This window comes from Acinetobacter sp. ABJ_C1_1 (assembly GCF_044684115.1).
In the GTDB taxonomy this organism is placed as follows: domain Bacteria; phylum Pseudomonadota; class Gammaproteobacteria; order Pseudomonadales; family Moraxellaceae; genus Acinetobacter; species Acinetobacter nosocomialis_A.
Genome location: NZ_JBITPU010000011.1, coordinates 1 through 115,343, shown reverse-complemented (window position 1 = coordinate 115,343; position 115,343 = coordinate 1). Strand labels below are relative to the sequence as shown.

The 115,343-nt window shown below is 38.7% G+C and carries 101 protein-coding genes, 1 tRNA gene and 3 pseudogenes (1 of these 105 running past the window's edge); 55 read left to right on the top strand and 50 right to left on the bottom strand.

Features of this window, described 5'->3' with window-relative positions:
• The 9 genes from ACG59Z_RS13310 to ACG59Z_RS13270 form a co-directional block, all read right to left on the bottom strand.
• Positions 1–526: the 5' portion of a DMT family transporter gene (locus ACG59Z_RS13310; RefSeq protein WP_400199784.1), read on the bottom strand. 371 nt of this gene lie to the left of the window's left edge; 526 of the gene's 897 nt are visible here — the first part of the coding sequence; the start codon lies at positions 524–526; its stop codon lies beyond the left edge, outside the window.
• 144 nt (positions 527–670) lie between these two features.
• A complete protein-coding gene (locus ACG59Z_RS13305) occupies positions 671–2,422 on the bottom strand; it encodes a tannase/feruloyl esterase family alpha/beta hydrolase (protein ID WP_400199783.1) in 1,752 nt (583 codons plus the stop codon).
• Between the two features lie 33 nt (positions 2,423–2,455).
• Positions 2,456–2,845 (bottom strand): PaaI family thioesterase, encoded by a 390-nt coding sequence (locus ACG59Z_RS13300; RefSeq protein ID WP_400199782.1) that lies wholly within the window; start codon positions 2,843–2,845, stop codon positions 2,456–2,458.
• Positions 2,846–2,884: 39 nt separating this feature from the next.
• Entirely contained in the window at positions 2,885–3,421 is a 537-nt protein-coding gene (locus tag ACG59Z_RS13295) for a DUF3237 domain-containing protein (RefSeq protein ID WP_400199781.1), read from the bottom strand.
• Between the two features lie 57 nt (positions 3,422–3,478).
• Positions 3,479–4,729 carry an OprD family porin gene (locus tag ACG59Z_RS13290; RefSeq protein WP_400199780.1) on the bottom strand — a complete coding sequence of 417 codons (1,251 nt, stop codon included), beginning with the start codon at positions 4,727–4,729 and terminating at the stop codon, positions 3,479–3,481.
• Between the two features lie 81 nt (positions 4,730–4,810).
• Positions 4,811–5,950 (bottom strand): acyl-CoA dehydrogenase family protein, encoded by a 1,140-nt coding sequence (locus ACG59Z_RS13285; RefSeq protein ID WP_400199779.1) that lies wholly within the window; start codon positions 5,948–5,950, stop codon positions 4,811–4,813.
• A 74-nt stretch (positions 5,951–6,024) separates the two neighbouring features.
• The gene (locus ACG59Z_RS13280) at positions 6,025–7,911 is read right to left on the bottom strand and encodes a feruloyl-CoA synthase (RefSeq protein ID WP_400199778.1); all 1,887 of its coding nucleotides are present in this window, start codon (positions 7,909–7,911) and stop codon (positions 6,025–6,027) included.
• 83 nt (positions 7,912–7,994) lie between these two features.
• Entirely contained in the window at positions 7,995–9,446 is a 1,452-nt protein-coding gene (locus tag ACG59Z_RS13275; RefSeq protein ID WP_400199777.1) for an aldehyde dehydrogenase, read from the bottom strand.
• Positions 9,447–9,483: 37 nt separating this feature from the next.
• Entirely contained in the window at positions 9,484–10,323 is an 840-nt protein-coding gene (locus tag ACG59Z_RS13270) for a p-hydroxycinnamoyl CoA hydratase/lyase (protein ID WP_014206158.1), read from the bottom strand.
• Positions 10,324–10,570: 247 nt separating this feature from the next.
• Here ACG59Z_RS13270 and mhpT point away from each other — a divergent pair, with 247 nt between their 5' ends.
• The 3 genes from mhpT (at position 10,571) to ACG59Z_RS13255 (ending at position 13,147) form a co-directional block, all read left to right on the top strand.
• On the top strand, positions 10,571–11,803 hold the full coding sequence (mhpT, locus tag ACG59Z_RS13265) for a 3-(3-hydroxy-phenyl)propionate transporter MhpT (protein ID WP_031999659.1): 1,233 nt from the start codon (positions 10,571–10,573) through the stop codon (positions 11,801–11,803).
• Positions 11,804–11,873: 70 nt separating this feature from the next.
• On the top strand, positions 11,874–12,329 hold the full coding sequence (locus ACG59Z_RS13260) for a MarR family winged helix-turn-helix transcriptional regulator (RefSeq protein ID WP_000252464.1): 456 nt from the start codon (positions 11,874–11,876) through the stop codon (positions 12,327–12,329).
• 125 nt (positions 12,330–12,454) lie between these two features.
• Positions 12,455–13,147, top strand: coding sequence for a GntR family transcriptional regulator (locus tag ACG59Z_RS13255; RefSeq protein ID WP_005802836.1), 693 nt, complete (start codon positions 12,455–12,457; stop codon positions 13,145–13,147).
• Positions 13,148–13,190: 43 nt separating this feature from the next.
• Here ACG59Z_RS13255 and ACG59Z_RS13250 read toward each other — a convergent pair whose 3' ends face one another.
• Together ACG59Z_RS13250 and ACG59Z_RS13245 are read right to left on the bottom strand one after the other, a co-directional pair.
• Positions 13,191–14,135: a PDR/VanB family oxidoreductase gene (locus tag ACG59Z_RS13250; protein ID WP_400199776.1), complete on the bottom strand. Its 945-nt coding sequence runs from the start codon at positions 14,133–14,135 to the stop codon at positions 13,191–13,193.
• Between the two features lie 12 nt (positions 14,136–14,147).
• On the bottom strand, positions 14,148–15,224 hold the full coding sequence (locus tag ACG59Z_RS13245) for a Rieske 2Fe-2S domain-containing protein (protein ID WP_400199775.1): 1,077 nt from the start codon (positions 15,222–15,224) through the stop codon (positions 14,148–14,150).
• Between the two features lie 517 nt (positions 15,225–15,741).
• On the opposite strand from ACG59Z_RS13245, the gene ACG59Z_RS13240 reads away from it, so the two are divergent.
• The 3 genes from ACG59Z_RS13240 to ACG59Z_RS13230 all read left to right on the top strand — a co-directional run bounded on the left by ACG59Z_RS13240 (position 15,742) and on the right by ACG59Z_RS13230 (position 20,851).
• Positions 15,742–17,088, top strand: coding sequence for an MFS transporter (locus ACG59Z_RS13240; protein ID WP_400199774.1), 1,347 nt, complete (start codon positions 15,742–15,744; stop codon positions 17,086–17,088).
• A 31-nt stretch (positions 17,089–17,119) separates the two neighbouring features.
• Positions 17,120–18,400 (top strand): OprD family outer membrane porin, encoded by a 1,281-nt coding sequence (locus ACG59Z_RS13235; protein ID WP_400199773.1) that lies wholly within the window; start codon positions 17,120–17,122, stop codon positions 18,398–18,400.
• A 252-nt stretch (positions 18,401–18,652) separates the two neighbouring features.
• Complete coding sequence (locus ACG59Z_RS13230; protein ID WP_400199772.1) at positions 18,653–20,851, top strand: OsmC domain/YcaO domain-containing protein; 2,199 nt, start codon at positions 18,653–18,655, stop codon at positions 20,849–20,851.
• A 64-nt stretch (positions 20,852–20,915) separates the two neighbouring features.
• Here ACG59Z_RS13230 and ACG59Z_RS13225 read toward each other — a convergent pair whose 3' ends face one another.
• The 4 genes from ACG59Z_RS13225 to ACG59Z_RS13210 all read right to left on the bottom strand — a co-directional run bounded on the left by ACG59Z_RS13225 (position 20,916) and on the right by ACG59Z_RS13210 (position 25,966).
• Positions 20,916–22,586, bottom strand: a complete 1,671-nt coding sequence (locus ACG59Z_RS13225; protein WP_400199771.1) for a GMC family oxidoreductase — start codon at positions 22,584–22,586, stop codon at positions 20,916–20,918.
• 27 nt (positions 22,587–22,613) lie between these two features.
• Entirely contained in the window at positions 22,614–23,507 is an 894-nt protein-coding gene (locus ACG59Z_RS13220) for an alpha/beta hydrolase (RefSeq protein WP_400199770.1), read from the bottom strand.
• Positions 23,508–23,579: 72 nt separating this feature from the next.
• Positions 23,580–24,434, bottom strand: coding sequence for an SDR family NAD(P)-dependent oxidoreductase (locus ACG59Z_RS13215; RefSeq protein WP_396463099.1), 855 nt, complete (start codon positions 24,432–24,434; stop codon positions 23,580–23,582).
• A 44-nt stretch (positions 24,435–24,478) separates the two neighbouring features.
• On the bottom strand, positions 24,479–25,966 hold the full coding sequence (locus tag ACG59Z_RS13210) for an NAD(P)/FAD-dependent oxidoreductase (protein ID WP_000483429.1): 1,488 nt from the start codon (positions 25,964–25,966) through the stop codon (positions 24,479–24,481).
• A gap of 136 nt (positions 25,967–26,102) precedes the next feature.
• Here ACG59Z_RS13210 and ACG59Z_RS13205 point away from each other — a divergent pair, with 136 nt between their 5' ends.
• Positions 26,103–27,116: an AraC family transcriptional regulator gene (locus ACG59Z_RS13205; RefSeq protein ID WP_400199769.1), complete on the top strand. Its 1,014-nt coding sequence runs from the start codon at positions 26,103–26,105 to the stop codon at positions 27,114–27,116.
• Positions 27,117–27,127: 11 nt separating this feature from the next.
• On the opposite strand, the gene ACG59Z_RS13200 is transcribed toward ACG59Z_RS13205, so the two are convergent.
• From ACG59Z_RS13200 to ACG59Z_RS13185, 4 genes are all read right to left on the bottom strand, one after another.
• Positions 27,128–28,003 (bottom strand): class I SAM-dependent methyltransferase, encoded by an 876-nt coding sequence (locus ACG59Z_RS13200; RefSeq protein ID WP_400199768.1) that lies wholly within the window; start codon positions 28,001–28,003, stop codon positions 27,128–27,130.
• A gap of 113 nt (positions 28,004–28,116) precedes the next feature.
• Entirely contained in the window at positions 28,117–29,640 is a 1,524-nt protein-coding gene (locus tag ACG59Z_RS13195) for a flavin-containing monooxygenase (protein WP_400199767.1), read from the bottom strand.
• Between the two features lie 23 nt (positions 29,641–29,663).
• Positions 29,664–30,497: an SDR family NAD(P)-dependent oxidoreductase gene (locus tag ACG59Z_RS13190; protein ID WP_396480648.1), complete on the bottom strand. Its 834-nt coding sequence runs from the start codon at positions 30,495–30,497 to the stop codon at positions 29,664–29,666.
• Positions 30,498–30,559: 62 nt separating this feature from the next.
• Positions 30,560–31,519, bottom strand: a complete 960-nt coding sequence (locus tag ACG59Z_RS13185) for a metal-dependent hydrolase (protein ID WP_396480650.1) — start codon at positions 31,517–31,519, stop codon at positions 30,560–30,562.
• Between the two features lie 525 nt (positions 31,520–32,044).
• Between ACG59Z_RS13185 and ACG59Z_RS13180 the strand changes: the two genes are divergently transcribed.
• Positions 32,045–32,668, top strand: coding sequence for a TetR/AcrR family transcriptional regulator (locus tag ACG59Z_RS13180; RefSeq protein WP_004702811.1), 624 nt, complete (start codon positions 32,045–32,047; stop codon positions 32,666–32,668).
• A 58-nt stretch (positions 32,669–32,726) separates the two neighbouring features.
• Here the strand turns inward: ACG59Z_RS13180 and ACG59Z_RS13175 are convergent, their stop codons facing one another.
• A complete protein-coding gene (locus ACG59Z_RS13175; RefSeq protein WP_400199766.1) occupies positions 32,727–33,449 on the bottom strand; it encodes a pirin family protein in 723 nt (240 codons plus the stop codon).
• A gap of 516 nt (positions 33,450–33,965) precedes the next feature.
• Between ACG59Z_RS13175 and ACG59Z_RS13170 the strand changes: the two genes are divergently transcribed.
• The 6 genes from ACG59Z_RS13170 (at position 33,966) to ACG59Z_RS13145 (ending at position 40,746) form a co-directional block, all read left to right on the top strand.
• Complete coding sequence (locus tag ACG59Z_RS13170) at positions 33,966–34,928, top strand: metal-dependent hydrolase (protein ID WP_400199765.1); 963 nt, start codon at positions 33,966–33,968, stop codon at positions 34,926–34,928.
• 65 nt (positions 34,929–34,993) lie between these two features.
• Positions 34,994–35,824, top strand: coding sequence for an SDR family NAD(P)-dependent oxidoreductase (locus tag ACG59Z_RS13165; protein ID WP_400199764.1), 831 nt, complete (start codon positions 34,994–34,996; stop codon positions 35,822–35,824).
• A gap of 23 nt (positions 35,825–35,847) precedes the next feature.
• A complete protein-coding gene (locus ACG59Z_RS13160; RefSeq protein WP_400199763.1) occupies positions 35,848–37,398 on the top strand; it encodes a flavin-containing monooxygenase in 1,551 nt (516 codons plus the stop codon).
• A 368-nt stretch (positions 37,399–37,766) separates the two neighbouring features.
• Complete coding sequence (locus ACG59Z_RS13155) at positions 37,767–37,994, top strand: hypothetical protein (RefSeq protein ID WP_000608974.1); 228 nt, start codon at positions 37,767–37,769, stop codon at positions 37,992–37,994.
• A 322-nt stretch (positions 37,995–38,316) separates the two neighbouring features.
• The gene (locus ACG59Z_RS13150) at positions 38,317–39,636 is read left to right on the top strand and encodes an NCS2 family permease (RefSeq protein WP_263613276.1); all 1,320 of its coding nucleotides are present in this window, start codon (positions 38,317–38,319) and stop codon (positions 39,634–39,636) included.
• Between the two features lie 111 nt (positions 39,637–39,747).
• Complete coding sequence (locus ACG59Z_RS13145) at positions 39,748–40,746, top strand: adenosine deaminase (RefSeq protein WP_245149409.1); 999 nt, start codon at positions 39,748–39,750, stop codon at positions 40,744–40,746.
• 42 nt (positions 40,747–40,788) lie between these two features.
• Here the strand turns inward: ACG59Z_RS13145 and ACG59Z_RS13140 are convergent, their stop codons facing one another.
• Positions 40,789–41,346 carry a cytochrome b gene (locus tag ACG59Z_RS13140; protein WP_396464058.1) on the bottom strand — a complete coding sequence of 186 codons (558 nt, stop codon included), beginning with the start codon at positions 41,344–41,346 and terminating at the stop codon, positions 40,789–40,791.
• 241 nt (positions 41,347–41,587) lie between these two features.
• Here ACG59Z_RS13140 and ACG59Z_RS13135 point away from each other — a divergent pair, with 241 nt between their 5' ends.
• Both ACG59Z_RS13135 and rnhB read left to right on the top strand, forming a co-directional pair.
• Positions 41,588–41,965, top strand: coding sequence for a hypothetical protein (locus tag ACG59Z_RS13135; protein WP_263614955.1), 378 nt, complete (start codon positions 41,588–41,590; stop codon positions 41,963–41,965).
• 67 nt (positions 41,966–42,032) lie between these two features.
• Complete coding sequence (rnhB, locus tag ACG59Z_RS13130) at positions 42,033–42,599, top strand: ribonuclease HII (RefSeq protein WP_343570142.1); 567 nt, start codon at positions 42,033–42,035, stop codon at positions 42,597–42,599.
• 69 nt (positions 42,600–42,668) lie between these two features.
• Here rnhB and csrA read toward each other — a convergent pair whose 3' ends face one another.
• From csrA to alaS, 3 genes are all read right to left on the bottom strand, one after another.
• Positions 42,669–42,923, bottom strand: coding sequence for a carbon storage regulator CsrA (gene csrA, locus ACG59Z_RS13125; protein ID WP_000906487.1), 255 nt, complete (start codon positions 42,921–42,923; stop codon positions 42,669–42,671).
• Between the two features lie 246 nt (positions 42,924–43,169).
• The gene (locus ACG59Z_RS13120; protein ID WP_263613279.1) at positions 43,170–44,450 is read right to left on the bottom strand and encodes an aspartate kinase; all 1,281 of its coding nucleotides are present in this window, start codon (positions 44,448–44,450) and stop codon (positions 43,170–43,172) included.
• Between the two features lie 65 nt (positions 44,451–44,515).
• Positions 44,516–47,152: an alanine--tRNA ligase gene (gene alaS, locus ACG59Z_RS13115; RefSeq protein ID WP_400199795.1), complete on the bottom strand. Its 2,637-nt coding sequence runs from the start codon at positions 47,150–47,152 to the stop codon at positions 44,516–44,518.
• A 269-nt stretch (positions 47,153–47,421) separates the two neighbouring features.
• Between alaS and gap the strand changes: the two genes are divergently transcribed.
• The 5 genes from gap to ACG59Z_RS13090 all read left to right on the top strand — a co-directional run bounded on the left by gap (position 47,422) and on the right by ACG59Z_RS13090 (position 52,647).
• Positions 47,422–48,441: a type I glyceraldehyde-3-phosphate dehydrogenase gene (gap, locus tag ACG59Z_RS13110; protein WP_400199762.1), complete on the top strand. Its 1,020-nt coding sequence runs from the start codon at positions 47,422–47,424 to the stop codon at positions 48,439–48,441.
• Between the two features lie 311 nt (positions 48,442–48,752).
• The gene (locus ACG59Z_RS13105; protein WP_400199761.1) at positions 48,753–49,919 is read left to right on the top strand and encodes an ATP phosphoribosyltransferase regulatory subunit; all 1,167 of its coding nucleotides are present in this window, start codon (positions 48,753–48,755) and stop codon (positions 49,917–49,919) included.
• A gap of 64 nt (positions 49,920–49,983) precedes the next feature.
• Positions 49,984–51,303 (top strand): adenylosuccinate synthase, encoded by a 1,320-nt coding sequence (locus ACG59Z_RS13100; RefSeq protein ID WP_400199760.1) that lies wholly within the window; start codon positions 49,984–49,986, stop codon positions 51,301–51,303.
• A gap of 126 nt (positions 51,304–51,429) precedes the next feature.
• Positions 51,430–51,747, top strand: coding sequence for a hypothetical protein (locus tag ACG59Z_RS13095; RefSeq protein WP_263613281.1), 318 nt, complete (start codon positions 51,430–51,432; stop codon positions 51,745–51,747).
• A gap of 117 nt (positions 51,748–51,864) precedes the next feature.
• Positions 51,865–52,647, top strand: coding sequence for a M48 family metallopeptidase (locus ACG59Z_RS13090; protein ID WP_263613282.1), 783 nt, complete (start codon positions 51,865–51,867; stop codon positions 52,645–52,647).
• A gap of 57 nt (positions 52,648–52,704) precedes the next feature.
• Here the strand turns inward: ACG59Z_RS13090 and ACG59Z_RS13085 are convergent, their stop codons facing one another.
• Together ACG59Z_RS13085 and crp are read right to left on the bottom strand one after the other, a co-directional pair.
• Positions 52,705–53,754, bottom strand: a complete 1,050-nt coding sequence (locus ACG59Z_RS13085; RefSeq protein ID WP_400199759.1) for an NADP(H)-dependent aldo-keto reductase — start codon at positions 53,752–53,754, stop codon at positions 52,705–52,707.
• 160 nt (positions 53,755–53,914) lie between these two features.
• Positions 53,915–54,622 (bottom strand): cAMP-activated global transcriptional regulator CRP, encoded by a 708-nt coding sequence (gene crp / locus ACG59Z_RS13080; RefSeq protein ID WP_000203217.1) that lies wholly within the window; start codon positions 54,620–54,622, stop codon positions 53,915–53,917.
• 264 nt (positions 54,623–54,886) lie between these two features.
• On the opposite strand from crp, the pseudogene ACG59Z_RS13075 reads away from it, so the two are divergent.
• From ACG59Z_RS13075 to ACG59Z_RS13065, 3 genes and pseudogenes are all read left to right on the top strand, one after another.
• Positions 54,887–54,967: pseudogene (locus ACG59Z_RS13075) on the top strand (hypothetical protein); the annotation flags it as partial.
• A gap of 94 nt (positions 54,968–55,061) precedes the next feature.
• Positions 55,062–55,484, top strand: a complete 423-nt coding sequence (locus ACG59Z_RS13070; protein WP_001195082.1) for an OsmC family protein — start codon at positions 55,062–55,064, stop codon at positions 55,482–55,484.
• Between the two features lie 90 nt (positions 55,485–55,574).
• Positions 55,575–56,003, top strand: a complete 429-nt coding sequence (locus ACG59Z_RS13065; RefSeq protein ID WP_400199758.1) for a GNAT family N-acetyltransferase — start codon at positions 55,575–55,577, stop codon at positions 56,001–56,003.
• On the opposite strand, the gene ACG59Z_RS13060 is transcribed toward ACG59Z_RS13065, so the two are convergent.
• Positions 55,997–56,806 (bottom strand): peptidoglycan DD-metalloendopeptidase family protein, encoded by an 810-nt coding sequence (locus ACG59Z_RS13060; RefSeq protein ID WP_396464054.1) that lies wholly within the window; start codon positions 56,804–56,806, stop codon positions 55,997–55,999. The two genes, ACG59Z_RS13065 and ACG59Z_RS13060, sit on opposite strands and share 7 nt — an antisense overlap.
• A 345-nt stretch (positions 56,807–57,151) precedes the next feature.
• Between ACG59Z_RS13060 and ACG59Z_RS13055 the strand changes: the two genes are divergently transcribed.
• Complete coding sequence (locus ACG59Z_RS13055) at positions 57,152–61,060, top strand: Dyp-type peroxidase (RefSeq protein WP_400199757.1); 3,909 nt, start codon at positions 57,152–57,154, stop codon at positions 61,058–61,060.
• 322 nt (positions 61,061–61,382) lie between these two features.
• The gene (clpB, locus tag ACG59Z_RS13050; protein ID WP_400199756.1) at positions 61,383–63,962 is read left to right on the top strand and encodes an ATP-dependent chaperone ClpB; all 2,580 of its coding nucleotides are present in this window, start codon (positions 61,383–61,385) and stop codon (positions 63,960–63,962) included.
• A gap of 55 nt (positions 63,963–64,017) precedes the next feature.
• On the opposite strand, the gene ACG59Z_RS13045 is transcribed toward clpB, so the two are convergent.
• Positions 64,018–64,506, bottom strand: coding sequence for a CinA family protein (locus ACG59Z_RS13045; protein ID WP_396522643.1), 489 nt, complete (start codon positions 64,504–64,506; stop codon positions 64,018–64,020).
• Between the two features lie 268 nt (positions 64,507–64,774).
• Between ACG59Z_RS13045 and ACG59Z_RS13040 the strand changes: the two genes are divergently transcribed.
• Positions 64,775–65,191 carry a hypothetical protein gene (locus ACG59Z_RS13040; RefSeq protein ID WP_263613289.1) on the top strand — a complete coding sequence of 139 codons (417 nt, stop codon included), beginning with the start codon at positions 64,775–64,777 and terminating at the stop codon, positions 65,189–65,191.
• Between the two features lie 24 nt (positions 65,192–65,215).
• Here the strand turns inward: ACG59Z_RS13040 and rlmKL are convergent, their stop codons facing one another.
• Positions 65,216–67,420 (bottom strand): bifunctional 23S rRNA (guanine(2069)-N(7))-methyltransferase RlmK/23S rRNA (guanine(2445)-N(2))-methyltransferase RlmL, encoded by a 2,205-nt coding sequence (gene rlmKL / locus ACG59Z_RS13035; protein ID WP_400199755.1) that lies wholly within the window; start codon positions 67,418–67,420, stop codon positions 65,216–65,218.
• Positions 67,421–67,649: 229 nt separating this feature from the next.
• Between rlmKL and ACG59Z_RS13030 the strand changes: the two genes are divergently transcribed.
• The 5 genes from ACG59Z_RS13030 to ACG59Z_RS13010 all read left to right on the top strand — a co-directional run bounded on the left by ACG59Z_RS13030 (position 67,650) and on the right by ACG59Z_RS13010 (position 72,896).
• Positions 67,650–67,994 carry a hypothetical protein gene (locus tag ACG59Z_RS13030; RefSeq protein WP_400199754.1) on the top strand — a complete coding sequence of 115 codons (345 nt, stop codon included), beginning with the start codon at positions 67,650–67,652 and terminating at the stop codon, positions 67,992–67,994.
• A 123-nt stretch (positions 67,995–68,117) separates the two neighbouring features.
• Positions 68,118–69,134, top strand: coding sequence for an aspartate carbamoyltransferase catalytic subunit (locus ACG59Z_RS13025; RefSeq protein WP_263613292.1), 1,017 nt, complete (start codon positions 68,118–68,120; stop codon positions 69,132–69,134).
• An 11-nt stretch (positions 69,135–69,145) separates the two neighbouring features.
• Complete coding sequence (locus ACG59Z_RS13020) at positions 69,146–70,381, top strand: dihydroorotase (RefSeq protein ID WP_400199753.1); 1,236 nt, start codon at positions 69,146–69,148, stop codon at positions 70,379–70,381.
• A gap of 213 nt (positions 70,382–70,594) precedes the next feature.
• Positions 70,595–72,013, top strand: a complete 1,419-nt coding sequence (locus tag ACG59Z_RS13015) for an OmpA family protein (protein WP_400199752.1) — start codon at positions 70,595–70,597, stop codon at positions 72,011–72,013.
• 103 nt (positions 72,014–72,116) lie between these two features.
• A complete protein-coding gene (locus ACG59Z_RS13010; RefSeq protein WP_400199751.1) occupies positions 72,117–72,896 on the top strand; it encodes a Rossmann-like and DUF2520 domain-containing protein in 780 nt (259 codons plus the stop codon).
• 13 nt (positions 72,897–72,909) lie between these two features.
• Here the strand turns inward: ACG59Z_RS13010 and ACG59Z_RS13005 are convergent, their stop codons facing one another.
• Positions 72,910–73,536: a glutathione S-transferase gene (locus tag ACG59Z_RS13005; protein WP_263613296.1), complete on the bottom strand. Its 627-nt coding sequence runs from the start codon at positions 73,534–73,536 to the stop codon at positions 72,910–72,912.
• Positions 73,537–73,906: 370 nt separating this feature from the next.
• On the opposite strand from ACG59Z_RS13005, the gene ACG59Z_RS13000 reads away from it, so the two are divergent.
• The 3 genes from ACG59Z_RS13000 (at position 73,907) to ACG59Z_RS12990 (ending at position 76,670) form a co-directional block, all read left to right on the top strand.
• Positions 73,907–74,824: a hypothetical protein gene (locus ACG59Z_RS13000; protein ID WP_400199750.1), complete on the top strand. Its 918-nt coding sequence runs from the start codon at positions 73,907–73,909 to the stop codon at positions 74,822–74,824.
• A gap of 133 nt (positions 74,825–74,957) precedes the next feature.
• Entirely contained in the window at positions 74,958–75,944 is a 987-nt protein-coding gene (locus ACG59Z_RS12995) for a hypothetical protein (RefSeq protein ID WP_400199749.1), read from the top strand.
• A 156-nt stretch (positions 75,945–76,100) separates the two neighbouring features.
• Entirely contained in the window at positions 76,101–76,670 is a 570-nt protein-coding gene (locus ACG59Z_RS12990; protein ID WP_146134248.1) for a hypothetical protein, read from the top strand.
• A 55-nt stretch (positions 76,671–76,725) separates the two neighbouring features.
• Here the strand turns inward: ACG59Z_RS12990 and trmB are convergent, their stop codons facing one another.
• Positions 76,726–77,442 (bottom strand): tRNA (guanosine(46)-N7)-methyltransferase TrmB, encoded by a 717-nt coding sequence (gene trmB, locus ACG59Z_RS12985; protein WP_400199748.1) that lies wholly within the window; start codon positions 77,440–77,442, stop codon positions 76,726–76,728.
• Between the two features lie 145 nt (positions 77,443–77,587).
• On the opposite strand from trmB, the gene ACG59Z_RS12980 reads away from it, so the two are divergent.
• Both ACG59Z_RS12980 and ACG59Z_RS12975 read left to right on the top strand, forming a co-directional pair.
• Positions 77,588–80,026: an ExeM/NucH family extracellular endonuclease gene (locus ACG59Z_RS12980; RefSeq protein WP_400199747.1), complete on the top strand. Its 2,439-nt coding sequence runs from the start codon at positions 77,588–77,590 to the stop codon at positions 80,024–80,026.
• A 208-nt stretch (positions 80,027–80,234) separates the two neighbouring features.
• Complete coding sequence (locus ACG59Z_RS12975; protein WP_000781338.1) at positions 80,235–80,846, top strand: glutathione binding-like protein; 612 nt, start codon at positions 80,235–80,237, stop codon at positions 80,844–80,846.
• A gap of 62 nt (positions 80,847–80,908) precedes the next feature.
• On the opposite strand, the gene ACG59Z_RS12970 is transcribed toward ACG59Z_RS12975, so the two are convergent.
• Positions 80,909–81,253: a hypothetical protein gene (locus ACG59Z_RS12970; protein WP_191108487.1), complete on the bottom strand. Its 345-nt coding sequence runs from the start codon at positions 81,251–81,253 to the stop codon at positions 80,909–80,911.
• A gap of 173 nt (positions 81,254–81,426) precedes the next feature.
• The gene (gene ahpF, locus ACG59Z_RS12965) at positions 81,427–82,992 is read right to left on the bottom strand and encodes an alkyl hydroperoxide reductase subunit F (RefSeq protein WP_400199746.1); all 1,566 of its coding nucleotides are present in this window, start codon (positions 82,990–82,992) and stop codon (positions 81,427–81,429) included.
• Positions 82,993–83,247: 255 nt separating this feature from the next.
• Here ahpF and ACG59Z_RS12960 point away from each other — a divergent pair, with 255 nt between their 5' ends.
• Positions 83,248–83,466: a DUF1653 domain-containing protein gene (locus ACG59Z_RS12960; protein ID WP_004702746.1), complete on the top strand. Its 219-nt coding sequence runs from the start codon at positions 83,248–83,250 to the stop codon at positions 83,464–83,466.
• A gap of 45 nt (positions 83,467–83,511) precedes the next feature.
• A complete protein-coding gene (locus ACG59Z_RS12955; protein ID WP_263613302.1) occupies positions 83,512–84,099 on the top strand; it encodes an O-methyltransferase in 588 nt (195 codons plus the stop codon).
• Between the two features lie 62 nt (positions 84,100–84,161).
• On the opposite strand, the gene ACG59Z_RS12950 is transcribed toward ACG59Z_RS12955, so the two are convergent.
• Together ACG59Z_RS12950 and ahpC are read right to left on the bottom strand one after the other, a co-directional pair.
• Positions 84,162–84,377 (bottom strand): KTSC domain-containing protein, encoded by a 216-nt coding sequence (locus ACG59Z_RS12950; protein WP_002049514.1) that lies wholly within the window; start codon positions 84,375–84,377, stop codon positions 84,162–84,164.
• A gap of 191 nt (positions 84,378–84,568) precedes the next feature.
• Entirely contained in the window at positions 84,569–85,132 is a 564-nt protein-coding gene (gene ahpC / locus ACG59Z_RS12945; protein ID WP_003652649.1) for an alkyl hydroperoxide reductase subunit C, read from the bottom strand.
• Positions 85,133–85,484: 352 nt separating this feature from the next.
• Between ahpC and hrpA the strand changes: the two genes are divergently transcribed.
• Positions 85,485–89,342 carry an ATP-dependent RNA helicase HrpA gene (gene hrpA / locus ACG59Z_RS12940; protein ID WP_400199745.1) on the top strand — a complete coding sequence of 1,286 codons (3,858 nt, stop codon included), beginning with the start codon at positions 85,485–85,487 and terminating at the stop codon, positions 89,340–89,342.
• A gap of 95 nt (positions 89,343–89,437) precedes the next feature.
• Entirely contained in the window at positions 89,438–90,544 is a 1,107-nt protein-coding gene (locus tag ACG59Z_RS12935) for a beta-ketoacyl-ACP synthase III (protein ID WP_013198471.1), read from the top strand.
• Between the two features lie 104 nt (positions 90,545–90,648).
• Here ACG59Z_RS12935 and ACG59Z_RS12930 read toward each other — a convergent pair whose 3' ends face one another.
• The 7 genes and pseudogenes from ACG59Z_RS12930 to benA form a co-directional block, all read right to left on the bottom strand.
• Positions 90,649–91,905 carry an OprD family outer membrane porin gene (locus ACG59Z_RS12930; RefSeq protein WP_400199744.1) on the bottom strand — a complete coding sequence of 419 codons (1,257 nt, stop codon included), beginning with the start codon at positions 91,903–91,905 and terminating at the stop codon, positions 90,649–90,651.
• A gap of 44 nt (positions 91,906–91,949) precedes the next feature.
• Complete coding sequence (locus tag ACG59Z_RS12925; protein WP_400199743.1) at positions 91,950–93,308, bottom strand: aromatic acid/H+ symport family MFS transporter; 1,359 nt, start codon at positions 93,306–93,308, stop codon at positions 91,950–91,952.
• Between the two features lie 478 nt (positions 93,309–93,786).
• Positions 93,787–94,980 (bottom strand): benzoate/H(+) symporter BenE, encoded by a 1,194-nt coding sequence (gene benE, locus ACG59Z_RS12920; protein WP_238612456.1) that lies wholly within the window; start codon positions 94,978–94,980, stop codon positions 93,787–93,789.
• A 57-nt stretch (positions 94,981–95,037) separates the two neighbouring features.
• Positions 95,038–95,823, bottom strand: a complete 786-nt coding sequence (locus ACG59Z_RS12915; RefSeq protein WP_400199742.1) for a 1,6-dihydroxycyclohexa-2,4-diene-1-carboxylate dehydrogenase — start codon at positions 95,821–95,823, stop codon at positions 95,038–95,040.
• Positions 95,824–95,844: 21 nt separating this feature from the next.
• Positions 95,845–96,861 (bottom strand): benzoate 1,2-dioxygenase electron transfer component BenC, encoded by a 1,017-nt coding sequence (gene benC, locus ACG59Z_RS12910; RefSeq protein WP_400199741.1) that lies wholly within the window; start codon positions 96,859–96,861, stop codon positions 95,845–95,847.
• Positions 96,862–96,913: 52 nt separating this feature from the next.
• A pseudogene (gene benB, locus ACG59Z_RS12905) lies at positions 96,914–97,433 on the bottom strand (benzoate 1,2-dioxygenase small subunit).
• Positions 97,430–98,812 (bottom strand): benzoate 1,2-dioxygenase large subunit, encoded by a 1,383-nt coding sequence (benA, locus tag ACG59Z_RS12900; RefSeq protein ID WP_400199740.1) that lies wholly within the window; start codon positions 98,810–98,812, stop codon positions 97,430–97,432. Before benA ends, benB begins: the two are co-directional and overlap by 4 nt.
• A 106-nt stretch (positions 98,813–98,918) precedes the next feature.
• Here benA and ACG59Z_RS12895 point away from each other — a divergent pair.
• Positions 98,919–99,048, top strand: a pseudogene (locus ACG59Z_RS12895) (hypothetical protein).
• A gap of 44 nt (positions 99,049–99,092) precedes the next feature.
• Positions 99,093–100,052 carry a LysR family transcriptional regulator gene (locus ACG59Z_RS12890; RefSeq protein WP_000423274.1) on the top strand — a complete coding sequence of 320 codons (960 nt, stop codon included), beginning with the start codon at positions 99,093–99,095 and terminating at the stop codon, positions 100,050–100,052.
• Positions 100,053–100,099: 47 nt separating this feature from the next.
• Here ACG59Z_RS12890 and ACG59Z_RS12885 read toward each other — a convergent pair whose 3' ends face one another.
• Complete coding sequence (locus ACG59Z_RS12885; RefSeq protein ID WP_078210158.1) at positions 100,100–100,300, bottom strand: heavy-metal-associated domain-containing protein; 201 nt, start codon at positions 100,298–100,300, stop codon at positions 100,100–100,102.
• 166 nt (positions 100,301–100,466) lie between these two features.
• Here ACG59Z_RS12885 and ACG59Z_RS12880 point away from each other — a divergent pair, with 166 nt between their 5' ends.
• From ACG59Z_RS12880 to ACG59Z_RS12870, 3 genes are all read left to right on the top strand, one after another.
• A complete protein-coding gene (locus ACG59Z_RS12880) occupies positions 100,467–102,938 on the top strand; it encodes a heavy metal translocating P-type ATPase (protein ID WP_400199739.1) in 2,472 nt (823 codons plus the stop codon).
• A gap of 75 nt (positions 102,939–103,013) precedes the next feature.
• Positions 103,014–103,415: a Cu(I)-responsive transcriptional regulator gene (gene cueR, locus ACG59Z_RS12875; RefSeq protein ID WP_001020650.1), complete on the top strand. Its 402-nt coding sequence runs from the start codon at positions 103,014–103,016 to the stop codon at positions 103,413–103,415.
• 28 nt (positions 103,416–103,443) lie between these two features.
• Positions 103,444–103,851 carry a GFA family protein gene (locus ACG59Z_RS12870; RefSeq protein WP_400199738.1) on the top strand — a complete coding sequence of 136 codons (408 nt, stop codon included), beginning with the start codon at positions 103,444–103,446 and terminating at the stop codon, positions 103,849–103,851.
• Positions 103,852–104,453: 602 nt separating this feature from the next.
• Here ACG59Z_RS12870 and ACG59Z_RS12865 read toward each other — a convergent pair.
• Both ACG59Z_RS12865 and ACG59Z_RS12860 read right to left on the bottom strand, forming a co-directional pair.
• On the bottom strand, positions 104,454–104,810 hold the full coding sequence (locus tag ACG59Z_RS12865; RefSeq protein WP_400199737.1) for a four-helix bundle copper-binding protein: 357 nt from the start codon (positions 104,808–104,810) through the stop codon (positions 104,454–104,456).
• A gap of 478 nt (positions 104,811–105,288) precedes the next feature.
• A complete protein-coding gene (locus ACG59Z_RS12860) occupies positions 105,289–105,618 on the bottom strand; it encodes a hypothetical protein (RefSeq protein WP_016805181.1) in 330 nt (109 codons plus the stop codon).
• A gap of 452 nt (positions 105,619–106,070) precedes the next feature.
• Here ACG59Z_RS12860 and ACG59Z_RS12855 point away from each other — a divergent pair, with 452 nt between their 5' ends.
• Positions 106,071–106,664 carry a LysE family translocator gene (locus tag ACG59Z_RS12855; RefSeq protein WP_400199736.1) on the top strand — a complete coding sequence of 198 codons (594 nt, stop codon included), beginning with the start codon at positions 106,071–106,073 and terminating at the stop codon, positions 106,662–106,664.
• A gap of 48 nt (positions 106,665–106,712) precedes the next feature.
• The gene (locus ACG59Z_RS12850) at positions 106,713–106,931 is read left to right on the top strand and encodes a hypothetical protein (RefSeq protein ID WP_311071823.1); all 219 of its coding nucleotides are present in this window, start codon (positions 106,713–106,715) and stop codon (positions 106,929–106,931) included.
• Positions 106,932–107,172: 241 nt separating this feature from the next.
• On the opposite strand, the gene xseB is transcribed toward ACG59Z_RS12850, so the two are convergent.
• Both xseB and xseA read right to left on the bottom strand, forming a co-directional pair.
• Positions 107,173–107,367 (bottom strand): exodeoxyribonuclease VII small subunit, encoded by a 195-nt coding sequence (gene xseB / locus ACG59Z_RS12845; RefSeq protein WP_400199735.1) that lies wholly within the window; start codon positions 107,365–107,367, stop codon positions 107,173–107,175.
• Positions 107,360–108,622: an exodeoxyribonuclease VII large subunit gene (xseA, locus tag ACG59Z_RS12840; protein ID WP_400199734.1), complete on the bottom strand. Its 1,263-nt coding sequence runs from the start codon at positions 108,620–108,622 to the stop codon at positions 107,360–107,362. Before xseA ends, xseB begins: the two co-directional genes overlap by 8 nt.
• Before the next feature lie 256 nt (positions 108,623–108,878).
• Between xseA and ACG59Z_RS12835 the strand changes: the two genes are divergently transcribed.
• Together ACG59Z_RS12835 and ACG59Z_RS12830 are read left to right on the top strand one after the other, a co-directional pair.
• Positions 108,879–108,955: transfer RNA gene (locus tag ACG59Z_RS12835), tRNA-Met, on the top strand.
• Positions 108,956–109,134: 179 nt separating this feature from the next.
• A complete protein-coding gene (locus ACG59Z_RS12830) occupies positions 109,135–109,365 on the top strand; it encodes a hypothetical protein (protein ID WP_025465682.1) in 231 nt (76 codons plus the stop codon).
• Between the two features lie 152 nt (positions 109,366–109,517).
• Here the strand turns inward: ACG59Z_RS12830 and ACG59Z_RS12825 are convergent, their stop codons facing one another.
• Positions 109,518–110,189 carry a LexA family transcriptional regulator gene (locus ACG59Z_RS12825; RefSeq protein ID WP_263613315.1) on the bottom strand — a complete coding sequence of 224 codons (672 nt, stop codon included), beginning with the start codon at positions 110,187–110,189 and terminating at the stop codon, positions 109,518–109,520.
• A 629-nt stretch (positions 110,190–110,818) separates the two neighbouring features.
• On the opposite strand from ACG59Z_RS12825, the gene ACG59Z_RS12820 reads away from it, so the two are divergent.
• Together ACG59Z_RS12820 and ACG59Z_RS12815 are read left to right on the top strand one after the other, a co-directional pair.
• Positions 110,819–111,148, top strand: a complete 330-nt coding sequence (locus ACG59Z_RS12820; RefSeq protein WP_272480772.1) for a hypothetical protein — start codon at positions 110,819–110,821, stop codon at positions 111,146–111,148.
• A gap of 35 nt (positions 111,149–111,183) precedes the next feature.
• Positions 111,184–111,729 carry a glycoside hydrolase family 108 protein gene (locus ACG59Z_RS12815; protein ID WP_400199733.1) on the top strand — a complete coding sequence of 182 codons (546 nt, stop codon included), beginning with the start codon at positions 111,184–111,186 and terminating at the stop codon, positions 111,727–111,729.
• A gap of 93 nt (positions 111,730–111,822) precedes the next feature.
• Here ACG59Z_RS12815 and ACG59Z_RS12810 read toward each other — a convergent pair whose 3' ends face one another.
• A complete protein-coding gene (locus ACG59Z_RS12810; RefSeq protein ID WP_400199732.1) occupies positions 111,823–112,440 on the bottom strand; it encodes a LysE family translocator in 618 nt (205 codons plus the stop codon).
• 520 nt (positions 112,441–112,960) lie between these two features.
• Between ACG59Z_RS12810 and ACG59Z_RS12805 the strand changes: the two genes are divergently transcribed.
• From ACG59Z_RS12805 to ACG59Z_RS12795, 3 genes are all read left to right on the top strand, one after another.
• On the top strand, positions 112,961–113,176 hold the full coding sequence (locus ACG59Z_RS12805; RefSeq protein ID WP_236753953.1) for a cold-shock protein: 216 nt from the start codon (positions 112,961–112,963) through the stop codon (positions 113,174–113,176).
• A 203-nt stretch (positions 113,177–113,379) separates the two neighbouring features.
• Positions 113,380–113,613: a hypothetical protein gene (locus ACG59Z_RS12800; RefSeq protein WP_400199731.1), complete on the top strand. Its 234-nt coding sequence runs from the start codon at positions 113,380–113,382 to the stop codon at positions 113,611–113,613.
• Between the two features lie 271 nt (positions 113,614–113,884).
• A complete protein-coding gene (locus ACG59Z_RS12795) occupies positions 113,885–114,709 on the top strand; it encodes a pyrroline-5-carboxylate reductase family protein (protein WP_400199730.1) in 825 nt (274 codons plus the stop codon).
• 150 nt (positions 114,710–114,859) lie between these two features.
• Here ACG59Z_RS12795 and ACG59Z_RS12790 read toward each other — a convergent pair whose 3' ends face one another.
• Positions 114,860–114,979 (bottom strand): hypothetical protein, encoded by a 120-nt coding sequence (locus ACG59Z_RS12790; RefSeq protein ID WP_263613322.1) that lies wholly within the window; start codon positions 114,977–114,979, stop codon positions 114,860–114,862.
• Positions 114,980–115,343 lie beyond the last annotated feature (364 nt).

The following is a 115,343-nucleotide window of genomic DNA, read 5'->3' as shown; positions in this document are numbered from 1 at the left end:
TTACGGTGACAAAGGCCATTGCTGATAAAAAGCATGCACCCAAGCCAATAAAAGATAGTGCGTTAAATAAACCTTGGTCGGGTTTAGCGACAAATAAAACTCCAATGAGCCCAATAACTGCGGCAAAAATCATCGATTTGGTAATTTTTTCTTTTAAGAAAAGCCATGCAATCAGTGGAATAAAGATAGGAGATGAATAACTAAAAACCATGGCATTTGATAGTTTTAAGTTCGCAATGGCATAGAAAAAACCATACATTGCAGCAAGACCGACTAGACTTCGCCAAGTGTGCATCCAGAGTTTATCGGTTTTAATAAAGTCTAAACCCTGTTTAAACAGCATCGGAATAAAAATAAATAAACCTACTGCATTTCTAAAAAACACGACAGTCGCATTGTCCACCGTTTGTGAAGCAAAACGAATGCACACTCCCATAATGGAAAATAATAATGCTGATGTCATAAGACAAAGCAGTGCTTTTCCAAGTTGGGTTGAGGGGAGATTTGGAGCAGTCTGATTTTGCATATCGAAATGAGTTTTTGGTTTTCGGTGTTATCTTAGCAGTGATGCAGACATTGGATGAAATATCATTTGATAATGATTCAATAGTGATACTTAGTAAAATAAAAAAGAGAGCTTATTTAAGCTCTCTTTTAATTTTATAGGGGGTTATTTACAGCTAAAGTTTTCAGCTTTTTCACTATCGCCTTGACCGTTGTAACGGGCAATGAGTGGGTAAGGACAAAGTGGACGAGTGCGGTCTGGTGCCCAGTTTTGTGGAAGCTCCGTATTTACTTGACCACTTGGGTTACCTACGCCGCGTGCGGTCGCAATGATTTTATCAGGTGCTTGCCCATATTCCACCCAGTTGACTAAAGCAGTCAATGCATCAAATTGGTCGGTCGCAATGCCATCACGGGTATGGTTCATGCCCGGAACTCTAAAGAAACGTGCAAATTCAGGTGCTGTACCTTTTGCATCATTTTTATAGTGTTGTAGCAGTTGATCGTACCAATTCTGAGTGTCATCTACAGAGAAAACGCCGTCTGCTGTGCCTTGTACCACAATCATTTTTCCACCGTGATTACGGAGTTTATCTAGATTAAGTTCATCGGGTGGCATCATGAATGACATGGAACTTTCGGTGTACACACTATTGGTTGCCGAGAGTTTTGGATAGTCAGTATCGAAGTTAAAATTAAAGGCAAATTGTCTAGAGTTTTGAGTCACAGTTGGGTCTGGTGGAACCTGAAAAAGAATGCCGACTGCAACGGGGTCACGTGCTGTTCCCACCGAAGATTCGAATTTCCAGCTTGCCCAATTACTGCCGACTAAACCAGGGTCGAAAGGCTGGGTTGCATAGAGCGCTTGTCCAGCCGAATTTACAGGACCACGGTAAATATTGGCTAATACATCAATTTGTTCGGTACTTAAACAAGTACCATCTCTTGTACTTGAGCAAACGGGTACATCTTTGTGAATATCAAAAGCTGTACGGCAAGCCTCGACATCTTGAACCAAGCCATCTGCAACACCGTCTAGAGCATCGCATCGATCTAAAATCGCTTTTGCTAATACTTTGCGTTCTGAAAGAGTAAGAGCGGTACTTAAATCATTTTCATCTGTTGCGACACGACGGAGCTGCTGAGCTGTGTAGAGTTGAGCTGCGGCTGCACGAGGTAAATGGAAACCCGGGGTGCTTGCCAAAATTCCATCATATTGGTCACCCAAACGAGTTGCAGCAATCATGGCATGACGACCGCCGTTAGATGTACCGCCTGCATAGGAACGATCTGGTAATTTACCATATGCGGCTTTAATTAGATTTTTTGCCATAGGCGTGAGTTTGGTAATTGCACCATAGCCGTAGTTGATTCTGGCTTGAGGGTCTAAACCAAACATTGGATTTTGTGAGGCATTATGTCCAGCATCGGAAGAAATAACCGCAAAACCATCATGTAGGGCATTGGTCAGTGGACCGCCGCTGCCAACCTGACCCGTTGCAGGGACTAAATTACCATCAGTTCCACCATTGCCTTGATAGAGAAAACGACCATTCCAGTCTATTGGTAAGCGCATTTCAAAACCAATTTGATAGGTTTGTCCATCGACTGGGCTTACACGTTGATCCATATAACCTTTGACCAAACAATGTGCGCCAATCGGTTTGTTGGCGACAGTCAATGTGCCTGCTTCTTGAAGGGTAGCTGAGCTAATGACCGTATTGTTGTATTGAAATCCAAGTAAGTTCGCACAGCTTCCTGTCATTTTTACGCCCACAGCAGGAGACAGCTGCGGTGGTTTGGTTGTTGAGGGAGTTGTTGTGTCATCATTATCACTTCCACAGCCTGTCAAAGCACCAAGCATGGCAAGTACTAAAGCGGAGTGGGTCAAAATTCGTTTGTTGTTGGTGTAATTCATTTATTCATATCCTTATTGAATGAATGGTTGTAATTAATCTAAAACCAAAAAATTAGCTGTGCTTCGTGCAATCATTTTGTTGTTTTGCCAAGCTTCACTTTCGAGATTCAGTACAGTTTTGCCTTGTTTAATGAATCGGCATTTTGTAATGACTTCGCCCACAGCACAGGGCCTTAAAAAATCCATCGTTAAGTTGATGGTGGTAGCGGGTTTACGGTCATTGGCGAGATATGCAAAAAGTCCCATCACGTCATCAAGCATGGCGCAGATCATGCCGCCTTCAACTGTGCCGCGTGGATTGGTAAAGCTTTCTAGCGCCGTGTAGTGGATGGTGAGTTCAGTGTTTTTGTCATTCCAATAGATATTGTGTCCACCCAAATGGTGATGGATAGGTGGTAAGTGTTCTAAAATTTTTTGATCCATAATGAAGGGTCCATCCTTTTGTAAGTGTTATAAAAATTATTATTTCAGGGTATAGGCATCATAAATAACCGCTTTGCCCAAACGCATTGCACTACCTACCGCAACGGTCTGGTTAAGCCATGAGTATTTAGGTGAGCTGGTTTCAAACCGCATGGTAATTTTGAAATAGTAATTTTTCGGGTCGACATCTTTGCCTTGAGCAAGCTGTTTTAGTGCTTCTGCCGAGCCATGTCGGTAACCTTTGGTTTGAAGGTAAATAAGCGCACCGTCATCGGTTTCTAACAAGTATCGCGTATCAATAATGGCCAATCCTTTACTGTCGACAATTTGCCAATCTGCACCATTATTTAAAATGCGGCCCTTAAGTGTTTTGCCTTCGAATGTCCCACCTGTAATGGGAATAATTCGGCGTTTACCTGCATCACTGGTGGTGCCTAACTCCCAAACAGGCGCATTCAGATCAACACTAAATTTTGCTAAAGGCTCAAGCTGAATAGGTGGCGGGCTATATTGTGTTTCGGCATGAGTCAGGCTAATGAGACAAATTCCGCAGAGTAGCGTTACAACTTTCTTCATGATGAATTTCCCGAAATAAAAAGAGGTTCTATGTGTGACAGAACCTCTCGTTTTGAATTATTTAAATTTCCATGTGTAGTCGATGTTGATGCGGGTTTCGTTTACAGGTTTGATGTTGGCTGTAGAGAACATGTTGTTGTCATAAATGGCATAACGCGCGCGTAACCCTAGATTTTTCAACCAGCCACTTTGAACTGTGTAGCCTAAATCAAAGTCTGTTTCTCGCTCTTTTAAATTGGTGCCGCCTAAGTTAGGTGCATAAATATTGTGACCTGTGGTGTAACGGGTCATAAAACGTAAACCTGGTACATAATCTTTAAAGTCATATTCATAACGGAAGCTATAGGCTTTTTCTTTTGGGTTTAAAAACTCACCCGGCCATGTATCAATAAGAAGTCCAGTTTCACCGCCAGTCAAATACGGAAACGCGGTATCACCGTGGTGTTGGAAGGTTCCAAAAATAAATTTATGGTTTTGATGTTTAAGTTCGAAATGCGCATGATAAAGGTCATTATCGACTAAGCCTGCTTTTGCTTGTCCATCATCTCGGCTGCGGTAGTAACGTAATTGAGAGCTAAAATTAGTAGTGTCATTAATTTTGTGTTGGTGTAAAGCACCGACCATGGTTTGGTTATAAAGATCGTCAACATCCATATAGAAAGCGGTGAGTTTGAGTGCGGGATTAAACTGATAGTTTCCACCTAAGTAATAAAGCCCATCAGTTTCGGCACTTTTAAAGCGTCCATTTACGCCTGAAATTTTAATTTTTTCATAGTTGGTCGAATCACGATGATTCACTTTATCGAGGTAGGCCGCTTGTAAGTCAAAGTCTTTAATATCTTTACTGGTCAGTGAAATACCTCGATAGGTTTGAGGAAGCAAACGAGCAGGGGAAGCCACTAAAACAGGGTTCATCGGCATTAGCGTACCAATGCGTAGCTCGGTCTGACTCATTTTCGCTTTTGCTGTGACACCAATTTCGCCATAAGAGTCAGCAGGTTCATTGGTACGTGTGTCTCTAGGTAAGTTTCCTGTACCACCATGCTCTGCGTCGGCATCGAGTTTAAAACCCGCCGTTGCAAGCACATCCAGCCCAAAACCAACAGTCCCTTCGGTATAGCCTGAATTGGCTTTAAGAATAAACCCTTGTGTCCAGTCCTTGGCAGCAGGGTAAGCAGATTGCTCTTGGTAGTCGCGGTCAAAATAGAAATTTCGTGTGGTGAGTTCTACTGAACTGTTGTCAATAAAATTGCCAGCCCACACTGAACCAGAGAGCATAAGGGTAGAGTACATCCATAATTTCGACATAGCATTTCTTCCTGAAATAACATTTTTTTGTTTTCAATAAGGCATAGTTGTTGTGTCTGCCTTGTTTGGTTTTAAATCGAATTATTTTCCGAGCAGTTCTCGGGCCACGATTTCTTTCATAATTTCATTGGTTCCCCCATAAATTTTTTGTATCCGCGCATCCACAAAAAAGCGTGAAATCGGGTATTCCTGCATGTAACCGTAGCCACCAAAAAGCTGAAGTAATTGATCAATCACTTCACATTGGACATCGGTGATAAAGCATTTCAATGCAGCCACTTGAGTGACGCTTAACTGGTGTTGTTGATACAGCGCTGCACATTGGTCTACAAAGGCTTGGGCGGCTTTCGCTTTGATTTGCGCGTTTGCGAGTACAAATCGCGTGTTTTGCATTTGGCTTAAAGGTTGCCCGAAAGCTTTACGTTCCAGCACATAGTCTTTGGTCAGTTCGATGGCGCCTAAAATTGCCCCCAAAGCCATCATTGAAATGCTTAAACGTTCGCGAGGTAACTCTTGCATTAAATAGGCAAAGCCTTGTCCTTCTTGACCCAAACGCTGAGTTGCAGGCACACAGACATCATCAAAAAACAGTTCGGCTGTATCTTGGGCATGGAGTCCGATTTTTTGTAATGAACGGCCTTTTTTAACGCCATCTAAAGCAGCATCGACTAGTAAAATCGAAATGCCTTTTGCTTTAGCTTGAGGATCAGTTTTTGCCACCAAAACGATCAGATCGGCATGTAAACCATTTGAAATAAAAGTTTTTGAACCATTCACACGATAGTGGTCATTTTCTAAAATCGCTTGAGTGCGTATGGCTTGTAGGTCTGAACCAGCATTGGCTTCGGTCATAGCGATTGCAGTGACGACTTCACCTGTCACCATTTTCGGTAACCAATAGCTTTTTTGCTCTTCAGTTCCAATATTTTGCAGGTAAGGAGAGACCAACTCATTTTGCCCGCCAATGGCAACCGCCAAAGATGCAAAACCAGCTTGAGCAGTTTCTTGAACCAGCATGAGTGAGTAATGAACAGGAGCACCGTAGCCACCATATTCTTCGGGTACATCGACGCACAAAAAGCCATTTTCCCCAAGACGAAGCCATAGATCACGCGGGATGAGGCCATCGTGTTCCCACTGTTCATAATACGGGGCAACCTGTTCTCTTAAGAACCTGCGATAGCTGTCTCGAAATAGTTCAAATTCTGTATCGTGTGGCATGTTGAACCTTTTTTAGGCAAAAGTGAGGCTAAGGCCCAAACCGAAGTTTGAGCTTCCTTTTTTATTTCAATTGCTTATTGCTTTAAGGTGGGTACCCGAATAATCAGTGGGTTATCAGTCTGCTTTTGATAAAGTTCATCAATTAAAGCAGCACGACGCTTGGTAATATTGCTTTGATTGAGGTTGCCTTTATCGGTCACTTCGCTTGCATCGAGTTGAGGTGGCTCGGTCATTAAATAAAGCATTGAGACTGTATTTGAGCTACCAGTCGCATCTTTATTAAAGGTCGTTAAAAATTGGCGGAACCATTGTTGGACTTTAGAGTGTTGCAGTATCTCTGCTCCAGAATGTTCGCCCAGCTTAAGACCTGCATATTGAGCACATGCTTCTAATTTTGGAAAAATCAGAAAACCAATAGCATTCAGGTTTGAACCAGTAATACAAACATCTTGGATGAGTAAATTACCTTGAATGAGCACTTTGTTGCGTAATGTGCCGACATTCACAAAAGTACCCGTATTGAGTTTAAAGTCTTCGGCAATTCGTCCGTCGTACATTAGGCCTTTAGTCGGATCATTGATATCGACCAAACGAACGGCATCGCCTGTATGGAAAAAGCCTTCATCATCAAATACAGTGCTTTGTTGGTCCGCTTTTAAGCGCCAATAGCCTTTCATGACATGTTTGCCACGAACACAAAACTCAAGTTTGTCACCACATGGAACTAGCTTAATTTCGCATCCCGGAGCAGGGTATCCAATAAAACCAGCCATCACGCGTGGACCAGTTGTAAAAGCACAAGAGGGAGCAGTTTCAGTCATGCCCAATCCGCTCATAATACGAATTTTTTCTCCGCAATGTTGCTGAGCAATTTTATCGAGTCTGTTCCAGCCCGCTTCTGAAAGTGCAGCACCGGCAAAGAATAAAATTTTTACTTTAGCAAAAAAGCGGTCTCTTAATTCTTCATCTTTTTCTAACGCTTCGGTGAGTTCTTCCCAACCTTTTGGCACATTTAAATAAACGGTTGGAGAAATTTCTTTGAGATTACGAATGGTTTCATCAAATTTTCCGGCAACGGGTTTGCCGTCATCAATGTAAATGGTACCGCCGTTATAGAGCGCAATACCGACATTGTGACTGCCGCCAAAGGTGTGGTGCCAAGACAGCCAGTCGAGTAGGACAGGTGGCGTTTCTTCAAACTCAGGGAAAGTCTGCAACAACATTTGCTGATTCACACACAGCATTAAATGCGTGGTCGGTACAGCTTTAGGCAATTTGGTTGAACCTGACGTAAATAAGAATTTGGCAATTTGGTTTTCATCAAGGGTTTGATAAAACTCTTGAACATTTGAAACTGGCGTATCTAATAGCGACTGAAAAGATGTGCAAATCTGATCGCCTACAATTCCTTTATTGGTCACCACTTCAATGTCGGATGTAATGCATGCCTGAATGGCTTTGGCAAAAGCTTGACCATCGCTGGCATAAACTATACCAGGTGTGAGCACTTCAAACACATGTTTGAGTTTGCCGAAGTCTTGAGAAATAAGAGAGTAGGCAGGGGAAATAGCCGAGAAAGGCACACCCGCCAGCATGGCACCCATAGAGAGTGTTAAATGCTCAAGATCATTACCACTTAAAATAACGAGTGGTCGTTCTTGGCTTAAATTACGGTCATGCAAAGCTTGAGCAATGTGCCATGCGCGTTGTAGAACTTCTGCATAACTCAGTTTGACCCATTCGCCTTGAGCATTACGTTTTGCTGCAAAAATATGGTCGGGCTTGGTTTGTGCAAAATGAATTAACCGATCTGTCAGTTTTTGTGGATACGGTTTTAATTGCTCTTTTGGGCTGATATAGAGCGTTTGATCTTTATAGTGATAATGAATATCGTGTTGCCCTAATTTTACGAACCGTTCGCGGTCTTGTGATTGAGTGGCATTCATTTGCATTTCTTTCACTCCATGGAAAGCGCATCACTGCGCTTTATTTTTTTTGCATCATGCAATTTTTATTTAATCTGTTTGTCTTCGTATTAGCCTGACTAAATCGGGTAATGACGTGATTGGGTTTGAATGGTAATCCAGCGTAAATCGGTAAACTCGGCAATAGATGCTTTACTACCAAATCGTCCATATCCACTCGATTTTGTTCCGCCAAATGGCATTTGAGCTTCGTCATGTACGGTTGCGCCGTTAATATGACAAATACCCGAATCAATCTGTTTAGCGACTTCTAATGCTTGTGAAATATTCTGGTTAAACACTGCCGAAGACAGACCAAACTCGCTGTCATTTGCCAGTGCTATGCCTTCTTCAATGCTTGAAAAACGTTGAACTGTGCATACAGGTCCAAATGATTCTTCGCGGTAAAGCAGCATGTCTGGTTTAATATTGAGTACCAGCGTCGGTTGCATAGTGGTATCTTCAATATGGATGCCTAAAGGTAAGTCAGCACCTTTGTTTTGGGCATCTTCTAGCAAATGCTGAATACGGTTTGCAGCGCGGCGACTTTCTAAAACACCCAATACATTGTCTTTTGAGGTTGGATTACCTGCCTGAATAGAACGGGTTTTCTCAATCAACTTTTCAATAAACTGGTCGGCAATTTTATCTTGAACCAAAACACGTTCGGTCGACATACAAATTTGCCCCTGATTAAAGAACGCTCCAAAAGCGACTGCATTTACGGTTTCATTAATATCAGCTTCATTTAAAACCACAACAGGGGCTTTACCACCCAATTCAAGTAAAACTGGTTTTAAATATTTAGCAGCAGTCTCGGCAATAATTTTGCCGACTTTGGTTGAACCGGTAAAATTAATGCGCTTCACAGCTGGATGAGACACTAAGCGCTCTACGATTTGTGGTGCATCTTCGGCGGCATGCGTAATCACATTCACGACACCTTCACCCAGACCTGCTTCATGTAACACTTCACCAATGAGACGATGTGTTGCTGGGCAGGCTTCCGATGCTTTTAATACAATGGTGTTGCCACAAGCCAAAGGCATGGCAAGCGCACGTGTTGCCAAAATGACAGGGGCGTTCCAAGGTGCAATCCCTACAATCACACCACAAGGAACTCGTACACCCATCGCAAGATTGCCCGGCACATCTGACGGAATCAGACTTCCGTCAATTTGTGTGGTCATGGCTGCGGCTTCACGTAACATGTTGGCAGCAAGGTGAACGTTAAACCCATACCATGTCGCAGTTGAACCTGTTTCTTGCATTCCAGTTTGAATGAATTGCTCGGTTTTTTGGTCCATTAAATCGGCTGCTTTTAATAAGCGTAAACGACGCTCGGTAGGCGAGAGTTTCGACCATACTTTAAAAGCTTGCTGCGCTGAATCGATGGCACGATCAACATCTTCCAGTGTTGCAGCAGCAGCTTTAGTTGCTACTGTGCCATCAATTGGACTGATACGTTCAAAAGTTGCCTGATTTGATGCATCAACAGATTGACCGTGAATAAGTAACTGTACATTTTGCATGGGTTGCGTCCTTACATTGCCATTAAAGTATCAAAAGTTAACCAGTACGTTTATAACTCTGTAAACCCGGTTTAATTGATTTTTCATCTAAAAATTGTTTCAGACCTTCTTGGCGGCCATTTTCTGTATCGCGGTGGATACATTGATCAAGCTTGGCATATAAGTAGTCTTCGTTTTGGTCCCAAGTGAGTTCACGACAACGCTTAAATCCATTTTTAGCTGTACGAAGAACTACTGGGTTTTTCTCAAGTAGGCAATTTGCAAGCTCAGTCACTTCTGCTTTTAATTGGGCAAGCGGTACGCTTTTATTCACAAGACCCATGGTTTCAGCTTCTTTACCACCAAAGGTTTTACCCGTCATGATGTAGTACAAAGATGCACGATGACCTACGGTATCTGCCATTGCTTTACTTACAAGGTTGCCCGGTGGGATACCCCAGTTAATTTCAGATAAACCGAAAGTTGCTTCATCTGCTGCAATTGCTAGGTCACAAGCCACTAAAGGTGAGAAACCGCCTCCAAAGCACCAGCCGTTGACCATAGCAATGGTTGGTTTTGAATACATACGAAGAAGTTGCCACTGCCAACGGCATGAGTCACGGCGAATACGTTCTTGGAAAATTTCAGGCTGAGTGTCGACTTCACGGAAATATTCCTTCAAATCCATACCCGCTGTCCAAGAGTCACCAGCACCGGTCAAAACTAAAACACGCGCATCTTGATCAAGCTCAAGCGTTTCGAGCACATCAATCATTTCCCGATTGAGGGTTGGGCTCATGGCATTTTTCTTTTCAGGGCGGTTTAAAGTGACCCATGCAATTCCTTCTTCAACTTTAACATCTACTGTTTCCCAGCGGTTTTCATAACTCATCTTCATACTCCTTGAATGATTTTTTGCTGTTCTGGGATTTAATCTAATATCAGTTAAACTTACATTCAAGTCTTTTTTAGAAAATTTCATAAATATTTTATAATTTATTGTATTTTAAACATTAATTATTTTAAAAATTAATTTTAAATAAAAATATGTTGATTTTTTAATAAGTTTAACTGATATTTTTGGTGTGTTTGAAAATAATACACAAAGGGCTAAATGGAACGACTAGTCAATAAAGGACAACACAATGGAAAAAATATCAGGACAGCCTTCAAGGGCAAAAATCACGTTGCTACTGTGCTTTGCCATAGCGATTTTTGAAGGCTTTGACCTTCAATCAATGGGGGTAGCCGCTCCACGAATGCGGGCTGAGTTTATGTTAGATAATGCCCAGATGGCGTGGGCATTTAGTGCTGCAATTTTGGGAACACTCCCAGGCGCAATATTAGGTGGTCGGTTTGCCGATATTGTCGGACGTAAGAAAATTCTGATTTTTAGTATCTTACTTTTTGGAATTATGTCTTTGCTAACCGCCTATGCCGCCAATTTTAGTCTGTTGCTACTCATTCGTTTTTGTACTGGTTTAGGAATGGGTGGAGCATTACCCATGATGATTACACTTGCCTCTGAAGCTGTACCTGACCAGTACAAAGGTACTGCGGTTAGTGTGATGTATAGTGGCATTCCTTTTGGTGGCTTACTCACTTCCGTCGTTGCTATGTCGTTGGCAGGCGATGCAGAGTGGCGTCATATTTTCTATATCGGGGGGATTGCGCCTATTTTACTAATCCCACTGATTATGCGCTTTTTACCTGAGTCAAATGACTACCTGCAACGCAAAGTTCGAGCACAGCAAACCACGCCATTCTTTGAGGTTTTATTTGCGAAAGAACGCCGTATGTCGACCATTCAGCTTTGGATAAGCTTTTTCTGCACGCTGGTGGTGCTCTACTTCTTGTTGAACTGGTTGCCGTTACTCATGGGTGCGCAAGGCTTATCGAAACTTCAGGCGAACTATGTACAGATGGGCTATAACGTTGGCGGAATTTTAGGTTCGGTTCTGATGGGCGTATTGCTTGATAAATTACGCATGAGCTTTGTGATTAAGCTAATTTATCTCGGCATTTTATTCTCACTATGCTGTTTAGCAATTTCTCCAACCGTTGCTTTACTTGCACTTTCGGCAGTGGGTTGTGGCTTATTCATTGTGGGTGGGCAATCGGCGTTGTATGGTTTGGCTGCCATGTATTATCCAACCGAAATGCGTGGAACCGGAGTTGGCGCTGCGGTTGCAATCGGGCGTATTGGTTCGTTTGCTGGACCTTTAATGGCTGGTTTTTTACTCTCGCTTGGGCAAAGCTCGACCATCGTGATTGGTTCAAGTATTCCAGTGATTTTAATTGCAGCGATCTCTGCATTACTTCTTGTCAAAAAACCTAAACAGCCTGTACATTTAGTACAAAGCTCAGGTGCTCGCTAAGTTTTAACGAAAGTATGGGGTTAGAACCTCATACTTTCACTACAGATTTTATTATGATGATTGAAAGGTTATGGTACGTTCGAATTTAGTTCAAAAAAAAGTAGAAGATGAGCCTAAGTTAAGTTACATGATTGCTCGTGTTGACCGAATTATTAGTAAACATTTAACAGAACATTTAAAAGAGCTTGAAATTACCTTACCGCAATTTACCGCACTTTCTGTTTTAGCTTCAAAAAGTAATTTATCCAATGCCAAGCTTGCTGAGCGTTCTTTCATAAAGCCGCAATCTGCCAACAAAATTTTGCAAGATTTACTGGTCAATGGTTGGATTGAGAAAAAACCGGACCCGACACATGGCCGCCGTATTTTAATTACCCTGACCGAAAGCGGGATTGAAAAGTTAAACAAATGCAATGAAGTGGTTTTAAAAGTCGAAGAAAAAATGCTTGAAGGCATTGATATTAACTTGGCTTATTTAATTCGTAATAATCTCGATATTATGGTCAATAATCTTAAAAATCTTTGATGAAAAGTAGGTTGCAATTTAATTTTTTTTAAAATCTACAGAAATACTTAAGCACTGATTCGCACAGAAAATTTATTTCATTTTGCAAATGAACTTGCTAGCATCAAAGTGACGTTTTTGGTGATGTGTGGCAGCGAATGTCTTCAGGACAACAAGTTTTACTTAAACTAAGAAAAATGATTATTTCAGGGGAACTTGAAGGGGGTGCCAGAATTGCCGAAATCCCGACTGCGGAGTTACTTGGTGTTTCAAGGCAGCCTGTTCGTATTGCCTTTCGGTTGCTCGAGCAAGAAGGCCTTCTCATTAAAAACCCAACTCGTGGTTACACAGTTCGTGAAATTTCAGAACAACTTGTTCATGATGCACTCGAAGTGCGTGGTGTGCTCGAAGGGTTGGCTGCAAAAACTTTGGCAGAACAAGGCTTAAGCGAAGAGCAAAAAAAGACGCTGCAGCATTGTATTCAAGAAACTGAAAAACTATTTAACGAAACAGACGAGTTTGGCGACGCTGAATTAGAACGTTATCACCATTTTAATGTCATTTTTCATGACACCATTATTGAGGGTGCGCAAAACGTCGCACTCATACAAGCCTTAGCAAAAAACAACCAATTGCCGATGGCTTCTGCTCAAGCCATTACCTATGACCAGAACCAAGCTTTGTCAGAATATCGTCGTTTGCACTATGCACATTTACAGCATTGTTCGATTTTTGATGCATTGGTGCATCGTCAGGCAGGGCGTGCTGAAACTTTAATGCGTGAGCACAGTAGTGTAGTGATTTTGGGTGAAACGCTAAGAAATGTTCTCAGCGCTTAAGCTGAAATAAGTTCCTTTATGTCTGAATAAAGGAACTCAAGAATTAAAGCTCAATCACAAGATTTTTAGTTTTTGCACGAGAACAACAAGGCGTAAATTGGTCATTTAGTGCATGTTCCTCATCGGTCATAAATAGATCCCGATGATCAGGCGTGCCTTCTACTACGCGGGTAATACAGGTTCCGCAAATGCCTTGTTCACATGAAACTGGGATATCAAAACCATTTGCAATTAATGCCTCAGTAGCAGTCTGCTCTGGTAATACTTCAATTCGACGGCCCGTACCTTTAACTTCAATAGTAAAAGCTTCATCGTTAGATGTATCTGCTTTTTGCGCGACAAAATGCTCTTGATGTAACTGTTCTTTGTGCCAGCCAGCTTGTTCGGCTGAGCTCATGACAAACTGCATAAATCCTGTCGGACCGCATACATATAAGTGTCTATCTGGTGAAGCTTGGTCCAAAACCTCTGCCATATTACATTCAGTGTCTGGTTGATCTTGAATATGAAAATGGACTCGGTCACCAAAATGCTCGGTTAAGTTGCCATAGAAAGCGATCATTTCATGACTACGAACAAAGTAGTGCAATTCGAAAGGAATATTGGCCGACTTAAGTCGATATGCCATCGACAAAATAGGGGTAATACCAATACCACCCGCAAATAAAACCGCGTGCTTTGTGTGAGGGTGAATTTCAAATAAATTGCGTGGTTCACCAATCTTTAAATGGTCGCCTTCACGATATTCAGTGTGGATGCAACGTGAGCCACCGCGTGAATTGGCATCATGTAAAACACCAATGACATAACGATGCTTTTCACTGCAACAATTTGAAAGTGAATATTGGCGGGTGAGACCGTTTTTAAGATGCACATCAATATGTGCACCTGCTTCAAAAGTCGGTAGCGCTGTGCCATTTGCCGAGACCAACTCAAAAGCACGAATGGTCGGGGTAAGCTGGTGAATTTTCTGAATAATAACGTCCATGTTCATACTCCTTTAAATAATCCGAATGTTTGGAAACTTCTGTGCGGACGTTTCAGGAGGTGTTTTATTTTCTTCGGTAAGCAGTCGCTCAATCACCTTACGAGACTGTACACCGCCTGCGTCGATGTTGAGCATTAGTAACTTGCGCTGTGGATTGTTTAAAATATTTTGTTGTTGTTGCTCCAGCATTTCTAAATCTTCAGTAAAGATTTTGCCTTGGCCTTCACGAATTTGATCGGTGAGTTCAGCATTGTCAGGCTGGAAGTTGCGTGCCATTCCCCAGAAATACCAATGTGATGTTTCAGTTTCTGGCGTAATAAAATCGACCACGATTGAGGAAACTTTTTTGTCTTTTGGTGCGTGATAACCACCATGTCCAGCATGTGCTACACCTACTTCAATGTGGACATTACTTGGAGCAAAGAAGTGACAACGTTGCCAACGGTCAACAGGTACATCATCTGCTAAGTGGTTACCACGAAGCGCCATTTGCCAAAATGGAGGTGCGATCACATTTTCCATATAGCGTTCGGTAATCACATGGTCGCCGTCAACTTTAGTGACTGGTAATGATTCATCAATCTCTTTTTGTCCGATGCTGCTTGAGTGAACATAGGTCTCGTGGGTTAAATCCATCAGGTTATCGACCATCAAACGATAGTCACACTGAATGTGAAATAGGCCTCCACCATAGCTCCATTCAGGGTGATCTGTCCATTCTAAAGTTGGCAGTTTTGCTTCATCTGCTAAAGCTTTCTCGCCTGGCCATATCCAAATAAAACCGAACTTTTCAATAACTGCATATGCTTTGTTGCAAGGAAAACCATTCACACGTTGAGCTGGCATTGAGACGGTCTTTCCGTCACAGCCCATGACTAAACCATGATAACCACATACAAGGTTGCCATCTTCTACATAGCCAAGTGAAAGTGGGGCACCGCGATGGGGACAAAAATCTTCAACGGCTGCAACTTGGTTTTCTTTACCGCGATAAAAAACAATTTTTTCACCACAAATAGTGCGACCTAATGGTTTGTCTTGGATTTCTTCTGGGCGGCAGGCAACATACCAAGCATTTTTAATAAACATTTGTGACGACTCCTTATCACTTATTGGATCCAATTTATAATAAATAAAAATATTGGTCAATTGATAAGCAGTATATTTTTTAAAAATATTGATCTTTAGGTTTGGTTGTTATGTATGTTTTTTAATGTCTCTAAAGGCTTTTTGTGTTTCTTTTAAATTTTATGGTCGAAATTTTTATTAGCTTTTATTTGGATCCATAATTATTCAATCCCATACTGGATTTGGATAGCTCTTGAAATTACAAATTTAAAAATAGATAAATAATTTATGGATCCATATTTTTCATTTATTAAAGTTAAAATAAATTATAAATATATTTTTCAAATATTTAATCCATTGCTAATTAAATTTTAAAAATATTGTTGATTTTTTGGATCCAAATATTCAGTATAGAAAAAGAGCAGGATGCTCAAAAACAAATATTCCTCTAGGTCATTATGGATACGGATGTGCATAACCACCCAATCGCTCATATTAGCAATGTCGTGTGTATGTCTTATCCAAGGGAGATACACAAATGGAAAGAGACGTTCTAAGTGAGATCAATCAAAACAATATGAGCCGCTACCAATGGTTCGTCATTTTAATTTGTATTTGTCTCAATATTATTGATGGCTTTGACGTGATGGTAATGGCATTTACTGCTCCATCCGTGTCAGCAGAATGGTCACTTTCAGGCGCACAAATTGGCTTGTTGTTAAGTGCTGGCCTTTTTGGAATGGCTGCTGGTTCCATTTTTCTCGCGCCTTTAGCCGATAAAATCGGTCGTCGTTTACTCATCTTAGTTTGTCTTGTTATTGCAGGTCTTAGCATGTTGGGCTGTGCTTTTGTACAAAGCCACGGCATGTTAGCAGCACTTCGATTTATTACCGGAATTGGGGTGGGCGGCATTCTTGCGAGTAGTAATGTTTTGGCAAGTGAATATGCCAATGCTCGTTGGCGCAGTCTCGCAGTGAGCTTAATGTCTACAGGTTATGGAATTGGGGCGACACTTGGCGGAGTGCTATCACTGGCATTGATTGAGCATTTAGGTTGGCGCTCAATCTTTTTAGCGGGTGGGGTTACAACCATTGCAATGCTACTGATTAGCGCATGGTTATTACCTGAATCTTTAGATTACTTACTCGCAAAACGACCAAAACAGGCACTGGAACGAATTAATGCAGCTGTAAATCGTATGGGGCTAAACGAATTACCCGTTATGCCGCGTTATGAAAAAATTAGCACGCAAAATGGCAGTGAACTGGGCAAGTTATTTGCAGGGCAATTAGGGTTTCAAACACTTTGTTTATGGTTTGCATTCTTTTTAGTGATGTTTGGCTTTTACTTCGTGATGAGCTGGACACCAAAAATTCTTATTTCAATGGGTATGTCGCCACAGCAAGGTGTAAGTACCGGTATTTTAATTAGTATTGGCGGAATTTTCGGGGCAGCTATTATTGGTTTATTGGCATCACGCATGAAAATCTTCTATGCCTTAAGCCTATTTTTAGGGTTAACCTCGGCATGTGTTTTTCTATTTGTCTCAGTCTCATCTCAAGTCAGCATTGCACTCATGGTGGGGTTATTACTTGGCACACTTATTAATGGCTGTGTAGCAGGTTTATATTCGATTTCTCCAACAATTTATGATGCCGAAATCCGTAGTCGTGGCGTGGGCTATGCAATTGGTTTTGGTCGTATTGGGGCAATTTTATCGCCAACGGTTGCAGGCATTTTTCTGGACAAAGGTATAGCTCCCGCAACACTGTATGCCTATTACGGTGTGGTCTTTATTTTGGCTATTTTCCTGATTTTAAGTTTAGGTAATGCTTTTTACCGCAGTCAAAAAGAGCAAAACTACTCTCTTAAAACAGCACCTTAATCCATTAAAAATTAAATAGTTGAGATAAAAAATGAAAAAGACACCATTATGGGTGGGGGTATGCTTGTGCCCATTATTTAGTCAAGTTGTGCATGCTGAGTTTATTGCAGACAGTAAAGCTGAGCTGACACTACGTAATTTTTACTTTGACCGAGACTATAAAAAAGACCCATATCCCTATACATCAGCCAGAGATTGGGCGCAGGGTTTAATTTTTAAAGGCCAGTCTGGTTATACCGAAGGAACGGTTGGGTTTGGTGTAGATGTATTGGCAATGGCAGGTTTTAACCTAATGGGAAGTCGGGCTGATGACTATGCACGGAGTGGTTTACTTCCAGTTAATCCTGATAACTCACGTGATGATTATTATGGAAAAATCGGCATTACAGGAAAGGCTAAATTTAGAAAAAATGAGCTTTTTGTGGGAGATTTAGTTCCACAATTACCAACCATATTTTCATCGCCAGCGCGTTTGTTCCCACAGACTTACCGTGGTATCCGCGTTGTTTCAAATGAAATTCCAAATCTTCAATTAGAGGGGTTTTATGTCGACGAAGTGCGTCAACGTGACTCAATCCGTTATACCGATGTTGGAACAGACAATATCAACCATCGTTTTGACAAAGCGGCAACTACAGATTCTTTTTATACCTTGGGTGGAAGCTATCAGTTAAAGGATTACCGTTTGCGTGCTTATCATGCCGAACTCAAAGATATTTACCAGCAACAGTTTTTAGGATTTAACGGTAAACAACCTTTAAACGATCAGCTTAATTTTTTAAGTGATGTACGTTTTTTTAATAGTGAAGAAACTGGAAGCAAAAAAATTGGAGAGGTCGATAACCGACATATTAGTGGTTTATTTGGTTTGAACTATCAAAATCATACTGTTTCTTTGGGCTACATGCAGTCGTTTGGCTCGACTGGTCTGCCATTTTTGTCGGGAACTGAAAGTCCAGTCGTGCTTGATTTTATGAGCTCAGACTACTCGAATAAAGATGAAAAAGTCTATTCGATTCGTTATGAATATGACTTTAAAAATGCGCGGGTAGGTGATGTTTCATTAAACGGACTGCGTTTTATGACTCGCTACGCAAAAGGTGAAGACATTGATTTGTTGCAATATGACGATCAGCGTTTTAAAGAAGAGTCGATGGAATTTGATTTAGGCTATAAAATTCCTGAAGGTAAGTTAAAAGGTTTGGGAGTGCGAGCTCGTTTTTCTCACTATCGCAACGATATGCCTACTAATATGACATTTCATTCGGCAAATGAAACACGGTTGAATGTTGATTACACCTTTAAATTTTAACGTTCAATATTTAACTAAATTCAAGACAAGTTAAAACATTGTGAGCAGCAATGTTTTAACTTTAGTTATCAACTGCACAAAATCCCTCTATAATACCGCCAATCTTATTAAAGCCAATTGAGTCTCTCATTAAACACATGGCTTTAATCTCTCATTTTTTTAAGTCAATTTCTTCGCTGTGATTCGGCTTATTTTTCAATATTTAGAATTTTATGTGTCTGTGCTGACACATAAAAATATTTAGGTGCCAGCATGGAAATCAAGGTTAATTATCTCGACAATCTTCGACAGGAAGCTAAGTTCGATGACTTTACGGTAATTGCCGATCAACCAATTCGCTATAAGGGTGACGGTTCGGCACCGGGCCCATTTGACTACTTTTTAGCATCGTCAGCATTGTGTGCAGCGTACTTTGTAAAAGTGTATTGTGCAGCTCGAGATATCCCAACCGATAACATTCGTTTATCGCAAAATAATATTGTTGATCCTGAAAACCGCTATAAGCAAACCTTTAAAATTCAAATTGAATTACCAGCCGATATTTCAGAGAAAGATCGCCAAGGGATTTTACGTTCGATTGACCGTTGTACTGTTAAAAAAGTCATTCAGACTGGTCCCGAATTTATTATTGAAGAAGTGGAAAGCATTGATGCAGATGCACAAGCATTGTTATTGCCAAGCTTAACTTCTGAAAACCATACCTATATTCAAGGTAAAGACCTACCGTTAGAAGAAACGATTGCCAATATGTCTGCCATTTTGGCAAATTTGGGCATGAAGATCGAAATCGCATCTTGGCGTAATATTGTCCCGAATGTATGGTCATTACACATTCGTGATGCACAGTCTCCGATGTGTTTTACCAATGGTAAAGGTGCAACTAAAGAAAGCGCTTTAGCGTCTGCATTAGGCGAGTTTATTGAACGTTTAAACTGTAACTTCTTCTATAACGACCAGTTCTGGGGTGAAGATATTGCCAATGCCGAATTTGTGCATTATCCAGATGAAAAATGGTTTAAACCAGGTCCAAATGGTGAATTACCTAAAGAAATCTTAGATGAATACTGTCTTGAGATTTACAATCCAGATGATGAATTACTTGGCACACATTTATATGATACCAACTCAGGTAACGTAGAGCGCGGCATTTGCTCGTTACCTTTTGTGCGCCAGTCTGACGGTGAAGTTGTCTATTTCCCATCAAATTTAATTGAAAACTTGTATTTAAGTAATGGTATGAGTGCGGGCAACACTTTGGCAGAAGCCCAAGTTCAATGCTTGTCAGAAATTTTTGAACGTGCTGTTAAACGTGAAATTTTAGAAGGTGAAATTGCACTTCCAGATGTTCCTGAAGACGTATTAGCAAAATACCCAAGTATTGTTGCTGGTATTAAAGGCTTAGAAGAGCAAGGTTTCCCTGTATTAGTTAAAGATGCATCATTAGGTGGTCAGTTCCCAGTAATGTGTGTGACTTTAATGAACCCGCGTACGGGTGGGGTGTTTGCATCTTTCGGTGCGCATCCAAGTTTTGAAGTTGCATTAGAACGTAGTCTGACTGAATTACTTCAAGGCCGTAGTTTTGAAGGCTTAAATGATTTGCCTCAACCGACTTTCCAAAGTAATGCGGTCACTGAGCCGAACAACTTTGTTGAGCACTTTATTGACTCAAGCGGTTTGGTATCTTGGCGCTTCTTTAGTTCTAAATCTGACTATGACTTTGTTGAATGGGATTTTTCTGGCGAAGGCGAAGAGTCGAATGCAGAAGAAGCTGCAACATTGTTCGGCATTCTCGAAGAGATGGGCAAAGAAGTATATATGGCAGTCTATGAGCATTTAGGTGCGACCGCTTGCCGTATTTTAGTACCAGATTATTCGGAAATTTATCTCGTTGAAGATTTGATTTGGGACAACACCAATAAGGCACTTTCATTCCGTGAAGACATTCTAAATCTACATCGTTTGGATGATGAACAGCTTGAGGCATTGGTTGAGCGTTTAGAAGAATGCGAGCTAGACGATTACACAGAAATCACTACGCTTATTGGCATCGAGTTTGATGACAATACAGTTTGGGGACAGCTCACAATTTTAGAGTTGAAATTGCTGATTTATGTTGCTTTACAACAGTTTGAAGAAGCAAAAGAGCTTGTCGAAACTTACTTGCAATATAACACCAACACCGTTGAGCGTGGCTTGTTCTATCAGTGCATGAACGTGGTGCTTGAAGTGATGTTAGATGAAGAACTAGAGCTTGAAGACTACCTGACTAATTTCCGCCGTATGTTTGGTGATACACGAATGGATGCGGTATTAGGTTCTGTCAATGGTAGTGTTCGTTTCTATGGCTTAACACCAACAAGTATGAAATTAGAAGGACTTGATCGCCATTTACGTCTGATCGAGAGCTATAAAAAATTGCATGCAGCTCGCGCTAAAGCCGTAGCGATGTAATTTAAAAAGCGAAATAAAAAAGCCTATTTTAAAATAGGCTTTTTTTATAAAACGACTCGCTAGTTTAAGCAGAAGCTTTAGTAATCTCTATGGTTTCTGCATCTGCTCTATAACCTTGTTGCTCATCCAAAGTATGTTTAGCCGGAATATAAGACATTGCGCGTTCTGCAAGAGCTGTAATGGTGAGACTTGGGTTAACGCCCAAATTTGCACCTAACATTGAGCCATCTACAACGTATAAGTTTTTATAGTTAAAGACACGGTTTTGTCCATCTACCACACCGCGCTCTGGGCTTGAAGCAATTGCACAGCCACCCATACAGTGCGCTGTAAAAGGTACATTAAACAAAATTTCGGTAATAGTCGTCATTGGATGACCATTAAACATTTTGGCAACTTTTTCGGTAAATGCATTGGCCTGTGGAATATACACAGGTAGCTTTTTACCTTCGCTCGATAATACTTTGCCAAAAGGCCAGAACCAATTACGTTTCAAGCGCATATTAATGGAGGCATCAGCTGTTTGCATCACCAAGAAGATTAAAGTTTGACGTGCAAAACTGACAGGATTACTCATACGAAGGAAAATAAATGGATGGCAAATAAGTGCCCATAACCAAAAGAAGATACGCGTCCAACCCGGTTTACCTTTAGCCATGTAAGTACACATAAGGCCCATGGCATCTGAACCAGTTTGGTAACGCGTCGCTTCAATGTGAGTGTCATGGTCAATGTAAATACTTGAACCAATGGCAACACCTTTACTCATGTCGACATCTTTACCAAAAAAGCGAACGCCTAAAATCGACTCGGCATTAGTACGAACCCGATTACCCAAATCATCAGAGATATTTGGCAGTGAACCAGACTGTTTTAAACGGAATAACATCTCTTGCGTACCCAAAGAAGATGCAGAGAAAATCACGTTACGAACACGCCATGTACGGCGTTGTTTGTTAAACCATGAGCTCGAACATTCAGTCGTAACTTCATAGCCATCGCTGCCATCGGCTTTACCATTGAGTGGTTTCACATCAACAACTTTGGTTTCTTCGTAAACCTTGGCGCCATTTTTTTCGGCAAAGTACAAATAGTTTTTATCTAAGGTATTTTTTGCGTTGTGTTTACAACCTGTCATACAACCGCCACATGCCGTACAGGTTCCGCGGTCTGGACCTTCGCCTTTAAAATATGGGTCAGGGTAGGTCTTGCCGCCTTGTTCACCTTCGGGTGGAAAGAAAGTGGCAACACGAGTGGGTTTAAATGTATGACCAACACCGACTGCTTCCCCCATTTTTTTGAGCATGTGGTCGGCAGGACCGAAAATTTTATTATCCGTCACCCCAAGCATACGTTCGGCTTCAGCATAGTGCTGCGGCATTTCATTTTTCCAGTCCGCTGCATCTGCCCACGTGCCTTCATCCCAAATATGTTCAGGTGGAACCAGTAGGGTATTGGCATAGGTAATTGAACCGCCACCTACGGCGTTCCCGCAAATAATGGTGACATGGCGAAAAAAACGCATGTTGAAATAACCAAAAAGTTTCATGCCCGGGCGCCAAATCCAACGGCGGGTATTCCAGTTATTTTTAGCAAAATCTTTAGCTTCCCAGCGTCGCCCCATTTCCATTACGGCAACCGAATAGCCTTTTTCGGTTAGACGGCAAGCAGAAACACTACCACCAAAGCCTGAACCAATAATGAGGTAATCATAGTCATAATTGTTTGTTGTCATGCCGAGGACTCCTCTCTGGCGATATTTTTATATTGACTGTGTATGTTTATCAATGAATTGCCCAATGCGCTCAATCGAGTCATTAGATTCATGTAGTATACCCGCGTGGAACTGAAAAACATGCCCGACTCGGTCATAAACCTTCAAGTTCGTCGGAATACCGTATTTTTCAGTTTGTTTAGCAAGGCGTTTTGCATCGTCTAACAAGACTTCTTCTGTACCGACATGAATCAAAATAGACGGTAATCCCGTTAAGTCTGCATAGAGTGGAGAACAGGTTGGATCGGTTGCCAATTTTTGTCCGCAATAGTTTTTTGCACACCAAGCTAACCAGTCTTCTGACAGCATTGCATCTTGAGCATCATGAGTTTTCATCGTGCTTCCAGAGAGGCTTAAGTCAACCCAAGGTGAAAGTAAAACTAATGCTGCTGGTAACGGTAACCCTGCATCTCGTAAAGCAATTGCAGCACTTAAACTCAGTCCGCCGCCCGCAGAATCGCCAGCGATCACGAGTTTGTTCGGGTCTTGTCCTTGAGCAAGTAAAGCTTTATAGATAGCAACGACATCTTCAATAGCAGCAGGGTTTGTGTGCTCTGGGGCTAGGCGATATTCAGGTAACCAAACTTGTGCTTGAGCTGCATGTCCAATTTGAGCAGCAAGCTTAGTGTGACTTTTTGAACTACCCACCACATAGCCACCGCCATGTAAGTACAAAATGCCACGTCCTGATTGAGTCGTTTTGGGCTGAATATGGACTGTCGGTACTTGAGCAATTGTTTGCTTTTTTGTTTTATAACCACGTGGCCCAAGCACAATTGCACTGGCTGCATCGCTACAAAAACGTTGTAGCTTTAGTGGTGTTCTAGGGGATAAAGCTGGACGTAGTGTGGTACGAATAGTCCATGCAAGAAGTTGCTTCATAATAAGGACTCATACTAAGCATTTAATGTCAGTCAGCATCTCTTAAAATGAAGAGTATGCTGACCACTGTTTTTATTTTGCTGATTTGTTGAGTAGGCGAGTTTGCAAGGCAGTCGCAGTTGCAAAAATCTTTTGGTAACCCTGTGGAAGAATACGTTGAATCACATCAACGGCTTTCGCATCGGCTCCAATGAGTAGGCGGCGACGGTCTTTACGAACAGCTTCTAAAATTTGTTGAGCGGCATCGTCAGCAGGGGTGCGAAGTAATTTATCGAAAGCATCCTGACTTTTTAGAGGGTCCATTCCTAAAGACTGGACACTATTATTCATGCGAGCAGCTTTGGCAATATTGGTACGAATACCACCTGGATGCACACAGGTCGCACTCACTCCAGCATTTTGTAAATCGAGTTCTTGGCGCAATGATTCAGTAAAGCCACGAACGGCAAATTTACTGGCGTTATAAGCACTTTGAGTTGGTTGAGCTGTTAAGCCAAACATACTGGAAATATTAATAATATGCCCGTCACCACTTTGTTTTAAGTAAGGTAAAAACTCTTTGGTGCCATAAACCACGCCCCAAAAATTAATACCAATGAGCCATTCAAGATCTTCATAGCTCACACCTTCAGCCGTGCTACCTATTGCGACACCAGCATTATTAAAAATCAGGTTAACTTGGCCATGCTCATCTACCACTGCCTTTGCCCAAGTTGCAACCTCATCACGTTTAGCCACATCAACTTTTTGAGTGGTGACTTTGACAGAATAGGGTGTTAACAGCTCGACTGTTTTGGCTAACCCGGTTTCACTAATATCAGAAAGTGCCAGATGACAGCCTTGTTTGGCGAGGGCGATTGCAATTGCTTGTCCAATACCTGAACCCGCACCTGTCACAGCTGCGACTTTATTTTTAAAAGACTTCATAAAATTCTCCGTTTATTTTTCTCATTTCCTATGGCGAAGCGTATTTAAGAAATAGCCGACACCTGAGTGTAGTTTTCAATGTCAAAGCGACGAGTGCGTTGGCGATATTCAAGGGTAAAACCTGGCCAGTTATTGGTATTTTTGCCATCAGCAGTTTGATACCAACTGGTACAGCCTTGCGCCCACACCGTTTTTTTCATTTTTTCCTGAATATTTTGATTAAACTCGTGTTGAATTTCGGCACGAATATTGGTGAACAGCAGGTTATTTTTCAAAGTAGTGCGCAGTGCATCTAAAATATAATTCACCTGACTTTCAATCATATAGACGATTGAGTTATGCCCGAGGTTGGTATTTGGCCCATACAACATAAAGAAGTTAGGGAATCCGTTTACTGTTAGACCTAAATAAGCCTCAGCACCATCTTTCCATGTGTCTTTTAATGTACGCCCATCAAGTCCAGTAATTTGCATTGGCGCCATAAATTCAGTCGCTGTAAAACCTGTACCGTAAATAATGGCATCAACTTCACGCAGCTTTCCTTCCGTGTCTAAAATGCCATGTTCAGTAATTTCTTGAATGCCGGTATTAATCACATCAACATGAGGTTGGGTCAGCGTTTCATACCAGTGGTTAGAGATTAAAATACGTTTACAACCAATTGGATAGTCCGGCATTAAGCGGTGGCGTAACTTCCCATCTTTAACAACTTTTCGAATGTGGCGCTGGAATATGTATTCCACCAAAGGCATTTCATTAAGTGAAGTTGTAAAAGCAAGTAGGCGAATTTCATGATGACCATATTGCAAGGCACGGTCTAGACTTTGCAAGATCGGCAGTTTACGGAAAGCTTTTTTCTCTAAAGGTTGGTAAACCCGATCCGGTTTTGGAATAACATAAGGCGCTGAGCGTTGATAAACGTCTAGGTGAGCCACTTGTTTTGCAATTTCAGGTACAAACTGAATCGCGCTTGCGCCTGTGCCAATGACTGCAACACGTTTACCAGTTAAGTCATAGTCATGGTCCCAACGTGCTGAGTGAAATGCCTTACCTTTGAAGTTTTCAATGCCTTTAAGTTTTGGATAGGCTGGGCGGTTAAGTTGGCCTACAGCACCCACTAAAAATTCAGCTTCAAACTGTTCGCCAGTTGTACTTTGGATGTGCCATACACCTTGCAGCGCATCAAATTCGGCGCTGGCTATTTCAGTATTAAATTTGATGTGCGGGCGAAGGTCATATTTATCGGCACAGTGACGTAAATATTGATAAATCTCTTGAGATGTCCCGTAGCGATTTTTCCAACCAAGTTCCTGTTCAAAAGAAAAAGAATAAAGATGTGACGGCACATCACATGCAGCGCCCGGGTAAGTGTTGTCACGCCAGACACCACCTACATCGGCAGCTTTTTCAAATAGAGTAAATTGTTCAAAACCTGCTTGTTTGAGACGAATGGCAAGTCCTAGACCACCAAAGCCAGTGCCAATAATGGCGATGCGTACATTTTTATTTGAATTAGACGACGAATTAAACATAGGCTGCTCTAAAATCCTTAAAAACAGTGAGCGAAAAAATCGCAATTTCCTGTATGCAGAATAGACGTTTATTAACTTGATTTAGAGGATGGATGAGGACAAAATATTGTGATTCGAGGACATTCTGAGCGATACAGTGAAGTATGCATGGGCATTTGAACGCAGTGTACATAGTGTTCGGTTAATGGCTGATTTCGCGATGGAATCAGGCATCTCTTATCAGACAATTTTGCAAGGAACTGGGCTTAGCCAACAACAATTACTTGACCCTAATATGGTGGTGACAGGCCATCAGGAATTACAGTTGATTCATAACTTGGTTGAGCAACTAGGAGACAGACCGACATTAGGCTTAGAGGTGGGCACACGCTATCATTTCACCACATTTGGGCCATTAGGCATGGCTCTGATGAGTAGTGCGAGCATTCGTGAAGCACTGGATTTGGCTTTAACCTATTTTACTTTAACCTTTGCTTTTACCCGCTTTGATGTGTCGGATACACCGCAAGGAATCCGTATTGAAATTGATGAGCAAGATATCCCATCTTCAGTGCGTCAATTCATTATTGAACGCGATGCCGCTGCACTCATTACGGTACAGCGAGATTTGGTGCAGGACAATTTTTGCCAATATTTGGCTTTTTCTTTTCAACCTAAAGGTGTTGCCGAGCCTTATCGGACTTTATTTGGGATCATGCCAGAATTTGGCGCAGCTAAAAGTTTTGTAATTCTTGATCCGCAAAAAGTGGATCAAAAATTACTCATGGCGAATGAGTTGGTTCTGCACACTGCAGAAGAACAATGTCGTCAAATATTAGAAAAGCGCCAATCACAAAATAAATTTACAACCTTAGTGCAACAGCAGCTGATGAGTATGCGTGGGGAAATGCCATCTATGGATATAGTGGCTGATCGACTGCATTTAAATATAAGAACCCTGCGCCGTCACTTGGCATTAGAGGGAATGACTTTTATACAAATTCGTGAAGAGGTCAGGCAAGTTCTAGCTGAGCAATATTTGGCATTACCAAAAGTTTCAGTTGAGCAAATTGCCGAGTGGTTAGGTTATGCCGAACCTGCCAGTTTTATTCATGCTTATAAAAGATGGCATGGGAAAACACCTCATGCCATGCGGCTAAGTAACCAATGATCAAAGTATCTTTATTTATTTAAACGCAAATGCAATAATCGTGTTGCTGAGGTGTGGCGAATTTCATCGATTCGTGCATTAAAATATCGTTCAGTAATGGCTTCCCCTGAAAGATCTTCGACCACTTCAAATCCCATCTGCTCCACTGCATGATGTAAATCTATTGGTTTAAATTGACCTAATAAAGGCTCTTTCAGCAAATGGGTAAATTGTGCAACGCCCATACTTCCAAGTCGCTCAATACCGTTTAATTCCTGAAAATCGGTCGAATAGTCGAGTACTACTTCACTACCGTTTGCAGCAAAGTTGGCAATACTTTTTAAAGTTTCCAAGGTCGTTTGCGGGTTTAAATAGTGCGTTGTGCCTAACCATGAAAAAAATGCAGGAGCAGATGAATCATAGACACTTCTGGTCAGGGCTTCCGAAATAGACTCTTTTTCAAAGTTAATCGCGACAAACTCAACGGTAGCAGGAATATTTCCTAACTTTTTTAGCTTAGTCTGTTTAGCAGCTTGAGTATCAGGATGATCGACTTCAAAAATTTTCAAAGTAGGGTAATGGTGTGATTCACGTAGTACAAAAGAGTCTAGGCCAGCACCGACTAACACATATTGTTGAGTATTTTGTTGAACTGCCTGATCAAGTAAATCTTCGGCATAACGGGAGCGCCCGACTACTTGTCCAGTAAGTAAACCTAAAGTGCGGTTTAAAACCGAAGAATTCATGACTTTAACAATCAGTGGGTTAGAGAGCAGTTTTTTCCAGCCTTTACTGGTCAGCTCAAAAGCATAAGGGTCTGAAAATACAGGGTTCTTCGTGTTTTGAAAATGATTGGCCCGTAATGCAGCAGCAGCTTCGGCGGTACGACTTGATTGACCTTCTTTCATCTTTATCCTGTTCTTTTATTTCTTGAAGATATTCAACGAAGAAGGCAGTGTATTTCATGAAAATCAAAAATACACTGCCTCTTTCTTACACTTGATCTGATCGAAATTACAAATTAGTGAGTTTTTGTCGTTTGATACGTTACTTCATAATCTTTCAAATCTACTTTTTTCAAACGTTGTTTAAGTTTTTTCAATGACCAAGGCCATGCAGCAAAGTTACGCCCGTTGGCATCAAGGTAGTAACTCTTACAGCCACCACTATTGAATACAGTTGTTTGTAAGTGCTTTTGCACCAAGTCATTGTGCTTTTTAATCACATCAGCCTTAACATTTAACTTGCTAATTCCTTTGTTTTTAATTTTCAATAAGCCATCTACGATATAGTCGAGCTGTGCCTCTGCTAAACCAATGAAAGAATCATAAACCAGTACGTTAGGTCCTAAAATTAAAAATGCATTTGGTACATTTTCAATGTTGGTTCCTAAGTAAGCCTCTGGTGAACTATCTTTCCATATATCTTGTAAACATTGGCCTTTTTCATTGTGGACACGTTTACCAATGGGTGGGTGAGATACTTCAAAGCCTGTACCCCAAATAATCACATCAACTTCGTGGCGTTCACCATTCGCTGCAACCACCGTATTGCCTTCAACCTTCACTAAACCATGAGGGATTAGGGTCGTGTTTGGTGCTTGTAGTGCAGGGTAGTAGTTGTTAGCGAATAAAATACGTTTACAACCAATGTCAAAGTTTGGCGTTACGTTTTTACGTAGCACAGGGTCATTAATTTGCAATTTAAGTAATTGCTTACCTAATACATTGACTGGTTTGAGCGCAAGTGGGTTACGTAAACCAAAATTAATCGCATTGAGGGTTAGCGCTACACTTTTACGCCAACTCGCCTGAATAGATGGATATTTCGCAATGACGGATTTACTCAACTCGCCCAAGTCGGTATCTGGTTTTGGCAACACCCAAGGAGCTGTACGTTGGAACACAAACAGCTCTTTTGCTTTAGGTTGAATTTGTGGCACAAATTGGATGGCAGATGCACCTGTACCAATTACAGCAATGCGTTTTCCAGTTAAGTCATAATTATGGTTCCATTTCGCTGAATGGAACATTTCACCTGTAAAGGTATCCAAACCTTCAAGACGTGGAATCTGGGCTTCGGTAATTGGGCCTGTTGCAAAAATAACAGTTCGAGATAGATATTGACCAGTAGTTGTATCAAGTACCCACAAATGGCGTGATTCATCCCAAGCAGCATTGAGTAGTTCGTTGTTAAACTCAATTTTAGACGTGATATTAAACTCGTTACTTACATCTTCTAAGTAACTTAAGATTTCCGGCTGACGTGCAAATAAGTGACTCCATTTTGCACTAGGTGCAAACGAATAAGAATACAAAGCTGACGGTACATCGCAGCCACAGCCCGGATAGGTGTTTTCACGCCAAGTGCCACCCACACGACCTGCTTTTTCAATAATTTTATAGTTGGTATAGCCAACTTGGTCGAGACGAATCGCTGCGGCGATACCGGAAATTCCGGCACCGACAATAAAGGTATCGTAAATATGGTGAGGTGAATTGACAGCTTTTTTTGCTGATGCATTTGTTTTCATTTGAGCAGTCATATGGGTACTACCTATAAAATTTCTTATTTAAATAATTTGTAAGAGGTACCAAGGAACTTGGTATACAAACTTGGAGATGCACGTTTCATCAGCCAGAACAACTTCGCATCGATTTGAGGGATGGTATAAAGTTCATCCTGATCAAGACGGTTAAGTGTGAGTTTGGCGACATCATCACTTGTGGTGAGTGCGTAGTTCATGAGCGCATGGTCTGCAAGTTTTGAATAACGACCCGGAATACGACCATTTTTAATGATATTGGTTGGCACCAAAGTCGGGCAGAGCACATTCACTTTAATGTTAAACTTACGCAGTTCAGCCGAAAGTGTTTCAGACAACGCACGAACACCCGCTTTCGTTACGTTATAAGCAGTCATTTCTGGTGCTGCGGTATAAGATGCCGCAGAAGCTACATTAATAATTGCGCCGTAACCTAGTTTTTTGAACTTTGGCACAAATGCATGACAACCATGAATAACACCCCAAAGGTTAATATTCATGACCCAGTTCCAGTCTTCTAGGGTGAGTTCATCGAACTTGCCACCCAAACCCACACCAGCGTTATTAATGATAAGAGTCACAGGATGCCCAAGTAAGATTTCAGCAGTTTCAGCCAGATGATTAACTTGTTCGGCATTACCCACATCACAACGCATAGCAAAAGCTTTTGCACCTTCTTGTTCAAGAAGTTTTACAGTTTCTTCAGCAGCTTCCAAATTAATATCTGCACAGACTACGCTGCCACCACGTTTTGCCAGTTCAATTGCAAAACTTCGACCAATCCCACTGCCTGCACCCGTCACGACGGCATAAGCTTTTTGGCTTGGTTTAACTTTCTTTTTGCCAAATAAAATCATGATTCATCCCGAAATAGATTTAAGGAACACCAGCCATTAAGTAATGACTGGTTGCAAGCCAGTTAAGACAAGCGTACAGGTGGGGTAAATTCCTTCACAAAGTAAGGTGCAATCGCGCCGCCTTCTTTCAGTAATTTGTCTTTGTAGTACTCTAGATATTCGGTCGTATCATGATCATTTGGATGAAAGTCAGGACGTAAGTAATCAAAAATCTGGCCAATGGTGCTACCGAATACACCATCTTTTGGACCAAAAATAAGTCCTACACCACGGCGAGCATCTTTCCAGAATTTTCTAGTCAACATTTCCTGTGGTTTTCTTAAAACAGGAATAAACAAGGTAGTCGCAGGGATTAGACCTAAAATAGTGAACAAAGCTAAGAAGAAACCAGAAGCTCGTAATGGATAGCTACCATTAAGTAGTTGATAAACATCATAGGCAATATCTTTATGCTCAGATTCTTCAAGCATATGCCACATCCATAACGCACGGCTTTTTGCATCATCTGAATAATAGAAATTCTTTTCGTGTTTCATCATGTATTCAGCAAGTACCGCTGTAAAATGCTCAATACCAGCCATCATCGATAATTTAAGCGGTTGTGGGAATTTTAAGAACACATATTTAAAGAAGTTCTCGCCCAAGAAACGGTATAAATCGACAGGATATTCAACATCTTTAAGCGCATCGTTATATTCATTGTGCAGTTTAGAGTGAATTGCTTCTTGTCCAATCAATGAAGTGACGCGTTGCTTTAGCACTGGGTCTTGAATAAATTCACGGTGATGACGAGCAGTTTCAATTACCAAATCTTCCCCATAGGTTAGAAATACTGAAAGCGTAGCAAAAAACATCGTGGCAAATTGATTGTTCATATAGAATTCGACATCAATCTCTTTACCTTCAAATCCGATATTTAAATGGCGGATTGGAATAGACTTTTTGCTGGCAAAATCCGGTAACTCGATTTCACGGTAAAATTTAATTTTGTTTAGGGATTTTTTAACTGTGGTCGAGATCATGGCGACACCTTCAGATCAATCAGTGATAGTGCGATGTTGCCGAAAACCAAAAAGCTTTGACTTTCAACAGGGCACTGTAAATTCCATTTTCAAAAAGCAGTTTTCTCTGCTTACTGAGTACGGTGATGTTGCTCCGTTATTTGTTTGATTATTTGACTGAATAACGGAAAAAGAGGCGAACTTGGTAAAACGAATCAACCTCTTTTTAGATTTTTTCATGTTAATCTGAGTTTATGTTCGGATTCAATTCGGGTAACTTTGCAAGTTATTTAAGCTCAACGCTAATGTACGAATAAAATAAAAAATTAGTTTTATAATTTATTAATGTGTTGATTTTTATTTATATATTTTATTTGGTTTAAAAATAAGTGCCTACTAATAAAAGAACTCATAACTATGTTTAGCCATACCTCTAAAGAAATTGCATCATGAAATTTGACAAGTATTCGGATTTTGTTTTTTTATTAGAGTAGGGCTAAATTACATGCTAACCTGAGCTTATGTTCGGATTATTTATAAGAAAATATGTCTACGCGAAAACCCCGTCAGGCACGAGCCAAAGTCACTGTTGATACTATTATTGAAGCAGGTTTTATTGCCGTAGCATTGCATGGACCAAGTGGTACCACTACACGTCATATTGCAGAAATTGCAGGTGTGAGTGTTGGGTCACTTTATGAGTATTTTAAAAATAAAGAAGAAATCTATGATGCGATGAATCATTACTTTGTGAGTGAAATTCTCGATATGATTAAAGAGTTAACTCCTACAATTCTAGAGTTGGAGTTAGAGCCTGTTATCGAAATGATCTTTTATACATTTAGTGATTTATTAAAGAAGAATAATGACCGTTACTTAACCGTTTTACGTTATGCAGGTGAGTTGCAATACGACAAATATATTCCAAAAATTGAACAGGCTTTAATGGAAGTCATCATGAAATATATGATGCATAATCCTAAATATTTAAAAATTAATAACTTACCTGTCATTACTTACATTTGTATAAATAGCGGTATTTTTAACGTAGCAAGACATCTTATTTTACCTAACCCATTTATTAGTTTTGATGAAATGGTGCAAGGGTTAACCACTATGATCATGAGTTATATCAATACTGAAATGGCACGCTCGGAAGAACATTCATAGTTTTTAATTTCAATATATAAAAAAACACCTGCATATAACTATGCAGGTGTTTTGTTGATTATGGCATGGTTGGAACTTCTTCTGGACGCATATCAAAAATCAGAATTTCAGCATTATCACCATTAGTAAATGATAACTTGCCTCCATCACGAATTCGCGCAGCATCACCCGTGTTAAAGGTTTTACCGTTTACATTAATACGGCCTTTTGCCACATGTAGGTAAACATAACGTCCTTCTGGAATTGCAAACTCTGCTGTTTCTTCGCCGTCAAAAAGACCAGAATAAATATTAATGTCTTGTTTGATCGACAAAGTTTTTTCGCCACCTTTTGGTGAAATCATCAAGTGCAATTTACCGCGTTTGTCTTCCTCAGAAATATGCAATTGTTGATAACCTGGTGTGGTGTTCACTTCATTTGGAACTACCCAAATTTGCAAGAAGTGCACGTTTTCTTGTGCAGAGTGGTTAAATTCACTATGAGCAACACCACGACCTGCGCTCATTAATTGAATATCACCAGGCACAATCACCGAACCAGTACCCATTGAATCTTTATGTTCTAATGCACCTTCAAGCACATAAGAAATGATTTCCATGTTGCGGTGAGGGTGAGTACCAAAGCCTTTCGATGGTGCAACGGTATCGTCATTAATCACAAGCAAATCTGAAAAGCCTACTTGTTTCGGGTCCCAATAATTTGCAAATGAAAACGTGTGTTTTGACTGTAACCAGCCATGATGTGCTGCACCACGCTCATGAGATAAACGCATATCAAACATGATTTATTATCCTCATTCAATTTTTTTCTCTGAATGCAGTTTATCGTTTTCATTTGTGCAATAAAGCTCTGAAAATAGAAAGCTTAGTGTGATTTTTGGAACGCTGAAATATTGAAATAAGATTTCTATCGAAGTAGGCATAATATTTCATTTGTTATCTTTTAAAGCCATATTTTTATCCTTTTAGGACAAATGTCTTTTATTTGAATCATTATGAATAATAGTGGGTTATATAAGTTATTTGAAATTATCAAAAATATTTAGGTTGGCAAAAAGTTTCAATGTGGGTTGGCTTTTTTTGTCCTTGTTCGAGAATTATATCAAGCGCACTATTTAATCTGATTTGGTGAACTTAACAATATTTAAGTTCATAAAACATGGCAAGGCAGATGTATTCGAGCAAATTTTTGTTCTAGAGCAGTTAAAGATTGCAAGAAATAATCTAAAGACAACTTTATCTGTATCTGTTTGATTCGACGCTGCCTTGTATTTAACAAATTTTATAGGGTGTCGAAAATGGTCGCTCAAGCTATCCGAAATGTTATTTCTCCTAAATCAGTTATAGCTCAGTATCAAAAGATAGACTTTTCAAATAAAGGATCTATCCCAATCCGTCATCTAAATATCGGGTTTGATGGCAAAGAAATTGATATCGAGTTTTACGTCAACAATCAGTTTGCAACTTTGTTCTTTGCAACGCTTTCGGTTTTTTTGACCTATGGTGAAGATTTGGTGATTGAAACTGCCCGTCATCACCGCGAATTTATTCAAGATCCAATTTTAAAACAGCGTGTGACTTCCCTCATTGGTCAAGAAGCCATCCATTCAAAATTGCATAATGAATTCAATGATGCAATTAAAGAGCTGGAATATCCGGTCGATTTATATCGCTTCTTAGGTGAAAACTTCTTTAAATATGTGTTTTTAAAATTCCCACAGCCATTAAAGCTTTCACTTATGGCAGGCATTGAGCACTTTACGGGAGTTCTCGCTGAATACATGATGAAGCATGAAAAGAACTTTTATTATACCGACGATGCGAAAAGCCGTGCTTTATGGATGTGGCATATGCTTGAAGAATCTGAGCATAAAGATATTGCCTATGATGTCTATCAGATTTTGAACGGTAACTATCCATTGCGTGCAACCGGCTTTTTAATGGCTTTTATCACCATTTTAGGGCTTATTCCAACCGCAACTTTATTGGTACCCGTACTGCGTAAGCCAAAAGAACTGTTAACCAGAAAATTCTGGAAAGATGCACGTCGTGGCGTCAACTTAATTTTTAGTCCAAAAGATGGCGTATTTGGCAGCACCATTGGCCAGATTTTTGATTACTTACGTCCTGACTTCCATCCAAATGACCACGATACGACTGAATATCTGGAGTACTACAAAAAGAAATTACTTAACGAAGGTGGTGCGATTGCACCTTACTTTGTGAAGGAATTTACTCCACCAGTTCGTGCAGTTTCATAAGACTGTTGGTCACGGCAGTAATACCCAAATTACTGCCGTCTCCTTAAAATTTTTTAGGATTTACTATGATTCTATTTGGTAAGAAAGATCAGCCGAGTCGAAATGCATATGCGGTCGTGACTGGGGCAGGCAGTGGGATTGGACGAAGCTTTGCAGTTGAATTGGCAAAACGTGGTGGCAGCGTAGTCTGCGCAGATATTAATTTAGAAGCTGCTGAAGAAACCGTAAAGATAATTGAACAGCTTGGACAAAAAGCTTTTGCTGTCCAGTGCGATGTTGGGCAAGCAGAACAAGTACAGACTTTGGCTGATCAAGCAGAACAGTTATTAGAGCACCCAGTAACACTCATCATTAATAATGCTGGCGTAGGTTTAGGCGGTAAATTTGATGAAATGAGTTTGGAAGACTGGAAGTGGTGTATGCATGTAAACCTATGGGGAGTTATTCATGGTTGTCATGCATTTGTGCCAAAGCTTAAAAAACTAGGTTACGGCGCAATTATTAATGTCTCTTCTGCTGCGTCTTATACCGCAGCACCTGAAATGAGTGTCTACAACGTAACGAAAGCAGGTGTATTGGCATTATCAGAAACGCTTTCAGCTGAACTGCATAAGTTTAATATTAAAGTGAATGTACTTTGCCCGACTTTGGTGCCTACCAATATCATTAAAAATGGACGTATTCCAGGGCGCTATTCAAAACTTGCAGACCATGCACTCATGAATTATGCCATGACCACCAGTGATGCAGTTGCGACTTTAACATTGAACCGATTAGATCGAGGGCAGCTCTATACCACACCACAGATCGACGCCAAATTATTCTGGCTTATGAAAAGAACGTCTCCAACGCTATATGCAAAGTTCCTTGGGCTTTCGTATCAGTTATTTAAATAAAATTTTGTATAGGCAGAAAAATTATGGTCACTAAACCTAGAACAAATACACGTACACGTAAAGCCCAAGAAGTTGCACATATTTATGACACTTTTATTGTCGGTGCAGGTATTTCTGGCTTAGCTGCTGCAATTAAGCTAAATGAAGCAGGTTTAACCAATTTTAAAATTATTGAAAAAGCGAGCCGCGTTGGTGGTACTTGGCGTGAAAATACCTATCCGGGTTGTGGCTGTGATGTACCTTCAGCTTTGTATTCTTACTCCTTTGCACCAAGTGCGAAATGGAGTCACTTATTTGCACGCCAACCGGAAATTTTAAGTTATTTAGAAGATGTAAGCCGTGAGTTTGATATTGAGTCCTTAATTGAGTTCAATACCGAACTATTAAAAGCAGAATGGGACAACCTAAAAAATATCTGGAAGCTAGAGACGAGCTCTGGTTTGTATATTGCTAAAACAGTTCTATTTGCTACGGGTCCAATTACTGAAGCACAGATACCACGTCTTGAGGGCTTAGATACCTTTACAGGTGAAATGTTCCATTCAGCGAAGTGGAACCATGATTATGACTTAACTGGAAAACGTATTGCCGTAATTGGTACGGGTGCATCTGCCATCCAATTTGTGCCACAAATTCAACCTAAAGCCAAAGAGTTGTTTGTGTTCCAACGTACAGCACCTTGGGTACTGCCAAAACCAGATACCGACTTGGGTGAGTTGAGTAAATCAATCATTGCGAAATATCCAAAAATTCAAGCCACTTGGCGACAAACTGTAGCGGGTACTTTAAATGTCATTAATTTTGGCTTACGCAATCCAAAAGCTTTAAAGCCTGTCAATTTTGCTGCGAAACAACTGTTAAAGTTACAAATTAAAGATCCAGTTTTACGTCAAAACGTAACGCCTAATTTTGATATTGGTTGTAAACGTATTTTATTTGCCAATAATTACTATCCAGCGTTACAGGCACCCAACACTACACTTATTCCACATGGTTTAGTGAAGGTTGAAGGCAATACTGTGGTTGCTGCCAATGGTGAACGCCACGAAGTTGATGTCATTATTTGGGGCACTGGATTTGAAGTATCTCACCCACCAATCGGTAAACGGGTACATAACGAAAAAGGGGAATGCCTAGCTGAGCTTTGGAAAGACTCATCACCAGAAGCCTACTTAGGAACCAACATTGAAAATGTACCAAATGCATTTCTTATGCTAGGGCCAAATGTTTTGGTTTATGACTCATTTATTGGTCTTGCTGAAGCACAACTGCAATATATTGTTGATGGTTTGCTACAAATGAAGGCAAAAGGTATTGCTAAGCTTTCAGTGAAATCAGAAGTAATTAAAAAGCATAATGAGCTTGTACAAAAACATCTGCAAACCACTGTCTTCAATAGTGGGGGATGTAAAAGTTACTACCTTGATGCCAATGGGCGTAACTTTGCTGCATGGCCGTGGTCTTTGAAAAAACTTAGAGAGCGGTTACATCATTTAAAGTTAGAAGAATATGATGTGATCTATGAAGCTGATTTGGTAAAAGCAAAACCAAAAGTGGAAGAAGTTGCAGGTTAATGACTTCGTAAAGGCCCATTTTGATTTATTGAAATGGGCTTTTTATTATCTAACGATTTAACAAATAAATTAATATTCAATAAATAATATAATGAAGTTAAAGTGAAAAATATATTTAAATATACTTCAAAATAAAAGTGGGGAAATAGCCTATATAACTTTCTGTTAAAAAAATATAGTTATTTTTAAAAATGAATTTTTAAGTGAAAAGTATTATTTTTAATCTTTTTTTAAATTGCAAATTGGAAAACATTTTTTATATCAATAGTTTGAGTAATTAATAATTATTGTAAATAAATGTGAAAATATTCACAAACTGGTTGTTTTTTGTTAAGATCATTAACATTAAAAACATAGAGATAATAATAATGATCAATAAAGTATTAATAGTGTTGTGTGTGAGTATCGTGTTTGTATTAGGGTATTGGGCATATTTAGATACCCAAAATAAAAGACATCAGGAACTCATGAGGATTATTCAGGAAGCTGAAAAAAATTTGCAGACGATTGAGCGAAATCCAAATCGTGTGAGTCATAGCAATTTAGCTTCATACAATTTGCAAAAATATATTAGTGATAAAAAAGTTTTTTTCTAAGCAGAATGGTTATTGTAATTTGCTTTAAAAAGTGTGCCATTGGTCATATCTTTTCATAAATTTTGATCATGTTGCTGTTGAATCTGTTAAACTTATTGAACGTATAGTAAAAAAGCTGCATAGGGGTTATGCAGCTTTTTTGTGTTTCAAGAGGGGCTGTGGCTATTTTCTGTGTATGAAAACAGACATCAAATGAGTGGCATATTTGTTGCTTCGTCTATTTAAGATTTTTGTCTAGAGATCTGAACAGAAAAACAAGATTGCTCAGATACCTACATAGAAGTACATATTCCACAGCTCAGATTTTGCATAGAGGCTACTTATGGCGGCGCCCAATTCTTCGGCAGGCTGGTTAGAGCGTTTATTTAAGTTAAGCGACAATAAAACCACGTTTCGAACAGAAGTTCTTGCTGGTGTAACTACATTTTTAACGATGTGTTACATCATCATTGTCAATCCACTCATTTTATCTGAAACCGGCATGGATCATGGCGCCGTATTCGTTGCGACCTGTTTGGCAGCAGCAATCGGTTGTTTAGTGATGGGTATTATTGCCAATTACCCAATCGCCTTGGCACCAGGTATGGGGCTTAATGCTTATTTTACCTATTCGGTATGTATGGGTATGGGAGTGCCATGGCAGACAGCTTTAGCAGCTGTTTTTGTTTCAGGTGTTGTATTTCTTGCTATTAGCTTCTTTAAGGTTCGTGAAGCGATTGTCAATGCTATTCCAATGTCGCTTAAATTTGCGATAGGTGGTGGTATTGGTTTATTCCTTGCACTTATTGCGCTAAAAAATGCTGGAATCATTGTTGCAAACAAAGCGACATTAGTGGGGTTGGGCGATATTAAACAACCTACAGTGCTACTGGCTTTATTTGGCTTTTTACTCATTGTAGTTTTACATCAGCTCAAAGTTCGTGGTGCCATCATTATTAGTATTTTAGTGGTGACAGCAATTGCGACTGCTTTAGGCTTAAATGAATTTAAAGGCGTAGTGGGCCAGATTCCTTCTATTGCCCCGACATTCATGCAAATGGACTTTAAAGGCCTATTTACTGCAAGTATGGTGGGTGTCATCTTCGTATTCTTCATTGTTGACTTGTTTGATAGTACGGGTACTTTAGTTGGCGTTTCACACCGTGCAGGACTTTTACAAGATGGTAAATTACCACGTTTGAAAAAAGCACTATTTGCTGACTCTACTGCGATTGTTGCTGGTGCAGCATTAGGTACTTCATCAACTACACCATATATTGAATCAGCTTCAGGTGTAGCAGCGGGTGGACGTACAGGTTTAACCGCTGTCGTTGTCGCTGTCTTATTTATTTGCTGTTTATTCTTGGCACCTCTTGCTCAATCTGTACCAGGTTTTGCAACAGCACCAGCTTTATTGTTTATTGGTGTGTTAATGATCCAAGGGATCACACACATTGATTGGGATGATATTACAGAAGCTGTTCCAGCCTTTTTAACAATTGTATTTATGCCATTTGCCTACTCAATTGCAGATGGTATTGCAATGGGCTTTATCAGCTATGCATTAGTTAAATTATTCACAGGTAAGGCAAAAACTGTTCCATACATGGTATGGATTATTGCTGCTCTTTGGGTATTTAAATTTATCGCTTTTGGCGGTTAATACGATTTTTTATAATTTCCTTCTAGAACTATTTTAGTGATAGAGATATAAGAAGGAAATTATAGAAGGGTGTGTTTACCACACCCTTTTTTCTTTAGATGTGGAGTTAATATGAATCAAGTCGAGCTGATTCAGGCCTTACCAAAAGCTGAGTTGCATGTACATATTGAAGGGACGTTTGAACCTGAATTAATGTTTGCGATTGCACAGCGTAATCAGATTCAGATTCCTTACAAATCTGTTGAAGAAGTAAAGCAAGCTTATAACTTTCATAATCTTCAATCATTTCTAGATATTTACTATGCTGGTGCAAATGTTCTTGTTCATGAGCAAGATTTTTATGATTTAGCGTGGGCATATTTTGAGAAATGTGCAGAAGATCGTGTCGTTCATACAGAAATGTTCTTTGACCCGCAAACCCATACCGACCGTGGTATTGCTTTTGCAACGGTCATAAATGGGCTTAAACGTGCGTGTGCTGACGCAAAAGCTAAATTTGGTATTAGCTCTCAGCTTATTATGTGTTTCTTGCGTCATTTAAGCGAAGAAGCGGCATTTGAAACGCTTGAGCAAGCTTTACCGTTTAAAGAAGACATCATTGCTGTTGGACTTGATTCAAGTGAAGTAGGACACCCACCAGCTAAGTTTGAACGTGTTTTTGCTAAGGCACGTGAAGAAGGTTTCTTAATCGTGGCTCATGCAGGCGAAGAAGGCCCACCTGAATATGTATGGGAAGCTTTAGACTTGCTCAAAGTAAACCGTATTGACCACGGCGTGCGTTCTGAAGAAGACGAACAATTGATGGCTCGTTTAATTAATGAAAAAATGCCATTAACGGTTTGTCCTTTAAGTAACTTAAAGCTATGTGTCGTTAAGGATATGAAAGATCACAATATCCGCCGTCTTTTACAAAAAGGCGTACACGTGACTGTTAACTCGGACGATCCTTCATATTTCGGTGGATATATGAATGATAACTTCGTTGCTATTCAGCAAGCCTTAGATTTAAGTAATGATGAGTTGAAGCAACTCGCAATTAACTCTTTTGAAGCCTCTTTCATTTCAGATGAAGAGAAACAAAAGTGGATTTCAGAAATCCAAAAAATCTAAATAAAAAACCGCCTGTGATAGGCGGTTTTTTTAACATTGAATTTATTTAGGCTGTTTGGTCATACTGTTTAAAACATTGTCTTTATCCACAAAGTGATGTTTTAAAGCTGCCAGAACATGTCCAACAATAAGCAAACCTGCAAACCACGAAATATAAATATGTAATGGTTTAACGATAGCTAAAAGCTCTGGATTGTCTTGTACTAAACGTGGAATTTCAAATAAATATAAAACAGGGGCAGGATGACCAGCACTCCAGCTAAATAAACAACCCGTAACAGGTAAAGCCACCAAAATCACATAAAGCAATAGATGACCAACATGTGCCAAAGTTTTCATCGTCGGTGACATCGTGTCAGGCAGTTGTGGGGCTGGGTGGGTGTAACGCCAGAATAGGCGAATAACCACTAAAAAGATAATGGTTGTGGCAATGTTTTTATGCAGTGTAATAACATCGCCTTTAAAGCTGCCATCGGCATCGTAACTTAAAAAATTTCCACTATAGAAACCAATCACCCAAGCGGTAATGAAAATGATTGCCATGACCCAATGCAGAATCTGTGCAGTACGGGTGTAGTATTGAGAGGATGAGGCAGGCATAAAAGACCCTATTTTTTTGTCATTTTAGCGCTAGATTTTATGGGAAAGCACTGAATTTGAGAAATGTTGTTCTCGTAACGGAGCGTGCTATAAACAGAACGCTTTAATTGGGAAAAACACGCTCAATTTAAGCGAGAAAATAAGAGAGCTAGTTTGCATAAATGCATCAATTTATTTGTTTCTTCTAAGCACAAGTTTAGGCAAAATACGCGCTGCTTACGTTCGATCAAAGGAAAAAATGATGAAAAAATTGATGCTCGCTGTAGCACCAGTAGTTTTGGCTTTAACAGCATGTGCGACTACACCTGGTGCAGGTTCTGCAGAAACTGCAACTCAACAGTTAGGCATGACTGCATTAAAAGTAGCTGTAAATGCGAAATGTATTACAGAAATTAATAATGTTCCTGCATGGAAAACAGCAACAAAGCTTATGACTGCTGAACAACGTGATAGTATTCAAACTAATGTTTGTGGTTGCGTAAGTGAAAAGGCACCAAACAGTGTGACTGCAGTTGATTTGGCTACTGCTGCACTTGACCCAGCTGCACGTGCAACAGTTGTAAATCAAGTCGTTTCTAATACTGTAAATGCTTGCGTAGCAGAAGCTTTACAAAAGTAATTAATAATTTGAGTTTCAAAGAAGGCTGACTCATATTGATCGGCCTCTTTTTTTTATTGGAGTATACATGTTTGTTGCAGGCGTAGATGAGGCGGGGCGAGGCCCACTAGTGGGTTCAGTTGTTGCTGCAGCTGTTATTTTAGATCCGAACAATCCAATTTTAGGATTAAACGATTCTAAAAAATTAACTGAAAAGAAACGTGAAAAGTTGTTTATTGAAATTCAGGAAAAAGCTTTAGCATGGTCAATAGCGGAAGCGACACATGCGGAAATTGATGAGCTGAATATCTTGCAGGCAACATTTTTAGCAATGAAAAGAGCAGTGGAAGGCCTAAAGACACAACCTCAAAAAGTCATTGTAGATGGCAACCAAATTCCGAAAGGAATCATTATTCCTTGTGAAGCGATTATTGGTGGCGACGCTAGCCATGCCGAGATTAGTGCGGCGAGTATTTTGGCAAAAGTCACACGTGATCGCCAAATGGCAGAATTAGATCAGCAATATCCATTATTTGGTTTTGGAAAACATAAAGGTTATCCAACTAAAGCACATTTTGAAGCGATTGCAGCTCATGGCGTGATCGATCAGCATCGTCGTAGTTATGCCCCAGTAAAACGTGCATTAGGTCTATAAATTTATATACTCCCAAAAAATTTAAAGCGACTATAAAGTCGCTTTAATTAGGGAGAGAATAACTTCATACTAACGATTGAAGTTTTTCTGTGCATAATTATCATCTTCATATGAAACTTGATAATCTTGATCAAGATGTTGAAGGTGTTCATGCATTGCACGTTCATGTTGAATACGTTGATAAATTTCTTCGCGATGAACAGAAACCTCTTTTGGCGCATTCACACCAATTCGAACCTGGTTTCCTTTGACGCCAAGCACAGTAACACTGACTTGATCCCCAATCATTAATGTTTCCCCGACACGGCGGGTCAGAATCAGCATGTTTATCTCCTTGCTAAACGCTTAAAACTGCAATATTGGTACCCAAATAAAAAGCTCAACCTCAGTTTTCAGTCAGATTCTAACAGAAATATGAGAACAAAGTCATATTTTGATAATCTCTGCCAAAAAACTTTCCGTTTAATATAACAGAGCCGCTATAAAAAAAACTATAGCGGCTCTGTGTTTTCTTTGATTATTGTCGGACAAGTAAACAGTTTTGAATGAATTCTTGACCGTTTGGTAAAATTAAGCGCGGGCGCTGCTTTCACCGTGTTCGCGATCTAAACCAAAAGCGGTGTGTAGACAACGAACTGCAAGTTCTAGATATTTCTCATCAATAATGACAGAAACCTTAATTTCAGAAGTTGAAATCATAAGGATGTTGATGCCTTCATCTGCAAGGGCAGTGAACATCTTACTTGCGACACCAGCATGTGAGCGCATACCCACACCAACAATTGAAACTTTTACGATATCGTCACGTGTTGAAACTTCGCGTGCACCAATATTTTTGGCAGTCTCATTTAAGATTTTTTCAGCTTTCGCTAAATCAACACGGTTTACTGTGAAAGTAAAATCTGTTGTGCCATCTTCTTCAACATTTTGAACTATCATGTCCACTTCAATGTTGGCATCACTTACTGGTGATAAAATTTTAGAAGCAATACCTGGTTCATCAGGTACACCTAAAATCGTTAATTTTGCTTCGTCACGGTTAAAAGCAATACCTGCAATGATTGGCTGTTCCATATTGTCTTCTGCCTCAGTAGTAATGAGTGTACCTACATTTTCTTTAAATTCGTCGTCAAATGCGCCGTCTTCATCATTATCAAAGCTTGATAATACACGTAAAGGAACTTGATATTTTCCGGCAAATTCTACTGAGCGAATTTGTAAAACTTTTGAACCTAATGATGCCATTTCTAGCATTTCTTCAAAAGAAATACGATCAATTTTCTTCGCTTTAGGAGCAACACGAGGGTCTGTAGTGTAAACACCATCAACGTCAGTATAGATTTGGCATTCATCTGCTTTCAGCGCAGCTGCAATGGCAACACCAGAAGTATCTGAACCACCACGTCCTAGAGTTGTTGTGTTTCCATTGGCATCAAAGCCTTGGAAGCCTGCAACCACAATAACACGGCCTGCATCTAGGTCATTGGTCATGACATCTGTGTCAATCGACTCAATACGCGCCTTGGTAAATGCACTGTCAGTTTTAATACCGACTTGACGTCCGGTATAGGATTTAGCTTCCACACCAATCGAATTAAGTGCCATAGCTAACATGGAAATCGTCACCTGTTCACCGGTTGAAACCATTTGGTCTAACTCGCGTGGGTCAGGTGTTTCGGTAATGGCTTTAGCGAGGGCAAGTAAGCGGTTTGTTTCACCACTCATTGCAGATACGACCACAACAACCTTGTGACCGTGATCATGCCAACGCTTCACACGACGAGCAACATTTAAAATGCGCTCGGGGGTACCCATAGAAGTACCGCCATATTTTTGAACGATTAATGCCATAGTTGTTCCATATAAGCCATGACCCTGAGAGGCTTTTCAGGGTCAGTTACACAAAAAGTGAAGTCTTATTTTTGTTCAAGCCAAGCAGGCAATGCTGCAATAACTTGTCCAAACTTCTCGTTAAGTGGCGCGCCACCTTGTGCTAAGTCAGGTTTACCACCACCTTTACCACCTAACTCAGTTGCTAGATGTTTGATGATGTCACCTGCTTTTAGATTTGCAGTGTATTGCGACGCGACTGATGCAAGCAGGCTGACTTTGTCACCCTCTACACCTGCTAACACAATCACTGCGTTCTCTAATTTTGATTTCACACTGTCATGTAAGTTGCGAAGCGCTTTGGCATCAACACCTTGAACAGTGGTAATAAGCGTTTGACGACCAGCAATGGTTTGTACTTGGTCAATCAAGTCAGCCGCTTGGAAGTTTGCCAATTTTTGGTTGAGCTGTTCAATCTGCTTTTGTAGTGCAGAAACCAATTCTACATTGGCTTGTACACGCTCAACTGTTTGGTCTTTCTGTGCTTTTAGTAAGCTATTAATGTGCTGAATATCATTATCAGCTTTTTGTACCACTTCTAACGCTTTAGTACCAGTTACTGCTTCAATACGACGTACACCAGCAGCTACGCCACCTTCAGAAGTGATTTTGAATAAACCAATATCACCTGTACGTTTTACGTGAATACCACCACAAAGTTCGATTGAGAAGTTTTTCTCATCAATGACTGAACCCATAGAAAGTACACGTACTTCATCACCATATTTTTCACCGAACAACATCATTGCGCCTTTTGCTTTCGCAGCTTCAATGTCGAGAAGTTCAGTCGTCACTGGAGTATTGGCAATAACTTCAGCATTTACGAGACGTTCAACTTGTTGTAATTGTTCAAATGAAACAGGTTGGTCATTTGCAAAGTCAAAACGTAAAATGTCGCTTGCAACTAAAGAACCTTTTTGTTGTACATGTGAACCTAAGATTTGACGAAGGGCAGCATGTAGCAAGTGAGTTGCTGAGTGGTTGCGCGCAGTAGCTTCACGAATGTCTGCTTTAACAATCGCTTCTACATTTTGATTTGCTTTGAGGTTACCAACGGTCACAATACCTTGATGAACAAAGGCACCGCCAGACTTTTGGGTGTCTTGAACTTCAAAAATACCAGTTTCGTTTTTGAAGATACCTGTATCACCAATCTGACCACCACTTTCAGCATAGAAAGGAGTTTGATTTAGAACGATAAGCGCTTCGTCGCCTTCAGAAACTTCATCAACTTGTACGCCATCTTTATAGATCGCTACAATTTCGCCTTGACCAGTTGTGTTGATATAACCGTCGAACTGAGTTTCACCTTCGACTTTTACAATGTTGTTATAGTCAACTGCAAACTTACCAGCGTCACGCGCACGTTGACGTTGTGCAGCCATTTCAACTTCAAAGCCAGCTTCATCAATAATAAAGCCACGTTCACGTGCAATATCCGCAGTTAAGTCTGTTGGGAAGCCATAAGTGTCGTAAAGTTTAAATACAGTCGCACCAGGAATAGTTTTGTCTTTTAACTGAGCAAGTTCACCTTCAAGTAGTTTTAAACCTTGCTCAAGTGTTTTAGCAAACTGTTCTTCTTCACGAATTAAAGTTGCTTCAATCACGTCTTTACGCGCTGCAAGTTCTGGGTAGGCATCACCCATAACTTCGATTAAAGGTTGCAACATTTTGTAGAAGAACGTACCAGTTGCGCCAAGTTTATTACCATGACGCACAGCACGACGGATAATACGGCGAAGTACATAGCCACGGCCTTCATTGCTTGGGTTTACACCATCAGCAATCAAGAAACAGCAAGAACGTGCATGGTCTGCAACAACACGTAAAGAAGGCTGACCTTCGTCTTCAATACCAATAATGTTTGCAGCAGCTTTTAATAAGTGTTGGAACAGGTCAATGTCATAGTTTGAATTAACATGTTGCAATACAGCAGAAATACGCTCTAAGCCCATACCTGTATCAACAGATGGAGCTGGAAGAGGATGAAGCACGCCATCAGCAGTACGATTGAACTGCATGAAAACGTTGTTCCAGATTTCAATGAAACGGTCGCCATCTTCTTCAGGAGAACCAGGTAAGCCACCCCAAATGTGGTCACCGTGGTCAAAGAAAATTTCAGAACATGGACCACATGGACCTGTATCACCCATTGCCCAGAAGTTATCTGAAGCGTATTTTTCGCCTTTGTTATCACCAATACGGATAATACGTTCTGGTGCTAAACCAATTTCTTTATTCCAGATGTCATACGCTTCGTCATCAGTATGATAAACCGTTACATATAAGCGATCTTTTGGTAAAGCAAGCCATTGTTCGCTGGTTAAAAATTCCCAAGCAAACTTAAGCGCATCACGTTTGAAATAGTCACCAAATGAGAAGTTACCTAACATTTCAAAGAATGTATGGTGACGAGCTGTATAGCCGACGTTATCTAAATCGTTATGTTTACCGCCTGCACGTACACATTTTTGTGATGTTGTGGCACGTACATAGTCACGTTTCTCAAGACCTAAAAAACAGTCTTTAAACTGGTTCATCCCAGCATTTGTAAATAATAAAGTTGGGTCGTTGGCAGGAACAAGAGAACTCGACGCGACACGTGTATGCCCTTGCGTTTCAAAGTAGCGCAAAAATGCTTCACGAATTTCAGCAGATGTCATTAAACGAGTACTCACAACCAAGTCACTCCATATTTTCGAATTTGGCTAAAAGCATCACCACAAGTTTGTTTGTTCACAAATCTTGCATGTGATACGGGGCTTATTTTTAAAAAACGCTAAATTGTAACGGAAAAACCCCACCGAACCAACGATTTTAGAGGGAATATCTTACAAAACTGTGATTTGGCTAAAAATCTATATTCAATTAGCCTTGACGTGTTTTACTATATGCCTTCTTTCGTTTCTGGTTTTGTAGATAAGGATAGGTCATGCAACGTATCGCCATTAATGGGTTTGGCCGGATTGGACGTAATGTTTTACGTGCCTGGTTTGAGAGCCCGAAACAATTTCATTTTGAAATCGTGGCGATTAACGATATAGCAGATGTACAGACACTGGTGCATTTATTTAAATATGATTCAACTCATGGTCGTTTTAATGGCAAAGTTGACATAGCTATTGAAAATGAAAAGATTTATTTAAATATTCAATCTAACCAAAGAAATTTGAAAGTTGAAGTTCTTCAGCAAAAACAACCAGAACTTTTACCGTGGGCAAGCTTGCAAATTGATGTTGTACTCGAATGTACAGGCTTGTTCCGTTCTCATGCTGATGCGACACGTCATTTAGAAGCAGGGGCGAAGCGGGTCATTATTGGGGCTGCACCTTTTGACCATGTCGATGCTGCAATTGTCTATGGTGTTAACCATGCCGATGTAAAAGCGACTGATCAAATCATATCTAGTGTGTCATGTACTACGCAGGCTTTGGTGCCATTGGTAAAAATTATTGATGATGCATTTGGTATTGAAACTGCGCTCATGACCGAAATTCATGCAGTAACGGCAGATCAGTCTGTGCTTGATCATGCGCATCGTGATTTACGTCGTGCTAGAGCTTCTGGACAAAATATTATTCCCACTACATCTAGTGCACTCGGTGCATTAAAGCGTGTAATGCCGAAAATGGAAGACCGTATTGATGGCTACTCAATTCGAGTTCCTACCATTAATGTGGCTGCAATTGATTTAACGTTTATCACACAATCTCCAATTACTGTTCATCATATTAATGAATTGTTAATCAAAGCTTCTCAAACAGATTATGCGGAAATTATGGCAGTGACTGATGAACCACTAGTTTCAAGTGATTTTAATCATTCACCTTATTCACTTATTGTTGATTTAACCCAAACCATGGTTGTTGGACATCAAGCTAAAGTATTTGCTTGGTACGATAATGAATGGGGCTATGCAAATCGATTATTAGATTTGTGTGATTCTTTCTAAATTTAAAATAACTTAAGAAAGCTATTCAACCATTAAGGTTGGTTAGTTGGAAAAAAGACGATAGTTCAGATATTAGCCCTTTCTTTAGTCGAAGAACTTTAGTGTGTAACTAAATTGAATAAGGGTAAGGCATTGAATACTATTGTTTATTCTTATTATCTTCTTTTTGACTTTAGAGTTTATTAAGAAAGATTTATGCAAATTGTCAGGTGCATGGCACAAAGTATCATGCTACACTAAGAGAAATCGGGTGTGTTCCCGATTTTTTTATGTGGGGTCGTTCCACGTTGATCAGATTTTAGGCTTGAAATATGACCATTTCAGAGACATGGTTGCTGCCTGACGGGGTAGCAGATGTATTGCCGGAACAGGCGCAAGTCATTGAAAAACTTCGTCGTGAAGCTATAGATTTCCTCTCAGTAAGAGGTTATCAACTGGTATATACACCATTTATCGAATACATCGAATCGTTGTCTTCATTATCAGAATCAAATCAAGACCTGGATTTAGTAACTTTTAAGGTGATTGACCAGCTTTCAGGCCGTTTACTCGGTATCCGTGCTGATATGACACCTCAAGTTGCACGTATTGATGCACATGTAAGACCTGTTGAAGGGGTTGCACGTTACTGTTATGCAGGGACTGTATTACATACAAAACCACAAAATTTCAATGCGACTCGCGCACCTTTACAATTAGGTGCAGAGCTATATGGCCACGATAGTATTGAAGCTGATGTTGAAATGGTCGATGTAATGCTTGGGCTCATTGAAAATGCTTATACATTGCAAGGCGCACATTTAGACTTAGGACATGTAGGGCTATTTCGCAGCTTAGTCAAATATGCTGGCCTTTCTAAAAATGAAGAGCATGAGTTATCTGATCTTTATCAAAGAAAAGCATTACCTGAGTTGGCTGAATTTACTCAAAATTTAAATATGGGTTCAGACTTCTATGCACTTGGTCGCTATGCAAGTGATTTAGAAGCATTACAAACTCATTTAAGTACAGATATTTTAAAAGATGTTGAATTTGATGCTGCATTAAATGCACTCAAAACTACACTTGAACAAATTAAAAACCGTTGGCTAGCACTTAATGTTGGAATTGACGTTGTCGAACTTCGCAGTTACCACTATCACACTGGTTTGATGTATGCAGTTTATGCACCGAACCGTGCTGCACCTTTAGCGCAAGGTGGCCGTTATGATGGTATTGGTGAACACTTTGGTCGTGCACGTCCTGCTACTGGTTTCAGTTGTGATTTATATGCCTTAGGGGCAAATCAGTTTGCTGAAATTGAAACTGTAGTGGCACCAAAAGGTACTGATGCAGATTTGCTTAAAGCAATTGCAAATGCACGTTCACAAGGCTTACGTGTAGTTCAATTGTTAGGTAATGATAATTTAGGTTCTATTCCTTATGCGACACATCAGCTTGTATCGCAAAACGGTCAATGGAATATTGAAAAGATTTAAACGCCAGCGGTAAGTTTTTTACTGATGGTTTCCAATTTTAACAGCATGATGTAATGAGGCTATTATGGGCAAAAATGTTGTGGTACTTGGTACCCAATGGGGCGACGAAGGTAAAGGTAAAATCGTCGACCTGCTCACAGATCAAGCGGCTGCGGTAGTACGTTATCAAGGCGGACATAACGCAGGTCATACTCTTGTCGTAGGTGGTAAAAAGACTGTATTGCACCTCATTCCATCAGGCATTTTACGTGAAAACGTATTGTGCTTAATTGGCAATGGCGTGGTGCTTTCACCAGCAGCATTAATTGAAGAAATGGGAATTTTGGAAGCTGAAGGTGTTCCAGTTAAAGAACGTCTACGCATTTCTCCAAACTGTCCACTTATTTTGCCTAACCACATTGCTCTTGATCAGGCTCGTGAGAAGAAACGTGGTAACGCTAAAATCGGTACTACAGGTCGTGGTATTGGCCCTGCGTACGAAGACAAAGTAGCTCGCCGTGCAGTGCGTGTTGCTGACCTTGTTCGTGGTGGTACAGCGTTAGAAGAAAAACTCCAAGAAATGCTTGAGTTACATAACTTCCAGTTAACTCAGTTCTACGGTGTAGAAGCAGTTAAATTTGAAGACGTATTGGCTCTTTGCAACGAATGGCGCGAAGTGCTTGCTCCATTAGTGATTGACGTGACTAAAGTGTTACATGACTACCGCAAAGAAGGTAAGCCTGTAATGTTTGAAGGCGCTCAAGGCTCACTTTTAGACATCGACCACGGTACTTATCCGTATGTGACTAGCTCAAATACAACTGCTGGTGGCGTAAGCTCTGGTTCTGGTATGGGTCCTTTACATCTTGATTATGTATTAGGTATTACTAAAGCTTATACAACACGTGTAGGGGCTGGTCCGTTCCCAACTGAATTAGTTTACGATGCAGCAAGTGATTCTGGTGACCCAATTGGTAAACACTTGGGTACTGTAGGTCACGAATTTGGTGCTTCTACTGGTCGTCAACGTCGTTGTGGTTGGTTTGATGCCGAAATCTTACGTCGTTCTGTAGACGTTAACTCACTTTCAGGTATTTGCTTAACTAAACTTGACGTTCTAGACGGTTTAGAAGAAGTAAAAATCTGTGTAGGTTATGAAAATACTGATTCAGGTTGTGTAGGTTCTTCTGATGCGGTTTCTTTTGAATGCTTGAAACCAATTTATGAAACTATGCCAGGTTGGAGCGAGTCAACTGTTGGTTTGACTAGCATTGACCAATTACCTGCAAATGCGTTGGCTTATGTGAAACGTATTGAACAATTAATCGAATGTCCGATTGATATCGTTTCAACTGGTCCAGACCGTGCTGAAACAATTGTTTTACGTCATCCATTCTCTGCTTAATTTGCAAAGATAATAAAAGCCTCCTGAAAAGGGGGCTTTTTTTATATCCGACTAAAGTGCAGTTTCGGTTTTGTCTAATTCAGATTAAAACAGAAATAAAAGTTATGTCATGGATGATGAACTAAAATGAAATTACAACCAACAATTTCAAAAACCATTTTTTATTCTTTTTTATTTGCGATCGGTGGTTCGCCAACGTTGGCTATGTTAGTCATTTATGGTCAAAATTATAATCCTGACTTCTTTATGACAGCATTCATGAGCCTTTCTGTTCTGATAGCTTGTATCTTGATTCCGGTTGTTCTTATACAAAACAGTTATCTATTATGGAAAAGAACAAGCCCCTCTCTTGAAGAGAAAGTTAAGCCTTTAAGCCATGTCTATCTTGTCTTAAATATAATATGTTTACTGTTCTGGATTTATTTGATGACTTTATCTGCTTGATCGTTACATAAATACTATGATCGTGAAGAAATGAGAGATTCAAAGCTTGTGTGCTATTTCTTATAATAAGTGCAAAAGAATAAACAGTTTTTTTAACGATTTAGGTGAACCATGTTAATGAATAAAAAACTTTTTTTAAGCTTATGTGCTGCTGGTGTCGTAACAATTTCAGGTTGCGCAACAATGGCGGACATGGCAGGTGCAGATACAGCAACCTTAAATGCTCAATCTGCACAAGGTTTTACTAAAATGGTGCAGGAAGCACGTGCTAAAGGGACTTTAGATACAAGTTCAAGTACCTATAGCCGTATTAATTCTGTTTTCAACCGTTTAAAACCTTATGCTGACCAAGTAAATCAAACAGGGCAGCCATTTAGCTGGCAGTTAGCTGTACTGAAATCAGATACTGTTAACGCGTACGTTGCACCAGGTGGCAAGGTCGTGTTTTACACAGGTATTGTGAATAAGCTGAATTTAACAGATGCTGAAATTGCAGCTGTTATGGGCCACGAGATGACACATGCCTTGGAAGAGCATGCTAAAAGTAAAATTGGTGCTCAGGCTTTAACTGATTTAGCATTAAATATTGGCTTAAGCTATGCAGGTGGCGGTAACGTTAACCAATTAGGAGCGGCTGCTGCACAATTGGGTTCGCAAGTAGGGGTGGGCTTACCATATTCACGTAGTTTAGAGAGCCGTGCTGACCAAGGTGGCTTAATGCTAATGGCACGTGCGGGTTATAATCCAAATGCTGCTATTACTCTCTGGGAAAAAATGAACAAACTTGAAGGTGCAGGTGGTTCATCTTTCTTGTCTACTCACCCATCTAACGCTCAACGTATTAATGACATGCGTAAAAACTTACCTGCAGCATTAGCTATTTATAATGGCCGTAGATAAGTTTTAAAACTTTAAAGTGAATATAAAAACGGATGCTCAAGCATCCGTTTTTTGTTTTTAAGGGGCAGGATTAGGTTGTTGTATATGAATGGCTTCAATACCTTGTAAAATTTCTGGTGAAAGCTCGATTTCAAAAGCCTGAATATTTTCTTTGAGCTGATCTAAGTTGGTCGCACCAATAATTGTGCTTGTTACAAAGAATTGCTGTTTAATAAAGGCTAGAGCCAATTGAGTCAGACTTAAACCATGTTTTTCAGCGAGCTGTGCATATTGTTCAGTTGCCCATTCACTTTGTGGATTACTGTAGCGGCTAAAGCGTGGAAATAGAGTAACGCGAGCATTCGCAGGTCGTGCTCCATTTCTGAACTTGCCAGTTAAATAACCAAAAGCAAGAGGAGAGTACGCAAGTAAACCTACTCCTTCGTATTTGGCAATCTCAGACATGCCTATTTCATAAGTACGATTAAGCAGGCTATATGGGTTTTGCACACTTACAAACTTACTCACACCTAAGTTTTCAGCGAGTTGTAGAAACTTCATGGTGCCCCAAGGAGTCTCGTTCGATAAACCGATATAACGAATACGACCTCGATTAATCTCTTTTTGTAGAGCAAATAAAGTTTCTTCTAAGGGGGTAGTTTCATAATCATTGTGTGCTTGCTGGTTGCCATAAGCGAGCGTTCCAAAGAAGTTGGTGTGACGTTCTGGCCAGTGCAGTTGATAAAGATCGATATAGTCTGTTTGGAGACGTTTAAGTGAACCATCAATCGCTTGTGAGATATGGTCACTATTGAACTTGGTATGGCCTTCTCGAATATGGGTTCCACCAAAGCCAGGACCTGCAATTTTTGAAGCAAGGAATACTTTGTCGCGCTGACCATGTTGTGCAAACCAATTGCCTAAAATGGTTTCAGTCGCGCCGTATGTTTCTGGTTTAGGAGGTACGGAATACATCTCTGCCGTATCCCAAAAATATAAACCGTGTTCTAAAGCGTAATTGAGTTGTTCGAATGCTTCTTGTTGAGTGTTTTGCTCACCAAATGTCATGGTACCTAAGCAAATTTCTGGAAGGTTAATGCCAGTGTGACCAAGTGGTTTAAATTGCATACTGCGAAATCCTTGAGAAATTTTAAGTTAGCCTAACGGAAAATATGTATTCAACTTAAATCATAAAAACAGAATAGTTTGTAAGCTTTGTGTATTAACTCATTGTTGCATATAAAAAAAGCAAACCGAAGTTTGCTTTTTATTAAATAATTACGTGTAATTATTCTTCGTCATCATAGTCTTCATCAGTGACTGGGGTTTCTTCTAACGAAGTATCAAAAATAAGAATAGCCTTACCATCTGTTTGGATCATACCTTGATCTTCTAAGGTCTTTAATACACGGCCAACCATTTCTCGTGAACACCCGACAATACGTCCGATTTCTTGACGGGTAATACGAATTTGACGACCATTCGGCAAGATCATTGCTTCTGGTTGCGAAGATAAGTCGATTAAGCAACGTGCAATACGACCAGACACATCAATGAATGCAAGGTCAGTCATTTTACGAGTTGTATTTTTTAAACGACGAACAAGTTGCGCGAAAACGGCATAGCTGAGATCTGGATACTGTTTGCTGAGTTCATGGAAGTTGTCATATGAAATTTCTGCAATTTCACAGACATCACGGGTACGAACTTCAGCTGTACGTTGAGGGTTCGGTTCGAAAAGCCCCATTTCCCCAAAGAAGTCACCAGGATTCAAATATGCCACAACAATTTCACGCTCATCATCTTCACGTAAAATAATTGAAACTGAGCCTTTTAAAATTAAGTATAAAGATTTTGACTCTGTTCCGGCATCAACAATTGTGGTTCGTTTTGGATATCTGTTGATGTGAGCACGCTTTAACAATGCTTTAACGGATTCAGGTAGTTGCCCCGGAGATAAAGCATCTGTGCTGAGTTGTGAAAAATTTGAAGTCATGCTTGATATGTTCCGAATAGGGTAAACAATTCACACAAGCTCGAGATGAGCTATTACACAGAAGAGATGAAATTCCTTATCAACTCATTTTATGTTAGTGTACAAAACAAGGGCCTGTTGACATTTCACAGATGGTTGCGACATAAGACGATTTTTCTAGACGTTACGAAGCAAGAACTATGGAATTTAGTCATACTAAATAAATAGAGCTTAACAACGAAACGCACAAAAAATCTGGTCTTGCGCTGCACCTCAGATGCTTAAATCGCACCTCAGATTTTGGCTGAAATTTAACAAACTTTATTACAAAACTGGACAAAGGATTGCCCTTGTCTGTGTTTTGCGTTTTTATTTGGATTAATTTTTAGCTATTACGCAATCCATAGATGAAATGTCAACAGACCCTGCTTAAATTTATAATTTTTTTTGGGTAGTTGCAATGCAAACAAGTGTACATTGGCTAGAGAATGTTGCTTTTGAAGCGAAATCAGAGAGCGGTCATAGTGTAGTGATGGATGGCTCACCTGAGTATGGTGGTGAAAACCGTGGACCACGTCCTATGGAATTGATATTAATGGGACTTGGTGGGTGTGCTTCGTTTGATATTGTGACTATTTTAAAGAAATCTCGTCAAGATGTGACGAATGTCGTATGTCAGCTTAAAGCTGAGCGAGCAGATGCGATTCCAGCCGTTTTCACCAAAATCCATTTGCACTTTGTAGTAACAGGCAAAGCTGTAAAAGAAAAACAGGTTGCAAAAGCAGTAGAGCTATCAGCTGAAAAATATTGTTCTGCAAGTAAAATGCTTTCTGATGGTGGCGTAGAAATTACTCACGATTTTGAGATTATTGAAGCTGCATAATTTCATGTGAATACCTGAAAAAGAAAAGCTAACATTCATGTTGGCTTTTTTTATGATAAGAATAATTCAAAAAATATAAGGAGAATTTGGGTGAATATCCGTTTAGCTCAATGGGAAGATACTGAGACTATATGCCACTTACTGAAACAAATGGGATATTCGCAGCCTTTAAAAGTAGTTCAGGAACAATTTCAAAGATTAAGTAAAGACTCGAATGCAATTACATTGGTAGCAACTGACAATCTAAATGTGTATGGCGTTTTATCGCTTTATTTTATTCCACAAATTGCTTTAAAAGGGGACTTTGCCAAAATCTGTTATCTGTGTGTGGATGAGAATATGCGCAGTAAAGGAGTGGGGCATTTGCTTGTGCAAGAAGCAGAGCGGTTAGCAAGGCAACGTGGTTGTGATCGGATGGAACTGCATTCTGGAATGCAAAGGCCTTTGGCGCATCAGTTTTACCTAAAAGAAGGGTATGTAGAGGCACCAAAGTACTTTCGTAAACCGTTAAATTATTGAGCTCGGTTTAAAAAAAGCTGAGGATCTACCCGAGCATTGTTAAGACTCATACCCCAATGTAAATGAGGGCCCGTTACACGGCCTGTTTTGCCCACTAAACCTAAAGTTTCTCCTTGGCGGATATGTTGTCCCTTTTCTACTTTTATCGCGCTTAAATGGCAAAACATGCTAATTAAGCCTTGGCCATGATCAATTAATACAGTTTGTCCATTAAAGAAATAATTTCCTGTTTGAACAACTACGCCGTCTGCTGGAGCAATTACTTTTTGACCTACAGGCGCTGGGATATCTAGACCTGAGTGAGGCGCACGTTCTTCCCCATTAAAGAAACGTTTTCTTCCAAACGAGTTGGTAAATTTTCCTGAAGTTGGGCGTATAAATTTGGGTAAGCTTTGCCATGAACTTGATGTAAAAGAACTATAAATATCATTTTGTTCTTTCGCTTCTTGAGCATAACGATCTAATTGACTTTGGTTGGGGTTTACGTAGTCTTGATTCGTGACTTTAATTCGTTGCTCAGCATAAGGATAAGACTTAACTTCTATTGGAATAGGAGCTTTATTGGTATTGAGCTGAACACTGCCAAGTGGGGTAGATAACGGAATACCAACTACAGCATAACGTTGATGGCCTTCCTGACTAATTAAAACCGGTTTCTGTTGAAAAGTAACCTGAGTAATATCGGCAGTTAATGGAATGACTGCAATTCCACCGGGTCTTCTTGAGTCTTGAGGAAGCTCGGCAAAACAGTAAAAAGGTATTGATGTAAAAAGCAAAGTAGAAATAAGTTTTTTTATCAACATAGCGACAATAATTTTCTAAAAGAATACTATAAATTATATCAGTAAGCTTTACTTAAAAGTTGTTTTAATTTTTTTTAATGATTTTATTTTAATTTTATTTATTATTTTATATTAATAATTGATGGCTTATTTTATGTGATTATATTTATTTTGTTTGTATTTTTCTTTTTTATATTTTAAATTATCTAAACTTAAATTTATATTAGGGTTTTTATTAATTCTTACTGTTTTTGTTTGATTTTAAATTTCTTGTTATTTTAAATTTTATTATGAATAATGCTTCTGTAATTAAATTTATAATCATAATTTTAATTATTATATAAAAATTTTAAAGGAACTAATATAATGTTAAATATATCTTATGAAGATCGTTTTACTGAAATATGGAAATATATGCAACGTGGGTTGGTTTATCCTTCACCCCATGCCATTTTTAGTACAGTTTGGCTAAATAAAGAAATTACGCGGGAAAGAATACGACAATTAATGATAGCTGTGCGTCAAGAGGTCAATAAGAATCCAGCACTTTCTAGTAAAAATACAACTTTGGCAATTGGTGTTTCTTTTGATAATTGGGATCTAATTTGTGAAAAAGATAAGTTGTCACGACCAAAGGGAATGCAATTACATTATCCTGAAGAAAAAAATCCAAATGTCTCAGAAGTTTTCTCTGATTCTAATGGGAGTTTTAAAAATTCGGATGGCGACATTTGGTTGCATGTAAAAAGCGATGATGCCGATGCGTGTACAGTATTACAGACATATATTGAGCATTTTTTAGCTTCAGATATTAAAGAAATATTTAGTCAAGTTACTGCTTCACAATCTAAAACAGGTCGCAATGGTAAGGTTTTAGGGTGTCGTTTTTCTGAAAATTTAAATAATCCATCTGATCCAATTTCACTTGCAAAACATACTTTAATTGGTGCAGAAGATATTGATCATTTTGGTGGCTCATACGTTCTATCTCAAAGATTTTTAATTAATTGGGATCAAATCAACATGATGTCAGAAGATCAAATTGAAGATTTGATTGGGCGTAAAACTGACGACACAATTATTCCAGACCGTGATAGCCGTTCGCACATTAAAGCTTCTCGTGTACAAAATGAAAATGGAAATACCACGCCTATTCTGCGTCTAGGTTTACCGTTTGGCCGTGCTGAATCAAATTCAAGTTTTAGAGTGCCAAAATCGGTAACTAAAGCCGATGAAGCAGGAATTTATTTTGCTGGATTTGCAAAAACTGCTGCCATTTTAGAAGAAGTTATGGCAAGTCAGATTGGAGCAATAGAAGGCTTTATGAATGACCGTCTATTCAATAGCCTTCATTCAGATTTGGGAGGAATATTTTATATTCCAAGTTTAAAGGATTTAGCATTAGATGATACACCAGAATATTTAAATGATTTTAGTCGACTAGATAAAGATAACTGGAATTTTTTCCCAGGTATGGATTGGAATCGATTTGATCGCCATTATACGAATAGTTCCGATAATGGTTTGATGTACTACAATCATAGTAATTATCTTTTTAATATGGCAACTGGGCTAAATCCCCATAGTGAATTTTTTAAACCACCTTCTAATCGTATTTTAAGTTTACTTGAAAATACATTTTCTTTATGGCAAGACAACTGGTATTTCAACCGGAAACAAGAAGAAATTGAACAAGGGGTAGATTATTATATTGATGAGTTCGATATCAGTGATAAGCCTGAAAATATTATGGGTTTATCTATTATGCTGCGCAAAGGTTGGGCTATCCGATTAAGTTTGCAGTTATTCTCATCAGAAAACTATGGTTTTCGCGGACGGAAAATTTTATTAAAAAATGGTGAAATGATTCCATATTCAACTGGGCGTGAATGTGAAGGTAAAGTCATTTATGGATCGGACACTTATCGCATTATGCCAGATGAAATTATTGTGGGGGCTATGCCAAATCTGACCTTGGGCGAAGGTCGTTATGTCATGAAGTATTTGTCTGAAGAAGAGCGTCTTCAGGGCTTTTTGCGTAACTTGAGTGAAGCATCGGGTGTTGGACATGTTATTCCAAATTATAAAAAGGCACTAGATTTAGGTTTAGCTGGTCTACAACAAGAAATTGCTAAACATGCAAGCAATGCGCAGACTCCAGAGAAAAAAGACTTCTATGAAGCTTCGAGATTAGCACTAACTGGTATTTCTGAATATTTCTTAAATTACTCAAAGCTTGCATTTAAAGTCGCAGATCAGATGCAAAAAGGACAAGAGTTCGAAAGAGATAATTTAATTGCGATTGGTCATCGAATGGAAAAGTTATCGAAAGATAAACCGGACACATTTATTGAAGCAGTTCAATTTATTTTCACATTGCATAGTTGTTTGCATTTAAATGGTGAGCCAACAGCATTTGGACGTATGGATCAGCTGTTGCAACCGTTCCTTGATAAAGATGCGATTCCGCCTGAAGAAGCACAGGAAATTATCGATGCCTTCTATATTAAGTTAGACGAAAAAGTACAACAGAACCGTATGTTTATGGAAGACCATCAACCTTTTGGTAATCTCGCAATGGGTGGTAGTTCGGGACCTTATCCTCAAGGTGCATCTTTGGGCCAATGGATTCAACAGATTACAGTTGGTGGTACAGTCGCTGATGGTGAAGAAGACTTTTCTAAAACCAAACCAGCTTATAATGAGGTCACAAAATTATTCATTCGTGCGTCAGGCCGTTTACCGTTAAATGCACCGTGTTTGTCTTTAAGAACTCGCAAAGATATTCCTGAAGAAATTTTAGAAGTGGCTGCGCATGCAATTTTATCTGGCGGTGCCCATCCAATTTTATTAAATGATGAAAAACTCATTCCTAGTCTTCATCAAAGTGGAGATGGCGTAGGGGGAGATGCGTTCTCTAATTTGCCAAATTGGAATTCTAAAGTCGATATTCGTTCAGCTCAAAATTATGCTTGTGATGGTTGTTATGAACCTCAGTTCCCTGGTGAAAACTGGTTTTCATTAGGTGGTTTCTCGACATTACAGCCTTTGGAATGTGCATTAAATCAGGGTAGAACAATTTCAAGTGCTGGGCAAAGCTATCTGTTTGGGCAAACTGTTTCACTAAATACGAAACCTGCCGATCAGATAGATAGTTTTGAAGAACTATTAGATCTATATAAGCAACATTTTGAATTGCTCAATCGCAAGGCATTTAATGGGCAAATTCTGGGTTATGGTGCCAATACAGATATTTGTCCATCTCCAATTCTAAATGTTTTGATGGATGATTGTTTGGCTAAAGGTCAGGATTTTTATAGTGGTGGGGCTAAATATAATATTTATGGACCGTGTTATATCTCGCTCAGTAATACCATTAATTCACTATATGCGATTAAGGCAATGGTTTTTGATCCATTAACTGCAGTAACTACATTACCTGAACTCTTAGAGTGCTTGTGTTGTGACTGGGGTTATAAAATGACTGAGCCATTTATTAGTAATTTAGCTGGGCATGCTCGTATTGCTGCACAAGCTGATCGCTATAAGCGTTTACGAGAGATTGCTTTGGCACAACCGCGTTATGGACGAGGAAATTCTGAAGTCGATAAATTAGGCGATCAGATTGTTCAAATGATTGCTGAAATTTCAGTCGAAACATTTAGAAAACCATGGCCACAATTTGCGCAAAGTCTTAAAGGCTTAGCTGAACGTTATGGTTCAGAAGAGCATCCTTTTGGTATTCAGATTCAACCCGGTGTGGGAACTTTTGAAAATCACGTGGAGATGGGGGCATGGAATGGGGCGAGCGCTGATGGTCGTCGTTTAGGTACAACAGTAGCATCAGATTTAAGTCCATCACCAAGTCCAGCAGATTTGGTTGTTGATCATCAAGTGGCTGAATTTAGCCGTGCTTTAAAAGGTTTTGACGGTACGGGTACAAATTTAATGGCCGATGGTGCACCTACAGACTTTAATATTCGTGAAGACTTTGGCGTTAAAGATTTAATCAAGATATTGAGACAATTCAGCCAAGGTGGTTCATCTAATATTTTAACGATCACGGTCGCTAACCCAGAAACATTTACTCAAGCGGTAACATCACCTGAGCAATATAATTTATTAAGAGTACGTACCGGTGGTTGGTCAAACTTCTTTACGTCGGTATTCCCTATCATTCAGGAACAGCATCAGCGTCGTCCAATCTCGACGCCAGATATTCCAAAAGAAAAAACAGAGCAAGCTAAGTGTCCGTTCCATCAATGGCATAATTGATTAGCCATTTTATAAGGCAGTCTCTCAAGTGAGGGACTGCCTTCAATATTTTTAAATTTAACTATGCTAACTATTAAATATATTACGGCTTTAAAATTGCCATTTATGATAAAAATTCAGATGAAATATCAGGTTTTTGTTTTCTCTTAAAAATTATACAAAATATACTTGAAATAGATCACTCATAAACCCATATTATAATGGAGTTTTACTTATTGTTATTTTTATAACATTATGAAAAATATATAAAAATTTATTTGAAATCCGAAAAAGTGTTCCCATCTATTAGACAAGTACAAATTTGTTGTGAGGAATAACAAGAATGCGATTTGAAAAATTTACGAACCGCTTGCAGCAAGCCCTCTCAGATGCTCAATCCTTAGCGATGGGTAAAGACCATACAGCTATAGCAGGTATTCATATTTTGAGTACTTTATTGGAAGAGCCGTCCAATATTAGTTTGTTGCAACAAGCAGGTGCACGGTTACCTGAACTTAAACAAAAGCTAGAGCAGGCTTTAAAAGATGCTCCGACTATTGCTAACCCGACGGGCGATGTCAATTTAAACCCAGAAGCAGTTAAAGCACTCAACTTGGCAGATCGATACGCGCAAAAAGCTGGCGATGAGTTTTTGTCAACTGACTGGGTTTTATTAGGCTTGGCAGAAACTGGCGAAACAAAAAATATTTTAAGTGCCGTAGGTGTAACTCCCGACAGCTTACACAAAGTAATTGAACATATTCGAGGTAGTGACAAAGTCATGAGTAATAATCACGAAGACCAACGTGACTCACTTAATAAATATACGATTGATTTAACTGAGCGGGCTTTATCTGGAAAACTTGATCCGGTTATTGGGCGTGATGATGAGATTCGTCGTACCATTCAAGTCTTGTCACGTCGTACAAAAAACAACCCTGTACTCATTGGTGAGCCAGGTGTTGGTAAAACCGCTATTGTTGAAGGTTTAGCACAACGTATTGTGAATGGTGAAGTGCCAGAGGGTTTAAAAAATAAACGTGTTTTATCCCTAGACCTAGGCTCATTACTTGCTGGTGCGAAGTATCGTGGTGAGTTTGAAGAACGCTTAAAAGCAGTTTTAAAAGATTTGGCAAAACACGAAGGCGAAATCATCCTGTTTATTGATGAGCTACATACGCTTGTAGGCGCAGGTAAAGGCGATGGCGCGATGGATGCAGGGAACATGTTGAAACCTGCATTGGCTCGAGGTGAGTTACGCTGTGTGGGTGCGACTACTTTAGACGAATACCGCCAATACATTGAAAAAGATGCAGCTTTAGAGCGTCGTTTCCAAAAAGTATTGGTTGATGAGCCAAGTGTAGAAGATACCATTGCGATTTTACGTGGTCTAAAAGAGAAATATGCGACTCACCATGGTGTGCAAATTTTAGACTCAGCGATTATTGCTGCGGCGAAAATGTCTCATCGCTATATTACAGACCGTCAATTACCAGATAAGGCAATTGATTTGATCGATGAAGCAGCTTCTCGTATCAAAATGGAGATTGACTCTAAACCTGAAGCACTTGATAAGCTTGACCGCCGTTTAATCCAGCTAAAAATGCAATTAGAAGCGGTGAAAAAAGATGAAGATGCAGGCAGTAAAGCCGAAGTTACTCATCTTGAAAAACAGATCGCTGAAGTTCAGAAAGAATATAACGATCTCGAAGAAGTATGGAAATCTGAAAAAACTTTGGTCGAAGGTACCAAACAGGCTCAGGTTGAACTTGATAAAGCGCGTATTGCTTTTGAAAAAGCTCAGCGTGAAGGTGATTTGGCTGAAGCAGCACGTTTGCAATATGGTGTAATTCCAGAGCTTCAAAAACAACTTGAGCAAGACGAAGTTGCTGAAGAAAACGAAGAGCCAAAACTCATTCGTACTAAAGTGACTGAAAACGAAATTGCTGAAGTTGTGAGTGCTGCAACGGGTATTCCAGTCGCTAAAATGATGCAAGGTGAGCGTGAAAAACTCCTTCATATGGAAGAGTTTTTACATGACCGTGTTGTTGGGCAAGATGAAGCTGTTGTTGCGGTATCGAATGCAGTTCGTCGTTCACGTGCAGGTTTATCTGACCCGAATCGTCCTAGTGGATCATTCTTGTTCTTAGGTCCAACAGGTGTAGGTAAAACTGAGTTAACTAAGGCTTTAGCTAACTTCTTGTTTGATAGTGATGATGCCATGATTCGTATCGACATGAGTGAATTCATGGAAAAACACTCTGTTAGCCGTTTAGTTGGTGCGCCTCCAGGGTATGTTGGTTATGAAGAAGGTGGTGTTTTAACCGAAGCTGTTCGCCGTAAACCATATAGTGTGGTGTTGTTTGATGAGGTCGAAAAAGCGCATCCAGATGTATTCAATATCTTGCTACAAGTGTTGGATGACGGACGCTTAACAGACTCACAAGGTCGAGTAGTGGACTTTAAAAACACTGTTATTGTGATGACATCGAACTTGGGTTCACAAGATGTACGTGAGCTTGGCGAAGGTGCAACTGATGATGAAGTGCGTACAGTCGTGATGAATGCGGTAAGTCAGCATTTCCGTCCGGAATTTATTAACCGGATTGATGAGCTTGTGATTTTCCATTCACTCAAAAAAGCACAGATTCGTGGTATTGCAGATATTCAATTAGATCGTTTACGTTCACGTCTTGTTGATCGTGATATGAGCTTAACTGTAGATGACAGCGCATTTGACTTATTGATTGATGCTGGTTTCGATCCTGTATACGGAGCACGTCCATTAAAACGTGCAATTCAACAACAGGTTGAAAACACATTAGCTCAAAAAATCTTGTCAGGTGAGTTCGTTGCAGGCGATACCATTTTAGTTAAAGGTGATCATGGTCACTTGGTCTTTGATAAAATGAAACTCAGCTAAGTTTTTCTGCTAAAACCGAAAAGAGAATATGGAAACATATTCTCTTTTTTTATATTTAAATTTTAGGCTGATTTGAAGATACAAGCGTAATAATTGAGTTGGCTACTTTTTGCGTGAGTGTTTTAAGTTTTTGTTCGGCATGACCTGATAAAAAATAAGGATAATGATAAATACGCCCTTGGTAAGAAATGCAGATAAAAAAGGTACCTACAGGTTTTTCAGTAGTTTCACTACCACCATGTTTGAGTAAACCTGTACAACTTACAATAATATCGGCTTGTTGAAATAGGGTTTGACCCAGCTTACACATTTCTTCTGTAACCTGTGGTGATTCTGCCGTGTACATATCGATTAACTTTGGGTCCACTTTTAAAATACTAATTTTAATGCTGGGGTCATAACTGACCAAACCGCCCAGTAAAATATCAGCACCACTATTTTTATGAATCGAAAACTGGCTGGTTAAGTAGCCCGAGCTAGCACTTTCAATAAATGCGACTTTAAGTTGGAGATCTTCTAGTAATTGGCAGCACTGCTGAAGCATTATTTCACCTCACATGGTGTGTATTTATAAATAAAATCAAATACAAATAAATTATAAAATCACAGTAAGTGATTTAGGAGAATGGTTCAAGTCTGAGATAACAATCTATAAAACAACTTGAATATTCACAAAAAGCCTGTGAAGAGTTTCAGGTTTTAAAATGATCAATGCTAATTATCGGGAAGTTTCTTTATAACATTGCGACAAGGTTAAAAAGTTGCTAGTTTGATTCGATATAACGAACAATAACAATTTTAGGAAGTAGCTAATGAATAATAAACAAGGGTATATGCTGGGAATTTTGAGTGGTGTATTTGTATCGTTATCAAATACATGGGCAGCACAACCAATGACGGAAAGTGCGCTTTCAACCCAAACAGGAGCGGTCACTACATCTTTACCCGTCATTATTGCTAAAGCTCAAGATGATGCCAAGAAACCTGAAACAGAACAGCATCAAGCTCGTAAAGAATTAGGAGATAATTATTTACAAGAAGTTCGCTGGAACTCATTAAGATCGAGTGTGTTATCACCTTATCAAGAACAAAAACAAAATCAGGTGATAGATATTAAAGAAAAGAAAAAATTAGAAATGGTTGCACTACCAGATCGAGCGGACCGTTTTACACGTTATGAGTTTGAACCGAAAAATGTACATGGCGAAGTTATCATTACCGTAAAGTAATGATAACTTCCCGCCAAATTTATATTAATTCAATCCTAAATGCTGAATTTTCCATGCGCGGTGGATTTTTTGATTACGTTTAAAATCAAGTCCGATCGTTTCAGACGTAATTTCTTCAACGTCGTATAGCGCTTCAATCTCTTCATCCATCTCAAAGCCACGGTAGTTATTTGAGAAGTAAAGCGTACCTTCACTTGTTAAACGGTTCATTGCACGTTTAATAAGAGAAACATGGTCGCGTTGTACGTCGAAAGTACCGTAGAACTTTTTAGAGTTAGAGAAAGTAGGTGGGTCAATAAAGATAAGGTCGTATTGTTCGTGACCTTCTTTTAGCCACTCAAAACAGTCACTTGCAAAGAACATGTGTTGTTCATCTGCATGATCTACAGTTAAACCATTTAAAACGAAGTTTTCTTTAGACCAGCTCAAGTACGTGTTCGATAAGTCGACACTTGTAGTACTTGCAGCACCGCCTAAAGCTGCATGTAAGCTAGCTGTAGAGGTATAACTATATAAGTTCAGGAAGTGTTTACCACGAGCTTCTTGAGCAATACGTAAACGCATTTGACGGTGGTCAAGGAATAAACCTGTATCAAGATAGTCAGTTAGGTTTACTAAAATTTTAGCTTTACCTTCTTGAACGATAAAACGTTTTGAAGCCGTACTTTGTTTCGTATATTGATTGGAACCTGTTTGACGAGCACGCGTTTTAATAAAAATAGCGTCGCGGTTTAAACCGGTAACAGCACGAATTACAGCAAGCGCTAAATTAAAACGTTTTTTTGCTTTTTCAGGATCGATAGTTTTTGGTGGCGCATATTCCTGAACATGTAAGCGATCGCCATATAAATCTACAGCGACATTAAAGTCAGGTAAGTCGGCATCATATAAACGTAAGCAATAAATATTTTCTTTAGTAGCCCATTTTTTCAAGGCAGTCATATTTTTTTGCAAACGGTTAGCAAAGTCTTGAGCTTCTTCCATTTCAACAGGTTGAGCTTGCCAAGTTGCTAAGAATGGCTGTGTTACTTTTTCTGGTTTGATTGCACCGAAACGAATGTAAATTGGTAACTTACCATTCATTAAACGTAAAGTTTCAGGCGCTTCAAAAGCTAAAACATCTGCTTGTTCAATTTGAGCTGCAATAATGGCTGCATATTGATTTGGGAAATGTTTTTGTAAAAGTGCAGATAGACCTAAATATAGAGAGCGGTTTGATGCTTTATCACCTAAACGTTCACCATATGGAGGGTTAGTCACAATAAAAGCTGTTTTCTTTTCAGCAGCAAAATCTGGCCAGTCAGCTAAAGTACGTTCTTCAATTTGGATTTGGCCTAGTAATTTTTCAAAGCCCGCCGCAATAATATTTTCGCGTGTTGCTTTTACAGCTTCCCAGTCCGCATCAAACGCATAAAACTTAGGTAGTGGCTGCTCAAGGGCTTTTTCATGACGCTCTGCTGCTTCAGCTTTGAGCGAAAGCCAAAGTTCACGGTCATGACCATGCCAGCCATTAAAGCCAAAACGGCGAACAAGACCAGGTGCGCGATCAGTTAAAATCATTAATGCTTCAATGATAAAAGTACCTGAACCACACATTGGGTCGAAGATAAGCTCTGGATTACGTTCTTTGAGCTTGGCTTTTTGTAAAATTGCTGCAGCAAGGTTTTCTTTAATCGGTGCATCCGTCATATAACGACGGTAGCCGCGTTTATGTAATGAGTCACCAGATAAATCTAGGCAGTAAGTATGTTCAGTCTTACCTGCAAGCACATATAACGTAATTTCTGGCTGTTTAGTATCAATACTTGGACGACGGCCTACAGCTTCCATAAAGGAATCAACCACACCATCTTTTGCTCTAAGCGTTGCAAATTGGGTATTAACTTTAATTTCACGCTCTGCATGTAAGCGAATAGCGAAGGTACTTTGTGGTGCAAAAATAAGTGACCAGTCAAAGCTCATTGCACCTTCGTAAAGCTCTTCTGCTACATCACGTGCATCATGAGTATGTTCAAGTTCATAAGTATGAATTGGAAGTAAAACACGAGAAGCGAGACGTGACCACATGCAAATGCGATAAGCATGCTCAAGCGTTCCTTCAATGATTAAACGTCCAGCTTTACGTTCTGTCACTTTGGTGCCAAGCTGTTCTATTTCTTCTTGTAAGAGGGTTTCTAAACCATCAGCACAAGTAATCCAATAGTGGTTTAAACGTAAAGAGGTATTCATAAACTCGATTGACCAAAACATATAAATATTAACGATGCAAAGTTTAACTTATTTTGATGTGTAAAGGTTTTTAAATTATTGCAACCTATCACTTGGCAACCAATAAACTGATATTTAAAGCTTAAAAAACAAAAACTGGTATGTATTTTGCTAAATCCCTATGAGTAAAACTTATTTAATAAATGGTTTTTAACCAATTTTATGATTTAAAAAGCATAGGGGAATATAAATGAAAGATATGATGGGGAATGGTTTTGTAACCAATGCAGAAGCTTTTTCAGTGTCCACACAAATATATGTACGTATGCGTAGGGTCACGGGGCGGGTCATAGATGCGTTGTATGTGGTCCAAAATAGAGATTATGCAAAGTATGTAATGGCGCTAGCCTTGGAAACAGATGACGATGAATTAAAACGCTATGTTGAGCGATTAAATTCATTGACTGACTCAATACCAGAGCTTCCTAAAAAACAAATCACTGCCAATGTTCAAGTGAGCGAAGAAACAGAAATCACGGCTGAAGACATTTATCGGGCACAAGTTCCACATCATTATATTGGTGCTTTAAGGTAATCTTGGCATGGCCCTAAATTTTCTGGTCAATTTAGGGTCTTATTCTGTAAAGTTCTTCTGCGAAAAAGCTGGAATTCAGCTACACTATGCACGTTTTCGCGATTCGACCCATAGGAATCCATTATGCATATTGCAGCGTTGCATCAACCGAGCCAGGTTCAGCTCAATCAAGACGGAAATTTAAAACATTTTTTAACGATTGAGGGCCTTTCAAAAGAAAACCTCACTAAGATTTTAGATACCGCGCAAAGCTTTTTAGACGATAATAATAATTTAATCAACCGCCCGCTTTTAGAAGGACGGACGGTGATGAATCTCTTCTTTGAAAATTCGACTCGTACCCGTACTACTTTTGAAGCAGCAGCAAAGCGTTTGTCTGCCAATGTATTGAACATTGATATTGCACGTTCAAGCACATCTAAAGGTGAAACTTTACGAGATACGCTTTGGAACCTTGAGGCAATGGCTGCAGATATATTTGTAGTCCGCCATTCATCTTCGGGTGCTGCACATTTCATTGCTAAAGATGTATGTCCAAAAGTCGCAATTATTAATGCCGGAGATGGACGTCATGCTCATCCAACGCAAGCGATGCTTGATATGCTCACGATTCGCCGTGAAACAAAAAAACCATTTGAAGACTTAAGTGTTGCCATTATCGGTGACATTAAACACTCTCGCGTAGCACGTTCAGATGTGGCAGCACTTCAAACTCTTGGATGTAAAGACATTCGTGTGATTGCTCCGAATACATTATTGCCAGTTGGTTTTTCAGAATATGGTGAGCATGTTCGTTTGTTTAATAACATGGACGAAGGCATTACAGGTTGTGATGTGATTATTGCTTTACGTATTCAAAATGAACGTATTGATTCACCAGCGTTATCTTCGCAATCTGAATTTTACAGAATGTATGGCTTAAACAAAGAGCGCCTTAGTTTAGCTAAACCGGACTGTATTGTTATGCATCCCGGTCCAATGAATCGTGGGGTAGAAATTGATTCGAGTATTGCCGATGGTGAACAGTCTGTGATTTTAAAACAAGTCACTAACGGTATTGCAGTTCGTATGGCTGTACTGGCGTTGTCTATGCAAGGGCAACTTCAAGAACAAGGTTTAATTGAAGCGATTGCGTTGTAAGGATGGATCACATGAGTATTGTAAAAATTGAAAATGTACGTGTGTTAGACCCAATCCAAAAAACAGACAGCGTACAAACTGTATATATTCAAGACGGTAAGTTGATTGCTCCAGTTGAACAGGTTGAACAAATCATTGATGGTCAAGGCAAATGGTTAATGCCAACCATGGTTGATTTGTGTGCACGTCTGCGTGAACCAGGTCAGCAACAGCATGGTACGCTTAAATCTGAAGGGAAGGCTGCACGTGCTAATGGTATTTTGCATGTCATTACCCCACCAGACTCAAAGCCAATTGTTCAAGACAATGGCGCCCTCATTCATGGCTTGGTTGAAAAAGCTTGGCTTGATGGTGGTATTCACATGCATATCATTGGTGCTCAGACTCAAGGCTTAAATGGTAAGCAACCAGCAAATATGGCAGGCCTTAAAAAGGGTGGTTGTACTGCTGTATCAAATGCGAATGCTGCTTTTGAAAATGATGATGTTGTTGTACGTACATTAGAGTATGCCGCTGGTCTTGGTTTAACAGTCGTGTTCTATGCTGAAGAACCGCAACTTGCTAAAGATGGCTGCGCTCATGAAGGTTTTATCGCATCGCGTCAAGGTTTGCCGATGATTCCTGCAATTGCTGAAACTGTAGCGATTGCAAAATACCTGCTTATGATTGAAGCAACAGGTGTTAAAGCTCACTTCGGTTTGTTGTCTTGCGGTGCGTCGGTTGAATTAATTCGTGCAGCAAAAGCAAAAGGTTTACCTGTCACTGCCGATGTAGCAATGCATCAGTTGCATTTAACAGAACAATTAACTGATGGCTTCAATTCACTTGCACATGTTCGTCCACCATTACGTTCTGAGCAAGATAAAGAACTTTTACGCCAAGGTTTAAAACAAGGTGTCATTGATGCAATTTGTACACATCATGAACCTTTAAGCAGTTCAGCGAAAATGGCACCATTTGCTGAAACTCAACCGGGTATTAGTGCATTTGATACTTATGTAGCTTTAGGTATTCAGCTTATTAATGAAGGTTTGTTTGAGCCGCTTGAGTGGGTTACTAAAGTAACAAGTGCTCCTGCACAGGTAGCAAACATGACTGCGCGTTGGCAAGCTGAAGCAGGGTGGGTGTTAGTCGATCCTGAATTAAGCTGGACCTTAAGCAAAGACACTATTTTATCTCAAGGGAAAAACACGCCATTACTGGGTCAAAACCTTACTGGTAAAGTGTTACAGACTTTTGCTATGTAGTTTCTAACAGCTAAAAGCTTATTCAAAATATAAACAGGTAGATCATAACGATCTGCCTGTTTTGTAAATACTAGATGGAAAATTGTATATAAATTATTTAAAAGACAACAAAAGATTTCGAGCGCATTAGAATAAAAAACTATCAGCAAATAGAAGTATTTGAATAATCAAAAAATTGCTGGTTACGACGTATAAGATTCGGGAGAATAAACAATGTCGATAAACCCTATAGAACTGCTTAAAGAAAAAGTATCATCAACAATATTGAATAATCAGGATGGATTCCTAGGCGAAAAAACTAACGCGCTCTCTAAGTTTTATCCAATCTTACTTTCACTATTAGCTGCTAAACCTGATCTTATTGGACAATTGAAAAACAGTGTAGCTCCATCATTATCAGATCTTTTTTCTCATAATGACCAAATCAAAAATACTGTACTGACTCATTTAAGTGGTACTGCGCCATCTGCTGAGATTGAAAGTACACTTAATAGTGCAATCAAACCTAGTCTTAATACGATTTCTGAAGTTGCCGGAAGTGATCAACAAAGCATTGTGAACTATTTACGTCAGCATACTGAAACAATCCGTTCATACTTGCCGGGGTGGGCAGTTGGGCTTTTGGCGCCATTAGGTATTGGTGCGGGTTTATCATCAGTAACTTCATCAACAGCACCTCCGCTTGCAGCAGCAACGGAAACGACTGGTAAATCTCGTGGTTTCTTACCTATTATTGCGCTTATTATCCTTGGGTTATTAATTGCGTGGTTATGGCGCTCTTGCCATCATAAAGAGGCGACACCTGTACCTGAAACTGCTCCTGCAAGTGGTGTAGCAGCCGCTGCTGCTGCACCTGCTACCTTAACTTTAAGTACAGACGATAAAGGTGCTGTGAGTCAATGTCAGGCAGGCATTGGTGATCAGGGCTTCTTGGCGACCTTACAGACTCAAGTTAAAAAAGTTCTTTCAGCGACTAAAGACTGTAATGTCGATACTAGCCAAACTTATGCTGCTGCATTTACCGATAAAGATGCATTAGCGGGTGTGCTCGGTGCATTAAAAGGTGTTCCAAATGCGTCTTTAGAATGGGTAGGTGACAAAATCACATTGAAAGCAGGTGATGCAGCAGCTTTAGAAGCTTTAACAGCAAAAGTAAAAGCACTCGTTCCTCATACTGAGGTTGTTTCAGCTGCACCACAAACAGCTGAGCAATCTGTAAGTAATAGCTTAACTGCTTCACAAACTGCTTTAGGCTCAATTGACCCGAACAATGTAGATGTAAATGCTTTAGTTAAAGCGCTTAACTTACAAATTATTAACTTCGCGAGTGGTTCAAGTGAAATTCCTGCAGATAACAAAGCCATTCTTGACCAAGCTGCAACACTGTTAAATAAAGTGACTAGTGTGAAATTAAACGTAGGCGGTCACACTGACTCAACAGGTAATGCTGCTGCCAATAAAGCCCTTTCTCAACGCCGTGCACAAGCTGTTGTAGATTACTTGGTTTCTAAAGGAGTAGATGCATCTAAACTTGTTGCCGAAGGCCATGGTTCAGAAAACCCTGTTGCAGAAAACACAACTGAAGAAGGACGCTTTAAAAACCGTCGTATTGAGTTTTCAGTAGCTCAATAATCAATAGATTCATAAAAAAATCTGATTTTATTGAATTCTGATTTGAAAAAAGCTTCTCATTTTGAGAAGCTTTTTTTATAGAGATCAATATTGTTGGGTTGACATGAAAATCAGTTTGTTAGGAAGTGGCCGTGTTGCTTTTCATTTGGCAAAGGCACTTTTGGCTAAGGGGCATAACATCGTACAAGTCTATGCACGTGATTTTGAGAAAACCCAGAAGTTTGCAGAGCAAATTCAAGCAAAAGCATGTCAGTCTCTTCAAGAGTTTCAACCAAGTGATTTAATTATTTTAGCTGTTTCAGACAGTGCTATTGCTGAACTTGCAACGCAGGTACATGAGTTATTTGCCGAAACGCTTATGGTTCACACTTCAGGTAGTACCAATATTGAAGTTATTAGTAATATTCATAAAAAAGCTGGAGTGTTTTACCCTTTGCAAACTTTCAGTCTTGAAATAGACGTTGATTGGCAAGCCACGCCATTATTTGTAGAGGCGACCAATAACGATGATTTAGTAATACTTTCTGATTTAGCAAATAGCCTAAGTAATCGAGTATATCAATACACTTCAAAACAACGTTTAACTTTACATTTAGCGGCTGTGTTTGCTTGTAATTTTAGTAACTACTGTTTTGATATGGCTAAACAGATTGTGGATGCAGAACAAGTCGACTTTAGCTTGCTTTATCCATTAATTGTGGAAACAGCAAAAAAAGCCTCTGAAAATGATCCGAAACAAATGCAAACTGGACCTGCGGTAAGGGGTGACCAGAATATCTTGGCAATGCATCAGGGGTTATTAGCCCAAGCAGAACGGGATGATTTAAAACAGGTCTATCAACTTTTAAGTGATGGCATCGTGAAGCGCCATCACTCAGTTTAAAGCTTATTTAAAATTAAGGTTCGCCGTTATTTCCCCATTTCAAGAAACCCGCACGTTGATTTAAACGTTCAAAATATTGGTCGACATGTTTAAGTGTTGGATGGTCAAAAGGAGTGGCCTTCCAGCGCTGTACAGATAGACCAATTGGAATATCCGCTAGAGTGAACTCAGTACCTGCAACATAGGCTTGAGTTTTTGCAAGTTGTTGATCGAGAATCTGCATATGACGATTCCAATTATCAATACCTTGTTGTAATAAGTTTGGATCTTGATGATCTGGAGAATGTCTAAGTAGAGACATAATCGTATAGGTCCAGCTGTTATTTAGCTCGATCGCTTGCCAATCAATCCACTGGTCAACAAAGAACCTTTCTTTTGCTTGAGTAGGGTAAAGTTTATGCTCTTTATCGTAAGCATTGGCGAGATAACGGATAATACTGTTGGACTGCCAAAGGACTAAATCGCCATCTAAAACAACAGGAATTTGACCATTTGGGTTTAATTGCAAATATTCTGGTGACTGTGCAGAACGAAAGCCTCGACCCCAGTCTTCTCTTTCATATTCAAGATTTAATTCTTCACATAGCCATAAGACTTTGCGAACGTTAATTGAGTTATCGCGCCCTAAAATTTTTAACATGTTGTTATCTGACTTTTCGTGAGTTTAAGTAAATTGAATGTAATACAGATTCTTTAATTTTTTAAGATTTAAAAATAAAAAGATACCAGAACAAATACTAGCTATAAGAGCATAATTTTTTTGATATTTATTATTCTTTTGTGGTGAAAATATACAGATAGTTTTGTATAGAAAGTGTTAAAATAATGTATTGAAAATGAAAATATAAATTTTGAATGTATCTTAATTTTACAATTGATGATCAAGACAAGATCATAGGGGAAGACGTAATCCAAGCATGCCAATTCGGCGAGTCGTTTTCTCCAACTTAAATTACACTGTTTTGTATGAGAATTTAAAATAGTATTTTAGATAGAGAAAAATATTTTATATGTTTAATTTATTATTAATGGGGCTTTCAATTTTTTTTGGATTTTTTTTAATCTTATGGTTAATTTTTAAATTTCTTCTTCTTGTGGTTAGGAATATCTATACAAAGTATATTTTTCTAGGATTATCCTTAATTTTACTTTTAATGTGGGGTAGCTATTTTATTGTAAAAAATTATGAACAAAGAAAAATAGAGAAAAATTTTTGTTTGCAAGCTAAAAATTTTAATACAAATCAATTGTATGAAAGAGCGATGGCAAGTTATTTTCAGAGTTATAAAGATGATATCATTTTTAAAAAAACGAAAGATAAAGTAGATGATAATGAAAAAAGTGATAATGCTACTTATAATCTATTTGTTTTAAAAGAAAATATTCGTAATCTTGATGACTTGCAAAATGCTTTTAAAAGTCAAATTGAAAATCCATATAATACAATTAATTCTAAAGTTACTGTAGGAAAAAGAGGAAATAAAATACTTGATGAGGATTTGGTATTAGATGGTATTTCTCATGGTAGTGTTGTGGTTTTAATAGGGTTTTCAAAAATACGAGACAATATTGACGTAAATAATAAAAATCTTTATCAGCAACTCAATAATAAAAATAGTTTTTTATTGACACTTTCTTCAGATGGGGATAAGAATAATCAAAAATTTTATCCATATAACTGTTGTAGTATTATGAGTTATGAGAGTGTAATTAAAAATAAGGGGGTTAGTCATCTTTCTAAGCAAAAAATAACTAAATATTATTTAATAGTTTCTTATTATAGATATAAAATTAATACATTTATTAAGGACATGAAATATATACCACCTAAAGAAATTTATATTGAATCTCAGGCACATCCTATTGATGAATGTGGAAGGGTTTATTTTAATGTTTATCTTTCTGTAGAAAGATTGAGTGTTAATTGAAGTTGGATTAGGATAAATAATGATATGTAATATAGTTTATATTAAAAATTATGAATTATTGTCTTTATGTTAGTTTTAATGTTTTGATTAATTGTGAAGCGTGAAGGTTGTTTGGGCTTGAATGGGGATTAAAATGAAGAAATATAAAATATTATTTTTTACTATATTGGTGTTTTTCGTAATATTTGATTTTTTAAATAATAAATATTACGAATATATAATTAATAAAAATGAAGAAAAAGGATTTTGTACAAGTGAGAATAAATATCTTACTGATGAAGAAAAGTTAATAAATTTAAAAGCAGATTTTTTGGCTATAGAAATGGAACATTGGATTAGAGATGGTCGTGAAGGATTTAATGTGAATGATAATGTAATGTATGTTTCTAAATTTAATTTTAATAATAAGGAAGAAATTATTGAAGTGATAAGTACTGCAAAAATAGATAAAACATTTGAAGAGAATATGGATGTTATAGCAGTGGCAACAATGCAGGAATATTATAATAATAAAGATTGTAAGAAAGATAAAAGAAGATGCAAAGATTTAAGAGAAAATAAGAATAATTTAAAAAGTTTATGGACAAAAGATAATCGTGTGGATATTGATTATTTGAAAAGCTTGCTAATGAACTATTCTGTAATAACTTATGGGCGAACAATTTATCCACTTTCAAGTTTGAAAAAAATAAGTAACAGTAATTATAGTATAGATGAATACTCTATTGATAAGCTTTGTTGTGATAATAAAGAAATCCTTAAATCGATTAAAACAATCGATTTAAAAATGATAAGGAATATGAAAAGAATGGAAGAAGGTGAAAAAATTTATAGTACCAAAGAACCTGATTTAAATTTGGATCAAATTGATGGCCAAAATATTGATAATATTTATATTATGAAGTTATATGAAAATTTAGCACTTAATGAGCCAGAACAAGTCCAAAGATATGGATTACGTATGAGTATAGGCTCTTTAAGACGTGATATACATCCAAACGTTAGAAAAATATTAGTCACAGCATGTGGCACTATTTCAGAAGAAGAGCAAATATTTAACTCTAGTGAAACTCAAAGTGGCGAAGATATTTCATTGAGAAAAAGAAATAAATTATATTAATTAAATGTGTTGTCAGTTGATTTTTAAATGAAAAACCTAAACTCTAAGAGCTTGTACTTATTATTTTTAATTTTTTACTCAGTAGGAGTCCTCTATTGGGTAATAAGTAATAAGAGTTTTTATGGAATAAGATTTTTATCTATATGGTCTATTGTGATGATATGGATTGTAAATTTCAATTCAATTTTTTTAAGTTATAAAGTGAATTTTTTTAAAAAAATTAATTCTTCTGTAGAAATAAAAATTAAATTTTTTTTGATGGTCTTTTTTTTAGCTCCTTTGGTTACAGGGCTACCTGAAAAAATATCAATTTTATTTTTTTATAATATTGAGGAAGGTTATAGAGAATCAGAAACTCATAAAGTTGAAGTTGCAGGTTATTTCAAAACGGGAACCTCTAAACAAGGAGGAGACACTTGGGCTTATGCTGAGGATCGAGAGAATAAAAGAATAAATTATGTAATGGTATGCAACTTAATATCTAGGGTTAAGTGTGATTTAGGAGGTTTAAAAGGAGAGAAAGCAATTGTTAAATTAAAACAAGAAAATAGCTATCCGTTAAAAAATATGAGTGTAGTTTATAGATTTGAAAGTAAAAATCTGAATATGGGGGAAAATGAATTAATAGAATTATATAAGGAAAATAAAAAATTTATTTCCTATTTTTTATTCTTTATTTATATTCCATCAATTTGTTTTTCTTTTTTAATCTTAAAGAAACTTTAAAAGGCATTAAATACTAATATTTAATGCCTTCATTTTTGTCTCTAATAGTTAAATTTTACTTAATCTTCTTAAAGATAAAGTCATTAATCTTATGACCTGACTCAATACCACGGCGTTCAAACTTAGTCACTGGGCGCCATTCTGGTCGGGGGTAGCTGTTACCTTTACCTGCTAAGTTTTCAAGGTTTGGACGGTTGTCGAGTACATCAAGCATCCATTCTGCATATGGTTCCCAATCTGTTGCTGCGTGGAAAGTACCACCAAGCTCAAGTTTTTGTTCAACCAGTTGCATACGCTCATGAATAACAAAACGGCGTTTGAAATGACGTTTCTTTTGCCAAGGGTCTGGGAAGTAAAGTTGTACACAGTTAATACTGTTGTCTGGCATTTCACGTAAAACTTGAATCGCGTCTGCATCGAGTACACGTAAGTTTTTAAGTTCCGCCATACCTGCTTCATATAAACATTGAGCAATACCAGGTACGTGTACTTCAATACCTACATAGTTGCGTTCAGGGTTGGCTTTTGCCATAAGCACTAATGAACGACCCATACCAAAACCGATTTCAACAGTTAAAGGACGTTCTGGATGTTCGAAGTGCTGACGTAAGTCACCAACGGGGTATTCCAAAATTAAATCGCGATGTTGTTCTAATGCCGTGCGTTGAGACGTATTAAGTGGTGCTGAACGACGCATAAACGTCACAATTTCACGGTGTTCAGGCAAATTGTCTAAGTCTGCAATTTGCGTTTCTAACTGATCGATCGACATAACCTTGGCAATATTGAAATTCAAATGCGGTATTTTAAGTCTTCAGGTGGTCAAGTCAAATATTTCGGTGTTTTTCTTCATGTAGATGTCATGATCAATATTTAATCTAAGAAGCTGATTAAAACTCACATGAACAATTTTACTCATGAAAACTTTTCAGTTAAGAACACTTTCGGTTTTTTTAAGTGCATTTGGTGCATTTTCATATAGCTCAGTTGCTCAAGCACAGCTTATGTTTAGCCAGTATGTTGATGGCAGCAGTAATAAAAAAGGGTTAGAGATTTATAACCCAGATGGAACTACTGTTAACTTAGCAGACTATGAAATTCAACAGTTTAATAATGGTGGTACTGCAAAAACGGTGACTTTCCGTTTACAGGGTACACTTGCGAGTAAGCAGAAGTTTTTAGTGGGCCGCTCAGAGCTACAAACTGAACTTGGCAATAAAGTAAATCAAGTAGCTGCCTTGTCTTTTAATGGTGATGATGCAGTTGTACTCGTTTATAAAGGCACACCTGTCGATCGTTTTGGACGTATTGGTGAGCGACCTGAGGCAGGTTGGGGAACGGCTGTTTCAAGTTTGGGAAATAGTTTTAAACGTATTGAAACTGAAAATCCAGCTTTAAGTATTGACCCAACCGCAGCATTTGATTTGGACCACTCATGGACAGCATGGGCAAACCGAAATGATTTTTCAAATCTATCGGGTTCTACTACTCAGCCGCCAGTGCAAACGGTGAGTTGTTCGAGCTCAGATACACCCATTGCCGATTTAGCAACGTCAACACAAAACCAGACTTATACAGTGCGTGGTGTGATTACTGCTGACTACCGTTATGCCAATGGTTTCTCAGGCTTTTATATTCAAACACCTGACACCAAAGCACGTGCAAATGTGAGCAATGCCATTTTTGTTTATATTCCAAATAGTAGCACGGTAAAAGGTGGCCAAGTTGGTGATGAGGTTATTTTAAGAGGTCGTTTAACAAGCTATCAAAACCAGCTACAAATTGATCAATTACAGCAAGATATTCAAAGCTGTAATAGCAATATGGCAAATCAGGTTCAGCCAATTAGCTTGGAGTTACCATTTACTAGCTTAGCAGGCGGTTCAACAAATTCTCCGCAGCGTTATCAAGGGATGTTGGTCAAATTACCTCAAGCTTTGACGGTAAGTGAAAACTATAACTATGGCCGTTATGGTGAACTATCGCTGAGCTTAGGCCGCTTATATATTCCAACCAATTTATATCCTGCCTTGTCGCCAGAAGCGAAAGCTTTAGCTCAGAAAAATTTATTATCGAAAATTATTTTTGATGATGGATATAACAACCAAAATCGTACTTCGTGGTTACCAACAAATTTTAGTGCTGCCAATACATTACGTTCAGGTTATCAGCTTAAAAACGTTGAAGGGATTTTAGAGTATCGTTTTAATGGCTGGCGCGTACAGCCAGTGCTTGGGCGTACTCAACCAGAAGTTGTTACCCAAACAAATCCACGTCAGGGTGTCCTTACAAAAAATGCTAATCACATTCGTGTAGCTTCATTTAACGTTTTGAACTATGACAATGGCGCAACAGGTTTTCCAACAGAACGCGGTGCAAACACAAAAACAGAGTTTGATAAACAACACCGTAAAATTGTAAGTGCATTAAAAGCGATTGATGCTGACGTATACGGTTTAATGGAAATTGCCAACAATGGTTATGGTCCAAACAGCGCAATTGCTCATTTAACAAGTGCATTAGGTCCAGACTGGAAATATGTGGTTCCTGAAAACTTGGATCGTTTAGGTGGTGATGTTATTGCTGTTGCGATTATTTATAACAGTAAGCGTGTTAAACCTTTAAACAAACCTGTTGTGCTGGACTTGGGTGATAAAAACCGAACGACCTTAGCACAAACTTTCCAAGCTGTTCGTGGCAATAAGACATTTACTGTTATTCCAAACCATTTAAAGTCAAAAGGTTGTACTGGAGTAGACGCGAACTCTACTGACGCTGATCAAAATGATGGTCAAGGATGTTGGAACCCAACCCGTGTGAAAGCAGTTGATCAAATCGTGCAGTGGCTCGCGAAAAATCCAACTCAAGTTCCTAAGCAAAATGCTTTACTCGTTGGAGACATGAATAGCTATGCAAAAGAAGCACCAATTTTAGCTTTTGAAAAAGCCAACTATAAGGTTTTACTCAATGACGCTAAGATTGGGCAGGGTGCTCAGGCATATAGCTATGTTTTTGGTGTGGCAAGTGATGCAAATGGCAATGGTGGAGCGGGTAACTTAGACCATGCAATTGCCGATGCAGATTTATATTCAAAAGTAGTTCGTACTTTTGCTTGGCATATCAATGCAGATGAGCCAACGGTTCTAGATTACAACGAAGAATATAAAACTGATGAGCAAAAGGCTCTGTTTTATGGTGAAGATGCCTATCGTTCTTCGGACCACGACCCTGTCATTGTCGATCTAGATTTAAATGGTAAAGATTCAAGTCATCCTGATAATGGCAACAAAAATCCTATTTTGGATTTCTTAAACCAATTAGTGGAATGGTTTAGCCAACTTTTTAAACATAATTAACGGTAAAAAATGCGTGATGGGAATGTGTTTTATCATATTTTAAACAATCGTCACGCAAGACAACTTGCAAGGTCCAACTTTTTCAAGAATATTAGATAGTGTAAGTAATTTATAAATTTACGCTTTTTTACAATTAAGGAATTGTACAAACCTTGCAGGTTTTTTAGAAGCAATTTAAAACGTTAATGTAAGATAAGAAGGATCAGATATGAAATTATATTATTCGCCAGGCGCATGTTCTTTAGCTGCACATATTATTTTAAATGAAATTAATGTTGATTTTGATTTAGAACGAGTAAATTTAAAAACACATAAAACAGAAAAAGGTGCAGATTATTACGAAATTAACCCGAAGGGCTATGTACCAGCTTTAGAAATTAACCCAGGTTTGATTTTGACTGAAAACGTGGCGATTTTACCGTTCCTTGCTCAGCATGATCCTAAACAAGATTTGATTCCTCCTTCAGGCTTAGGCCGTGCGAAAGTGTTGGAATGGTTGGGTTATTTGAACTCTGAACTACATGATGCTTATGCGGTATTTTTTGGGGCGCCGTTAACAAATGATGAAAAGACCAAAGCTTATGCTGAAATCGACCGTCTTTTAAAATATATCGATAATTATTTGGCTGAGTCGGATTATGACTATTTAGTAAATGATAATTTTGGTCCAGCTGATGCATATTTATTTGTTTTAACAAATTGGTCAAATTCAATTGAGCATGATTTAACGCCGTATAAACATATTATTGCATTACGTAATAAAGTTGCTGAGCGCCAATCTGTACAAATTGCGATGCGTGATGAAGGTTTAATTTCATAAACGATTTTAAACCTATTAAAAAAGCCCCTAATCAATAGGGGCTTTTTTATGTTGAATATAACTTAGTGTTGAGCTTTTTCTTTTACATCAGCAGCTGCATGTTCAACAGCTTGAGCTGTGTCAGCAGTTGCTTTACGCGCAGTCGCTTCAGTTTGTGCAGCAGCATTTGCAGTTTTATCGGCAGCGTGGTCAGCAGCAGCATCAATTTTAGCTGTAGCATTGTCTGTAGCAGTTGCAATATCGCTCGCAGCTTTGTCACCCGCAGATTTAATATCAGCGGTTGCTTGTTTAGCAGCATTTTCTAAATGTTCACCTGTAGTCGCGCCAGTTTCTGGAGCTTTATCTTTATTACAACCAACAAGGGCAACAGTCGCAGCAAGACCTAAAGCAACAAGTAATTTATTCATTGTGTTTTTCCTTCTAATTCATGGCATCCAAAATTATGGATGTCTAAAATATAAACATAAAGTAACTGATTAATAAAGATCAAAAATTGTTAAAAAGTTGTAACTTCAATATTAAAAAAGCCTAGCATTTTGCAATGCTAGGCTTTCGTTCAAGAAGAAGGAGCTAACCAGTTTTACTGCCCAGAACGAATGATGTAATCAAACGCAGAGAGTGATGCTTTAGCACCTTCACCGGTAGCAATAATGATTTGCTTGTAAGGCACAGTGGTACAGTCACCCGCAGCAAATACACCTTGAACATTGGTTTCGTTGCGGTCATTGACAATGATCTCTCCACGGTTGGTTAACTCAACTTCACTGTCTTTTAAGAAGTCAGTGTTTGGTAGTAAACCAATCTGTACAAAGATCCCTGCAAGCTCTACCACATGCTCTTCATCAGTGGCACGGTCTTTATATTTAAGACCAGTCACTTGTGAGCCATCACCTAACACTTCTGTGCTTAACGCATTCATAATTACAGTGGTGTTTGGCAAGCTATGTAATTTGTTTTGCAAAACTTGGTCAGCACGAAGTTTTATATCGAACTCAACCAAAGTCACATGCTCAACAATCCCTGCAAGGTCAATTGCAGCTTCAACACCTGAGTTACCGCCACCAATCACGGCAACACGTTTGCCTTTGAACAATGGACCATCACAGTGTGGGCAGTACGCGACACCACGGGTACGGTATTCTTGCTCACCCGGTACATTCATTTCTCTCCAACGTGCACCTGTTGAAAGGATCACAGTTTTCGATTCAAGTTTTGCACCGTTTTCAAGTTCAACTTCAACCAAGCCATTTGCTGTTTGGTTTGCACCTGTGATTTTGCTAACACGTTGCAAGTTCATGATATCAACATCATATTCACGAACGTGTGCTTCCATTTCGGCAGCAAACTTAGGACCTTGGGTCTTTTGCACAGATGTGAAGTTTTCAATGTCCATGGTGTCCATCACCTGACCACCGAAGCGTTCAGCTACGATACCTGTGTTAATGCCTTTACGTGCTGCATAGATTGCAGCTGTTGCACCTGCAGGTCCACCACCAATCACCAATACATCAAAAGCATCTTTGGCATTGAGTGCTGCTGCATCTTTTTCAGCTGAGTTGGTATCAAGTTTCGCCACAATCTCTTCAAGGGTCATACGACCTTGACCGATGTGCTGATTGTCCTGAAACACCATTGGCACAGCCATGATTTTGCGTTGCTCCACTTCGTCTTGGAAGAATGAACCATCAATCATGGTTGCTGTGGTGTTCGGGTTATAAATCGCGATCAGGTTAAGCGCCTGTACCACATCCGGACAGTTATGACAGCTTAACGATACAAACACATCAAAGTTTGCTTTGAGGTTTAAACCTTTAATCTGGTTAAGCACTTCATTTGACACTTTAGGTGCATAACCAGACACTTGTAACAGCGCCAAGATCAAAGATGTAAACTCATGGCCCATCGGTAAGCCAGCAAAGAACACACGAGGTTGTTCACCTGCTTTAGCCACACCAAAGCTTGGACGACGTGTATTGTTGCCATCAAAACGGGCCGTTACTTTCTCAGAAAGTTCAGCGATTTCTGTCACTAATTCTTTAATTTGAGCTGCCTTATCTGATTCATCTAAAGCAGCAACTAATTCGATTGGACTTTCTAAACGTTCTAAGTAAGCTTTTAATTGAGTTTTAATGTTTTGATCTAACATCTGTTTTTACTCCAATGCATCCAAATTCTTTCAATAGATGCATAGTACGTGAAAATACAAAATAGGTGAAACAGTATGTTTTTATATATTTGATCGGTTTTTTGAATTATTAAATCTATTCATAAATAAGATCAATAATTTATCTCTAAACGCTCTTTATTACTCTTTTTTATCTTTTAAAGTGAAAGTATTTAAAAATTTATATATGTTATATGGCTGTAAAGATTTTATGTCATAACATTAAAAGGTACTTTCATGTCATTGCAACGCGGCATTTATCAGCATTATAAAGGTAATCTCTATCAAGTTTTTTCTGTGGCAAAACACAGTGAGACTGAAGAAGAGTTAGTCGTTTATCAGTGTCTTTATGGTGACTATTCAACTTGGGTACGTCCGCTAGATATGTTTACTGAAACGGTGCAAATGGCTGACGGAAGTATCGTGCCGCGTTTCAAGTTAATTCAAAGCACTTAACTCAAACGACCTTCATATAAAATAACGATTTAAAAGGGTGAATATATGCCAAATACTTTTTTCTTACAAAGAGTTGCCGATTTATATGACACCTTTAAACAGCATGATTCACAGCAATCTGATCGTTTACAACGATACCGCAACATAGAAGTAGAATCTGCAAAATTAATTTCGCAATTTATTCGCATGCAGCAAGCCAAGGCTCTATTAGAAATTGGTACTTCGACAGGGTATTCAACTTTATGGCTAGCTGAAGCCGCTCAGGCCACTGGTGGACAGGTGACTACAGTTGAAATTGATGCAAAGCGAAGTGCTGAGGCGAAACGCCATGTTGCTGAATTAGAACTCAGTGAAATTGTTCAATTTTGGGTTGGAGATGCAGCCGATTATTTAAAAGAAGCAAATGAAGTTTATGATTTTATTTTGCTAGATGCTGAACGTGACGTATATGAAAGTTATTGGCCAGATTTAAAACGATTAATTAAGCCTAAAGGTGGAGTTTTAGTCGTTGATAATGTGATTTCTCATGCAGCAGAAGTAAATTCTTTTTTATCTTTAATTAAAAAGGATGCAGATTTCATGAGCAGTATTGTGCCTGTGGGCGCAGGTTTATGTTTAGTAGTCACAAAATAATTTTACTGAAATCGTTTTATATTCCAGTTGGGCCTGTTTTGAACAGGCCTTTTTTATATTTGTTATGAGGCAATCACCAAAGAGAGTCGTGTAAAGTGCAAATTAAATTCTAAATATTTATGTACAAAAGCGGCTTTATCCGTTGAACGTAATAAATTGTCATAAACAAATTCCGGAACTGGATGATATAGATCTCCCGAACCATCGCTATAAAATATTTTTAAATGACGCGATGTCGCATTGTATTTCCATGAAGTGACGACCGCTGTATTTACCATAAATGTACCCCTTTATTTCATATCAAACTTACTCAAAAATTAACCAGTTGTTTATTTGACATTACTCAATGTTGAGGTCGCGGGGAAGGGCATAATTGTAAAAGTATCAGTAGAAAATGTGATGTGCTTATTCAAAACAAAAGAACCACCCGATAAAGGGTGGTTCTTTTGTTTTTAAAATCTAAGAGAGATTAGATTTTACCAACTAGGTCGATAGATGGAGCAAGAGTAGCTTCGCCTTCTTTCCATTTAGCTGGGCAAACTTCACCTGGGTGAGCGTGTACGTATTGAGCAGCTTTTACTTTACGAAGAAGTTCAGACGCGTCACGGCCGATACCACCAGCGTTGAGTTCAACGATTTGGATTTTACCTTCTGGATCGATAACGAAAGTACCACGGTCAGCTAAACCTTCAGATTCAATAAGAACATCGAAGTTTTTAGAAAGAGTCCAAGTTGGGTCACCAACTAATGGGTATTGGATTTTTTTGATTTCTTCAGAAGTGTCGTGCCAAGCTTTGTGAGTGAAGTGTGTATCAGTAGATACAGCGTAAATTTCAACACCAAGTTTTTGGAATTCAGCGTAGTTGTCAGCTAAGTCACCAAGTTCAGTTGGACAAACGAAAGTGAAGTCAGCTGGATAGAAGAATACAACAGACCATTTACCTTTAAGGTTAGTTTCGTTAACTTCAACAAATTGGCCGTTGTGGTAAGCAGTTGCTTGGAAAGGTTTAACTTCAGTATTAATCAAGCTCATCATTGTCTCCATGATTGAGGTTTATATTTAAACTTGTTTACGAGATGTAGAATAAATAAAAATTCTTTATTGGGGAAATAGTATTTTTACATGACTAAAATCGGAAAATCGAATAAGTGATAAATTTACGATTTTTAAGTCCCCAAACACTGTATTCGATTTGACTGCAAAAACATGTAAATCAAATGACAGTTATCGTAAAAGAAACTTGCATAACAACATGAAGTCTAGCGAGTCAAAATTCAAGGGTAAAATTTTAAAAAATTAAAAATATATAAAAAACCAACTGTTTTACCTGAAGAGCATTAAAGCGTAAAATAGCGGATTGTTGAATTTTCAGGAAAATTTATCTGTGCTGAATGGTTTAAATATAGATCAATGGGTGATGGCGAGAGATCGTTACCGTTTAAATCGTTTGCGTAAAGATAAAAAAGCCGATACTTCAGAGATTGAAAAATTATTTGAACAGTCTAATGCAAAAGTTAGACAGCGTTTTGAACGTCTCCCTAAAATTAAACTGAATCAGGATTTACCTGTTTCGCAATATGCTGACCGTTTAATTGAAGCGATTCAAAAGCATCAAGTTATTATTGTGGCAGGTGAAACAGGCTCGGGTAAAACTACTCAGCTTCCTCAAATTGCCATGTTAGCGGGTCGTGGCTTAACGGGCATGATTGGTCATACGCAGCCACGTCGTTTAGCTGCACGTAGTGTTTCTCAGCGTATTGCAGAAGAAGTCGGTGAAAAGCTCGGCGAATCGATTGGTTTTAAAATCCGTTTTAATGAACAAGGCTCGCAGGACTCTATTGTACGGTTAATGACGGATGGTATTTTGCTTGCCGAGCTAGGCAATGACCGCTTCTTATCTAAATATGACACGATCATTATTGATGAAGCGCATGAACGCTCACTCAATATCGATTTTATTATGGGTTATTTAAAGCAATTATTGCCAAAACGCCCAGATTTAAAAGTGATTGTGACTTCGGCAACTTTAGACGTAAATCGTTTTAGTAACTACTTTAATAATGCACCAGTTTTTGAAGTAGAAGGTCGTAGCTATCCAGTTGAAGTACGTTATCGTCCAATTTCAGAGATGAATATTGGTGGTAGTGATGACGACGAGTTCGATGATTTTGAAGAAAACCTTCCTCGCGCAGTGGTACAAGCTGTAGAAGAATGCTTTGCTGACGCAGAAGCAAAAGGTCACCCCGAACATGCCGACATTTTAATTTTCTCAAGTACAGAACAAGAAATTCGTGAGTTGCAGGAAACCTTGCAAAAGTACGGGCCGAGACATACCGAAATTTTACCGTTGTATGCGCGCTTAGCTGTTTCTGAACAACAAAAGATTTTTAGTCCAGGTGGTAAAGGCCGTCGTATTATTATTGCGACCAACGTGGCCGAAACTGCACTGACTGTTCCAAACATCCGTTATGTAATCGATAGTGGTTTTGCACGTATATCGCGTTATAACTACCGTTCACGCGTACAACGTTTACCCATTGAAGCTATTTCTCAAGCTGCTGCCAATCAGCGTAAAGGGCGTTGTGGTCGTATTGCTCCGGGTGTGTGTATTCGTTTATACAGCGAAGAAGACTTTTTGAGTCGTCCTGAGTTTACCGAGCCTGAAATTAAACGAACCAACTTAGCATCTGTTATTTTGCAAATGCAGAGTTTAGGGTTAGGTGAGTTAGAAAACTTCGATTTCATTGAGCCACCAGATTTCCGCCTTGTAAATGATGGCCGTAAGTTGCTGATCGAGTTAGGTGCACTTAACGAGAAGAAAAATGAGCTGACTAAAGTTGGTCAAACAATGGCACGTATGCCGATTGACCCACGACTCGCTCGTATGATTGTGGGCGGTGCTCATTTCGGGGTGCTTAAAGAAATTTTGGTTGTGGTGAGTGCTTTAGCTGTTCAGGATCCGCGTGAGCGTCCAGCAGATAAACAAATGCAGGCTGACCAAAAGCATGCTTTGTTTAAAGAAGCAGATTCAGATTTTCTGTTTTATTTGAAACTTTGGGATACTTTAAATCCTAAAGGTGAAGCAGGGATGTCTGAAAATAAACGACGTCAGTTTGCTAAGCAGAATTTTTTAAGTTGGTTACGTTTACGTGAATGGAAACAGACACATCAGCAATTAGTTGAGTTAGCAGAAGGTTTAAAACTCAGCTTTAATGAAAAACCTGCAAATTATGAAAACTTGCACCGTGCATTGCTGACAGGTTTGTTGTCTTTTATTGCCAATAAAACAGATGAACGTAATACCTTTATGGCGGTGCGTCAGCAAAAGGCTAAAGTTTTTCCAGCAAGTACTTTGCACAAAACCAATACCTCATGGGTGATGGCTTTTGAGATGGTTGAAACCTCTCAAGTGTATTTACGTACTTTAGCCAAAATTGACCCTGAATGGATTTTGCTTGCTGCACGTGACTTATTGAAATATCACTATTTTGAGCCGCACTGGTCCAAGAAAGCTGGGATCGTAAATGCGTATGCGCAAATTTCGCTTTTTGGTTTAATTATTGAACCAAAACGCTTAATTAATTTTGAGAAAGTTGACCAGCCTGCTGCTCATGAGATTTTCTTACGCGATGCATTAACCACTGGTAATTTGGGTACGATCCCACCATTTTTAAAACACAACTTACTTAAACTTGAAGAAGTGGAGCGAGTTGAAGATAAATTGCGTCGCCGTGATTTAGTGGTCGATGAAGAAACGATTTATCAGTTTTACGCCTCTAAGATTCCTGAAGAAATCGCAAGTCGTCGTAGTTTTGAAGATTGGCGTGCGACGGTAGAAGCGAATCATCCACGTTATTTATTTATTGAAGATGATTCACTCTGGCTAAATGACAGACCAACAACGCAGCAATTCCCAGATCATCTACACAATGGGCAGCTACGTTTAGCAACGACATATCATTTTGACCCGAGCCATGACGAAGATGGTGCGACTGTTCAAATTCCTGTACAGGCATTGCCTCAAGTTGATGAAAATATTTGGTCATGGGGAATTCCGGGTTGGCGCCAAGATTTAATTGAGGCTTTACTCAAAGCTTTACCTAAAGACAAGCGTCGTAATGTGGTGCCAATTCCCGATACAGCTCGTAAGCTCATGCAAGGTATTGATGCTGTACATTTACGTGAACATATCTTTAGTTATTTAGCTTTTGCCTTACGTGGTGAGCAAATTACTGACAAGGATTTCTCGTTTGAACGCATTGATCCATATTTGGTGCCTTTCATTAAAGTTATTGATGAAAAAGGTAAGTTGATTGCAAAAGGCCGTGATTTACCTGAGTTAAAAGCGCGTTGCCGCGTAGAAACGCATCGTCCAGTGAAACAGCAAAAGGGTGAGTTTAAAAACTTCCCTGAGAATTTTACTTTTGAGGCTTCACATAAAGTTACGGGTGTTGTTGTGAAACAATATCAGGCTTTGGTCCCTACAAAAGCTTTTGCTGAAATTGAAGCTAAAGATGACTCAGGCGTGGTTATACAGACTTTTAATGATCAGGCCGAAGCCATTAAGCAGCATCGTGAAGGGATTATCCGTCTGGTCCATATGCAGCTTGGCGATTTGGTGCGCCAGTTGAAAAAGCAGATTTCAAAACCGCTTGCTTTGGCATATTCACCTTTGGGCGATAAAGCTAAGCTTGAGCAGATGTTAGTCTATGCAACGTTGCAAATGGCAATTACAACTTTGCCAATTAATGCAGATGAATTTAACAAACTGCTCGAGCAGGTCAAAAAGCAATTTTTGACCCATGGTCAGCAAGCACTTGAGCAACTAAGTGATATTTATATTCAATGGCAGCAAATTCGCCGTCAGCTTTTAGTGCTTGATGCAGGGGTATTTGGACGCAGTATTGATGATATTGAAGATCAGTTAGATTTAATGTCACTTGGCAATTTTGTTTACTGCCAACCAGTCGATCTTTGGCAGGAATATCCGCGATATTTAAAAGCACTGCTATTGCGTTTGGATCGATTGCCAAATAATCTACAGCGAGATCATGCCGCTATTGATGATGTCGATCCATGGATGGACAAGGTATTTAAATTCAAAAACGATCCAAAAATCAAAGAATTGTATTTGATGTTGGAAGAATTCCGCATTTCTTTATTTTCTCAGCCGATGAAAACCAAGATGCCTATTTCACCAACTCGACTGCAAAAGTTATGGGATCGTTTGGGAATCAGTTAAGATAGATCGGGGTCTGTTTATGTTGTTGTTTAGCCTACAACGCAATTTATAAATGAAAGATTAACAGACCCTATTCATTTTTTTAGGAGTTTTACATGGGCATTCGTATCACAGGTACTGGGTTATTTCACCCAACAGAAATCATTTCTAATGAAGAACTGGCCGACAGTTTAAATGCTTATGTGGAACAATATAACCAAGAGAATGCAGAGAAAATTGCAGCAGGTGAACTCGAAGAATTACGTGGTTCTAGTGCTGAGTTTATTGAAAAAGCGTCTGGTATTAAGCGCCGTTACGTGATTGAGAAATCAGGTATCCTTGATCCAAATCGTTTGCGTCCTCGTTTGTCTGAACGTTCAAATGATGAACTTTCACTTCAAGCAGAGTGGGGCGTCATTGCTGCGAAACAGGCAATGGAAAATGCAGGCGTAACTGCTGAAGATATCGATGTTGTGATTTTGGCATGTTCAAACATGCAGCGTGCTTATCCAGCAGTTGCAATTGAAATCCAGTCAGCACTTGGCATTCAAGGTTATGCCTACGACATGAACGTTGCATGTTCAGCTGCCACTTTTGGTTTGAAACAAGCGGCTGATGCAATTCGTTCAGGCGCTCGCCGTGTTTTATTGGTAAATGTCGAGATTACTTCTGGTCACCTAGACTACCGTAACCGTGATTGTCACTTCATTTTTGGTGATGTTGCAACGGCTTCTATTATTGAAGAAACGACTACTAAGACTGGTTTTGAAATCTTAGATATTCATTTATTTACGCAATTTTCAAACAATATTCGCAATAACTTCGGTTTCTTAAACCGTAGCGAAGATGCAGTGGTTGACGACAAGTTATTCCGTCAAGATGGCCGCAAAGTATTTAAAGATGTTTGTCCGTTAGTGGCAAAAATCATTAATGCGCAGTTGGAAAAAATGCAGTTAACTGCAAACGATATTAAGCGTTTCTGGTTACACCAAGCCAATGCCAACATGAATGAACTAATCTTGAAATATGTTGCTGGTAAAGAAGCTGATTTAAGCCGTGCACCAATTATTTTAGATGAGTTTGCAAATACCTCTTCAGCTGGTGTGATCATTGCTTTACACCGTACAGGCCATGAAGTAGATAATGGCGAGTATGGCGTGATTTCATCTTTTGGTGCTGGTTATTCTGTAGGTTCGATTGTTGTACAAAAGCATGTTGCTTAAGCTACAAGATTAATTAAAAAAACGCTCGTAAGAGCGTTTTTTTATGAGTGAAATAATATAAAAAGCGGGCCAAAATTAGCCCGCTTAGATTGAATCAAAAGTTATTAAAACTTTTTAGTGTAGTTTACAAACAGGCGATCTTCACCAAAGTCATTGCCATGTTTAACGTTGTAATCAATCCGAATATATTGCAGGGCAACGCCTTTTAAGAATGGCTGCTGAAACGCATAGTTTAAAATCACATTCGACTCAGTTTCATGGTTCTTCTCACCATTGGCTGCTTTAAAGTCATGTCCGTAAACATATTTCACCATCGCATTTAAACCCGGTACATAGTCTTTAAAGTCATAGCCATACATGACGTGGTAAGACTTTTCATCCTCTTTAAAGAAGCCAGTGGCATTCCAGTTAATGAAATACGTCTCTGGTAAGAAGCCATCTGGTAGCGGATAAGCTGACTCACCGATAATTTGCTGGTAGCCCAAGCCAAAGGTGTGATTTTTTACTTTAAGCGTTTCTAGTACTCCAATATTTTGCGCATCAATATCAAAAGTATTGCCGTCATCCTTTGCATTGAAGTATTTAAACTTAGAGGTGAGGGCAAAATTAGGTTGTTTCCAATTATGCTCAAGCCCTACATAGTGCTTGTTGTAGAGGTCTTCTAAATTACCAAAGTAGTATTCGCCCTTGAGTGACGGCGTGAATTGATAGCGCAGATCTAAGTAGTTCAGGCCATCAGATTCTTTGGTAATTCCATTTGCCGTAAAGGAAAACTTTTTAAAATCTTCTTCATTTCGTGGCGACACTTTTTCAACGCGACCAATTTCTGCATAAAGCTGATCTGAAAGTTGTGACTTAAGATTGGTTCCCCAATAAGAGGCAAGCAATTGTCGGCTTGCATCCACAGCTGTTACGGGTAAATCTAGCCAGAGTTCACCGACACTTAAAAGGGTTTTGTCATATCCCAGTTTTAAAGTGGCGCCGTATTTTAAAAAGTCCGATGCTTGTGACTGAGTTTCTTTATTAAAAGGCAAAACTGTGTCCGCAACATGCTTGTCTGAACTTAAGCGCACGGCGTATTGAACAGAAGCATCAGCCCCAATCGTGATTGGTTTGTCTGCAATTTGCAGTGGAGTGTCATGCATTTTCGATTTATAAAATAGCGATGCTGCCTGAGACCAACTGCCAGTATCTTTTAAGGCATCATTATCAAAATTACGGTTGATATAGGCATTCTTTAGAGTGAATTTCCATTCATCTTCGGGCTGCTGATTTGGATTTGCAGCGAATGAATTGCCACACATCAACACTAAGGTCGCAAAAGTTAAAGCACATGGCATAAAGCGGTGTAATAATTCCATAATCCATTTCCAAAAAGATGCGCCAGTCCTCGGCGCATTTATATTTACTGCTGGGTAAGCGTTTTTTGAGGGTTAAAAGTTGATGGCGTTTGTGCGGCAACAGAGGCTTTTAGATTGACCATAAATATTGCAAGCGCAGCAATCACACCCGGAATTGCAATCGCTAAGAAATTCATTTGGTGAGGAAGCTCAAGCGTGAGTAGGGCTCCTGTTAAAACTGGTCCGATAATCGCGCCAATACGGCCAATTCCAGATGCCCAGCCCATGCCAGTTGAACGAAGTGCTGTCGGATAGAACTGTGCAACGAAAGTGTAGAGTAAGATTTGCGAACCAATGGTGGCAGCACCAGCAATTGCAATCAGGCTATATAAAATAAATTGCGGACTATTAATGCCAAGCAAAATTAAAGCTGCTGAACCCACAATAAACATGATCGTAATAACCGGTTTTAGATGGAATCTGTCCGCTAAAGCACCGCCACCAATTGCACCGACCATGCCGCCAATATTGAGTGCAAAGAGGAACAACATGCTCGCACCTAACGAATAGCCCGCTTGCAGCATGAGTTTAGGTAACCAGCTTCCTAAGGCATACACCATGAGTAAGCACATAAAGAAAGCAATCCAGAACATAAATGTGCTAAAAGTACGGCCTTGCTGGAAAAGCGCACGTACAGGTGCATCTGTTGTGGTGCTTTCGTTTAGCACCAGTTGTGTATTGGCGTTTACCTGAGTTTGAGGTGCAATTTTACTAACAATACTTTTTGCCTGATCGCTATGGTTTGATTTCACTAAAAAGGTGAGAGACTCTGGCAAAAATTTCCAGATCAGTGGGAGCAATAATAGGGGAATACCCGCAATTAAAAACATGATTTGCCAGCCCATATCTTTAACCAGCCATGCGCCGAGTAGTGCTGATGTCATGCCACCAATTGCATAGCCACTAAACATGATTGCGACTAAGGTACTGCGGATTTTTTTTGGTGCGTATTCGGTCATAAGCGCAACGACGTTTGGCATAACGCCACCAATCCCAAGACCTGCAATAAAGCGTAAAATAGCAAACTCAGTTGGTCCTTTGGCAAAGGCACCTATAAAGGTAAATCCACTAAATAAGGTGACACAAATCAGGATGGTTTTTTTACGTCCAAGTTTGTCTGAAAGTGTGCCGAAAATCATGGCACCAAACATCATACCGAATAGAGCAGCACTGGCGAGTAAACCAGCTTCTACCGCAGTTAATGACCATTGCTGCATTAATAGAGGAAGAGCAACCCCATAAATAACTAAATCATATCCATCAAAAATAATAATAAGTAAGCACCAGATTAAAACTTTCCAATGAAAAGATGTAAAACTGGCTTTATCAATTAACTCATTAATATTTACCTTGCTCGTATCCATTTTCTTCACCTCCAATTTGTGAAGCATCGCGTTATTTTTTAATAAACTATTTTGTTATTGAGTTGGAGTCAAAAACCTAATTGATATATCTTTATGTCTTTAAGGTATTGTGCTTTTATTTATTTAATTATTTGAAAAATATATATTTATTTTTATTTTTTAGCTAACTTTGTTGTATCTTTAAAATAGGGTTAAATATTGTATTGTGAGAATTTTAAGGATTTTATAGATGTTTTTTTATAGATTTTATTGATAATAATCACTCTTAAAAATATCGTTAAATTTATATTATGAATTGAAATGAAAATATAAAAACAAAATACTAAAGTCTATTATTTAATTGTTTTAGAGATTGATCTTAAAAATGAAATTTAATCTATATTCAATAAAAAATCGCCAAATCAGAATTAGCAAATTATTTGCATTCTGATTTGGCGATTGAGGCTTTATTTTAGTGGCGGGCGCTTAGATAAAAAACTTAATTTGTGGCTGAAGTTGAACGTGGGGTGAGAATGAAATGGGCGATTACACCAATACAAATACCCCAAAAGACTGAGCTTAATCCAAGGAAATGCATGCCTGATGCTGTCGCTAAAAAGGTAATAAGTGCGGCATCACGTTGATTGTCATTTTTCATAGCAACAGAAATATTGGTGGCAATCGCTCCAAGCAAGGCTAAACCTGCCAGTGCTGCAACTAATTCTTTAGGAAGTAAGCTAAATAGCATGACAATACTGCCAGCAAATAAGCCTCCTAAAATATAAAAAATTCCATTGGCAATTCCTGCGATATAGCGTTTTTCTTTCAGTTCATGTGCATCTTTGCCCATACATAAAGCGGCGGTAATTGAGGCAAGCACAATGGTAATACCGCCGACGCAGGCAACAGCTAAAGAGGCAATACTGGTGACAGTAATAATGGGTTTGGCTGGGGTGTCGTAACCGCTGAGTTTCATAATCGCCATGCCCGGTAAAAATTGGCCAGTTAGACTGACTAAAATGAGAGGAACAGCGAGGTTGAGTGTTGAGTTCCATGTCCATTCTGGGCTAATCCACTGTGGAATAGCTAAACTAAAACTCACATCAACCGGATTCATTTTGCCTAAAATGAGACTTAATAAAACTCCGGCTGCTAACACCCAAATCATGGTGTAGCGCGGCATTAAACGTTTGGCAATTAAAAAGACAATAAGCATGCTAAAGACAATAAAAGGCATGCTATCAGACGCGGTAAATAAGCCAATACCGAATTGAAAAAGAATACCCGCCATCATGCCGGCAGCGACGTCTTGCGGAATCCATTTCAGTAACTTGTCGAAGTAACCTGTAACGCCAATTAAAAAAATAACGATGGCAGAAGTAATATAGGCGGCTACTGCCTCATTCAACGAGACATTGGGAAATAGGGTAACTAATAGGGCAGTGCCCGGTGCTGACCATGCGGTTATGACAGGAGTTTTATATTTAATCGAAAGATAAATACCTGAAACGGCGGCACCAATTGAAATTCCCCAAATCCATGACACCATCATGTCGGTAGACACATGAGCACGCTGAGCAGCTTGGAAAAAAATAATCAGTGGGCCTGAGTAAGAAATTAAAACTGCAAGAAAGCCAGCAACTGTTGCTGATATGGACCAGTCATTTTTTAATGTCTTGAACAGGGTTGCCATGTGTGATTGCCTCCATGCAAATCATGTTATTTACCCAATCATGCAAAAAGATCAGGGTTAACCCTGATCTCCACCTCCGACTGAAATAACCGAGCCAGTCATATAAGATGCTTCGTCTGATGCAAGAAATAAAATTGCATTCACTTGTTCTTGAATTGTGCCATAACGGCCCATAAATGTTCGATCTATGGTTTGATCAACCACTTGCTGCATCCAGTCTTTTTCATTTTGACTTAACGGATTGGCATTACGTGGTACTTTCCGAGGTGGTGCTTCGGTTCCACCAGTCGCAACAGCATTGACTCGAATTCCGTCTTTGGCATGTTCAAAAGCAAGCGATGCTGTTAGCGCATTTACCCCACCTTTAGATGCAGAGTAGGGAATACGGTTAATACCACGTGTTGCAATTGAGGATACATTTACAATCACACCCGACTGTTGCTTAATCATGGTGGGTAACACAGCGCGGCAACACCATAACGTTGGAAATAACGAGCGATTCACTTCCTTAATGATCTCTTCTTCGGAAAACTCTTCAAAAGGTTTCATCCAGATCGCGCCACCCACATTATTAATCAGGATATCTACCCGACCATAATGTTCAATGGCTTTTGCAACAACCGCTTGTGCACCTGCATAGGTTTCAAGGTCAGCATTAATCGTGACAGCATCACCACCTGTACTCTGAATTTCTTTGAGAACGTCTTCAACATATTCAGAGCGGTCCGCCATGACGACTTGTCCGCCTTCAGCTGCAACTTGCAGTGCCACACCACGACCAATGCCTTGAGCACTACCAGTAACAATCACGACCTTATCGGTAAATCTTTGACGATTTGACATAGATAACTTCTCCACCTTGAATTAGTTTGCAGAGAATTTTTCAAACAAGAAATTAGCAGGTTTGATATTTTCAGTTTCTAACCAACCACGTACCGCTTCTACCATTGGAACAGGTCCACATAGATAAACATCGACGTCGCCACCGTTTAACCAGTCACTTTCAATATGACCAGTGACATAGCCTTTACGTTCATGATTGCTCTCAGGACTTGCAACTACAGTTCGATATTCAAACCATGGGAATTTCGCTTGCAACTCATTGAGTTTTTCTAGAGCAACCAAATCAAAGTCATTGGTGACGCCAAAGACTAAACGAACAGGTTGGTCAGAACCTTTCTCTTCGAGTACTTGTAGCATTGACATAAATGGAGCAATACCAGTACCGCCTGCGAGCATCAGCACTGGACGCGCTACATTACGTAAATAGAAACTACCGAATGGACCGGTAAATGTCATTTTGTCGCCAGCTTTAGCATTCTTGCTTAAGAATTCACTCATTTTTCCGTTTGGTACGTTACGGACCACAAAGCCCGTTAAGCGATTGCCTGGTTTTGAGCTAAATGAATATGAACGTGTTTCGCCAGTTTCAGGAATAGCAACGTTGACGTATTGACCTGCAAGAAAATGAATATCCGGTTGACCTTCATCAAGTTGAATATCAAATGTGATGGTTGAGTCTGATAAGTTTTCAACGCGGGCTAAGGTACCTTGGAAGCTATGAATTGCAGTTTTGCAAACATCTGACGATGCTTGAATTTGAAATACGGCATCTGAAGTTGGGCGACATTGGCAAGCAAGAATATAGCCTTGCTCAGCTTCTTCTGGGGTTAGTGCATCTTCAATATAGGTTTCTTCTGGCATGTCATAACTGCCGGATTCGCAAAATGCGCGGCAAGTTCCACATGCACCATCACGGCAATCCAAAGGAATATTAATTTTTTGGCGATAGGCTGCGTCAGATAGGGTTTCGCCTTGAGCTACGTTAATGAAACGTGTAACACCATCTTCAAATTGAAGTGCAACATTGTGGTTTGACATGGCATGTATCCTACAAAATATTTGAAACTTTTACCCTCAGCCAACAGTCCGTTTAACTGAGGGGGTATGTCTTAAAGGTGGTAGATATCAATGACTTGATTGATATAGTCATTTTTCAAAACGACATACTTGCTCAAGATTTTTGGTTGATCACCTGAAAAATCGATCACATAACGTGACATACCGAAATAGCTGTAATTTGTCTTGTAACGGAAACTCAAGGTATTCCAGTTAAAGCGGACCGTGACTTTGTCGCCGTCGCGTTCTACGACTTCAACGTTGGCAATATTGTGGCTTGTGCGTGTGTCCGGCATGGTTGCAGATGAGCGCTCAGTTTTGATACGGAACACACGATCTTCTAAACCTTGACGGTCTGGATAATAAATAAGTGAAATTTCAGATTGCGGATCTTCAGTTAATCTATCGTCGTCGTCCCAAGCTGGCATCCAGAAAGACGCTTCTGGTGCATAGCATTCAATCCAATCTTCCCATTGTTCATCATCTAAAAAGCGAGCTTCACGATAGAGAAACTGAACAATATTTTCTAAAGTTGCTTTGTCTTGAGCACTCATGCTGTTTCTCCCTGATCAGCAATTTCTTTCTCTGATGCAATCGCGTGTTTCATGGTCTTTAACCAATATTGATGCTGGGCCAGATACAGGCCTTCATCTTCAGTTTTAATCCCACTTAACATGGGTTTTAAACCGATTTCGTTTGCTGCATCGTCTGGTCCATAAATCCAGTGTTTTGAACCACGGCACATGTCATTCCATTCAAGGGCAATACCTGCGTAGCCTGCCTGACAGGCACGGAATTCTTCTAAATCGTCCGGTGTTGCCATGCCTGAAGCATTAAAGAAATCTTCATATTGACGGATACGACGTGCGCGAGCTTCAGGTGCTTCGCCTTTAGGTGCGATACAGTAAATGGTGACTTCAGTTCTATTAACCGAAAGTGGGCGAAGTACACGAATTTGTGAACCGAACTGATCCATCAAATAAACGTTTGGATAGAGACACAAGTTACGTGAACGCTCAATCATCCATTTCGACATCGCTTCACCGTATTTCTCGGTGTATTCATCTGCTTTCGGGAAGTTTGGACGGTCTTCTGGGTTTGCCCATTGTGTCCAAAGCAACATGTGGCCATTTTCAAAGCCATACGAGCCACCGCCTTGTTTACCCCAAGAACCTGCACTCATCGCACGAATGTTATCGGCAGCTTGTGTTTCTTTACGGTGTTGAGTTGTTGCTGCGTAGTTCCAGTGCACAGCTGAAACGTGGTAACCATCGGCGCCATTTTCAGCGGTGAGTTTCCAGTTGCCTTCATAGGTATAGGTAGATGAACCACGTAAAACTTCTAAACCATGTTCAGACTGGTCAACAATCATGTCGATGATTTTGGTGGTTTCACCCAAGAATTCTTCAAGAGAAGGAACATCAGGATTTAAGCTACCAAATAAGAAACCTTTGTAACTCTCAAAACGAGCCACTTTTTTAAGGTCATGTGAGCCTTCTTGGTTGAAGCAGTCTGAGTAACCAGCTTCGCTTGGATCTTTAACCTTGAGTAATTTACCTGAGTTGTTAAACGTCCAGCCGTGGAAAGGGCAGGTATATGTTGCTTTGTTACCACGCTTGTGACGGCAAAGTTGTGCTCCGCGGTGTGAACACGCATTGATCATGGCATTGAGTTCGCCGTTACGGTTGCGGGCAATAATGACTGGCTGACGACCAATGTGAGTGGTGTAGTAGTCATTATTATTTGGAATTTGGCTTTCGTGCGCTAAGTAAACCCAATTACCTTCGAAGATATATTTCATTTCGAGGTCAAATAGGGCTTCGTCAGTAAACACTGAGCGATGAAGTTTAAATTCACCTGTATCGATATTATCTACAAGTAATTCATCAATACGGTCAAGATGGCTAGTATTGATTACAGGAATACGTGGCATGTCCGTTCTCCGACTTTCCAAAAGTGTGGAAGTCACCAAGGCCTTAGCTACGATTTACAAGGTCTTGATATCCTAATATTGTCAATGAAGCGCATGAGTGCGCTGGGTGTTTAACCGTGAATTGATGAAGATGAATCACTGGAAGATTGGCAAGAGGGCTTTTTCACAAAGCAATTCATCACTTCATCGGTTTGTTGCTTGTATATACCTTAAAAGAATGGTTAAACTGTGTCTAAGACTGAATTTGCATTTTTTTATATCTTAAAGGTATGGAAGCCTGATGGAACTAAGACATTTACGGTATTTTGTGGCTGTTGTTGAAGAGCAGAGCTTTACAAAAGCTGCGGAAAAACTATTTATTGCTCAACCACCTTTGAGTCGACAGATTCAAAATTTGGAAAGTGAGCTTGGAATTCAACTGTTTGAGCGTGGAAGCCGTCCTTTACAGACAACCCCAGCCGGACATTTCTTTTATCAGCACGCCCTTAAACTTTTGTCGAATGCTGAAGAAATAAAAAGTATGACCAAACGTATTGGTCTGATTGAACGCAGTGTGACGATTGGTTTTGTCGGGTCTTTACTCTATGGTTTACTGCCTCGAATCATTTATTTATTTCGGCAACAACAACCTCATTTGAATATTCAATTGATGGAGTTAAGTACGACTGAGCAACTACAGGCATTAAAAGAAGGGCGTATTGATGTTGGATTTGGACGTCTAAGAATTAGTGATCCTGCGGTGAGACGTATTTTGCTACGAAAAGAACGCTTGGTGGTTGCTGCGCATACGAGTCATCCAATTGCACAGCGTACAGAAGGGGTATATTTGGCCGATCTCATTGATGAAAAGATGTTTATGTATCCCACTTCTCCAAAGCCTAATTTTTCGACCCAGCTTTTAAATATTTTTGCCGAGCATAGTTTGGTTCCAAAAAATATGCATGAAATACGGGAAATTCAGCTGGCTTTGGGCTTGGTAGCAGCGGGAGAAGGGATCTGTATTATTCCAGCAAGTGCCGATACCATTCGGTTTCCACACTTAAACTATATTCCGATTTTAGATAACGGCGCAGTCAGTCCGATTTTTATTACTGCTCGTGCAATGGACCGAAGTGAAGATTTACAGTCACTGTTTGATTGTATTTATCAGGTTTATGACTTAGAAGGGATACCTTATCAACGGACGGTTTTTACACTCGATCAAAATCCAATAGATGATTCAAACGGTATCGACTTTTAAATAAGCAGAGCATAGCCTCAAAAGCTGAAGCTATGCAGTTTTATATCTTATTGCACTTTCGCTGGGAAACCATCTTCTTCAAGTGCTTCGGTAATTTTGTCGATGCTTTCACTGCTTTCAACAGTCACGATTTTGGTCGCTAAGTCTACATCTACTTTTGCATTTGGATCGACGTCCTGAATCGTCGCAGTCACTCCACGAGCGCAGCCACCACAAGTCATATTTTCAATAAGTAGTTTCATGTTCATACTCCATCAAGAATGAGATGTTTGTTTGGATAACACTGAGTCTAAACCTTGTCATGATTGTAAGGTCAAGACCAATTTTTTAAAAAAATATGCTTGACCTTCCCATGATGGGAATCTGTATGCTCAATACAGAATATTAAATTTTGCAGATTTGCAGAGGTGTTTGATGGACTCAAAAAACACAAAATTGCCAGCATATAGTGAAACACTTCCAATCGAAGGCATGACTTGTGCCTCCTGTGTAGGTCGTGTCGAAAAAGCACTTAAGAAAGTTGAAAATGTAGAGATTGCCAACGTTAATTTGGCAACAGAAAAAGCCGTCGTTTATTCAAATCAACCGATCCATCGCGAAGCACTGGTTAAAGCAGTTGAACGAGCAGGTTACGATGTCCCAAAAGCTGCGCCAGTGGAGTTGTCTATTGAGGGTATGACTTGTGCATCTTGTGTTGCACGTGTTGAAAAGGCCCTTAAAAAAGTAGAAGGCGTTCAAGAAGCCACAGTCAACTTAGCAACAGAGCAAGCTTGGGTGCAGGCAGATGCATCAGTCAATGTTGAAGACTTAATTCGCGCTGTTAAAAAAGCAGGTTACGACGCAAAAGCATCTGAAAAAAATCAAGATGAGCAACTCGACAAAAAAGCGTCAGAGTTAGATCAGCTTAAAAAAGATTTAATCATTTCGATTGTGTTGGCCTTACCTGTGTTTATTTTGGAAATGGGTTCACATCTCATTCCAGCTTTTCACATGTGGGTCATGGACACGATTGGTCAATACAATAGCTGGCTTTTACAGTTTGCTTTGACCACACTAGTGCTCGTTTTTCCAGGTCGCCGTTTTTACCAAAAAGGGATTCCAGCCCTATGGCGTTTAGCGCCAGACATGAACTCTCTAGTGGCAGTTGGAACCTTGGCTGCCTACAGTTTTTCAGTCGTAGCAACCTTTATGCCGCATGTGTTACCACAAGGCACGGTCAATGTTTACTTTGAAGCGGCTGCCGTTATTGTCAGTTTAATTTTGCTCGGACGATATTTCGAAGCAAAAGCTAAAGGACGTACTTCACAAGCGATTCAACATTTAGTAGGAATGCAGCCAAAAACAGCCCGTATTCAACGTGATGGTCAAGTGGTTGAAGTTGCTGTTGCTGAAGTGGTCAGTGGAACTATCGTAGAAATTCGTCCGGGTGAACGTGTACCTGTCGATGGTGAAGTGGTTGAAGGGCACAGCTACATTGATGAATCTATGATTACGGGTGAGCCTGTTCCTATTGAAAAAATAATAGGGCAACAAGTAGTTGGGGGTACAGTCAATCAAAACGGTACTCTAAACATTCGGGCAACCGCCGTTGGTTCTTCGTCTGTACTTTCACAAATTATTCGCATGGTTGAACAAGCCCAAGGTTCTAAACTTCCGATTCAGGGCTTAGTCGATAAAGTCACCATGTGGTTTGTACCTGTAGTGATGTTAATTGCTGCAATCACTTTCTTGGTTTGGTTTATTTTTGGGCCAGAACCTGCGCTCACTTTTGGATTGGTGAATGCCGTTGCAGTACTGATTATTGCATGTCCTTGTGCGATGGGACTTGCAACACCAACTTCTATTATGGTTGGTACTGGACGTGGTGCCGAGTTAGGTGTCTTGTTCCGTAAAGGTGAAGCTTTGCAACTTTTACAAGAAGCTCAAGTAGTTGCAGTTGATAAAACGGGCACACTCACCGAAGGTAAACCGACACTCACTGACTTTAATGTGCAATCAGGTTTTGAGCGTGAACAAGTGCTGACTTTGGTTGCTTCGGTCGAAGCCAAGTCTGAACATCCCATTGCCCTTGCGATTGTTCAAGCAGCAGAAAGCGAAGGCCTAAACTTATTACCAGTAACAGCATTTAACTCGATTACAGGTTCAGGTATTGAAGCGGAAGTTTCAGGCCAGAAAGTACAAATTGGCGCAGATCGTTATATGCACCAACTTGGTTTAGATACCAGCTCATTCCAAGCGATTGCTGCTCAGTTAGGTGAAGAAGGTAAAACACCGCTTTATGTCGCTATTGATCAGAAACTTGCTGCAATTATTGCCGTGGCAGACCCAATTAAAGAAACAACCTATGCTGCGATTGAGGCCTTGCATCAATTAGGTCTCAAGGTTGCCATGATTACAGGAGATAACCGTCATACAGCGCAAGCGATTGCTAAAAAGCTGAACATTGATGAAGTTGTGGCAGAGGTTTTACCCGAGGGCAAGGTGGACACAGTCCGCCAACTGCAAAAACAGTATGGGCGCTTAGCTTTTGTTGGTGATGGTATTAACGATGCACCAGCCTTGGCGCAAGCAGATGTCGGTTTAGCTATTGGTACAGGAACAGATGTTGCCATTGAAGCAGCTGATGTTGTGCTCATGTCAGGTAGTTTAAAAGGCGTACCGAATGCAATTGCATTAAGTAAAGCCACCATGCGAAACATACGTCAAAACCTGTTCTGGGCATTTGTATATAACGTAGCCCTAATTCCAATTGCAGCAGGGGCATTATATCCAGCATTTGGTGTGTTACTTTCACCGATGTTTGCAGCAGGCGCGATGGCACTTTCTTCGGTCTTTGTTTTAGGCAATGCATTACGCTTAAAACGCTTTCATGCGCCAGTAGAGTAAGCGTGCTGAAAATCAACTTTTGGTTTAAGATCATGACAGAAGGTCTTAAACCAAATTTAATATTTGAGGTGTGAGATGAATATCGGTCAGGCATCCAAACATTCGGGCATTTCGGCGAAAATGATTCGCTACTATGAAGAAATCGGTTTACTTGAAGCAGCTCAACGTTCTGCTTCTGGCTATCGTATTTATTCAGAAACAGACCTTAAAACTTTAAACTTTTTAAAACATGCCAGAGAGTTAGGTTTTTCATCCGAACAGATGAAAGAGCTCATTTCGCTTTGGAAAAATACCGATCGGCATAGTGCAGAGGTGAAAGCTTTAACCGTAAAACACATTGCCGAATTAAAGCAAAAAATTGCTCATTTACAGGAAATGGTTAATATTTTGCAGGCTTCAGCTGATGATTGCTGTGGTGACCAACAGGCTTCGTGTGCGATTTTAGATCATATTGAAAAAGGGGTGGGTGTAAGCTAAATCCCATAAAAATAAAAAAGGTAAAATCATGATTTATACAGCTTCTTGTCTTTGTAATGGTGTTCAACTCAGCATTAATGCTGAATTAAATCCCATTATGGTTTGTCATTGTAAGCAATGCCAAAAAGCACAAGGGGCTGCTTTTGCTGCCATCACTCAAGTACAAAAAAGCCATTTAGAGATTGTACAAGGTGAAAATCTTTTGCAAGCGTATTTTGCTTCTCCAAACAAAAAGAGAATGTTCTGTAAAACTTGCGGTTCACCGATCTGGAGTGAACGTCTAGATAAGCCAGAAGTGGTACGCCTGAGGGTCGGACTTATTAATGAAGAAATATCGACGCCAGTCATCTCTCATGCTTTTGTCAATTCACAAGTGAAGTGGTATCCAATTTGTGATGACGCTCGCCAATATCCAAATGGGGTAGAAAACCCTTGAAATATGAAGGTTTGAAGTATTTTATTCATTTGTAAAAAAACGTGAACAGCACTAGCCATGAATAAATAATGTGCTATAACTGTACCTAAGGTAATCGTAATATCTCCTCGATCCACAGGGAAACTTGGGACAGGGCAAAAGATACGATAGGGCCTTACATATAGCTAGCAAAGAGCATGTAAGAGATGGATAGACACAAATCTTAGATTGCTCACCGTTGCAGAAAAGCCCGTGAAACGGGCTTTTTTAATGCATGTAAAAAGCTATTTCTTATTTGTGAAGATCATAGATTTTTAAACTATTTATGAAAAAGTAATGTAAAAATAACAAAATATTTTAAATATACAGACTATTCTGTATTGCAATTTATTTTTATTAAAGGTACATTGAGTCAACGGTTTAAAGTTCAAGCTTAATAATGAACTCATGGTCGTTGTGGGAGATCTAAGAGCCTGCATTTTCCCCAAGATGCGGGTTTTTTTTATGCCTAAAGAAAAGTATTTATTTATCTCATCTAAAATTTTAATTTTCTAATTTTTAAATTTTTAAATTTTTAAAGCCTACGAGCCGAATAGATCGTAGGTTTTTACGCTAACTAGAAGTTAAGCACGATATGCCTGACAAGCTTGGGCACATGCTAAACATGCTTTTGCACAAATCTGGCAATGCTCATGTTCGTGTTTACTACATTCAGCTGCGCAAAGTTGGCATGCACTGGCACATAATTGCATAGCTTGTTCAGCAAGCTCCGAATGTCTTAACTCTAAAGATGTGCATAGCTGACAGGTTTCTACACACGTTAAACAGTGTTTAATACATTCACTCATCATATGCACATGTTCTTCTTGTAAACATGCTGAGGCACAATGTTTACAAGCAAACATACATTCAATGCATGCTTGAATAGAGGTAGATGCTTGACTAAACAGAGAAGGGGTTGGTTCTTGTGAGCTATTCATTTTAATATTCTCCTTTTGAAAGGCTATTATTAAAAAACCGAATATTTTTATCTTTTTTCATTTTATAAAATCATTTTTCCTATAGGGCACTTTGAAATGAAAGGTCTACAAATGCTCAATAAGTGATTAACCTCGTATAAGAATGTTACATGTACTTTTCTAATTAAAGTTTTGAAAAATGATGAAGCACGAAGAAGATCTTCTTAAAACAAGACATAAAATTTATTTCGATATAATACTTTTGGCTAATTTTTTAATGAATGAAAATTAGGCAAATTATCAGTGTGAACTTTAAGGGCACACGTAATGGAAAACATTGAACAGTACGCTCACGGAGCTGAGCATGAAGTCCACGTACACTGCAAACGATCATTAAGTACATTAATACTGAGCCTGTTTGTGTTAATTGCGACTGGTCGTTAAACGAAAAAGCACCCAAGGGTGCTTTTTCCGTATCTACTGACTTTGCTAGATAATTTTAAGAGCTTGTAAAGCCGCGCCGTTTTTTATAGGCCTTACGATCATAAGAGGGTATATTGGACTTTTGAAGGTCAATAGCTAGTTGTTTCTTACGTTGAAATTGCACTTCATTTAAAAGTGCATCATAGATTTTGGGACGGTCAGTTTTAAACTTTTCTACATCCAATGGAATTTTACTTTCCTCTTTAACAATATACAAAACAGAACCATTGGCATTCGTTTCATATATTGTCCAACCAACCCGTACTGTATAAAGACCGGTTTTCTGATCCTTTCCTAAATAAGATTTAAAACCATCCGGATGTGGGCGAACATAAGCATTCATCATGCATCCTCCATCAACTATTTAATTCGATGAAAGCGGCGATTAATGAATTGATGGGGAACAATACATCTATTCAGTAAAATCACGATTTTCACTTGTATATATATTGATCAATTTAGCAATTTCAAGGCGTATGATATTTCTTTCTGATGGAGGGGAAATAAGATAGGTTGATTAAAAAGCACTCAAAAATAACGACTTAATTTTAAAAGATAAATTATTAAGTAGTTTGAAGTCATTTTTTAAATTAGAGTAATATTTTTAAAAAATGTGTGACGAATTTTGCAAATTTAAAATTGAACAAATTATAATGAACCAAGATTCACTTTTTAATAAGCTACTAATTTTAAAAAATAAAAAGTATTTGTAATATTTCTTGTTACAACGATTTTGTCGACAATATAGGACTGTTTTTGACATATTTCGCCTAGCGTAATCAATCGAGTTTTTAGCCTATGGTGTCATTTTTGTTTATTGGACTTGTGGTCACTATTTTGCTGACTCCAGGACCAACAAATACATTATTAGCCTCGGCTGGCATACAGGCAGGGGTAAAGCATTCACTTAAGTTAATTCCGGCAGAGGTAATAGGTTACCTAATCGCAATTACCTCTTGGGGTGTTTTACTTGAGTCAGTATCTCATTTCATTCCATGGCTTCCAGCCATATTAAAGCTGATCAGTGCGGGTTTCATCCTTTATCTTGCTTTTAAACTCTGGATGACATCGACTGAAGATATTAAATTAGACCGACCACTCATTACGCCAAAAGCTTTATTTCTTGCAACACTTTTAAACCCAAAAGCTTTACTCTTTGCTTCGGCGATTTTTCCACATGCAGCGTGGGAAAATCCGCATTTGTATTTTATTCACATTGTTGTCTTTTTATCTTTAATTACTCCAATTGCTTTTTTATGGATTATGTTTGGAACAGCCCTTATTTCAAATAAAGTAACTTGGTTAAATCAACGCAATTTACAACGTACAGCTGCATTTATTTTAACTTTCTTTGCCATGCCAATCGGCTATTCTGCGATTAGCTCATTTTAAACTTAACCCATTATTTATATTAAAAAATTTATTTTTCAGGAGATTTTTATGAAAAGATTAAAAGTAATTATCAAGGACCAATTTGATAAAGAATTAATTGCTTTGGCAAAAGTTAGACCTATGAATGATCATGTGCTTGAGCTTCATAAAAGTGTAGAACATATTGAAATTGATGATGAAATTATTCTACCCAATATGGATTTACTTTATGAAAATCCAAAAGATGGGAAAATTTATAAATTAGTTGGTCCATTCAGTGAGGAATAACTCTTAAATTAAATTTAACAATAACCATGAGTAGATGTTATGTTTTTAGGGTCTTAGATGGTGAAAATTAAGCCAAACTAACGTATAGACACAATTAAAATATTGAACATCGAAGGTCGTTATGGGACTATGTTTTTGCAAAAATGTGACCTAATCCTCATTTTTGCATTTCAGGACTAAGTGGTGTTCACTAAGCCCATTTCTTCAATGAGAAGTAGAAATGGGCTTTTTTTATGTAAATTTATTCTTTAAAAGTTTCATCTAAAGCTTGCTGGACTGCTTCAATGCGAGATTTGCAAGCTTTATAAGCACCAATGGATTCTTCAACAATCTTCATCAAATTATCAATATCTGGGCTTTCCTGAGATTCAAGTAATTCGGCATTTCGTTTTAAGATGGCATGACCTTCTTTGAAAGACAGTTCTTTTTCATTCATTAGGAATTACCTCGATAATATTGGCCTCAATAGCACCATCTTGCATTTCAATAGTAACGGCCGAGTTTGAGATTTGATGAACAGAACGAATTGCTTTGCCTTCAGATCTTACAATTGCATAGCCTTTGGCTTGAATCTGTCTCGGGTTTTGCAGAAGAATTTCTCGCATAAGCGCTTCGGTTTGCGTTAAAGAAAACTTAACCTGTTGCTGCGAAACAAATTGAATGCGTTCTTTCATTTGTTCGAGGAACTGGTGAGCAGAATTAAGTTGGCCTTGGGCAGAAGATTTAATATGTTGTAAATATTGATCACTCTTACTTTGATAAGTCGTAATTTGATGTTGAGACAAAAGTTTAATTGTTTGTAGGTTGTCTACAGCTTCTTGTACACGTTCAACAATATGGTTGCGAATACCCGCAATCACTTTACTTGGAGTATCAAACGAACGGTGTGCGATCTCATCAAGGATAGTACGGTCTTTTTCATGTCCGATACCAACCCAAATCGGTACGCTACGTTTACAGAGTAGGGCAGCAAGCTCATAATCATTTAAATAAGCTAAGTCATTTACAGCACCACCACCACGAATAATTACAATCAGATCGGGTGCAAAGTTATAACTATTTGCCCATTGCTTTAACCCTGTTGCCAACGACTCCATAAGGCTAACGGCAGCCGTATTTCCCTGAAAAGTCGCACTTTGATAAACAAAATGGCAGACCCCATTTCGCTCAAGAGCATCTGCATCTTTTTTAAAGTCCCCCAATCCTGCAGCATTTTGAGGAGCAATCACTAAAACATTTTGAATATCAAAAGGAGTAGGGAGAAGTTTATTCTTATGAATTAAACCTTCTTGAGTTAAACGCTCCACAATTTGTTGATAACGTTTTGCAATTTCCCCAAGTGTAAAACTTGAGTCAATCTCTTCGATATTGACTGAAAATCCATATTGCGGATCAAAACGCGCTCTAATTTTAATTAAAACATTTAAGTCACTTGCTAACTCAATTCCTGTTTCTCGTTCAAACTTAAGAACAATTTTACTCGCTGAAAATTTCCAAATGGTTGCTTTACAACTGGCGATGACTTTATCCGTATCTGCATCTTTCTCTGCAAGCTCTAAATAGTAATGTCCACCTTTAATATTTAAATTACGAATCTCTGCTCTAACCCATACCGGTTCGTCAAATGTCAGGCGTATCACTTCCTGCACAGTGCCGAGATATTCGCTGAGTGAGAACTGGGGATCAGACATATAAACTATAAATAATTGGATGAAACTAGATAGTATAAAAGCTATCCAAGCAAGGCAATTGCTGTCTATGAATATCGGGTTCTATTTAAAATAAATACAACAATTTAAAGAACTAAAAGTTAGAAATTGATATGCTAATTTAGACTAAATGGTTAAAATGAAAAATTAATAAAAAGATAATTGTTAATAATTACAACCGATTAAAAAATAAAGTTTGCTTTATAAAATATATAGGCGTATAAAGCTTACTTCCAATTGCGGGGTGGAGCAGTCTGGTAACTCGTCGGGCTCATAACCCGAAGGTCGTTGGTTCAAATCCGACTCCCGCATCCAAAAATATTATGCTCTGTGATGTACTACTTTTCGTGATACGAACTCATGAAAAGCAATTAGCTTATAAATAACCCTATATCAAGCTAAATATTAAATTCTAGACGAATTGTCCATACCTTAAATCTAGCGTTCTAATTAAATACCGTCAAATCACATGAGCTCAGTAATGAGTGAATACGATTGTGAATATAGTAAATGAATGGCAAATTGCCACAGCCGTAAATGGCAATGAAATTAATGTGAGGATCATTCCTCACGTGCGTAAGCAAAACTCACTTGATGGCTATCGTTGGGTAGAGGTTGGAAAGAAAATTCAGCTTCAAACTGGTGAAGAAATTGAGTTAAACCAAGATGGTAAAAGCTTCTATGCCGGATTTAATCAACTTTATCGTTTAAATACATATTGTTGATAAAACTATGGTAATAAAGCAAAAAAAACCTATCCTTTTTAAAAGAGATAGGTTTTTTTATATCTAATCGAAAAATAAATAATTAAAGTTATAAACAAGTAAACTACATGAAAACGATGAAATTATTATTTTAACTATATTTAATAACTAAATTAACCGGCCCGCCAGAACTGACGGCCCATCACTTTAAAGTTTTTCCCGTTCTCTTCAGTGACACGACGATCTCTAAATTTTTCATTTAAGCTATGCAAAATTAAAGAGCCATCTGCTTCTTTAAAAATTTGTTTAATCATTCCCTCGCCAGCGAAATAAACTGCATAGATTTCTCCATCAATCACTTCTGTTTGAGAAATATCAATACCGACCAAATCTCCATCTTTGATGTAATCGGTCATGCTATCGCCCTTAGCTTTAATAATGCGCATGCATTCCTGAGGAACACGCTTTTCTTTAAAGAAAGAAGCAGGGAAAGGAATTTTTCCATTAATTGCATCAAAATGGAATTCGATTGATTCGCCTGTACCACAAGAAAAACTTGCTTCAACGACTTCAATCCACACATATTGATCTACTACATCATGACTTACAACAGTAGGACTAAATACATCACTTTCTCTAAAAGAATCTTCTGTGTTACCAGTAGTGAGCCAATAAGCGTCTACACCTAAAAACTGTGCAATGAGTGGAAGAAAAGCAGATTTTAAGTTCTTTCCCGATTCTAAAGCTTGATAAGCAGGCTGAGACATTTTTACTGCTTCAGCAACTTCTGCCTGAGTTTTCTTAGCTTTAATCCTTGAATCTTTTAAACGGTCTTTAAGAGCCATAATGATCGCACCAGCTAACTTATAACAAATATATAACTTAAGTTATATCTAGTAAAACAACTGTAGTTATTGACTAATAATAACTATAGTTATAATATCAGTTATAAGAACTCATTGATAGAACGAATCAAATATTTTACTTAAGTATATTTTTAATTTTTATCAATGGCTTAGTAAGTAGTGATATTTATTCTGCCTCACTGGACGACAGAATATAAAAAATGGCGATAGTGAATCAGTGGTAGAGATCGGCTATCAAAAACAAAAAATGAAATAAAAAAAGCCCGATTCCGTGGATCAGGCTTAATGTTCGTCGATAAAGGGTATCAAGAACATGAAGAATCTAACAAAGAATTTAATGGCTCACAAAAGTTTCCGATATACGGCAGCGTGTTATCTCAACTTTTTGGTCAAAAAAAGATAAGTCATTGATGTATGCCAGTTTTAAGAGAAAAAAGAACGGCTAAGCTAACTGTGGTTGTGTAGCAGATTTTTATAAAAATATGAGAAATAACAATGGAGTAATCAAGATTATTTTTCAAATTTTAAGTATGAGACAGGATTAAATTATGGAAAATTTTTTAACATTAAATGGACTAGCTTCTGCTTTTAAGCTTTATGGTACGGTCATGATGATTGCTTTAGCTGTGAGCTTAGTCGTAGCAGTGGTTCTAATCATGCGTTTCCCTCGTTCACCTCAAGAATGGGTAGTCGGTTTGATTTGCACTATTGTCTCAAGCTTGACTGGTGGCTCATTCATTATCATGAAATGGGACTTGCATGAATGGGTGACAGATATATGGGGCATGATCACTTTAGGTGGATTCTTCTTTATTTGTGGCTTACCTGGCTGGGCAATTGTGAGATGGATATTTAACTTCATTAATAAACAAGAAGGGAAAACCATTGTTGAAGTAATGAAAGACTTAAAAAAAGCAAAAGATGATATTCAAAGTTAATACTAACAGTGAGTTTTATAAATGAGGACAGTCCCATGAATATTGAACAATATTTAGATGCACTTATAAAACGTGAAGGTGGTTATGTAAATGACCTCCTTGACTCTGGCCATGCTACTAAATATGGAATTACACAAGCTGTTGCACGTAGTTATGGATATCAAGGTGAAATGAAGGATTTACCTTTAAAGATAGCAAGAGATATTTATAAGAACCAATATTGGCTTGAGCCGCGATTTGATCAAGTTAATTTGATTAGTCCGATCATTGCTGAAGAGCTACTCGACACAGGAGTAAATTGCGGTATTGGTTTTACAAAACCACTTCTACAGCGTGCTTTGAACTTGTTAAACCGGCAAGGGAAAGAAGGTTGGGCGGATCTTAAATTGGATGGGGAATATGGACCCTCTACATTACAGGCTTTATCAATCTATATAAAGAAGCGCGGTAATGAAGGTGAACGGGTATTAGTACGTCTTCTGAATATTATGCAAGGCCAACGCTATATTGCAATTACCGAGAAAAATCCAAAGTATGAGCAGTTCTTTTATGGATGGCTTGCTAACCGTGTGAACTTATAAAAAGACCAACTTGTTAGAGCTGTTTTTAAGCATATAGGCTACAAAACATCTAACAAGCTGGTCCATTCTACTTTTTATAGGAGTACAAACTTTTTATTGAGTAATAAGTAAAATAGCGAGAAGAAAGAAAATACAACCACTGATTTTATTCAGTTTTGCAAAATTATTTCCGGCAAGCATTTTCTCTTTAAAAATAGAAGAAAAGTTGGCATAAACTAAATGAATTAAAAATCCAATAAGACAAAAGGTTAAAGATAAAACCAGAAACTGATTTAATATTTCTTTTTTAATATCAATAAACTGTGGAAAAAGGGCAATGAAAAAGACAATTGTTTTGGGATTAAGTAGTGAAGCAAACAATCCTTGATAGAAAAGTTTTGATTTCTTTATACCTTTCTCGTCATGTTCAGTTTCGAGTAAATCTTGTGTTGGGGATTTTTTTATGAAATTTTTATAACCTAAATACATAAGGTAAAAGGCCCCAATAAGCTTTAAGACCGTGAAGATCGTAGGATTACTGGTAATGATAAGCCCGACTCCACTTGCAGAAATCACAGCGATAATGAACATACCAATGATTAAACCGCTAATACCGAATAAAGTGGTACGGACACCATAGTTAATTGAATTTGTTACTGTAAATAAAACGCCTGGTCCTGGGCTTGATAATGTAAGAAAAGCAATGGTTATAAAAACTAAGAGACCATTCACGGAGTTACTTCCTGTTTATCATCAACATGTTAAGCTGCACACGTACTTTAAAGTAGAATAGGTAAAGTGTATATAGACAAGTCTGTATATTTTATAAAAAAGTAAAATATTTTAATTATTCCTAAAAGTAAGTGTTTGAGCTTATAGCAAAGCTTAAAAATCTATAGAAGACAAAATTTTAGCGTGTAAAAAAAAATAAGATATATATAATTAATATATTGATGTTAAATCAATAAAAAACTTGTAAATAGTTTTTAAAATCAATGAATAAGATGAGGGTGGGGAGGTTTGAATTAAGTAAAAAATCAATTAATCAAGATAGAGATTGCAATTCGTTAAGAAGCGTGTATAGTCGACTTTAACTACAAAAATATTCATGTAACCCTAAATCTCTCTTTTCGCAGTTTTATTTATAATCCTCCGTATATTATTAGATATTTAAGTAGAGTGTATATTTTTTAGTTTAATTGGTTCACCCAATAACAAATGATAATGTTTTTTAAAAAATTAGGATTAATTTATGTCTAATACTACTGGTACAGTAAAATGGTTTAATGAAACTAAAGGTTTTGGTTTTATTCAATCTGATGAAGGTAAAGATGTTTTTGCACATTTTTCTGAGATTCAAACACAAGGCTTTAAAGTTCTTTTAGAAGGTCAGCGTGTTCAGTTTACTGTGACACAGGGTAAAAAAGGCCCACAAGCTTCGAACATCACAATTGTGACGAATGCTTAAATAACGTAATTTGATGATTTTATTTGGTTTATTTTTTGGCAATTTGCTCAATTAAATAACATGAAATCATCTACGTAGTTAAAAAACCCACTTCTTCCTTTGTGGGTTTTTTATATAAAATATTAAATAAGTTGATTATTTGTTTTATATAATATAAAAATTAAATTTATGTTTTATAAGTTAACATTATAACTGGTATAAAAATGGATATTTGTATTGGCGGTATTTTAAACGGTAAAGTAAGAAAAAATAATGAAAATTGTTTCTGTGTTGGAAACCCTCATTCAGATGATGTCACTGAGTATCACAAGCAATACTTTCATTTAGATGGAAAGCTTTTATCATTTTGGGTATGCAGTGAATTCAATTTTCAAGAAGCATCACGAATAGCCGAGAGTTTCTTAAAAAAAGAGCAAAGATCGTTAAGTGAATGTTAAATAAAAACACTTTAAGCTTGGCAACTATAATGCTTAAATCAGATAAGCTAAAAATAATTTTTAATTACATATTTTTAACAATTTAGATTAATTTGTTATTCATAACGTCATAACTAATAGGGTAATCTTAGCTCAAAATATGATTTTGTTGTAAAATTAAACTTAACATTCATAAAAATTTATTAAATTTTTATTGTATTAACGGTCCATGACTTAAGTCATAAATAATATTTCTTTTTGTAGTATATCTAAAGGAAGGAAATAATTCTAAATGTTGAATATAGTACAACCTAATATTTGCTTTATTGGCAGCAGTAATTTGTCTTTAGCTTTAATTGGAGGTTTGGTTTTAAAAGGATTCCAAAAAGAAAAAATTAATCTTATAGAGGAAGTAAAGTTTGATAATGAAATTATTCTAAAGCAAAAACAGCATGAGGTAAAAAAGGCTGATATCGTTGTTCTATTACTAGACCCAAAAAACCTAAAAGCTATACTGGCGCCATTAAAAAAATGGCTAGCTGATAAAACAATAGTATCGATGATGGCTGGGGTTAATATTAAACAACTAGTAAGTATTACGGGTTCAAAAAAGATTATAAGAGTCATTTCTAACCCACCTGTATTAACTTATACGGGTACCCATGTGCTGATTGGTTCAGAATATCTAGAGCCTTTAGATAAAGAAGTAGTTGAGACAATTTACTCAGCAACAGGGAAGACCTATTGGGCAAACTCAGAATCGGAAAGTGATGCCATTATTGCTTTATCAGGTTCAGGTCCAGCGTACTTCTTTTATATTCTCGACAGTATGGTCAAAACAGGTATTTCTATGGGGCTAGATAAGCAGTTCGCTTTAGATCTCGCACTACAAGCAGCCTCAGGTGCCGTAGACATGGTCCGTAAAAGTAACGTTCAGCCAAGTGAACTATGCGGGAAGGTGACACTGGCTAATGGAATTACCGAATCTGCTTTACGAATGTTTGAACTAGGAAACCTTTCCGACGATATCCGACTGGCTTTGAGAGCAGCTTATCATCGTAGTAAAGAAATAGGTCTCGAGATTAATGCTGAGATTGCTAGGCATAGCTTTAACTGATAACCAAGTACCTTTCAATTTGGAGATAACTTATATTTTGAAAGGTACTTTTTATACTTAATAAGTCATTTAATGCCCTAAGAATGAAGCATATAATTACTTATACTGGTTCATAATCAAAGCTGTTTTTATATGACTATCTAGTTTAAATTATGGAATTTGCAAGAAATATTCCCAAATAATGTAGCCCAAACCAAACCCTAGCATTGAATAGAGTGTGATAATAAATAATACAAAACTAGCTTTATTTTTCTTTCTTAAAAAATTCATGTTAGCTACCTCGTGTCTGGATGTTTACTATCATGAAGAAATACAATGTGTAATCATAGATACAGAATTTTTTCAAAAAAATATAACAGATGAAGAAGTGTTATAAATTACTCTTTAATTAAGTTTTTCTTTAAATTTGTAAATCGAAAGACGTTAGGGACCTTAAGTCTAATTTTCAGTGGAAAAAATATGAAAATGGGTTTCCTATTGATTTATAAAAATATTATATTGAACGAGCTGTTGAAAAACAATCATTTACAATTGAAAGGAAACATTTCTAATTGGTTAGAATTATTAAATAAAATTGCGGATCAGTTAACGAAATTTGAATTTTTTTGTGGTTCATTTTGGTGCCATTTTACAT

Coding starts and splice junctions, on each gene's coding strand:
- csrA (WP_000906487.1), bottom strand. CDS start 42,923: ATGCTGATTCTGACCCGCCGTGTCGGGGAAACATTAATGATTGGGGAT.
- ahpC (WP_003652649.1), bottom strand. CDS start 85,132: ATGAGCTTGATTAATACTGAAGTTAAACCTTTCCAAGCAACTGCTTAC.
- ACG59Z_RS13135 (WP_263614955.1), top strand. CDS start 41,588: ATGAAAAAATTGATGCTCGCTGTAGCACCAGTAGTTTTGGCTTTAACA.
- ACG59Z_RS13190 (WP_396480648.1), bottom strand. CDS start 30,497: ATGATTTTATTTGGCAAAAAGAAAGTTAAACCAAGCCAAAAAGCTTAT.
- ACG59Z_RS12790 (WP_263613322.1), bottom strand. CDS start 114,979: ATGAATTTTTTAAGAAAGAAAAATAAAGCTAGTTTTGTATTATTTATT.
- ACG59Z_RS13235 (WP_400199773.1), top strand. CDS start 17,120: ATGAAAAAGACACCATTATGGGTGGGGGTATGCTTGTGCCCATTATTT.
- ACG59Z_RS13250 (WP_400199776.1), bottom strand. CDS start 14,135: ATGGACGTTATTATTCAGAAAATTCACCAGCTTACCCCGACCATTCGT.
- ACG59Z_RS13015 (WP_400199752.1), top strand. CDS start 70,595: ATGTCGATAAACCCTATAGAACTGCTTAAAGAAAAAGTATCATCAACA.
- clpB (WP_400199756.1), top strand. CDS start 61,383: ATGCGATTTGAAAAATTTACGAACCGCTTGCAGCAAGCCCTCTCAGAT.
- ACG59Z_RS13070 (WP_001195082.1), top strand. CDS start 55,062: ATGCAAACAAGTGTACATTGGCTAGAGAATGTTGCTTTTGAAGCGAAA.
- mhpT (WP_031999659.1), top strand. CDS start 10,571: ATGGAAAAAATATCAGGACAGCCTTCAAGGGCAAAAATCACGTTGCTA.
- ACG59Z_RS13240 (WP_400199774.1), top strand. CDS start 15,742: ATGGAAAGAGACGTTCTAAGTGAGATCAATCAAAACAATATGAGCCGC.
- ACG59Z_RS13215 (WP_396463099.1), bottom strand. CDS start 24,434: ATGAAGTCTTTTAAAAATAAAGTCGCAGCTGTGACAGGTGCGGGTTCA.
- ACG59Z_RS12855 (WP_400199736.1), top strand. CDS start 106,071: ATGGTGTCATTTTTGTTTATTGGACTTGTGGTCACTATTTTGCTGACT.
- ACG59Z_RS13195 (WP_400199767.1), bottom strand. CDS start 29,640: ATGACTGCTCAAATGAAAACAAATGCATCAGCAAAAAAAGCTGTCAAT.
- xseA (WP_400199734.1), bottom strand. CDS start 108,622: ATGTCTGATCCCCAGTTCTCACTCAGCGAATATCTCGGCACTGTGCAG.
- ACG59Z_RS12990 (WP_146134248.1), top strand. CDS start 76,101: ATGATATGGATTGTAAATTTCAATTCAATTTTTTTAAGTTATAAAGTG.
- ACG59Z_RS13210 (WP_000483429.1), bottom strand. CDS start 25,966: ATGTTTAATTCGTCGTCTAATTCAAATAAAAATGTACGCATCGCCATT.
- ACG59Z_RS13010 (WP_400199751.1), top strand. CDS start 72,117: ATGAAAATCAGTTTGTTAGGAAGTGGCCGTGTTGCTTTTCATTTGGCA.
- ACG59Z_RS12850 (WP_311071823.1), top strand. CDS start 106,713: ATGAAAAGATTAAAAGTAATTATCAAGGACCAATTTGATAAAGAATTA.
- rlmKL (WP_400199755.1), bottom strand. CDS start 67,420: ATGAATACCTCTTTACGTTTAAACCACTATTGGATTACTTGTGCTGAT.
- crp (WP_000203217.1), bottom strand. CDS start 54,622: ATGACTTCAAATTTTTCACAACTCAGCACAGATGCTTTATCTCCGGGG.
- ACG59Z_RS13285 (WP_400199779.1), bottom strand. CDS start 5,950: ATGCCACACGATACAGAATTTGAACTATTTCGAGACAGCTATCGCAGG.
- ACG59Z_RS13040 (WP_263613289.1), top strand. CDS start 64,775: ATGAATAATAAACAAGGGTATATGCTGGGAATTTTGAGTGGTGTATTT.
- ACG59Z_RS13180 (WP_004702811.1), top strand. CDS start 32,045: ATGTCTACGCGAAAACCCCGTCAGGCACGAGCCAAAGTCACTGTTGAT.
- ACG59Z_RS13060 (WP_396464054.1), bottom strand. CDS start 56,806: ATGTTGATAAAAAAACTTATTTCTACTTTGCTTTTTACATCAATACCT.
- ACG59Z_RS13085 (WP_400199759.1), bottom strand. CDS start 53,754: ATGCAATTTAAACCACTTGGTCACACTGGCATTAACCTTCCAGAAATT.
- ACG59Z_RS13260 (WP_000252464.1), top strand. CDS start 11,874: ATGGTACGTTCGAATTTAGTTCAAAAAAAAGTAGAAGATGAGCCTAAG.
- ACG59Z_RS12865 (WP_400199737.1), bottom strand. CDS start 104,810: ATGAATAGCTCACAAGAACCAACCCCTTCTCTGTTTAGTCAAGCATCT.
- ACG59Z_RS13200 (WP_400199768.1), bottom strand. CDS start 28,003: ATGAAAGAAGGTCAATCAAGTCGTACCGCCGAAGCTGCTGCTGCATTA.
- ACG59Z_RS12805 (WP_236753953.1), top strand. CDS start 112,961: ATGTCTAATACTACTGGTACAGTAAAATGGTTTAATGAAACTAAAGGT.
- ACG59Z_RS13245 (WP_400199775.1), bottom strand. CDS start 15,224: ATGTTTATTAAAAATGCTTGGTATGTTGCCTGCCGCCCAGAAGAAATC.
- ACG59Z_RS12950 (WP_002049514.1), bottom strand. CDS start 84,377: ATGGTAAATACAGCGGTCGTCACTTCATGGAAATACAATGCGACATCG.
- ACG59Z_RS12815 (WP_400199733.1), top strand. CDS start 111,184: ATGAATATTGAACAATATTTAGATGCACTTATAAAACGTGAAGGTGGT.
- ACG59Z_RS13270 (WP_014206158.1), bottom strand. CDS start 10,323: ATGAAGATGAGTTATGAAAACCGCTGGGAAACAGTAGATGTTAAAGTT.
- ACG59Z_RS13275 (WP_400199777.1), bottom strand. CDS start 9,446: ATGCAAAATGTACAGTTACTTATTCACGGTCAATCTGTTGATGCATCA.
- ACG59Z_RS12870 (WP_400199738.1), top strand. CDS start 103,444: ATGATTTATACAGCTTCTTGTCTTTGTAATGGTGTTCAACTCAGCATT.
- trmB (WP_400199748.1), bottom strand. CDS start 77,442: ATGTCGATCGATCAGTTAGAAACGCAAATTGCAGACTTAGACAATTTG.
- ACG59Z_RS12795 (WP_400199730.1), top strand. CDS start 113,885: ATGTTGAATATAGTACAACCTAATATTTGCTTTATTGGCAGCAGTAAT.
- ACG59Z_RS13220 (WP_400199770.1), bottom strand. CDS start 23,507: ATGAAGCAACTTCTTGCATGGACTATTCGTACCACACTACGTCCAGCT.
- gap (WP_400199762.1), top strand. CDS start 47,422: ATGCAACGTATCGCCATTAATGGGTTTGGCCGGATTGGACGTAATGTT.
- xseB (WP_400199735.1), bottom strand. CDS start 107,367: ATGAATGAAAAAGAACTGTCTTTCAAAGAAGGTCATGCCATCTTAAAA.
- ACG59Z_RS13155 (WP_000608974.1), top strand. CDS start 37,767: ATGATCAATAAAGTATTAATAGTGTTGTGTGTGAGTATCGTGTTTGTA.
- alaS (WP_400199795.1), bottom strand. CDS start 47,152: ATGACATCTGCTGAAATTCGTGAAGCATTTTTGCGCTACTTTGAAACG.
- ACG59Z_RS13300 (WP_400199782.1), bottom strand. CDS start 2,845: ATGGATCAAAAAATTTTAGAACACTTACCACCTATCCATCACCATTTG.
- ACG59Z_RS13055 (WP_400199757.1), top strand. CDS start 57,152: ATGTTAAATATATCTTATGAAGATCGTTTTACTGAAATATGGAAATAT.
- ahpF (WP_400199746.1), bottom strand. CDS start 82,992: ATGTTAGATCAAAACATTAAAACTCAATTAAAAGCTTACTTAGAACGT.
- ACG59Z_RS12975 (WP_000781338.1), top strand. CDS start 80,235: ATGAAATTATATTATTCGCCAGGCGCATGTTCTTTAGCTGCACATATT.
- ACG59Z_RS13295 (WP_400199781.1), bottom strand. CDS start 3,421: ATGAAGAAAGTTGTAACGCTACTCTGCGGAATTTGTCTCATTAGCCTG.
- ACG59Z_RS12820 (WP_272480772.1), top strand. CDS start 110,819: ATGATGATTGCTTTAGCTGTGAGCTTAGTCGTAGCAGTGGTTCTAATC.
- benA (WP_400199740.1), bottom strand. CDS start 98,812: ATGCCACGTATTCCTGTAATCAATACTAGCCATCTTGACCGTATTGAT.
- ACG59Z_RS12955 (WP_263613302.1), top strand. CDS start 83,512: ATGCCAAATACTTTTTTCTTACAAAGAGTTGCCGATTTATATGACACC.
- ACG59Z_RS12860 (WP_016805181.1), bottom strand. CDS start 105,618: ATGATGAATGCTTATGTTCGCCCACATCCGGATGGTTTTAAATCTTAT.
- ACG59Z_RS13105 (WP_400199761.1), top strand. CDS start 48,753: ATGACCATTTCAGAGACATGGTTGCTGCCTGACGGGGTAGCAGATGTA.
- ACG59Z_RS13170 (WP_400199765.1), top strand. CDS start 33,966: ATGGTCGCTCAAGCTATCCGAAATGTTATTTCTCCTAAATCAGTTATA.
- benC (WP_400199741.1), bottom strand. CDS start 96,861: ATGTCAAACCACAATGTTGCACTTCAATTTGAAGATGGTGTTACACGT.
- ACG59Z_RS13150 (WP_263613276.1), top strand. CDS start 38,317: ATGGCGGCGCCCAATTCTTCGGCAGGCTGGTTAGAGCGTTTATTTAAG.
- ACG59Z_RS12890 (WP_000423274.1), top strand. CDS start 99,093: ATGGAACTAAGACATTTACGGTATTTTGTGGCTGTTGTTGAAGAGCAG.
- rnhB (WP_343570142.1), top strand. CDS start 42,033: ATGTTTGTTGCAGGCGTAGATGAGGCGGGGCGAGGCCCACTAGTGGGT.
- ACG59Z_RS13140 (WP_396464058.1), bottom strand. CDS start 41,346: ATGCCTGCCTCATCCTCTCAATACTACACCCGTACTGCACAGATTCTG.
- ACG59Z_RS13175 (WP_400199766.1), bottom strand. CDS start 33,449: ATGTTTGATATGCGTTTATCTCATGAGCGTGGTGCAGCACATCATGGC.
- ACG59Z_RS12825 (WP_263613315.1), bottom strand. CDS start 110,189: ATGGCTCTTAAAGACCGTTTAAAAGATTCAAGGATTAAAGCTAAGAAA.
- ACG59Z_RS13090 (WP_263613282.1), top strand. CDS start 51,865: ATGAATAAAAAACTTTTTTTAAGCTTATGTGCTGCTGGTGTCGTAACA.
- ACG59Z_RS12915 (WP_400199742.1), bottom strand. CDS start 95,823: ATGTCAAATCGTCAAAGATTTACCGATAAGGTCGTGATTGTTACTGGT.
- ACG59Z_RS13305 (WP_400199783.1), bottom strand. CDS start 2,422: ATGAATTACACCAACAACAAACGAATTTTGACCCACTCCGCTTTAGTA.
- ACG59Z_RS13020 (WP_400199753.1), top strand. CDS start 69,146: ATGAGTATTGTAAAAATTGAAAATGTACGTGTGTTAGACCCAATCCAA.
- ACG59Z_RS13045 (WP_396522643.1), bottom strand. CDS start 64,506: ATGCTTCAGCAGTGCTGCCAATTACTAGAAGATCTCCAACTTAAAGTC.
- ACG59Z_RS12935 (WP_013198471.1), top strand. CDS start 89,438: ATGGGCATTCGTATCACAGGTACTGGGTTATTTCACCCAACAGAAATC.
- ACG59Z_RS12980 (WP_400199747.1), top strand. CDS start 77,588: ATGAAAACTTTTCAGTTAAGAACACTTTCGGTTTTTTTAAGTGCATTT.
- ACG59Z_RS12925 (WP_400199743.1), bottom strand. CDS start 93,308: ATGGATACGAGCAAGGTAAATATTAATGAGTTAATTGATAAAGCCAGT.
- ACG59Z_RS13120 (WP_263613279.1), bottom strand. CDS start 44,450: ATGGCATTAATCGTTCAAAAATATGGCGGTACTTCTATGGGTACCCCC.
- ACG59Z_RS13145 (WP_245149409.1), top strand. CDS start 39,748: ATGAATCAAGTCGAGCTGATTCAGGCCTTACCAAAAGCTGAGTTGCAT.
- ACG59Z_RS12995 (WP_400199749.1), top strand. CDS start 74,958: ATGAAGAAATATAAAATATTATTTTTTACTATATTGGTGTTTTTCGTA.
- ACG59Z_RS13230 (WP_400199772.1), top strand. CDS start 18,653: ATGGAAATCAAGGTTAATTATCTCGACAATCTTCGACAGGAAGCTAAG.
- ACG59Z_RS12880 (WP_400199739.1), top strand. CDS start 100,467: ATGGACTCAAAAAACACAAAATTGCCAGCATATAGTGAAACACTTCCA.
- ACG59Z_RS13290 (WP_400199780.1), bottom strand. CDS start 4,729: ATGTCGAAATTATGGATGTACTCTACCCTTATGCTCTCTGGTTCAGTG.
- ACG59Z_RS12960 (WP_004702746.1), top strand. CDS start 83,248: ATGTCATTGCAACGCGGCATTTATCAGCATTATAAAGGTAATCTCTAT.
- ACG59Z_RS12885 (WP_078210158.1), bottom strand. CDS start 100,300: ATGAACATGAAACTACTTATTGAAAATATGACTTGTGGTGGCTGCGCT.
- ACG59Z_RS13030 (WP_400199754.1), top strand. CDS start 67,650: ATGAAAGATATGATGGGGAATGGTTTTGTAACCAATGCAGAAGCTTTT.
- ACG59Z_RS13185 (WP_396480650.1), bottom strand. CDS start 31,519: ATGATCTCGACCACAGTTAAAAAATCCCTAAACAAAATTAAATTTTAC.
- ACG59Z_RS12930 (WP_400199744.1), bottom strand. CDS start 91,905: ATGGAATTATTACACCGCTTTATGCCATGTGCTTTAACTTTTGCGACC.
- ACG59Z_RS13005 (WP_263613296.1), bottom strand. CDS start 73,536: ATGTTAAAAATTTTAGGGCGCGATAACTCAATTAACGTTCGCAAAGTC.
- ACG59Z_RS13160 (WP_400199763.1), top strand. CDS start 35,848: ATGGTCACTAAACCTAGAACAAATACACGTACACGTAAAGCCCAAGAA.
- ACG59Z_RS13225 (WP_400199771.1), bottom strand. CDS start 22,586: ATGACAACAAACAATTATGACTATGATTACCTCATTATTGGTTCAGGC.
- ACG59Z_RS13000 (WP_400199750.1), top strand. CDS start 73,907: ATGTTTAATTTATTATTAATGGGGCTTTCAATTTTTTTTGGATTTTTT.
- ACG59Z_RS13100 (WP_400199760.1), top strand. CDS start 49,984: ATGGGCAAAAATGTTGTGGTACTTGGTACCCAATGGGGCGACGAAGGT.
- benE (WP_238612456.1), bottom strand. CDS start 94,980: ATGGCAACCCTGTTCAAGACATTAAAAAATGACTGGTCCATATCAGCA.
- cueR (WP_001020650.1), top strand. CDS start 103,014: ATGAATATCGGTCAGGCATCCAAACATTCGGGCATTTCGGCGAAAATG.
- ACG59Z_RS13025 (WP_263613292.1), top strand. CDS start 68,118: ATGCATATTGCAGCGTTGCATCAACCGAGCCAGGTTCAGCTCAATCAA.
- ACG59Z_RS13165 (WP_400199764.1), top strand. CDS start 34,994: ATGATTCTATTTGGTAAGAAAGATCAGCCGAGTCGAAATGCATATGCG.
- ACG59Z_RS12970 (WP_191108487.1), bottom strand. CDS start 81,253: ATGAATAAATTACTTGTTGCTTTAGGTCTTGCTGCGACTGTTGCCCTT.
- ACG59Z_RS12800 (WP_400199731.1), top strand. CDS start 113,380: ATGGATATTTGTATTGGCGGTATTTTAAACGGTAAAGTAAGAAAAAAT.
- ACG59Z_RS13095 (WP_263613281.1), top strand. CDS start 51,430: ATGAAATTACAACCAACAATTTCAAAAACCATTTTTTATTCTTTTTTA.